The organism is Dactylosporangium sp. NPDC000521, assembly GCF_042898305.1.
In the GTDB taxonomy this organism is placed as follows: Bacteria; Actinomycetota; Actinomycetes; order Mycobacteriales; family Micromonosporaceae; genus Dactylosporangium.
Genome location: NZ_JBIAYW010000009.1, coordinates 209,599 through 324,941, shown reverse-complemented (window position 1 = coordinate 324,941; position 115,343 = coordinate 209,599). Strand labels below are relative to the sequence as shown.

Below are 115,343 nucleotides of genomic sequence, written 5' to 3'. Positions count from 1 at the left end.
GCCTCGAGGTCGCCGTCGGCACCGAGGGCGGCGAGGACGAGTTCAGCGGTGCGCGCGTCGACCTGGTCGGTCGCGAGGCGGTCGAAGATGAGCTCGAGCAGCGGGGTTTCGGTGGTCATCACAGCTCCGGTTCGGTGGGAGGTGCACGGACGCACGAGCACTGAGCTATTACTGGAAGTTACTGGAACTTACTGGAAGATCACAAGTACTCTTCGGCACCACGCGTCGCATACCGCCTGTTCAGGCGATCTATCGATCAACCGCATTCGCTACTATGGGTGAGCCGACCGGTACAAGATTGCTGACCGAAGTGGGTATTGCTGGAATTTACTGGAGCACGTAGGCTCGCGGACGTGCCTGACAGCGTTGAGGAGCTTGAGCAGCGGATCGAGTCGCTGCGCGCCGCTGTCCGTCAGGCGATGTCCGCCGGTGACCGGCCCCGAGCCAACGCTCTGAAGGCCGAGCTCCGAGCACTGGAGGACGCATGGGACGAAGCGCTCGAGACCCTGGCGCCGGAGCCCGCCGAAGCACCAGAAACACCGGTGCACCGCGACGGCGCCTCGATCCTGCCGCTGCGCGAGCAGGTCCACGGCGCCCTCACGCTGCTCGCCGTGCCGGCCGCGCCGAAGCTGATCGCCCAGGTGTACAACGCCTGCTTCGGCGGCGACATCAACAGCGCCAAGCTCACCAGCCTCCGCCGCGACGAGGAGCGTTCGTTCCGCTCGGCGCCGTTCGCCCGGCCGTACTACCTGTGCGCCGCGCTCACGGCCGACCGGCTCGCGCCGGTCCGGGGACTGCTGGCCATCTCCACGTGGCAGCTCGACCGCCGCATCATCGGCGCGCTCAGCCCACGGGTCGACTTCCTCACCGCGGCCGTCAGCATCGCCGAGCACCTCGACCGGCTCCCGACGATCGACCGCGGCGCGGCCCGCCTGCTGTGGCTCTTCGCCGAGAACATCCCCGGCGCCGCGGACGGCATCGGCAACGCCAAACCGGACACCGTCATCCGCGCCGCACGCGCGGAACTGCATACGCACCAGCCGGTCGACAGGTCGCACCGCGAAGCGGCCGCCGCCCGGGCCAGGACCCAGCTCGACGATGCCGACCGGCTCTTCGGCAGCCATCTCAGGAGTGTGCGCACCGGCACCGATTCCTAAGCCGTTCCCAGCCGCCGCTTCCCCCGCGAAGGAAGACGTCAGTGAACAGCACCGAACTGCGACTCGATCAGCTCCGCGGACCCCTGCCGCCGACTCCGCACAACGCGCGCACCATCGCCGCGCTCACCACCAACCCCGCCTGCGCGCGCCGCGCGGTGATGGACTCCGCCGGCGTCGACAAGCGCGCCGTCGCCGCTCGCGTCGGTTTTCCGCCGCCGTACGGGCAGTCCCCGTTCGCCATCACGCGGACCCAGTCGTTCGAGGCGCAGGTGAAGGCGAACGGCTGCGCGGAACTGCTGCGGATGCTGCGCGAGGTGCTCTCCTTGTCGATCCCCGAGGTCGCCTACCAGGACCTCGAGGAGGTGGCCGGCAACACCAGCCAGGAGGTCCGGCACACCGTCGCCCGCCAGGTGCTCGGCGCCGCGGCCGCAGGCCTCGAGGACGGCGGCACGCTCTTCGACCACCCGCTGCTGCGCCTGCCCGTCGGCGGCCGTCAGGTGTTCCTGGAGCCCGACCTCATCGCGTTCCAGTACAAGGGCACCTTCCACGTCATCGAGATCAAGTCGTTCGCCGTCATCGACGGCCAGGCCGACGGCGGCAAGGTGGCTGCCGCTGCGGTGCAGTCCGCGGTGTACGTCGTGGCGCTGCGCCGCCTGCTCGCCGAGCTCGGCCACGACCCGACGGCGGTCTCGGACCGGGTGGTGCTGGTCTGCCCCGAGAACTTCTCCAACCACGCGGTCGCGACCCTCATCGACGTGCGGCGCCAGCTCACCGTGCTCAACCGCCAGCTCGCCCGGATGACCCGCATCGACTCGCTGCTGGAGCCGCTGGACCCGGGGCTGACGTTCGACCTGGCGCCCGACCGCGACGGCAAGCCCACCCGGCCGGTCGGCGAGCTCTGCGACGCGCTGGAGCACATCCCGGCGCGGTACTCCCCCGACTGCCTCTCCATGTGCGAGCTGTCCTACTTCTGCCGCAACGAGGCACGCGGCACCACGTACGCACTCGGCCGCTCGGTCAGCGAGGAGCTCGGCAGCGTCGACTCGATCCACATGGCGCTCGGCCTGGCCAGCGGCAGGCTCACGCCGTCGCCGGAGCAGGTCGAGGCGGCAGGGGTGCTGCAGGCGGCGATGCGCCTGCGCAACGAGTGCTTCGGGCTCCCGGCATGACGTCGCTGACCTCGCTCGCCAGGGCGCTCGCGGTCCAGCAGGAGACGGCGCAGCGGATCACCACGGTCCGGCACACGCACATCAGCGACCGGCCGCTGGTCTTCATCCCGCTGACGCTCGCCGGCGAGGCGAACGCGCCGCTCGCCGCGATGCTCGGCGACGACCGGACCTCGCCGCACCTGCTCGTCGTGCCGCAGCCGCGCAACCGGGACCAGCGGTTCGCCTTCGCCGCCACGCTCGGCCGGCTGCTGCTGTCCTACGTGGACAGCTTCGCCCGGCATCAAGAGGAGGTGTCGGGGAAGGTTTCCCGGTTCCGCTCCAGCGATGCGCCGCAGATCCTCGTGCCGAATCCCGGCGGCGTCGGCTTCATGCGGCTCTTCGGTCGCTCGACGCGGCTGCGGCGCACGTACGGCGAGTACGCGGTCGCGCCCGTCGTGCCGCTGCTCGGACGGTGGCTGACGTTCTTCGCCGAGCGGGCCGAGTACCCGGGTTCGTCGCTGCTGGTGCCGATGACCTCGGCGCTTGGGGCGCACTGGGCAACTGGCCAGAGCACCGTCGAGGACGCGAACCTGGCGGCGCTGCTGGCGTGGATCGATCCACCTGTCGGGCAATCGCCGTTCGAGGCCGCGCTTGCGGCAGAGGACCCGCTGCTGTTCCCGCCGGCCGGCCCGACCACCGATCCGACCTTCGACGCCGAGCGGCTGGCGCCCGCCATCGAGCGCTACGCGCGTTCCGACGGCAATCCCCGCGCCCTCGCGCTGCTGGAGAACAACCTGCGCAGCCAGTTGGCGCCGACGTGGGACCTCATGTGGCGCTCCGCTGACCTTCTCGCGGGTCTCACTCCCGGAGAGCACGTCGTGGAGCGGTGGGCCGACGACCGCGACGCGTACACGAACTACGTCAACTACCTCAACGGCGAGAACCCCCTGCCGCAGGCCCGACGCGACAGCGCGGTCGCCGCAGCTCGTCGGCTCAGCCGGCTGGAACGCGCGCAGGCGTCGTATGACGCGCAGCGTGCCCTGGACGACCCGCTCGTGATGGCCGAGTTCCGTCTCGCCGGCGAGGCCTTCACCGGTACGGTCGTGGCCGCTTTGCCAGACCGGGTTGACGCCAGCGGCCCGCGCCGCAAGCTCCGCCCGCACATCACCATCCGTACTCGCGACCCGCTCCGTCTTCACGTCGGTCGAGAGGTCTCGTCGCCGGCCCGCCCAGCGCAGACCGGCCAGATCCTCGCCCTGACGCGGCTTGACGACGGGTTCCTGGACGTGGAGCTGGAGCTCAGCGGCGGGATGGGCCGGTCGCTGACCGCACCGCCGGGGAGCATCCCGGCCCTCGACGAAGTGGTCACCTACAGCACGGTGTCGGACGCTTTCCAGCCGTCCGGTCAGTGGCCGGACGTCGACGAGACCCCGTGGACGCACGGCGGCCCGCCGGCGCCACCGGCACCGACCGAGGAAGATGCCGTGGAGGACTGGTCGTGACCACAGACGTGTTCCCCTCGGTCATCGAGGACCTGCAGTTCGGCCCCGGCCCCGGCGTCGTGGTCGACTCCCCACCGGGCGCCGGCAAGTCGACGCTCGTCGTCCGGGCGGCCCGGCACATCGCCGAGTCCGGCGAGCCCCTAGCGATCGTCGCGCAGACGAACGAGCAGGTCGACGACCTGATCGCCAACCTCGCCACCGCCGCACCATCCGTGCAGATCGGCCGCCTGTCCGCGCAGAACTACGTGGCAACGGCCCGGATCGGCGCACACCGCAACGTCACCGTCGACAACGCCATCGCCGGCCTGGGCGGCTGCCAGGTCGTCGTGGGAACGGCCGCGAAGTGGGCCACCCTAACGTCGGGCTCCTGGCCCTGGGCAATCATCGACGAGGCGTACCAGATGCGCTCCGACGCCCTGCTCCGCATCGCGGGCCGCTTCGACCGCACCCTGTTCGTCGGCGACCCCGGCCAACTCGACCCGTTCTCAACGGTGGAGACCGAACGCTGGGCCGGCCTGTCCTGGGACCCCCAACTCAGCGCCGTGGCCGTACTCCTGCGCCACAACGACATCAACGTCCACCGACTGCCCGTCTCGTGGCGCCTGCCCTCAACCGCCGCCCCGGTCGTCTCCGAGGCCTTCTACCCGTTCACAGGCTTCACCTCGGGCACCGGGCCGGCTGACCGCTCGCTGACTTTCGCCACGCGCGCGTTCGGGTCGTCTCCGCTGGACTCGACCCTTGCGATGGCAGCTTCCACCGGCTGGGCACTGCACCAATTGCCGGCCCGCCACAGCATGCGTACCGACGAGGAGGTCGCCCGGGCCTGCGCCGACACGGCCGTGCGGCTGCTCGAACGGGGCGCGGTCGCCGTGTCGGAGAAGTCGTTGGATGGCGCTCAGGTCACAGCGGGCCGGATCGCCATCGGCACCGCCCACCGGGACCAGGCCGCAGCGGTCCGTCAGTTCCTACCGCCAGACTCTGGCATCACCGTGGACACCGCCAACCGCCTGCAAGGACGTGAGTACGACGTGACCGTGGTCTGGCACCCACTCTCCGGCCGCCGCGACGCCACCGCCTTCCACCTCGAGTCCGGCCGCCTCTGCGTCCTGACCTCCCGCCACCGCCACGCTTGCATCGTGGTCGCTAGGTCCGGCATCTCCGAACTGCTGGACGCCCACCCCTCCACCGGCCGCATGTACCTCAACGAAATCGTCAAGTTCCCCGACGGCTGGGAAGCCAACCAAGCCGTCATGTCGCATCTGGAGCAGCACCGAGTGAGCGCGGCATGAGCAACGACGACGCACCAGGGACCATCCGCGACCGCACGCTCGCGCTCACCGACTACCTCATGGCTGTCCGCGCGCGAATGGAGAAGCCCTCCCGGACAGTACCGACGCCCGACGCATTCTGGCAGCACCAGTTGCCGATCCACCCGGCGTGCGAGGTCGGCGCCGCCGGCGACGATGCGACCTGGCTGCGTGTCGCTCTTCCTCCACTGCCAAAAACGCTCGCGGTGCCGCGCGAGTTCGCCCCGCTGCTGCAAGAGCCGCTGTCACCGGACCGGGAACCCGCACTGCGCAGTGGCACCGACGCTGCTGTGCAGACGCGGTTCCGGCAGTGGCGGGACGAAGCATGGCGTCCGTGGGCCGCTGAGGTTCGCATCGTCAAGCAGGTGCGGCTGCTCCACGACCGGTTGTTCGAGCTCAAGCACACCTTGGACATGAACTCAGCCACGAACGAACTGGTCTGGGGTCACGGCATCGTGGCGATGACCATCGACGGCGAAACGGTGCGGTACCCGCTCGTCACCACACCGGTGATGGTGGATTACGACCCAGATCGTTCCCTGATCACGGTCGCTCCGCAGGGCGGCGCCCGCCTGCAGACCGACGCGCTGTCAGGCCTGCCCGAGCGCTACCTGCGTCAGTTGCTCGAGCTCGGCCAGCACGGCGGTCAGGTCGCGGTCAACGTGTGGGAAGAGTACGAGCGCATCGAGCTCTTCGAGCGGGCGATGCGCAGACTCGGCATGGAGCCGGCGATCAGAGCGGCGCACGCGCCCGCCCCGGACGGGCCGAACATCCAAGACACCAGTGTGCTGTTCGTCCGGCCGAAACAACGCATGATCCGCAAATTCCTGGAGGAGCTGCGCGGTCGGCTCGAGGCCGGTGACACGGCCTCAATCGGTGCCCTCGCGGCGATCCTCGCTCACGAGCCGACCCACCTGCGGATGCCAGGCGACCAGCCCGAGCGGTGGCGTCAGGTCGGGCAACGGCTGCTCATGCCCCTGCCGACCAACGAAGCCCAAGAGTCGATCGCGCGGCGCCTCGCGCAGCATCGCAACGTCGCCGTCCAAGGACCGCCGGGCACCGGCAAGACGCACACCATCCGCAACCTGATCTGTCACCTCATCGCGCACGGCAAGCGGGTGCTCGTGGTTGCTCAGAAAGAAGACCCGCTGCGGGTGCTGCGCGATGGGCTGCCGGCCGAAGTGCAGCCCTTGTGCCTGGCCGTCCTGGGCCGGTCCACGGATCAGCTCATCCAACTCCAACTCGCCGCCCGCGAGCTGTCCGATCGCGCTGCAACACTCGACCATGGCATGGAGCAACGCACCGTCGACTCGATCACCGCCCAGCTGGAGAAGGCGGAAGCAGATTTGGGTCACGCGCTCGCCAATCTGCGGACAATTGCGGAAAGCGACAGCGCGACATTCAAAATCGACAACGTTGCGCTGTCGTCGGCTGAGGTCGGAGCATGGCTGCTGGCCCGCGAGGATCGGTATGGCGACATCCCGGACGAACTGCACGACGGGGACCAGACGCCGCTGACCGCCGACGAGTTCAGTGTCGTGCTCGATCTGGCCCGCCGAATCTCGCGCACAGACCGTCAGCAGGCACTTCGGCATCTTCCGCTGGTCGCCGATCTGCCAACTGCGGCAACCATCCAGCACATGCGAAGCCGAACCAGCGCGACGGCCGCTGCGGTCGAGGACTTGGCTCGCAACGCCGTCGATGTCCATGCCGTCCGCCAGCTCGGCGAGCACCGGCTCGCCGAGCTGCTGAGCAAGCTCCGTGAAGCAGTTACCTATCTGCACGGCCGCGAAGGTTCCTGGACGGGCCGGCTCGGGCGCCTCATTGCGGACCCACATTTGAACGTGACCTGGCGGGATCACGTCACCGCCACGGAGCAGTTGCTCGGCCAGATCTCCGCGATGTCACGAACCATCGGTGGGCACCGCGTCGAGGTCGCGGCCATCAAGATGGGCCAGCCGAGAGCACTGCTCACTGAACTGGCGGAGCTACGTCAGCGGTACAGCAGCGGCAAGGGCGTCAGCAAGCTCTTCGCCAGCGGTCTCGCGAAACTCTCCGCCGACTGCCGCGTCGACGGTGAGCCTTTGCGCAGCACGGAGGATGTTGACGTCGTCGTCGCGTTCGTCAACCGCATCCGGCTGCGGCAAGATCTCGGCTCTCGCTGGGCTGAATGGGCACAACGACTCGGCTTCCAGCTGCCGACCGGCCCAGCAGAGCCCGAGCTCTGGGCGGGGCGTTTCATCGCTGATGCCAACAACTCGCTGGAATGGGACTGGCAGCACTGGCCGGCGCTGCACCGGGTGGTCAGCGTCCTGCTCCCCCGATCCGCATCGAACGCCGACGCCCAGGCCCTTGACGCGATCTGCACGCGGCTCGATCAATGCCAGGCCATCTTCGAGCACGACCGCCTGGTCGAGCAGGCACGGACCGTCTCGGCTGCCTTGCAGCAGGGCATGGCCACGGTCAACGCCAGCGAGCTGTGGCGGTTGCTCGACCTGGACTGGCAGTCGGCCAACCTGACCGTCTGGGACAACACCCTCGCCGAGGCTCGGCGACTCGCCGCGCTGTATCCGGACGCCGAAACCTACCGACGCCTCCACACCACGATCGCGGAAGCCGCACCTGCGTGGGCCGCGGCCATCGACGACGGCAGTGCGCCGGCCCTCAGCGGCAGCGGCGCCGACTGTGTCCTGCGCTGGCAGTGGCGGCAGGCCCAGACATGGTTCGACAACGTCGTCGGTAGCGTCGACACCGACGGCCTCGGCAGGCGCGTCGAGCAGACCCGCGACCGTATTCGCCGCCTCACCAACGACCTGGTCGTGCGGCGTGCCTGGCTGGAGGTGTCGCGGGCGCTCGACGACCGGCGCCGGGCCGCACTCGCCGACTGGGCCACCGCGCTCCGCAAGTACGGCAAAGGCACCGGTAAGAACGCCGCGAAATGGCAGGCGTACGCACAACAGGCGATGACCGACGCCATCGACGCGGTGCCAGTCTGGGTCATGCCGCTGGACCGGGCGATCGAGCAGTTCACTGGCGGCGCCAAGTTCGACGTCGTCATCGTCGACGAAGCATCACAAGCCGATCTCTTCGCCCTGCCGGTGCTGACCCTCGCCGAACGCGCCGTGGTCGTCGGCGACGACCAGCAGATCGGCCCGCAGCTCAACTTCGTCGGCGACGTCACCGGGCTGGTCAACGCCCACCTGGCGGGCGAGGTGCCGTCAGCGGAGCAGTTCGACACCGAAGGCAGCCTGTACGACCACGCGGTCCGCCGCTCACCACAACGCATCCGGCTCACCGAACACTTCCGATGCGTGCCGGCAATCATCGAATTCTCCAGCCGGGAGTACTACGACAACGCCATCGAACCGCTACGCACCGACCGTCCTCAAGGCATCGGCGACCCGGTCCGCACCGTGTACGTGCCCGAAGGGATCCGGCAGGCGATCGGCTCGTACGGCGACGTCAACGTGGCCGAGGCCGACGCCCTCGTCGAGCAGGTCACCACGATCATCGGCGACCCTGCCTACCGCGGGAAGACCATCGGTGTCGTCAGCCTGCTCAGCACCAGTGACCAGGCGCTGTACATCCTCAACCGGATCCGCAGCCTTGTCGGCGAAGAAGAGATCAGCCGCCGCCGTCTTCGTGTCGGCGATTCATACACCTTCCAGGGCGACGAGCGCGACGTCGTCCTGGTAACGCTCGTCGTGTCTCCACACAAGGGCCCCATCTCGGCATTCACGAAGCGCGAATACCACCGCAGGGTCAACGTCGCGGCGTCGCGTGCCCGGGACCAGCTCTGGGTGTTCCACTCCGTACAGCCTGAGGACCTCAACCCGGAGGATGCTCGCGGCAAGCTGCTGCGCTACTGCCAGAACGTCACCAACGCCGAAGAGGCATACGACAACCTCGAGCAGCGCTGCGACAGCGACTTCGAAAGAGCAGTGCTCAAGCATCTCTTACTCCGTGGCTACCGCCCCCTTCCACAGTTCCGCATCGGCAGCTACCGGATCGACTTTGTCCTCCTCGCCCCGGACGGCCGCCGCCTCGCCATCGAATGCGACGGTGACGCGTACCACGGACCGGACCGCTGGGAAGGCGACATTCGCCGGCAGACAGTGTTGGAACGCGTCGGCAACTGCGTCTTCGTCCGCATCCGCGGCAGCGTGTTCAGCCGAGACCCTGCCGCCGCGATGGAGCCTGTGTGGCATCGCATCGACGAGTTGGGCATCGGCTTGTACGTGCCGCCGCCGGTCGCCGAACCTGCCGTTGAAGCGGTGGCGCCGGAGCCGGAGCCGTCGGTCGTCCCGCCAATGACTCCTGAGGAGATCCTGCCCTTCAGCATCGAACAACAGCGGGAGATCGCACGGCTCATCGCCCTCGGCAAGACTGTGACGATCGGCCCGGACGGCGCCGTGCAGGAGACCGCACCCGAACCAGCGCCAACCCCGGCACTTTCCCTGTCTAAGCCCTCAACGGCCCCTGCTCCGGATCGAGCCGACGCTATCGCCACCGCAACTGCGGCGCCGCCGATGCCACGTCCTCGGGCCGCCGCGTCGCCGGCCGTCCGGACGTCGACTCCCGCGCCCGCCGATACGCAGGATGCCGACCTCGTGGTTCCCGTCGGCTACCGCAGCGTTGCCTGGATCCGACCGCACGAGGCACTCGCAGCCATCCAGGCGTACCAGCGAACAACCGATACCCCGATCCGCCACGAAGGCAAGGTCGTCGGCTGGGCTCGGTACTACCAGAGCGCTTCCGAGGAGGCGCGCAAGTACCGCTCGAACGTCGTCATCGAACGAGCCCATCCGACCGGCGCCAAGTTCGTCTGCTGGGTACGGCAGCAGGAAGCAAAGGCCGTTCTCGTCGCCGCGAAGCACCACCAGGACACGCCAGTCCTGGACACACACTCGAATGTGGTCGGCCTGGTCCAGTACTTCCCACCAGCCAGCCCCGCGGCGCTGCGTTTCCTCAGCGTGACCCGCGTTCTGCGGATTACGAACAACACCGCCACTGCCCCGCCGCCATCAACGCCAGCGGAGCCGCCCGCCGACTTGTCCAGCCTCTCAGCGCTCGAGACGCGCTTCCATCGGGCAATGGTCCGCCTGTACGAGCGAGCCCGCGACGAGGCCGGCTACACCGCCAAAGCGTTCCACTCGATGCTGGCCGCCAAGGGCGGACCAGCCACAGCGCGCCAGCTGCTGAACACACCGACGGTGTCGGACGGGTTCACGGAACTCTGGGAGCGAGGCCGCCTCGACCTAACTGTCGAAACCTTGGCCCTGCGCCCAGAGTTCGCTCCGTTGTTCACCCAGCCCCAGCTGGACATTGCCCGCTCCCGCCTTGCAAACCCAACCTGACGCAGCTGAGGCTCAGCAGAACGGAAGGCAGTCGTTCGGCCGCCCCACTCGTGCGACCATCGCCAACGTCCGTCCAGTATTGACACAACGGTATGTGTGGACCCCGACCGGTGCCGCCCAATCGGGTACGCCATCCGAGCCAGGTTGCGACAATCCTTGCCCGTACGGACGATCCTACGATCCCGTGTCGATGTCGCGTTGGGCGCATGGCGATCAGCACCGGTAACGTGCGTGCACGTGACCGACATAGCCGACGCCACGGATGAACGCCCCAGGGACCCGTCGGCCCGGCGGGGTGCCTACGGAGTCCGCCTTGTCCGCGGTCCGTTCGTTCAGTTGCCGCAACACCCCGATGCATGCGACGACGACGAGGACCTGCTGCGCTACGCAGAGGCCGCACGGGCGCGTGGCGACCGGCTCGCCGCCGATCTCTTCAGTGGCGCAGGCGGCCTCAGCCTCGGCCTGGAGAAGGCCGGCTACCGGGTTGTCCTAGCGGTCGACCACTATCCGGAAGCGATCGAGACCCATCGGCACCACCATGCCGGTCTCAGTGTCAATTGGGATCTAGGAGATCCTGACCGAATCAGACAGGTCGCCGACCTCGTCAAAAACACCGGTGTAGAACTGCTTGCCGGCGGCCCACCGTGTCAGCCGTTTTCGAAGGCCGGACGCTCCATGATCCGCCACAAGGTGCGCCACGGCTTGCGAGATCCATATGACGAGCGGCGTGACCTCTGGCGGTCTTTCCTCGAAGTCGTGAAGATTGCCAGGCCACCGGCTGTTCTCATGGAGAACGTGCCGGACATGGCGCTCGATAAGGAGATGTTCATTCTCCGCACGATGGTGCATGAGCTCGAGTCGCTCGGCTACGCGGTTGAAGAGAAGGTAGTCGACACCTTCCGCTACGGCGTGCCGCAGTTCCGGCAGCGGTTGATTCTCGTAGCCCTGCGCGACGGTGCGGCATTCGACTGGCCAGCACCACAGCCTGACCTCGTCAGCGTCTGGAACGCCATCAGCGATCTTCCCGAAGTTGAGGGAGGTTGGCGTCCGGCCGGCGGTGCGGAGGGCTGGAGCGACTATGCCGGACCGCACACCGAGTTTCAGAAGCGGATGCGTGATGGTGTCGCCCCTGAGGACGCGAACAAGGTCTTCGATCACATCACCCGACCTGTACGGGAGGACGACCTCCGCGCATTCGAACTCATGGACTCCTCGACACGATACTCGGATCTCCCAGATGAGATGAAGCGCTACCGCGACGACATCTTCGATGACAAGTACAAGCGCTTGGACGAGAACGATCTGTCGAGGACCATCACCGCGCATATCGCAAAGGACGGCTACTGGTACATACATCCCAGGCAGAACCGCACGATCACGGTGAGGGAAGCCGCTCGTCTGCAGACGTTCCCTGACGCCTTCCGATTCGCTGGACCGCCATCGGCGGCATTCCGGCAGATCGGCAATGCGGTCCCACCCAGGCTCGGCGAGCAGTTGGCGGGCGCAATCCGCACCTCCCTACAGAAGCCAACGCCCGCTCATACCAATACACGCGAGGTCGCCGACATGCTCGCCAGCTGGTACGACCAGGCTGCGGTCCCCGGCATCCCTTGGCTCCGCTCGAGCACACGCTGGCAGGTCATTCAGGCGGAAATTCTGCTTGATCGAGCCGCTCCCGATGTCACCAGGCACGTCTGGAACGTTCTCCGCACATGGCAGCATCCGAAGGACACCTTGGCAGTGGAGGAGAACCTGCGCCGCACGGGCAGCATCATCGGGCGCACCAGCAGAGCGGACATCGTCGCTCAGCTCTCACGAACACTCGCCGACAATCCCGCTGTCCTTCGACAAGACGATGCGTTGCGCAAAGTTGCAGGTCTGAACGAATCAATCGCCGACCTGTCAATCCTGGTCGTTCCCGCGGGCGGAGAGGACGAGTCCGAGGAGCCCATCCTGATTACCAAGGGCGTCCTCAGGGTAGCGGCCCGCTTCAGCGGACATCCCGTCGACCGGCGGAACCGTCTCACTGACGGCCGACTGGAGGTCGCCCGCATGGTCGGCGCCGATACGAACGCAAGGCATGCCCATCTTGGTCTCATCGATTTGGCGAACACGTTGTGCCGTCCGGTAGATCCGATGTGCCACGAGTGCCCGCTGATGAAGAAGTGCGCCGGCGTTCACGAGGAGACCCAACAACGGCTCTTCTAGCAGGTCACTGGGGTCCCAGGCCAAGCAGTTCGGCGACATCGGGCGCCTGTTCGCGTAGCAGCTTTTCGATTGCTTCCCACTCGGTCCAGTGACCTGCCTGCATCGCGGCCATCCGTAGCGCAAGCCCGGCGTTGACGGCTGCCTGTGTTGCCGCACGCTCCTCCGGCGGGGTGTTGACATCCACTGGCAGCGGACGGTTCGTAGAACGCGACGTCTTGCGGTATGTGTCGTCCGCAAGTATGCACAGCTCGTTCACCGGCGCCTCGAGCAGTTGACGAAGCTGCGGCGGCAACGCCACTCGCATCTTCGCCACATTGATCTGGAAGGCGGCATCGAGATCTGTGTCGAACTCCAGTGCAGCTCTCGCCAACTTGGTGTGTTCGTCAATTCCTCGGATGCCGCCCCAGCCACCCCACTGGACCAGACGGTCTGCGCGGTACACATAGAGGCCCTGCTGCCGATTCCAGTTCAGCGGACCAGACAGCCGCTCAAATTCCGCAGGACTGCTGAACCGGTCCCGGGCAGGTAGCACAAAGCGCCGCAGATGCACGCGCCCGCTACCCGTCGTGGTCTCGATCTCGAATGCTTGGCGTGCGAGTTCGACGGTAGCTGGTTCGTCGGTTGCGAAGGGGTCCCAGGGCTCGACCTTGTGGCCGTTGACCGTGATTATCAGTTGCTGCCGTTCGGGGAGCCCTTCCAGGAACCGATGGAACACGATGGCGAGGTGTTCCGCAGTCCGCTTCGCCAGCGACTCGAGCCGGCGCCGCGCCCAACCACCCTCTGGCCGCTTCTCGGACAGCACCCTGTCGAGAACCTGCCACAGCACGATCGTTCCGGTCCCCTCCGCCAGCCAGCGTCGGGCCCGATCCACCAGCTCACCGGGCTGGGGATCAGTTACTACCCATTGATCCCACTCCTCGATCAGATCGAGGTCCAACGTCCGGGCATAGGTGCGCACCGCCGACTTCGAGCTGCGGCTCACGACCGTGAGGACTCTGCATTGTGAGAGCGAGGCTGTCTTCAGGCCGAGCCCGTAGCGTCCAAGCTCCCCCTGGGTGTACGAACGCCGCGTGCCGAAGCGCAACGCCTCGAGCAGCGACCGAGCCGACATGCCACAACCGTCGTCGGCGATCAGCACCCGGGAGTTCGAACCGTCGTACTCGATCATCACCTCGACACGTGTAGCGCCGGCAGCGACGCTGTTGTCGACGATGTCGGCCACAGCGGTCGTGAAGTCGTAACCGATGTCCCTTAGCGAGCCGGTGAGCCGTGCAGCCGAAGGTGAAACGTCGTACCACGCCCTGCCCGCCACCCGTGACCTCCCTACGTCGTCGGTGACGACCAGGATGCCACAACTACCCCATGATCATGAAGTTTGACGCGTCACCCGTCGTGAGCTATACGCAACTCACTGACAAGTTCTTCGACAGCATCGGCGACAGTCCTGGGATCCTCATGCTCCCAGGCATGCAGAACCTTCCAGCCCAGCTCTTGCAGCTGCACGTCCTTCTCTCTGTCTCTAGCCACGTTTCTTTGGAGCTTCTGAGCCCACCACTCAGCGTTGTTCTTCGGCATGGTGGAGTGCTGCGGACACATGTGCCAGAAGCAGCCGTCGACGAACACCGCAAGACGCACTTTTGTAAACGCGATGTCGGGCCGGCCCGGCAGAGCCGGATGGTTCACCCTGTACCGCAACCCACGGCGGTGCAGCTCCCGTCGCAGGCGCATCTCTGGATTGGTACGCGCTCTGGGCATCCGGCTCATCTGCGCAGAGACGAGAGGACTCAACGGTCCGGACTTCCGGCCCACGGGCCGCGCCGGCCTGCCGACGTCAACGCCCTCAACCGCCGAGAGGTCCCCGCCGCGCTCTAGGCCGTCCCGTCGGATCACTATGCCCTCCAGCGTTAGGTCCCTTCGGTCAACCACCGTACAGCCAAGGTCTTTCTCAATGCTCCGCACCGAACAGCGCAGCCGCGGCGACGGCGACGGCGCGACCCCAACGAGGCTCGTCGACGTGATTGATACCGACGCGGCACCCAACGTTCCTTGCGCCCGCCACCATCTGCGATCAGGCAGTCGCCGAGTCGTTCGGTCAGCGCCTTGGCAGATGTTGGGTTGACTGCTAATGACCCACTGGTCCTCGTACAGTCGCCTGCGGTCCTCATTGTCAGCTTTCCGGATGATCCCGTCCAAGCCCAACTACCCCTAGGTTAGGAGGCCTGAACCTAATAAGCTGTACCAGCGTGCTTGCCGCCGGTCACGATCCCCGGGATGCAGATACATCATTTCCACGCTCAATGCATTGACCAGAACTTGAAAATTGAGCCACGTGGCGACAGGAGGCGCAATGGCACGGGTGCGTTCATTCGGTCCGTCAACCCAGAATGTGAAGGTCCATCCAACGGAGGTTGACTGTGAGTACAAAACGATATTTGACGATACCGGTCAGCCTTATCTCCATCTAAGCACCTTTGGTAGCGACGACCGAGAGGCCGAACGCAAGTCAAGTCAGAGCATTCAACTCGATGCGGTCCGCTGTCGTGAGCTTCTAGCCATCCTCGAAAAGGCATTCCCGGAGCTCCCCGATTGCCACGATCCGACCGACACGGCTAACGCAGGAGTCGCTGGACCCTCAACGTCGGCCCCAGAGACCGGAACCGCAACCGACACCAAACCCGAAAGTATCAACATGCCCGGCATCGCCGAGCCCATTCATAACGTACCGACACCAGAGATGCTGGCGTCGGGCATCGGGCAGGAGTCGAGCAAAATCCTAACTACCGCCTTAATCGAAACGGCGGCAACAGTCATAGCAGACGAGCTTAAGATGAACGTGCAAAGCCGCCAGTGGAACGCAGTGCTCATACGGACCACCGAGATACTTAACGGCTCGACGGAACGCTCGTAGCTGTCGGAGCGTCCGATCCTTGCCCAAGGCGGTTGGCTCACGTCCGAACCGGCTGACGGTCCTCTGGTTTTCGCAACAATTGCGCCATTACCCAGAACAGCCGGGCAGTCGATTTGGGCTCTGCACACCACCCAAGCATTCCAGAGCCCTCGAACCGGCCACTCCAATTGGCGCAATACTCGGTCAACAGCAGAACCAATCGAGGTCCACAACACTAAGCCACAACAATCGTGGCCCGTCTCGAGTTACCGGCTATTCAGAGCGGCGGAATCCGAGCTGCTCGGCTTCCACCATCAGCTGAAGCGCTTGTGTGGCCTGCTTGTCACTGATTTCCGTGTCGCTGCTGATATAGCGGCCGATGCTGGCTGCGAGTTGGCGTTGCCACGGCTCGAGGTTCTGGGTTTCCTTGGACCATCTGGCGACGGCGAGCCAGTCCTCCGCGGGAATCTGCTCCACCTCGGCGATCGTCGCGGATTCGTCGCGCTGATCGGAGATGCTGACGATATCCTCGACCGGCGCACGGGTGAGTTCTTCGGCCAGGTCGTCAGGCACCGCCCAGGCGACGTCGAGAACGGCTTCCCAGCACTCCACCCGTTTAGCCCATTCCCCCACATGCGTGCCGCGAAGGGGATGGACGACCACTTCGCGGACGGGAACGCACAGATCGTCGATCGCCGCGGTGAGTGCACGACTGAGGCCCTGTTCGCGCCAGATTCTATCGAGGTCGATGCGCCGCCCACTCGCCTCAACGAGCCGCGCGACGGTGTAGGCAACGATGTTGATCTTGTAGCCGCCGAAGTTCCGAGCGGCGACCACCCGGTCAGCGGCCTTGAACAGAATCGCCTTGGCGATCAGACGCTGGCAGTAGGCAACGTCGACAGCAGGCGGTGTCTCACCCATGTTGAGCATGAACTCGCGGAAGTTCTTCTCCGCACCGCGGCTGACGTAGTGAGGTAACTGACCGTGGGCGTGGACGTATTTTGCCAGGTCAGCCTTGGTGAACTTCTGCGACAGCGGGTTCAGCGCCTTGAACCTGCGCTGGTTGGTCGGCGTGCGTTCCAGCGCGAGCGCGTCGGTGTACTGGCCACGTGCACGCTCGTAGAACCAGCGGGTCTCCTGCCCGCTGCCGTCCACGGCCGGTGCCCAGATCGACCGGGTCACCTTCTCCACGGCGATGTGGAACGGGTGATTGGAGCTGAAGTCGGCAAGGGTGACCTTGTTCTGCGTGTTGGAGTACCGCGAGATCTGGGGCACGATCTCATGCACCCGGTCGGGGGAGACCACGTTGAGCTTCATCTGGACCCAGACCCGGCTGAGGTCGGCCTTGTCCCGGGTGCGCGCGTAGTGCAGCGACGCTGTGGTCTGGCCGCCGTTGACGATCTGCAGGTCCCGGATACGACTGATGGCCCGGCCGCCCTTGGCCAGCTGCACGAGGTCGACCTCGGAGGCGGTCGCGGTGATGCCATTGTTGTAGGCGAGGAAGTCATCAGGGCTGTTCAGCAGGGTGTCGCGGATCCCCCGGTTGACGCCGCCCTTGGTCTGCAGGAACGAACGGACGTTGAGTTCGAGCAGCCGGGTTCCGCAGAGGCCGTAGAGGTCGGACAGGTCCTGGCCGGGGACCATCGCAAGCATCACCGTGTAGCCGCGGTCGCCCGGCGGCGTCGACACACACGGTATGGGCGGGTCGAAATCGACGTGGATCGGCTCGCTGAAGGTTCCGGAAGTCGTCAGCCGGTGCAGCCGTTGCAGGTCCCAGATCTCGTACGTGACCGCCAGACCGTCCACCTCCGCCGGAGGAAGCGCCGGCACGGAGCTGTTCATGTCGGTCAGGAGAAAGAGCCGCAGCCGTGGTCCTTCGGCCAGAGCCTTCTCAACCGCGGTGCACATATCGTGCACATCGGATGATTCGTCGATATCACGGGCAAGACCGTCGGCACACCGTTTGGCAAAGGTGGCCAGCCGTTTCAGCAGAGTCTCGGCCTGGGTTCGGGGAAGCCTATCTTCGCTAGGCTGCAAGCTGAACGCGGTGACAAACAGGTCAAGTGTTCCGAGAGAGTCATTGGAACCATATCCACTGACCTCCACACCATGGGCGCGGTGGTATGCCAGGAACGTGTTCTCGACCTCGCCGGCCTGCTCGAGGTCGTCCAGGACACGTCGGGTGAACGCCTCAGGAGCGGTGAGATTCTCCGTTTCAGCGGTCGCGAGAACCTCCGCCACCAATGCCTGCGCGTAAGTATTCAACTCGGGGAGTGTCACCTTTCCCCCTTCAATATCCCGGGCAATTCGTCCGGTGGGACGGCGAAGCGTTCGAGTCCAGCGGTTCCGATCTGGTACCGGCAGTCACCGACTCCGGACCGCAGGTCCGATTCCACGATCCGTGGAAAGTCATCGACAACATGCCAGAACGTCAGACTACGACGGGTGTACCGCGGCTCGTCGTACAGGTGACGGTCCTCCGACAGATAGCCCGAACGCAACAACAGATCCTGGAAATGCTGGAGCGCGGTCGTTCCGCGCAGGGCGTTGGCGATTCCGTCGACCGCGCTGTTGATGGTCTCGCCCGAGCCGCCGCGGCGTTCGTCGACAGACAGATGGGCCAGCAGAAGCGTGCCGACACCGGTCGGGTCGAGCTGGCGCTCGTTGTTGATGGTCAGGTGCTGGGGACGATGCGCGGCAGTGGTCTTGACCTCGACGGCTACGCTGCCGAGTTGGAAGTCCTGGTTGGTCCCTGTGGGGCCAGTCCATGCTTCGACGGCTTCCGTTTCCGGCACTACAGGCAGCAGATGGTCGCGGAGCGTGGCGAGTTCGCCATACAAGCCCAGCCGCGCCTCGGACGCAAGGCCGGTGTCGGCGATCGAGCGAAGCAGGGCGCGCCAGTGCTCAAACCGACGGATCGCTCCGCTCAGTGCCTGTTCGGGTCCGTGTGCGGCAGCAGCAGCGTACGCGACGTCCGTGGCCAAGGGGTTGAACACGTCGCGCCGGTCGGAAGCGGTGAGCACGATCCGCAGGTCGGTCAGTCCGTCTCCTGCCGTAGCGAGCTCCACCCGGATGCCTCGAGTCTGAGAAGGCTGGCCGAGCTTGCGGATGGCAACTTCGGCAGCCGCCGTCGGCACCCTGACGGCGAGCATCCGCTCACCGGACGGGTACCGGACGGCGATGAAGATGTCCTGACCGGACCGCGGGTGGATACGCATGGAAACAACTCCGCCGCTGTGCGGCTTGGCCGCCAGCATCGACCATTTCGCTTCCGTGACGGTGTCGACCATTGTCATGGCGTCGGATCCGGCTCGTCAGAGTCGAACAGGTCGTTAAGTTCACGTCTGAGCCAGACCGGGTTCACCACGTATTCGGTCTCGGTCGGGTGACTTGACACCGGGAAGCTGATGGCAAATCCGACAATCGGCGACTTGTCGGGACACAGACTGTTCTTCGGATGATCCAGCGGATAGATCAGAAGGAGAGGCTGGTCGGGCCTGCGTGCCGCACGGAGCGGCCGACCGGTGGGCAGTGTCGGTTCGACGTAGGGCGTCTTCCTTCTCGCCTGATTCTTCTTCGCAGCCGCCTCTGCCGCCTTGATCGTCGCGGGCATGGCGTCCTTCTTCTGGTCTTCCGTCAGGTCGGTGCACTCATCGCCCGGGCTGAGGACCCGTCGGATCGCATACCGCTCGGTAAGGTCGCCCTTGTCCTTCGGCTTGCGGGTCACCAGGCCTACCTCCCTGGTGCCGATCTTGCGCGTTGTGGCATTGGAAACTCCAACCAAGCGCACAGTCCACCGCGACAGTTCGCCTTTGGCCGCACACCGCTTGATGTACTCGGAGAGAAATACCGAACGGACCCGGTAGGAGCCGCGCTCGGGTGCATACCCATCGAGGAATCCCTCGATCACGTCTGCCGGATCCACGTCTGTCCAGACCACGCTGCCGCCGTCCTCTGTGCCGATTGCGGACTGGTCGAGCCGGGTGACGAACTGTTCGAGGTTGGCGAAATTCTGCCGGACCGCACTTTCTCGCAGGCTGAACGCCGTGGTCTCGGGGATCTCCCCGGAGTAGCTGAGCCGGACCTTCTCGCCTCTGCGCATCTTGTTGGCAGCTGTGACCGCTAAACCTATGGAGGACGACCGCACCCGTAAGCCGAACGTCTCCGGCGTCTGGTCGACGATCGACATTTCCTCGAAGTCTCGGCGCAGCTCATTGTCGGCCGCGGTGATTTCGACATAGGCGTTACGCAGGTCGGTCGTGGTGTAGAGCCGACAGAGATCCTCGTAGCGGGGGCGGAACCCGAACCAACGGCCCATCTGCAGCAGGGTGTCGTAGGTGTTAGAGGTGCGCAGGTAGTAACTGACGCTGAGCCCTTCCAGAGTCAGACCACGGGAGAGCTTATCACCGCCGATGGCGATGACACTCAGACCGGTCCGGCGGTTCTCGTAATACTTCAGCGCATCGCTGGAGCTACCGTTAATCGCGTTGACCTCGATACGGTGGATGGCGGCCGGCAACTCAGCGGCCACCTGCTCCCAGGACAGTCGAGGCGCCTCATCGACCGTGAACGCATTCGTGGTTACAACGAAATCCCTGTCCCACAGCCCTTGGAGCCGCACCAGGATCCGTTGCGACTGGCTGGTGCGGGAGTCACGTAGCCGGTCGCGCAACAGTAACAAGTACTCCTCGACCTGGTCCCGAACGATTTTTTGCACATCAGTAAAGCGAGTTACATGGACGAGCATCGAATTATGCTCGCGAACCTGCCCGCGGGCCCGACGCGCGGCGCACGTCAGGACAAAGGCATCGACGGCCTCCTGCAGCGAGCCCGGCAAGCTGTCCGGCGGGACCCACTCCTTTTTGTGCTTCAGCGGCATCCACGCCACGGCGTCATCCACGGCCCGGAATACCGGACGGGCGTCAATCGACGTGTCGTCGGGATCGTCGGCACGCAGACCGAATACCAGCTCAGGGCCGAAGTAGTTCGACGGAGCCGGAAGGTTCTCGATGAAACTGCTCGGAAACAGGTCGATGCCGTATTTATCGTGCTCCGCGTCCGGGTCGATATAGATGTTGGCGAACGGAGTGGCGGTGTATCCGATGTACGCGGCCTTGTCGAACGCAGCCAGCAGGCTGCGGATCCCACGGTTGATGGCCGACGGCTCGCTGTCGTCGTCACGGCTGACGTCGATGGAGGCATGGTCTGCCTCGTCATCGATCACCAGCAGAGGGATGTCCCGGACCTTCGGCGGCCCACCGTCGGCGTCCTCTTGGCCCTCAACCTCAATAACCCATCTCCGCACATACTCGAGGATGCTGCGATGCTTCTTGATCACGAGTACCACGGGATAGTCGCCGATCGGCAGACCGATATTGAGGGCGACCTTGCGTTGGAAATCTCCGGTTTCGGCACTGGTGGTCAGCGAGGCGACCCTCAGCCGGCGTGCGCCGCTCATGGCACCGACGCCGATGCGGGAGTTCCGGCTCGTCTCGTCGGATCTGAGCTGATACTGGGTATCGAAGCCGAGCATGCCCTCATCTACGCGCAGCTGTGTCTGACTGCGCAGGCTGTTGTGGATGCCCGCCAGGATGACAATCAGCTTGTAGCCGGCGTCGGCTGCTTTGCACGCCAGGCCGATGTAGTTTCCGGTCTTCCCGGACTGGACCTGCCCTACCACCAGCCCTGTCCGTCGCCAACGGCCAGGCCGCTTCGGGTCCTCGATCCGGCGCAGGATCCGGTCCGTACTTTGATCCAGCCTGCGGACCACCTGCGGCGGCAGGGTGCGGACGTCCTCCAGATACCGGCGGTAGCGTTCCCAGAACTCCCACGATCGCTCGGCGCGGGCGTCGGCAAGCCACTCGAGATGGTCAACGTCGTCGTACAGGCCGACCGAATCGTCCTGCCAGACGGCCACCCGCGACTCTATCTCCTTTCGCAGCACTGCCCGGTCGACCGCGATGCCGCGAACCTGTTGCATCGCGCAGACGAGGTCCACGTTGGAGTCGACCTCGGCCGCTGTGGCTTGACGGTCGGTTGGGAGCGCTGCAAGAACCAGCCTTATGGCCTGTTGCATCGCCTCGTCTGGTTCCACCGGTGGTGTCGTCACGGATCCTCCCGCATCGGTCTGCCAGGTATCGGCGTTCAGCTCCGCCAGAAGCCGTCGAGCTGGTCAAACGGCGACATGACAGCCAGCCGCTGTTTGGCCTCGTGTGGCGTGCGGCCCTGGTGCACGAGGGACGCATAGATACGCTCGGCGACAGCGGTGACCTCTTGGGGCGCGACGCCGAGGAACGGCTCAGGATCATCTGCGGTGTCGACGTCATGCATGATCCGCAGAGCGGCGACCGGAACGGTCTCCTCCAACAGTCGGATCAGGGCACGGGCGTCCACCGCGCCGTCCGGTCCGCCCCGGAGAACCTCCCGAACCAAGGGGTGTTCCCGGTTGATCCGACACCGGATCCGGCCGTCGGCCTTATCAACACGCCAGGCATAGACGAACTCCGCACCATGTGCACGAGCATTGATCCGTCCCCGATGACTGAGCACTTCGGCAGCCAGTGTCCGGGTCCGCTGCCCGATACGTTGCAGATGACGTCGGACACCTACCGGAGGGACAGCAGTAGACTTGCGCACATCAATCGCCCAGTCAGAGTCCGCCTCCGCGGGCACATCGACGGCGATCCTCGCCAGGTTGTACCTCTCGTCCCGCCGGAACGTGCGGATGCCGAGCCAATCCCCCGCAAGAATCAGCCGATCCCGCCGGTACACATAGAAGCCCTGCTGGTCCAACCAGCCCGCCGGCCCGGCCACTTGGTCGGCGTCCTTCTCCAACCGCTTCGGGTGCGGCAGAACATACGGCTCGATCCTCACCGAGTGACCGCCGACTGGGATGTCCTCGGCTGGAAGCCGCTGTACACCCGGGTGGCTGCGCACGAACGGGTCCCACCCGACCAGAGCGGTGCCGTTCACCGTCAACTCCAGCCGCCCGCGACCCGACAGGAACCGCCCGAAGACCATCGCCAGATGGGCCTCGACCCGACCCATCTCCACGTAGAACTGGCGCTGGACCGCGGGATCGTCCACGACGACGCCGTCAAGATCGAACCGGTGCAGGCTCCTCCAGACAACGACCGTTCCCGACCCCGCCCCGTCGCCGAACCGACCGAGCACCTCCTGCGTTCCAGCATCAGCGCCGTGCAGGAGCCGCCACTCCCCGGTTCCGGCAACGACCTCCAGGTCCCACGTCCGCACTGTGACGTCGCCATCGGCCGGCCGGCTCGACACGGTCAACCGGCCCGCCTGAGAGAACGACGCGGTTTTCAAGCCCATCCCGAAGCGGCCAAGATCCTGCACCGTCCGCTCCGTTGATGGGCCGCGGGCGGCCACCGTCATGGCAGTCACCAGCTCGTCGCGGTCCATGCCTCGGCCGTCATCGGCGATGGCGACCCACGAGTCACGGCCGTCCCAGCTGAACACCACGTCCACCCGCCGCGCCCCCGCCGACACACTGTTGTCGACAAGGTCTGCCACCGCAGCCTCCAGGCTGTAGCCGAGCGAACGCAGCGACGCCACCGTACCGGCGGGATCCGGGTTGGCGACGTCGTAGCCGGGTGACACGTCGTGATTCACCGCGTCGGTTCCAATCCGGATGGTAGAACGTCACAAGGTTCCGCTGTACTGCTGTCCGGCATCGGCTCTACTCAGCGAGTGTCCGCCAGGTCCCCGAGAGTATAGGGCGGAGGGTGAGGGCCCGCGCCCGAAAAGGCGCCACGATCGTGGACGGTCCCCCTATTCAATCCCTTCGCCGGCGGCTGCCGACTGCATGTCCACGGCGGTTGGCCGAGTGGTAGCACCGTGCCGCACGATCACCCGAATGGCGGCTGGTCGCGGTAGCGTCGGGCCCGACCACCCACCAGTCGGACTGGGACTTGGATCAAACAGGCCGAACGCTGATCGGCTTCTACCCGCGCATGAGGATCGACCCAGGTAACGATGACATGCGAATGCGTTAGTCACGAGCGGTAGTCCGCCTCCGCTCAAAGGCAACCTCACCCGGACATAAGAACGACGCGTCTGGATGTGATCCGCTCCGCACGCACCGACGGCGCCGACGAACGCCTGCTCACCGCCTACAGCAGCAGTGCGGCCTCAACGTCCCCGGCGGCTGCCGGTAGTTGTCTCCAGGGGCGGTCACGGTTTCTCCCCGGCGCGGCGGGAGACCATCGTATTCAATCGATGGCCGAGTGCCCGTCCCCGTCCTTCCGGGTGGCGGCCACGGGGTGGCCCGTCCCGGTACAGTGCAGCGCACGGGAGGGCACAAATGAGTGTGGTGCTGCAAGTCGCGCGTGGCTGGTCGGGTGGGTATCCGTCGATCGCGGCGGCGATAGCAGCCGCGCCGGCAGGTGCGACGGTGCTCGTCCTACCGGGCGACTATCAGGAGTCGGTGGTGCTGACCCGGGCGGTTCGGATCATGGCCCGCGACGGTGCCGGTTCTGTGCGGTGGCGCTCGGCGCAGGGAGCTGCCATTCACGTCCGCGGTGGGGCGTCGGTCCTGAGTGGACTGTCGGTCGCTGGTAGCGACCCGGACTTCGCCACGGTGCTGGTTGACGCCGGCGAGATCCTTGCCGAGAACTGCCAGGTGGAGGGCGTCGCTTCGGCTGTTTTCGTCCGGGGTGGGGCGGCCACTGTGCGTGGGTGCTCGCTGCGTTCGACTGCGGCGGACGGCATTCATGTGCGTGGTGGGAAGGGCGTCGTCGAGCGGTGCGCGATCGGGCCGGTCGGGGTGAGCGGGATCGTGGCCGACAACGCGGTGGTCGCGGTGTCCGCATGTACCGTCACTGAACCGTCCGGCAACGGTCTGTACTGGCGTAACGGCGCGTCCGGTGAGTGCGTCGATGTGACCGTCACCGGAAGCAAGATGCCGGCCGTCATGGTGGAGAGCGGCGCCAGGCCGGTTGTGCGGCGGGCGCGGTTGAGGGAGCTCGTCGCGCAGGCGATCGTGGTCCGCGGCGCCGGCGGCACGTTCGAGGAGTGCACCGTCGAGCAGGTCGATGGAGCCAGCGCGATCGCGGTCGAAGCGGGTGCATCGCCACGGTTCGAGCACGTCCAGCTGCGGCGCATCAACGGCCTGGGGGTACAGGTGACCGGCGACGCGGCACCTGTGATGCAGCACGTGACCATGGAGTCGGTCGCCTCGCAGGCGTTGGGTGTGACCAACGCCAAGGGAAGGTACAGCCACTGGACGGTGCGTGACGTCGCGGACAAGAGTGTGCCGGCGGTCGGCATTCAGGGGCCGACGGCCGAGGTGTGGCTGGACACCCTGGCCTTGCGTGATGTCGGCGTCGGCCTTGTCATTTCCCAGGGCACCGCGACCATGTCCGGCGTGAGCATCGAGCGTGCCGAGGGGTCCGGCATCGTCGCTCAGGGCGCCCGTCTGGTCGCCAGCGACGTACGGGTCAACTCCGGTGGGCAGACGGGCATCGCCCTGAGCAATGCGCGTGCCACGCTGACCGGTGTCAGCGTCACCGACTGCGTCGTGGGCATCTACGTCGGGGGCGGCACGAGCGGCGAGCTGATCCGTTGCGCCGCCACCGGTAACCGCCGCGACGGCATCCAGTTCGACGCGTGCGGCGAGATGGAGGTGACCGACTGCACCGCCACCGGCAACGCCGAGGATGACGTCTGGCTCAGGGGCGGCGAACCGGTCACGTTCGCAGGTCATGTCGGCCCATTGCCTGCCACGGCACGCGTGTCAGCTCCTGCCGGCGGCGGCCCGGCCACCGATGAAGGACGGCGGACGTCGGGCGGCCAAACCACGCGCAGCGCCGCCAGCAGTACAGCGGCGACATCGACCACTGATCCGGCCGCACCAGCAGAGCGGGGCCCCCAGCTCGACGCGGCACTCGCTGCGCTCGACGCGATGATCGGGCTGGGTCGGGTCAAGGAAGAAGTGCGGAAGCTGGTCGACTTCGCCGACTACCAGCGGCGCCGGGCCGAGCGTGGGCTGACACCCGTGACGCTGGAGCGGCACCTGATCTTCACGGGACCGCCGGGCACCGGCAAGACCGAGGTCGCGCGGCGCTACGCGGCGATCGCGTCTGCCCTCGGCCTCATCGCGCGTGACCACGTCGAGGAAGCGGATCGGGCGAAGCTGGTCGGCTCACACATCGGTGAGACGGAGAAGCGCACGCTCGCCGCGTTCGAGCGTGCTCGGGGTGGGGTCCTCTTCATCGACGAGGCCTACGCGCTCGCGCCCGCCTCTGGCAACGAGGAGAGCAACGACTTCGGCCGGCTGGCGATCGACACGCTGATCAAGCTGATGGAGGACCGCCGGGACGAGGTCATCGTGATCATGGCCGGTTACCCGAACGAGATGCGCAAGCTCCTGGACGTCAATCCTGGCCTGCGGAGCCGGTTCACCACGACGATCAACTTTCCGCACTACACGGTCGAGGAGCTCGTCGAGATCGTCGAGAAGTTCGCGACGGACGAGGCCTATGTCGTACTCGACGAGACCCGCGCAGCGTTGACCGCGACGATGATTCAGCTCAGCCGTACCGCCAACTTCGGCAACGGACGGGCGGCCCGGATGCTGTTCCAGGCGATGCGGGAGAACCTGGCTCGCCGCTCAGCCCGGAACGACGCCTATGACGTGGCAGCGTTGACGACGCTGTTGCCCGAGGACGTGACGGCGGCACGAGCGGCCTCGGGCATCGCCGCTGGAGTGGGCGTCGCCGACCCGGAAGAGACGCAGCGGCTCCTCGCCGAACTCGACGCCATGGTCGGCCTCGGCGCGGTCAAGCGGGAAGTGGCGACGCTGGTCGCGCAGGTCGAGATGGCCCAGCACCGCGCCGCGCTCGGACTGCCGGTGCAGCCGCTGAGCCGGCACCTGATCTTCGTGGGACCGCCGGGCACCGGCAAGACCTCGGTCGCCCGCCTGTACGGGCGGCTGCTCGCCGCGCTCGGCGTGCTCGCCGACGGCGGCATGGTGGAGGTCAGCCGGTCTGACCTGGTCGCCGGGCTCGTCGGCCAGACCGCGCTCAAGACGACCTCACGATTCGAGGAGGCCCGCGGCGGTGTGCTGTTCATCGACGAGGCGTACACGCTCTCCGCACACGACGGCCCCGGGCACGACTTCGGCAGGGAAGCGGTCGACACGCTCGTGAAGCTGATGGAGGACCACCGGGACGAGGTCGTCGTGGTGGTCGCCGGCTACCCGGCCCAGATGGACCGCTTCCTGATCACCAACCCTGGACTGCGCAGCAGGTTCGGCCGGCGGATCGAATTCGCCCAGTACACCGTCGACGAGCTCGTCGCCATCTTCCACCAGATGGCGTCCGAGCAGCATTACCAGTGCCCACCGAACACCCTGGCAGCAGTACGGGCGGCATTCGAAGCCAGCTCGCCTGACTCTGGCAACCCCGACGACTCCTTCGGCAACGCCCGCGCCGCCCGACAGTTGCTGGAGTCGATGACCGGCCGCCAAGCGATGCGGCTGCGCGGCACCGCCAACATGGACAGGGAGGCGCTGACCACCCTGCTCCCGGAGGACTTGGAGGACGCCTGAGCGGCGTAGCCGCCTGCCAAGTCGAATCCACGCCGATCAGCGGCCGCAAGTCCGATGTGAGCGAGCCGTTCATACAAGGGTGCGACGGCTGTCGCGTCCCGGCGTCGGCGTCACCGAGCTGACTATAAGACCGCCCTCAGGGCACTTGAGGGCGACTCGATCTCAGGTGAGCCCGACGGCCTTAAGGCCATCGCATCGCTGCGGCTGGGGCGCTGATCGACTGGCGACAATGCCGAACAACGAACAGCCCCACGAATGGCCGGCGCAGGTGCAGCGAGAGCTGCGCCGCTTCGCCGAAGCCCGCGATTGGCCCCGGTACCACAGCCCGCGCAACCTGATCCTCGCGCTGGTTGGTGAAGTTGGCGAACTCGCTGAGCTGTACCAGTGGGACCCGCCGGAGCCGCCGCCCATGGACCGCGTCGCGGAAGAGGTGGCAGATGTCCTCATCTATCTGCTCCGGTTCGCCGATGTCGCAGGTGTCGACGTGGCGAAGGCCGTGGCCGCGAAGATCGCCCGTAATGAGCAGCGCTTCCCGCCGATCGAGGGCCGTTCCGCATGAGCCGCAGCGCGTATGTGTACGTCGGCGAGCGTGCTGACGGCAACTTCAGGATCGGTATGCGCGGCAACATCTGGGGGTGGAAGACCTTCGACGGCGGCGGCCCGCTGGTCGCCCAGGCCGAGCAGTGGCTTCGTGACCCGGACCGCGACGAACCGACGTGGATCATCTTCGTTCGTGGCATCAAGCCGCCGAGCCCTGCACCGAAGGGTTGGCCGCGCACCCGCGACGAGGACTTCGATGCCTGGACGGGCGCGACCATCCGCTCGGTGACCCAGCGCCTCCTACGCGCCCCGCTGTACGAGGACCACGTCAAACCGGTCTGGCCCGACGACCTGTACCCGTACCGCGTCACCCTCGAGCCCGACGAGCCGGACGACACCTTCGGGCCGGTCCCGGCGGCCGACTTCTCCGAGGACGCCATCCGGGCGATCCGCCACTCTGCCTTACAGAAGGGGTGGCCGGTGCTCGGGCCGCCGCTGGTCGACCCGCCACCGATCGCACCCGACCAGCGTCTGGCCACCGGTGCGGTCATCCGCACCATCGCGCTGGAGCGGAACATGACCCGCGCCTTCGTCCGCCGCCCCGGCGAGTCTCGCCAGGCAACCCGTCGCGAGGCCGACCTGGTGATGCGCTACGAGGCCTATCTGGCCGGCCTCGGTCGCCGAGCGGTCCGGAACCTGATTACCCTGCCTGGCGGCCTGGACACCTTTTTCACCGACGTCTTCGAGGTGGACACCGAAGAGCTCGTGGAGGCCAAGTCCACCGCAGGCCGCGAACACATCCGCCACGCGATCGGTCAGCTCTACGATTACGCCCGCTTCGTCCGGCCCCGCTCCCGGGCGGTACTCCTACCGACCCGTCCAAAGCAGGATCTCGTCGACCTCCTGACCGGTCTCGACATCGACATCATCTACGAGCCCACACACGGCAACTTTGTCCGCGAACCAGCCCGTCGGGCGCCGTAGCCGACGGTTGCCGACATTCCTGGCGGACGTCGTATTGAAGCTGGTGCTACGGGAATTCGTGCACAGATTGAATAGGACGCTGGAAGCCGCGTAGGTGGACGGGTCGACGGTTATGAGCCGTGGACCCGCCGAACCAGTGCTGGCGTTTCCGAATTGGGGACGTTCCCACCAGATCAACAATGTGATGCCGGAGAACCGTACACGGTCCCTGACGGTCTCATGGCCGGCGCACACGGCGGCCACCAGGCTGTCCGGCCGAGGCAGGGCGACGCCGGGCTGGTAGCTACTGTGACGTGTCGTGACGCCCCTATGAGGTGATTAGGGCGGTTGTGCCAAGGTTGTGCATCATGGTGGGGCGTCTGTTGAACGGCCGGTACGAGCTGCGATCGGTCATCGGTCGCGGTGGCATGGCCGACGTGTGGCTGGCCGTCGACGGGCGGCTGGACCGGTCCGTGGCCGTGAAGATGCTGAACGACCAGGGCGGCGCTGATCCGTCGCTACCGCAGCGGTTCGAGCGCGAGGCGCACACCGCTGCGCGGCTGTCACACCCGAGCATCGTGGCGGTGTACGACGTCGGGGTGGACGACGGTAAGCCGTACCTCGTGATGGAGCTGGTCCAAGGCCACAGCCTCGCCGAGGAGCTGGCCACGGGCCCGCTGGATCCGCGGCGTGCGGTGCACATCGCCGAGCAGGTGTGCGACGCCCTGGCGGCCGCGCACGACGCCGGAGTCGTACACCGGGACGTGAAGCCGGCCAACATCCTCATCAGCGACGAGGGCAGGGTGAAGGTCTGCGACTTCGGCATCGCCCGCATCACCGACCGAGCGCAGGCAGCGCTGACCGCACCCGCCACCGTCGTCGGCACCAGCTCGTACATGGCGCCGGAGCAGGTCCTCGGCGAGCCCGTCGACGCCCGGACCGACCTGTACGCGCTGGGCTGTGTGCTGTACGCGATGCTCACCGGCCGTCCGCCGTTCACCGAAGGCTCGCCGGTGCAGATCGCCTGGCAGCAGGTACACCAGGCAGCGGTACCGGTGACGACTCTGCGGCCAGGCCTGCCGCCGCGGCTCGCCGGGCTGGTCGGCGCACTGCTGGCCAAGCGCGCGGTGGACCGGCCGGCAAGTGCGGCGCAGGTCCGCGCGGCTCTGGCCGGTGCCGCCGGCGGGACCGCAACGGCTGTGTTCCCACGTACCGTCGAACCGGCCGCATTCGCACGTGATGCAGGACCGGCCGCGATTAAGGGTGAGGCGCCGATCCGCGGCCGCGCCCCGGTGCGGCCGGCAACGCAGAGCATGCCCGCGCTAAGCGAGCCACCCACGTCGGCCGACCGGCGACGGGGCCGTACCGCCGGGATCGCCATGACAGCGCTCGGTGCGGCGGCCGTCGCCGTGTTCGCGCTCGGTGTGCTCCCGGACCGGTCCGGCCACCCGGCCGCGGCGCCCACTCCCGCGGACACGACCCATTCTCTGCCGTCCGCGGGTACCTCGAGCACGGCGCCGAGTGACCCGCCGACCGACGCCCCGAGCACCCCGAGCCCGACGCCGACCGAAACCCCGAGTGACACGCCAAGCGACACACCGAGCGACCCGATCGAGGCGACGCTGGCCGCGGCCCGCGCCGCCGTGCAGGCCCAGGCCGGTGACGGCGGCCTGGACCGCGGTACCGCGCGTGAGCTGAACCGCAGGTTCGACAACCTCGCCCGCGAGCTCGCGCGCGGCAACGGCGACGGCGCCGCAGAGGAGCTCATCAATTTGCGCAACCGGCTCGACCAGCTGCACCAGGACGGCACGCTCACCGACACCGGGTACGCGGCGGTCCGCACCCCCGCCGACCAGCTCGCAGCGAACCTGCCGTTCCCTGCGACGGCCAAGCCGCTCAGTCCGTCGGCCTAGGGTTTGCGGACCCCCACGCGCCCGCCACGGCCCGGTTCATGAAGACGTCGCGTAGACCTTCCCGACGAACTCGGCCAGCCGGCGTTCGTCAAGGTTGCGAGCCAGGTCGGCCTCGCTGATCATGCCAACCAGGCGGTGGTTCTCGATGACCGGCAGCCGCTTGACCTGGCGGTCCTCCATCTGATGCAGGACCTCGTCGACACCGGCGCCGGCGTCGACCCAGACCAGCTCACCCCCGGTCAGCTCGCGCACACTGACGTGCGCGGGATCCCGGCCCTCAGCGATACACCGCACGACGATGTCGCGGTCGGTGATGATGCCGTGCAGCCGATCGTCCGCGCCGCAGATCGGCAGGGAGCCGACACCGAGTTCGCGCATCCTCCGCGCGGCGTCCGCGGCGGTCTCGCCCTCACCGACGCACTCGGCTCCCGGGTGCATGATGTCTCTCGCCTGCCGCCCCTGCTTCGCGCGAAGCGTCTGCTCATGCTCGTCCAGATCGCGAAGCTTGCTGGCCACGGCTTCACGAGTCGCGTGGCCGGTGTGTTCGGCGTAGCTGGCCTTGCCGAGCTCGTACAGCAGCTTTTCGCGCTGCCGCTGAGCTTTCGTCTCATCAATCCGGGCCCGGCTCGTGGCCAGGCCACGCTTGGCGGACTCCATCATCTTGTCCAAGGGCATGGTGTCCTCCTCTGGCGTACGTCAACGCAAGAGAGCCGACAACAGCGGTACCCGGCCAACGCTACGTCGCCGCCACCACGGACGGCACCACCCCGTCAGCATCCGGCCCATGATCGGCGGCCCACGGCGCGCCCCTCGGCTGGACTCATCAGCTGGGCGACAAGGCAGGAACGACCTCAAGACGTACGCCGCCCGTCACGCCCTCTGGGAAGCACGGGCGCTCAACTGCCCGCTGGTCACCCAGAACCCCGACCTGACTACCGGCGCCGCCACATGTACACCGCAACCGCTTCAGCGACGAACGTCATTTTGACTTCGCGACGAGGCGGAGAAGCCGCAGTTCAGCGAGGGTAGAGAAAGAGCCGACCGCCAGCCGCACCCGAAGTGATCGGGCATGTGCTCAGCGTTTCGCGCTGGGCAAATCGGCGGCAGTGTAACGGTACTCGGCGGTTGAACGCCTTTCATGCGGGTGGAACCTACGATCCAGGGAGCATGGACGTTGAACAATTTCACCGACAGCCGACCGGTTGGTTGTTGTATCCGGCCGCACACGGAAAGCGACCGGCTCGCGCTTGCGCTCGGAATGCAGTAGGAAACGGTATGCGACACATTCGAACCCTGATCACTGCGATCGTCGTCGCTCCACTGGCCTGGGTCCTGCTGGCGTTCGGACAGGAGCGATCTGCCAACGCATTCGCCGACACGAATCACGGCGGCGCTCTGCATACCGGCGACTTCGTACGGCCGTTGCTGTTGCTGGCTGTGGCCGGACTGCTGCTGGGCGTCCTCGGCACACTACGGATTTCCCCGCTCGGGGCGACGGTGATCGGCGTTGTGTACACATCGAGCTACGTGATGTTGCTGGTCGCGCCGTCACGAGTGGTGAATATGTTCAGCGACGATGTGTGGGTGGCAGGTCGGCACCTCGATCTGGCCGCGCCGATACGCACAGGCACCACGATGGTGCTGGGCGTGCTCCTGCTCGTTGGCGCGATCAGCGTGCAGCGCTGGCGAAGCTGGCCACGACCTACCGACTCGGCGCCCGAGACGGCACCGGCAAAAGACCGTCCGGTTGGCATCGACGGGCTCGGCCTGGGAGCCCCGTCCCGGGACGCCGAACCGGAGTTGACCGCCCGATACCACACGGCCCCCGGGCCGTACGCGAACGTGCCCGAGCCCTACGCCGGCGCTCCGGAGCCTTACGAGAGCGACACCTGGCCCGACACGCCGGGTGAACCGACCTCACGCCGGGTGACCTCGGCGACCAGAGCCCCGCGTACGTGGTGACCAGCGGCGACGGCGGGGTGAACTGCGTGGCCTACGACCCCACGCCGATCCGGGGCGGCAAGTACGTCATCCAAGCCAAGCTCTACGACAAGACCGTGCCACCGACCGCAGTACGGGATCTCTACGGCACGAGGGCGCACGAGGGCGCCAAGAGCGGCATCCTGATCACCACCAGCGGATACGGGCCGAGCAGGCCCACGGCATCCTCTGACGTCCCGGATTCCCCGGCCGGTGAGAGCCCGGCCGGGGAATCCGGTCGTGACCTAGTACTGCACGAGCAGGTACTGCGACGTCACATCGGTCGTGCTGCCGTCGGCGCGGCGCCCGGTGACGACCAGGTTGTGTGAGCCGGCCTCCGAAGGCGTCCACGTCACCGTGGCGTGGCCGTTCACCGCCACGACGGTCTGCGTGTCGCCGTAGTCGAACTGGTAGTCGAACGACACGACCCCGTCGGTGCCGGCCGTGAACTCGAAGGTCCCCTCGACGCCGGCGCCGCCGCCCCACACGTAGGGCGGGTACTGCGCCGAGACCACCTTCGTCGCGGTACCGACGAGGAAGCGGTACTCGGTGACCGACGAGAGCTCGCCGCCGGGCAACACCTGCTGAACGTACAGCGTGTTCAGCCCGTTGTGCGTAGGCGTGATCTCGGTGTACGTCGTGGTGCTCTCCGGCGTGGGCGGCACGGCGACGACCGGCCCGTCCTCAAGGTGGTATCGGAACTCCACGATGTTCGGGACCAGCTGCGAGTAGAAGCCGACGGTGCCGGGGATGCCGATGCCGCCGGTCGGGTTGTACTCGTTCCACGGTGCGTAAACGGTGACCCTGTCATCCATGACGGAGATGTACTGGCGGCGCTGCTCCGACTCCGTCCCGTCGGCGGCGACGCTTCGGACCAGGATGTTGTCCAGGCCCGGCGAGAGCGGCGTGTACGTCACCGTCGCCGTACCGTCCGCGCCCACAGGCACGGTGAGGTCCTCGTCGCCGTACGGCAGCGTGTAGCGGAACAGCGTCGCGCCGGGCAGCGCGGCCCGGAAGGTGACCGTCACTGGATGGTTGATGATCACCTCGCCGGCCGGTGTCCAGGTGACGACCGGACCGGAGAAGACCTGGAAGGTGTACCGCGTCTCCGGCGACCGGCTCCCGTCGGCCCGCACGGCCTGCGCAATGACCGTCGTGTCCCCGGCGTGCGCCGGCGTCACGTCGATGTAGGCGTAGGTGTTGCCGTTGCTGGAGATCGAGGTCTCCGGCCCGCCGTCGAAGCGGTAGACGAACCCGGTGAGGTCCGGCAGCTGGCTGCCGAACTCGATCCGCTGCGAGATCCCGACGCCGTCAGTCCGCGGCCAGTTCGTCTGATTCCACGCATTGACGTATGGGCGCACCGGGATGATCGAGAAGTAGTGCTGCGTCGTCTGCGAGACGGTCCCGTCGGCCGACACGGAGCTCACCAGCATGTTGAAGAACCCGGGCGTGTCGGCGGTGTACGGCAGTACGGCGCTGCCGTCCGCGCCGGCGTCGACCCGCCCGGTGCGGCCGCCGATGTCGTACTGGTAGGCCACCACTCCGGACCGGCGCGGCTTGAACGTGAACGAGCCGGTCTTGCCCTCGATCTGGTTGGTGAACACGTCGAACTCGGCCGACTGCACCACCGGCTCGTCGCTGACGACGGTCGAGAGCTTGCTCTGCCCGATCATCTTCGTGCCCTTGTAGGCCCGCAGCGTGATGTCGACGTACCCGGTCTTGGTGAACGTGACCGGTCCGCTCGCCTTGCCGCCCGCCACGGGCAGCTTGACCTCGGCCGCATCCGGCAGTTGGTACGACAGCGTCGTCGTATCGCTCGCCGTCGCGGTCAGGTTGATCGTGCTCGGCAGCCCGACCCCGGCCACGTCGACCGACCCGTACGGCGAAGTGTTGCGCACGGTGAACCGGTAGTCCTTCTCCGGACCGCGGTTGCCGGCCGCGTCGATGGCGGCTACGTACAGCGACACCGTCCCCGACGTGTCCGGTGTGTACTCGAGCACCGCCCCGCCGGATCGGTTCGCCTTCACGACTCCGCTCCGCCCAACCATGTCCCGCCAGGAGAACGCGGCCACATCGGGGTCCCCAGCGGCGTCGAACCGGAACCGGCCGACCACTCCGGGCCCGCCCGACGGCACATTACCGGCCGGGTACTGCTTCGAGGCGACTCCCGGCTCATGCGCGGGCGCCGTCTTGTCCACGGTGACGTAGCAGGTCTTCGCCCACGCACCGTAGTCGGTGTAGTCGTAACCCCGAGCACTCCAGGCGACCAGGGTCCCGTCGGCGTACCCGCTGAAGTCAGTGGACGCCTGGTACACGCCGCCGCCGTAGGTCCCTCCGCTGAACTCCCGCCGCTGGTCCGGGTGATCGGCATCCCAGACGGCGAAAATCACGGTCTTGGGGTCGTTGACATCGTCATCGGTGACCTTGGCGGAGAAGGTCGGAGACGACCCCGCGGTCGGATGCTTGGCAGCCGTCCCACAGGTGCCGTCCGGATACTGCAGTTTGAGCTCGGACGCGACCGCCAGGTGGTTACCAGTCGCCACGATCCGCGGCTGCCGCACCGACCGCCCGAGCCGCCGGTCGCTCTCAGCGGCCGCCGCGATCCGCAGCTCGACGGTGAACGCCTTGTCCCCGCGAGCGACCGCGACCCCGATCGCCTCGGTGAGATCGAACCCCAACCCGCCGGGGCAGGACCAGCTCCCAGCGCCGAGCGACGCCTCCCCGATCCGCTCGATCTCCTGCGGCGCCCGATTCCACGCCGTGTTGTCCTTGATCGCCGAGGTCCGCCAGAGTTCGACGGGCGCGGCGGCGCTGCAGTCGGTGACGTTGGTTTCGCTCGAGTTCAAAATGGCCAGGTGGACGGCCTGGCCCTTGAACCCGGTGAGGTCGAAGGTGAGATACGACCGCCGCGTGTGCGCCTTGCCGGCGGCGTCGAGCGACGTGCCGACCGGCAGATCCCCGGCCTGGTTGATGAAGCTGGTCGACGGGTTGCGTGAGTCGGTCCAGGCCCACTTGACGGGGCTGAGGTTGACCGGCTCGGCCTGAGCGTGGACGGGCTGTGCGGTGGCCGCAACGACGGTGAGCGCGGCGCCAGCGGACAGCAGGATGCTGCGTACGCTTGCCATATGGGTGGTTCCTCCCCGAATCCCGGCACGGCAATCACCGACCGGGCACCGGGATCGTAGACCTACCATCGATCACGATGTGACCGAGTATCCAATATGGACAATCACGCCAGACCGCCAATTCGTCGCAAACCACGACCCCCGCGCGGAGGCGACGACCCGCCGACCTGCACACCCCGTGGCGCCGCCCGAACTGCATCGTTGAGCCCGAACACGATCAAGGAGGGTGCGGGTGGTTGACGGCCAGGTCGGCATCCGGCAGGTCATTGAGACGGCTATCAATAGCGACGGGCAGATCCGGGGTCGTCCGGCGAGACGGCCGGCTCGAGTTGGTCTGGCCGCAACACGACTGAGCCAAGAGCGACGACAAGAACTTGCTCAGCTTGCTCGCTCACTGCCGGCGGGCTCTACGGATCGCCCGGCACCGGCACGGCATCTGAGTTTGCTACCGATCTTGCCACCAGCGGCACTCATCAACAAGATCAACTAGCTCTTGCATCGACGTTAGCCGATACAGCACGCCCGCCACCAGCGGTAACGGAGCTACAGGAAAGAGCCGACGGCGGGACTTGAACCCGCAACCTTCCGATTACAAGTCGGGTGCGCTACCAATTGCGCCACGTCGGCCGGTGGGGTGATCCTACCGGGCCGGGTGGGGGGCTCGCCTCCGACATACGGGTCGGGCGAGTTGGCATCAAACTGGGCAAAGAGGGCCGGCGACCTTGGCAGGGGCGGAATCGCCGCCTAGTGTTAGCGCAACTTCTGGCTGCACCGCCGCGGTCGGGAGCTTCTACTCGGATCGTCCGGCACGTTCCTGCCGGTGGAAGGTGGCACTCTGTCATGGCTACGGTCACGTACGCGAAAGCGTCCCGGATCTACCCGGGGACGCCGCGTCCCGCGGTCGACCAGCTCAACCTCGAGATCGGTGACGGGGAGTTCCTCGTCCTCGTCGGCCCGTCGGGCTGCGGGAAGTCGACCTCGCTGCGCATGCTCGCCGGTCTCGAGGACGTGGACGCGGGCGACATCCTGATCAACGACCGGAACGTCACGCACCTGCCGCCGAAGGCGCGGGACATCGCGATGGTGTTCCAGAACTACGCGCTGTACCCGCACATGACGGTGTACGAGAACATGGCGTTCGCCCTCAAGCTGCGCAAGACGCCGAAGCACGAGATCGACCGGCGGGTGAAGGAAGCCGCGTCGATGCTGCAGCTGGAGGACTACCTCGGCCGTAAGCCGAAGGCGCTGTCCGGTGGTCAGCGGCAGCGTGTCGCCATGGGGCGCGCGATCGTGCGTGAGCCGCAGGTCTTCCTCATGGATGAGCCGCTGTCGAACCTCGACGCGAAGCTGCGTGTGCAGACGCGTTCGCAGATCGCCACCCTGCAGGCCAAGCTCGGCATCACCACCGTGTACGTCACGCACGACCAGGTCGAGGCCATGACCATGGGTCACCGGGTCGCCGTGCTGCTCGACGGTGTGCTGCAGCAGGTCGACAGCCCGCGTGCGCTGTACGACCGTCCGGCCAACGTCTTCGTCGCGGGCTTCATGGGCTCGCCGGCGATGAACATCAAGACGGTGCCGCTGACGGAGAAGGGCGGCCGCTTCGGCGACGTCACGCTGCCGCTGACCCCGCAGCAGATCTCCGCGGCGCAGGCCGACGGTGGCGGCAACCGCGTCACGGTCGGGTTCCGGCCCGAGGACACGGACCTGGTCGGGCCGAACGACGGTGGCATCCCGATCACCGTCGACCTGGTCGAGGAGCTGGGCTCGGACGCGTACGTGCACGGCACCGTCGCGCTCGACGGCCAGGACGAGCGCTTCGTCGTCCGGGCCGACCCGCGCCGCACGCCGCGCCTGACGGAGATCGTGTACGTCCGGCCGCACATCAACACGCACCACGCGTTCAACGCCAACACGGGCCTGCGCATCTGAACTAGCCACAAAGAAGAGGCCGCCTCCACCACGGAGGCGGCCTCTTTTCATTAAGCAGCGGCGAACCGCCACACCTGGAACTTGCCCTCCGAGGCGCACAGGATCACCGAGGCGTTCCACGAGCAGCTCAGGCCGGCCACCTTCGAAGACAGCGGGCCCAGGGCGATCCGCTCGCCGGAGGACGACGTGACGCCGACGAGCGAGACGTCGTAGCCGGAGGAAGCGCTCAAGGTGCCGGTGAAGAACATCAGGCTGCCGGCCGTCACGCGGACGCCGTAGGAGGCCTTGTCCTCGTTGCGCAGCACCTGCTTGCCGTCGTAGGTGAGCAGCACGCTGGCGGGCTTGTCCCGGTCCGTGGCGAAGACCTGGCGACCGGCGGGGACGAGCACCGTCGAGCCGGGCGCCGGAGCCTCCCAGACCTGCTTCTTCTCGGCGACGGAGATGGCGTGGACCTTGTTGTCCTTGCCGTCGTACGTGCCGTCGATGAGGCACAGCCGGTCGTCGGCGCACGGCGCCATGTCGACGACCTGCACCTTGTCGTTCGTGAAGCTGTAGATCTGCGCCGGCTGGCCTTCGGAGCTCAGGTCGTAGACGTTGACCTTGTACTTGGTGCTGCCGCCCGCGACGAACAGCTTGTCCTCGTGGGCGAGGTACTTGGCGTTGTAGTCGCCGATGTTGTTCCAGCTGCGGATGTCGGTACCGTCGGAGGCCTTGATGAGGCGGATGGTGTCGTCGCCGTCGACGCTGATGAGGTCGTCGCGGGCCTTCATGTCGCGGACGGCGGGCGCGCCGGCGAAGTTGCTCGCGCCGCGGAGGTCCGTGTTCCTGGTCTGGACGTAGAGGGCGGAGCCCTCGGCGTGGTCGGGCCGGCTCCAGCTGGGCTTGCCGGCCCAGGTGACCGTCTCGATCTTCTTCCCCTGGTACCGGTGGATCGCCAGCACCGGGCCGAGACCGTAGAGCACGTCATTGGAGTCGAACGGGCCGTCCCAGACCTTCTTGCCGCTCTTCCAGTCCAGCAGGAACATCTTGCCGGGGTCCGAGCCGGTGGCGGTGACGACGATGCCGTTCTGGTAGGCCGCGAGGTTCCACCTGCTGTAGTCGCCGGCGAGGGCGACCTTCGACCAGGAGGCCTTCATGCCGTCGAGGTCGATGGCCTGGACGAAGAACTGCTTGTCGACCTGCCAGCCGATGACGGCACGCTCGTTGAGCGTGACGGACAGCGCGGCGTCGATCTTCGAGGGGTCGTCCATCTCGAACGACTTCCCGGCCTGCAGGGTGGCGAAGTCGACGGCCGTGTTTCCGTCGCGGAGGAACCAGAACCAGCCGCCGGCTGCCACGAGGGCGAGCACGACGACCGCGGCGATGCCGGCGACGAGCAGGCCGCGGCGCGAGCGGCGAGGGGGCTCTGCGGGAGGAATGGTGATGGGCTCGGTCGGCGGGGCGGTCGCACCGTACTGGCCGGGCGGGATGACCTGCGCCGCCGACATCGGAAAGCCGTTCGGCGCAGGCCCGCCGGACGTCGGCGGCCCGAACCCCGGCGACACCGGAGCGGCCGGCGCGCCACCAAAAGCACCACTCACAGGGCCAGTCACAGGACCAGTCACAGGACCGGTCGAAGGACCAGCCGGCGAGCCACCAAAGGCACCAGTCGAAGCACCAGCCCCGAAGCCGGTCGAGGAGGTCACCTCCGCGCCGCCGAACCCCATCTGCGCGGGTGGCGGCGCCACCTCAGCCAGCGCCCCTTCGGCGACAGGAAGCTCGGGCTGCTCCAGTACAGTCGGCGCGATCCCCAACTGAGCATGCAACTGCCTCGCGGCCAGCGGCAGCCGGGACGAGCCGCCGACGAGGAACAGCCCGGCGAGCTGGTCGCCCCGCAGCCCCGCGGACGCGATCACCGAGCCCGTCTCCCACACCGCGCGGTGGATCAGCGGCCCGACGACCCGGTCCAGCTCCTCGCGGGTGAGGTGGATCGCCTGGTCCGCGCCGGGGACGGTGATCGGCGCGACCGTCGAACGGGACAGCATCTCCTTCGCGCCGCGCACGTCGTCCCAGAAAAGCCGGCGGTCCCGGCGCTGCGTCGTCGTCTGAGGGTTGCGCAGCGCGTCCCAGGTCGCGGGCGCGAACCCGGCGATGACCTGCCCGAGGTGCTCGACCAGCGCGGCGTCGATGTCGAGGCCGCCGAGGTCCTCGACGCCGCCGGAGCCGATGACGGTGAAGCGACCGTTGTCGTTGCGGACGACGGCGATGTCGAGCGTGCCGCCACCGAAGTCGAACACGGCGAGGGCGGAGCCGACGGGGACGGGGCGGCGCAGTACATCGGCGAAGTAGCGCGCGGCGGCCACCGGCTCCGGGACCAGCATGACCGGCGGCCAGCCCGCGCGCCGGGCGGCGGTCGCCAGGGTGTCGCGGCGGCGGGCGCCCCACGCGGCCGGATACGTCAGGACCGCGGTGGGCAGGAACCCGACCGCCTCCACGGCCGCGCGGGCGACGGCGGCGAGGATGGCGGCGAGCAGGTCGACGGTCGGGATCTCGCGGTCGCCGAGCAGGACGGTCGGCTCGTCGATGCGGCGCTTCGGGTTGGGCTCGAAGCGCGACGGGTCGAGCCCCGCGAGCCGGGCCGCGTCACGACCGACGTGGATCCTGCCGTGCTCGTCGACGTACACCCCGGACGGCATGATCGGCGCGCCGTCGACCAGCAGCGGCCGCGTACGCCCGTCAGGCCAGCGCACCACGGCCACCGTGTTCGACGTGCCGAGGTCGACACCGATCGCGAAGCCCTGCTGAGGCTCATTCACCGGCCCATCCTAGGTGCGCCGCCAAATGGCTCGTTCAGGCTCGGTGCAGTGCGCTGAGCTCGGCGAGGGCGGCGCGGATGCACGTGGGGAAGTCCGGCGAGTCGGAGATCCACTGCTCGAACGCCACCTTGAAGACCGCCACACCGAGTTCGGCGGCGAGGGCGGCGGGGACCGGGGGCACGCCGCGGGTCTGCAATGCGGTGGCCGCCGCAGTGCTGAGGGTGGCGAGTTTCAGCAGCTCACGCTCGTGCAGGCTGGGGGTGGCGGCGATGATGGCGGCGCGCTGGCGGGCGAAGTCGCGGCGGTCCTGCATCGAGACGGCCGCGCGTTCCATGGCGGCGCCGATGACGTCGAGCGGCAGGGCATCCGACGGCGCATCCGCGATCGCGGCGACCACGGTGGACTGCAGCGTCGCGGAGCCGTCGAACAGCACCTCGCGCTTGTCGGTGAAGTGGCGGAAGAACGTGCGCTCGGTGACGCCGGCGCGCTGGGCGATGTCGGCGACGGTGGTCTGTTCGTAGCCGCGTTCGGTGTACAGCGCGAGCGCCGCCAGCATGAGGCGTCCCCGCGCGTCCGGCTCCCAGCGTGCCATGGCTCACGAGTCTAGTGATGACAGCGCCTGACATCACGCGCTATGGTCGGTGATGTCAGAGACTGACATCGTCTACGGAAGGCACCATCATGCGCATCTTCGTCACCGGAGCGACGGGCTGGATCGGATCGGCCGTCGTTCCCGAGCTCATCGCCGCAGGTCACGAGGTCGTGGGGCTCGCCCGCTCCACCCAGCAGGCCGCCGCGCTGCACGACAAAGGCGCCGAGGCACTGAACGGGAGCCTCGACGACCTCGACAGCCTCCGGGCCGGCGCCGCGAACGCCGACGCCGTCGTGCACCTGGCGTTCAAGCACGACTTCACCGACTACGCCGGCGCCGGGCGGACCGAGCGCGCCGCCATCACCGCCCTCTGCGAGACGCTGACCGAGGGCCAGCCGTTCCTCTTCGCGTCCGGCGTCGCGCTCGTCGCGCCTGGCCGGGTCGCGACCGAGCACGACCAGAACCCCAGCAGCGGCCCGGACGCTCCCCGCGGCGGCGCCGAGCAGCTGGCGTTCGAGTTCGGCGCGAAGGGCGTCCGCAGCGTCGCGCTCCGGTTCGCCCCGACCGTGCACGGCGACGGCGACCACGGGTTCGTGGCCGAGCTGGTGCGGATCGCGCGGGAGCGGGGCGTTTCGTCGTACATCGGCGACGGCACCAACCGTTGGCCCGCGGTCCACCGTTTCGACGCCGCCGCCCTTGTACGACTGGCGCTCGCCGCACCCGCCGGCACCATCGTGCACGCGGTCGACGAGGAGGGCGTGCCGGCCCGTGACATCGCCACGGCGATCGGCGACGGGCTCGGGCTGCCGGTCGCACCGGCCGCCGCGGAGGAGCTCGGCTGGATCGGCCGGTTCTTCGCCGCGGACATCCCCGCGTCCAGCGCTATCACCCGGGAGCTGCTGGGCTGGCAGCCGACCCACCCCGGCCTGCTCAAGGACCTGGCGGCCGGCCACTACTTCCGTGCAGCTTCGTGACGATCGCCGACATGTAGCCGGCGACGGTGCTCGCGGCCAGGCCGAGGCGGGTGGCGACGGTCGCGGCAGGCAGGCCGGCGGCGACAAGCTCCAGCACCTGCCGCTCCTTCGCGGTCAGCTCGGCCGCCGCGAAGTGGTCGCTCAGCTCGGCCGTCGCAACGTGGTCGCTCGACTCGGCCGCCGTGGTGTGGTCGCTCAGCTCGGCCGCCGCGAAGTGGTCGAGCATCCGGCGGGCGACGCCGGGGCCGAAGAACGCGCGACCGGCCGCGACCGTCGCGATCCCGTGGCGGATCTCGTCCTGGGTGGCGCCTTTGACGAGGTACCCACGGGCGCCGGCCCGCATCGCGGCGAAGACCTGCTCCGCGCCCTCGGACATGCTCAGCACCAGCACGGCGGTGCGGGCGACCACGGCGTCGAGGCCGGCCAGGCGCAGGTCCATGACGAGCACGTCCGGCTGGGTGGTGGACACGGCCTCGGCCGCCTCCCGGCCCGTGGCGACCGAGGCGACCACGTCGATGCCGGGCAGCGCCGCGAACAGGGCGCGGCTCTCGGCATGCTCGGCGGCGACGGCCACGCGGATCACGGAACCAAGCCTAGGCCGTAGCAGAGCGCTTGACGGCACACAAGATCATGGACCCTGACGGATTGCTGACTCGGCCACGGCGAACAAACCCGCCGGGAGGCGCATCGAACCCTGCGACACCGAAACACCAACCGTTCAGGGAGCCCATCATGCGTACCAAGGCCATCATCGCGATCGTCGCCGCCGCCCTGCTGCTGTCCGCGTGCACCCCGTCGCCCGAGCGCAAGAGCGGCGACGCCGCCCCGGCCGGCGCCACCACCGCCTCGCCCGCCACGTCGGCCGCCACGGCCTCGCCCACCGCCACGTCGGCCGCCCCGTTGACGCCGGCCGCCACGAAGACCAGCACCACCACGACGCTGGTGCTGGGCCCGCAGGGGTACGGCGCGCTCCGGCTCGGCATGACCCGGGAGCAGGCCGTCGCCACCGGGCTGCTGACCCCGTTCGACGACTCCGGTTGCCCGCAGGCGTTCATCAACGGCCGGCCGACGGGCCAGGGCAGGGTCTACCTCTCCCCCGAGCGCGGCATCTCCGCCATCGAGGCGTGGCCCACGCTGTCGACGGCCGAGGGGCTGCGGGCCGGCATGTCCGTCACCGAGGCGCGCAGTCTGTATCCGAACTGGACGATCGTCGACGGCACCCTCACCCAGGGCCGCCACTTCGCCAAGGTGCCCGGCAACGACAAGGCCGTCTTCCGGATCGGGACGTCCGGCGACAAGGTGGGTTCGGTGACCCTGCAGCTGGCGGACCAGAACTGCTACGAGTAGGCGGACAGCCGCAGGCCGGCCAGGATCTCGCCGGTACGGTCGGCGGCGCCCACCTGCTTGACCTGCACGTACACCCCGAAGCCAGGCGCGGAGAGCAGCACTTCGCTGTAGGAGACGCGTCCGGCGCAGGACGTCCAGCGCCGGACCTGCGCCTGCCCGCCAGCGACGGTCACGGTGCGGGTGGGCTGCTCGACGCAGGGGGCGGCGTGCTCGGGCAGCGTGGGGGCCGGGCCGCCGGTCGTGAAGGCACCCGCGAAGACGCCGGGCAGCGCGCTCGCCGGGTCCGTCCAGGCGTCGACGTCCGTCGTCACCACGAGGCCCGGGGCGTGCCCGCTGCGCAGTCCGAGCACCGCCGGGTCCCAGCCCGCGTCGCGCAGCTGGCCCGCCCAGGCCGGCGGCACCGCGATCGACAGCACGCCGTCGGCGTCCCGCACCTGCACCCAGCCCGGTGGCGGCCCGCCCGCGGCGGCGGAGCCAGCGCTGACTGCCAGTACAGCTGCCGCGGCGGCCACCAGCGTCGCCGTCCGAAATACCTTGTGGCGGCGGGCGCCCCGCCCGATCGAGTCGACGGCCGACCGCAGCTCGGCGGAGAGCTCGGCCGCCGACGCGAAGCGCTTGCGCGGGTCGGGGTGCAGCGCCCGGCGCACGATGGCGTTGACCGGACTCTTCCCGGCGATCCGCTCGCCCACGGTGGGCGGGCGGCCGGTGAGCATGTGGAACAGGGTCGCGCCGACCCCGTAGACGTCGGCCCGCACGTCCAGCCCGCCGCCGAGCCGGGCCTGCTCGGGTGCCGCGTAGCCGGGCGTACCGGCGGCGATCGTGAAACCGGAGGCGGTGGCCAGTGCCTTGGCCAGGCCGAGGTCCGCGACCAGAACCCGGTCCCGGCCAGGCGCGGGCTGGAACAGCACGTTGGACGGCTTCACGTCGCGGTGCAGCACCCCGGCCGCATGCAGCTCCGCCACGGCGTCGGCGATGTCGGCCGCCACGAGCAGCGCCTCCTCGACCGGCAGCGGCCCGCCGGCGAGCCGGTCGGCGAGGGTGCCACCGGCCGCGAACGGCATCACGAGGTACGGGCGGCCGTCCGGCAGCTCGCCGACGTCGAGCACCCGGACCAGCAGCGGCGAGTCGGCCCGCCGCATGATCCGCCCCTCCTCCTCGAACCGCGCCCGCAGGTCCGAGTGGTACGACCAGTTGTCCGCCAGCACCTTGATCGCCACCGATGCGTCGAGCGCGTCGTCGGCCCCCAGCCAGACGGTCGCGAACGCCCCGGATCCGATGCGCCGCAGCACGCGATATCGACCGATATTGTCAGGCACTGGCACGCCGCAATTATCAGCCATGGGGGGACTTCGTTGACCGACATCGAACAGCTCGCGGCGCGCGCCGCCACCGGCGACACGGCGGCGCGTGACGCGCTGCTGGCGAGCATCGCCCCGCAGGTCATGCGGCAGTGCCAGCGCATCCTGCCCTGCCGGCAGGACGCCGAGGAGGCGTGCCAGGACGCGCTGCTCCAGGTGGCGATGAAGATCTCCACGTTCGACGCCCGGTCCCGCTTCTCCACGTGGCTGTACGTGGTGACCGCGAACTGTGCGCGCCAGACGTACCGCAGCCTCAAACGCCGGGCGAGTGAGCAGGCGACCCCGCAGCTCCCCCTCGACACCGCCGACCCCCGCACGACGAGCGTCATCGCGGGGTCCCGCCTGGATCTGCTGGACGCCCTCGAGCAGCTGGAGGCGCACCGGTCCGAGCTGGTCGGCCCGCTGGTGCTCCGTGATCTGTGTCAGCTGTCGTACGAGGAGATCGCCGCCCACCTCGACGTTCCGCTCGGCACCATCAAGTCCCGGATCCACGACGCCCGCCGGCACGTGCGGGCCTCGCTCGCATAGGTGGGCTCAGAGGTGGGCCATCGCGTCCAGCCCGAGCTTCGCGCAGCCGCGCACGCTGCGGTCCTCGTCGCGGAGCAGTTCACGCAGGGCAGCGCGGGCCGTCTCCACCTGAGCGGCGGTGGCGGCTTTCGGGGACGGTCGCCAGACAGACGTGAACAGCTGCCCGACGGCATAGCTCAGCACCTCGCGGACCAGCACCGACGGGTCATGCCGGAGTGCGACCATGCTGTCCAGCGCCGCGAGGTCGCCGTAGTACCCGAGGGTCATCAGCGTCGAGCCGCGCAGCCCCGGGTAGGGGTCCTGCAGCATGCGGACGAGCGCCGGCAGCACGCGCTCGTCGCCGTACAGCTTGGACAGCGCGCCGCTGGCCGTCCCCCGCACCCGCCGGTCCTCGTCGTGCAGCGCGGCGTCGAGCAGTTCGAAGTCGTCGGGCGTGACCACATGGCCGAGCGCCCACAGTCCCGCACACCGCAGGTCGCGGTGCCGCTCGCCGGCGAACGCCAGCGCCACCGGCCGGCACCCCGCCGGGTCGGCCTCCATGAGCCCTGCGAGGGTCGCCTGCAGCCCCTCCCACTCGTGCTGGACCGGCCGGGCGACCGCCCGCAGCAGCAGCGGAAACGCCCGCGTGCCGCGAATCCCGGCCAGGATCTCGGCGAGGAGCTCGACGCCTTCGAAGTCCTCGTCGTCCAGGCACCGCTCCAGCGCCGCCTGCAGCTGCGGCACGAAACTGCGGTCCCCGCTGGCCGCGAGCTCCTGGACGAGACCCGGCCGGAGCTTGATGCCGATGTCGTCGATGCTCGCCAGTACAACCGCCAACGCCGCCTGCATGTCGGCCATGGCGCGAACAATAGCGCCCGGCACTGTAGGGTCGCGCGGATGAGTGAGCAGGGGTTCGAGTGCCGGTGCTGCGGCGAGCGGCACGGCGGGATGCCGTTCTCCTACGGGGCGGTCGCCCCGCAGGTCTGGAGCGACGACTTCGCCGACGACGAGAGCAGCACCCTCGAGGACGAGCTGTGCATCATCCGGGCCGAGCACTTCTTCGTCCGGGCCCGCATCGTCATCCCCGTGCTCGACGCCGACACCGACTTCGACTGGGGCGTCTGGGTGTCGCTCAGCAGGGCCAACTTCGAGCGGTCACTGGAGCTGTGGACGACGCCGGGCCGGGAGCAGGAGCCGCCGTACTTCGGCTGGCTGTGCACCGAGATCCCCGTGTACGAGCCGACGACCCTGGACCTGAAGACCAACGTGCACACCCAGCCGGTCGGCAGCCGCCCGCAGGTCGAGCTCGAGGCGACCGACCACCCCTTGGCCGTCGAGCAGCGCACCGGCATCACCCGCGACCGCGTCCAGGAGTTCGCCGAGCTACTGCTGCACCCGTAGCCGCCGGATCGGTGGGGCACCCGTTTCCGGGCACCCCACCGTCTCGTGGTGCTACTGGGCGCGGCGGCGGTTGACCTCGGCGAGGGTGACCGCGGCGGCGACCGACGCGTTCAGGGACTCGACGTCGGAGACCATCGGAATGGAGACCTTCAGGTCGCAGGTCTGGCCCACGAGGCGGGACAGGCCGCGGCCCTCGGAGCCGACCACCACGACCAGCGGGCCGATGGCGGCCTCCAGGTCGTACAGGGAGGTGGCGCCGTCGGCGTCGAGGCCGGCGACCATGAAGCCCTCGTCCTGACACGCTTTCAGGGACCTGGTCAGGTTGGTCACCTGGGAGACCTTGACCCTGGCGGCGGCTCCCGCGCTGGTACGCCACGCGGTGGCCGTGATGGCCGCCGACCGGCGCTCGGTGAGGAAGACGCCCTGGGCGCCGAACGCCGCGGCGGAGCGGATGATCGCGCCGAGGTTGCGGGGGTCGGTGATGCCGTCGAGGGCGATCAGCAGCGGCGCCGTGTGCTCCTTGGCGGCGGCGAGCAGGTCGTCGAACGGCTCGTACGCGAACGGCGGGACCTGCAGGCCGAGGCCCTGGTGCAGGACGCCGCCGGTCATCCGGTCGAGCTCGGCGCGGGTGACCTCGAGGATCGCGATGCCGCGCTCGGCGGCGGTGCGGACCGCCTCCTTGACGCGCTCGTCCATGTCGATGCCGAGGGCGACGTACAGCGCGGTCGCCGGCACGTGGGTGCGCAGCGCCTCGACGACCGGGTTGCGGCCGACGAGCAGCTCCGGGCCGTCCTTCGGCTGCGACGACTTCCGCCCGGGCGACACCCGGGGCGTGCCCGCTTTTTTCGCAGCGGAGCCCTTCACAGCGGCACCGAACGGCCCCTTGCCGGCGGTGCGCTTCGTGCCGGGCTGGCCGATCTTCGGGGCCCGGCCCTGGGCGGCCGCCGCGCGCAGCTCGTTGGCCTGCTTGCGGGCGGTCTTCTGGGGAAGTTCCTCGTCGCCGCTGTACCCCTTGTGCCAGGGACGCTCGTCCGCGGGCAGGGTGCGACCGCGGCCCGCCAGGGACTGCCGGTTCTTCCCACCGGAGCCCTTGGCGGCGCCCTTCTTCGAAACGACCCGCTTACCGCGGCGTTCAGAGTTGCCTGGCATCTGTTCTCAGCTCTCCAACGTCCATCGTGGACCGGCCGGGGTGTCCTCCACCGCGATACCGGCGTGCTTCAACTGGTCCCGCACCGCGTCGGCGGCGGCCCAGTCCTTGCGGCCGCGGGCCGCGGTGCGCTGCTCCAGTGCGAGCGCCACCAGCGAGTCGACCACCCGCGTCAGGTCTCCGGCCTGCGTGGAGCTCCACTGGGCGTCCAGCGGGTCGAGCCCGAGCACGTCCAGCATCGCCCGCACGGTGGCGAGGGCCGCCGACACGGCCGCCGTGTCGCCGGCCGCCAGAGCGGTGTTCGCGTCCCGTACGACATCGTGAAGGACGGCAAGCGCGCGTGACGTGTTCAGGTCGTCGTCCATCGCCTCGACGAACGCCTCGGGCAGCTCTGCCTTCTCGCCCGGCCCCACCAGCTCCGCCGCCCGGGTCACGAAGTTCTCGACGCGGCGGAACGCGGCGGCGGCCTCCTCGAGCGCCTCCTGCGAGTAGTCGATCACCGACCGGTAGTGCGGCGCCAGCAGGTAGTACCGCACCTCGACCGGGCGCAGGCCGGCATCGACCAGCGCCTCGAGGTTGATCACGTTGCCGAGCGACTTGGCCATCTTCGACCCGCCGAGGTTCAGCAGCGCGTGATGCACCCAGTACCTGGCGAACGGGTGCCCGGCCGCGTGCGACTGGGCGACCTCGTTCTCGTGGTGCGGGAACTTCAGGTCCAGCCCGCCGCCGTGGATGTCGAACTCGGTGCCGAGGTACCGCCAGCACATGGCGGAGCACTCGATGTGCCAGCCAGGCCGGCCGGTCCCCCACGGCGACGGCCAGTTGGCCTCGGCCGGCTCCTCGGGCTTGGTGCCCTTCCACAGCGCGAAGTCCCGTGGGTCCTTCTTCGCCCGCTCCGGGCCGTCGGTGGCGGGCTCCATGTCGTCGGGCCGCTGCCCGGACAGCGCGCCGTACTCCGCGTGCGACCGCACGTCGAAGTACACGTCGCCGCTGCCGTCCGTCGCCGGGTACGCGTGACCGCGGTCGATGAGCAGCTGGATCAGCTCGTGCATCTCGGTGATGTGCCCGGTCGCCCGCGGCTCGTACGTCGGCGGCAGCACGCCGAGCTTGAGGTAGGTCGCCGACAGCAGGCGCTCGTTGGCATAGGCGACGGCCCAGAACGGCTTGCCCTGCTCCTCGGCCTTGACCAGCACCTTGTCGTCGATGTCGGTGATGTTGCGGATGAACGTGACGGTGTACCCCGAGCGCAGGAACCAGCGCCGCAGCACGTCATAGTTCACCCCGGAACGCAGGTGGCCGATGTGCGGCCCGCCCTGCACGGTGAGCCCACACAGGTAGATACCGACCTGCCCGGGCGTCATCGGGACGAAGTCCCGGACCGATCGGGTCGCGGTGTCATACAGGCGTAGGGTCACGGTTGCAAGAGTAACGGTCGCCCCGCGCTCTCATCGCATTCGGCGGCGGCGCTGCGCTGCCGTGCCCCGGGACATTCAAATAACCTGGGCCTGTGGCTACCGAGACCGCCCAGACCCTCGACCGTGGCCTGCGTCTGCTGCACGTGGTCGCGGAGACGCCCGGCGGCCTGACCATGACGGAGGCCGCAGCCCTCCTCGGCGTCGGCCGCGCCGTGGTGTACCGCCTGGTCGCCACCCTCTCCGAGCACGGCATGGTCCGCCGCGACCGTTCCGGCCGCCTCCGCCTGGGCGCGGGCGTGCTCCAACTGGCCCGCCGAGCCCAGCCCCTGGTCGCCGACGCCGCCCTGCCAGCGTTACGCCGACTGGCCGAGACGGTCGGCGCCACCGCCCACCTGACCATCGCCGACGGCGGCGAGGCCTACGCCCTGGCGGTGGTGGAGCCGAGTTGGACCCAGTTCCATGTGGCGTACCGGACGGGCTCCCGCCACGCGTTGGACGTGGGCGCCGCCGGCAAAGCCATCCTGGCCGGCCGCCGCGGCGACTACACCGCCATCACCACAGTCGGCGAACTCCAGCCCGGCGCCTACGGCGTCGCCGCAGCGGTCGCCGGCGTCGAGGGCTTGGAGGCGAGCGTGGGGGTCGTGGCCCTGACCGCCCTGGACCCGGCCTCAGTCCCCGCCCAGGTCACCACCGCCGCCACCACGGTCGCCTCCGCCCTGCGTTGAGCGCCCCTGGCTGTCATGACAGCAGTCTTCCCGCGAGCACCGCGACGGTCGCGATGGCCTGCTCCACATCTGGCCGGCTCAGCCTCGGCGCCCCGTTGGTGCCCGCCTGGAACGGGATGTCGACGACCAGAATGCCGATCATCGTGCCGGCCGCGTCGTTGACCGGCATCGCATAGACCTCGGCGTACTTGGCGGCGACCCGCTCGAACTCGGTCAGCGACAGGCCGGCCGACGCGTCTCCGGCCGCCGCGTACGCACGGACACTGTTGCGCCTGACCTGGACGGCGATCCGGCGCAGGTCCCGGTGCACGGGCGCCTGCTCCAGCCAGCACAGCCCGACCAGGCCCTTCCCTCTCGTCCAGCGGATGTGGGACGGTCCGGGATGGTCGTCGAACCGGTGCCGCTGGATCTGCTCGAGCGCCCGCTTCCGGGGCGAGCCGGGCAGGCGGAACACGCTCAGCCCCAGCGACTGCACGCTCACTCCGGCCTGGTCAGCGATCCGGAAGGTGCCCTGCTGCAGCACACGGGACAGATCGGCGTGCATTCGGCGACGCCCCGGACGCCGCCAGGTCTCGACCAGGGACCGCGTCGGTTCCACCGACGTGCAGACGGCCTGAGCGACCGCCACCCAGACGATCCACGTGTCGTCCGCCTTGACGACCCCGTGGGAAACCAGCACCAGCAGCACGGCGAATGCGGACGCGCCGCAGAGCAGTGCCGCCCGCGTCACGAGCCCACCGAATCGCACCATCTCCCCCACCCCCGGCCCAATGAAAGCTTGATTGCCGTCGATTGTCCGAAGCTCTGGGGCGGGGCCCACAAGGCCGATTTTCGTTACCCTGTGGGTTGTATTCATGCAACCCACGGACTTGAATCACGCGAGGAGGACAGGCATTGACGTCTCGCAGCCGTCCCCCACGAGCGGACGACTCCATCGAGCAGGGCCTGCGAGACCTCGCGCACGGTTCCGGTCCGAGTGTCAAGAAGATCGCAGAAGGATGGACACCGGGCCTGCGGCACCTCCGCGAGTTGTCGAACAAACTCGGCGGCAGAAGCGTCGAAGAACGCGCCGAGACCATGCTCGAGCTGATCTATCTCGAGGCCTCCAACCTGGGCAATTCCGGTGAGCGCCCGCATCCGCGGTGGGCGGCGGCGGTACAGGCGGCATTGCGAATGCCGACCTTCCAGTTCGGCCCATCCGACGACTCACTGAACCAGCGGTTTCAGGTCGCGCGGGCGGCAGGAGCGTTCGACACGGTCCGCGGACGGCGTGGCATGAAGGCAGGCGCCGACGCCGGGAAGATCAATTGGAGTCACGGTGTCGTCCGCCTCGCTCAGGCGGTGGAACGTCGCGTGAATGAACTCGAACGATCCGGAGGATGGGAGCGAACCGGCCCGCCGAGCGGCTTCCAGCCGGTGACGTTCAACCGGATGATCGTGACCTACTTCCTGCGCGGCCGGGCGGTCTCCGAGTCGTTCAGCGAACGCTGGATCACGGCCGAAGAGGACAACCTCGCCCGCTACGTCGTCCGGGCCTACGCGAGAAACAATCCGCCGGCGCGCCCAGAGCTCGAAATCCAGCCGTGGCTCAACTGCACGCTGGGCGCTGTCCGGCGAGTGGACCTCGGTGACGGCTCGGAGGCCCAGATCGCCGAGATGGACTTCCCCAAACCACTGCAGCGCGGTGAAAAGCTCTTCTTCGCGACACGAGTGGTGGCCCAAGAGGTCGGCCCGACCATGTCGCGCGAAGTCCAGGTGACCTCACACGGCATAGAAGACCTGACGATGCGAATCCAGTTCGACATCAGCCAACCACTGCCGAAACGGGCGTGGTGGTTCGCCGAAGTGCCGGACATCGATCGCCTGATCCCGCCCGAGCCGGGCGATGATCGGTTTGTCGAGGTCTCAGCCTGCGGATTCATCGAACGCCAGTTCGCGCGAGGATACCCATCGGCGAAATATGGCCTTTCTTGGCAATGGGACTAGGGGTACCGGCCACCCATCGGCGTCCCAGCATGTAACCTCCCCTCCGGCATTCATTACATTCCGTGAGGGGCCCCTTGTGATCAAGTTCGATGGGACGGGTGGCGGCAACTAGCTCGCCTCCCCAATGCGCAGCCGCCGGCGGACGTCCTTCGACATCCGCCGGCTGCTGTTTGTACGAACAGCTATTGGCGGATCTCAGCCTCAGTCCCCACTCAGGTCACCACCGCCGCCACCGCCCTGCCCTGGCTCCACGCTTCGGGCTGTGGCCAGCTCGGCAAACTGACGCTCCCAGAGGCCGCGAAGCCGAGCAGGCAGCCACATCGCCGGCCAGAGGTGGACCAGCAACGCACCGTCGAGCCAGGCCCGCAGATCGCCCTTCGTGGCGGCCTCGACCAGCACCGTTCGGTACATCGAGGCGAGTCGGGCCGGCCGGTCCAGGTCGTACCCGGCGTTGCCGGACCAGTCCAGATGGTGGGGCAACACGACAGCGCCGCTCGTCGGACCACGCAGCTCGGCCAGGGTGTCCGCAACGACGTACGGCCTGCGGTCGCCGTACGGCATGTAGTCGGCCGGCGGTCGCTCAGGAGCCGTATTAGGTCGTGACGTCCGCAGGGCAGTTCAAGCCACGTGGAGTTGAATGTTGCCGATGCGGGCCACGATGTCGAGGTGGCCGCCGAGCCCGGTCACATAGGCACGCAGCGTCTCCAGCCCCACGGCATCGCCGTTTTCGATCTGGCTGATCCGTGCCTGGGTCAGGCCTGCCGCCTCGGCAAGCTGCACCTGCGTCATACCGAGCTGCTGGCGGATCTCGGCGAGCTGCGCGCCACTGACCGAGGCAAGCATCTGCTCGCGCATCTCGCGGCGGCGAGCAACACGCTCTGCGCTGTCCCACATCGGGTCGGCGGCACGCGCCTTCGCTTTGACGTCGCGCCAGTTCGCGGCTTCGGTCATGACCCGTTCTCCTCTTTCAGCGCCGCAAGATGCTCGGTGAACCGCTCGTCGGCCAGCGGGATCGCCTTGCTGTACCAAGTCTGCCATCGGCCTGACTTGTCGCCGGCGACAAGGAAGATCGCCTCGCGCGCCGGATCGAACGCGAAGATCATCCTGACCTCGGTTGTGCCGATTGAACCGGGCCGTAGCTCTTTCATGTTGTGGTAGATGCTGCCCTTCAACCGGTCCACCAGCGGGCGACCGAGCGCGGGCCCCTGCTCGGCGAGCACGTCGACGGCCTCTGCGACGAGATCGGCGGTGACCGGGTCGGCCTGGCAGAGCTCCAGGAACCATGCCTCGACCTCTGGTGAAGCCTGACCTCCCACATGCCGACAATATAAGCCAGACTTATATCGCTTATGCCGAGTCGGGTGTGTGAATCAGCCGGCTTCCAGGGGCGAAGGGTCGGTGCGGAGACGGCTGTACAGGTAGCCGTCGTGCCAGCGGCCGGCGCGGAACTCGCAGGCGCGGACGATGCCGTCCAAGGTGAAGCCGGCCTTCTCCAAGGACTTCTGCTCGGCGATGTTCTCCGGGTGGGTGCCGGCCTGGATGCGCTGGACCGGGGAGTGGGCGAAGAGGTGGTCGCACAGCATGGCCTGGGCGCGCCAGCCGAGGCCGCGGCCTCGCCACTGCGGCAGGAGGGCGATGCCGATCTCCCAGTAGCCGATGGGGCCGCTGTACCTGCCGGCGACATAGCTGACGAAGCCCGCCGCGACGCCGTCCGGGTCGGCCTCCACCATGAGGCGGCCCGAGTCGGCGCCGAGGTAGCCGTCCAGGGCGAACCGGCGCCCGGCCGCGTGCGGGTCGCGGTAGCCGGACCAGTCCAGGCCGATGAGGCCCGGCTCGGTGGCGAACCGGTGGAACATCGGCAGGTCCGCTTCGGTCACCGGCCGGAGCCGGATGGCGCTCATGAAGCAGCACCCGAAGCAGAGCCCGAGTCCGAAGCAGAACCCGAAGCCGACGCCGAAGCAGAACCCCAAGCCGAAGCGATGAAGGCGCGGCTGATCGTGGCGAACAGCAGCCCCAGCAGCACCGCCGCCACCGCCAGGGAGAGGTCGGTGTCGGCGGAGTCGACCGCGGGGTTTCCTGCCAGAGATGTCATCGCCGCGCCGAGCGCGGAGCCGATGAAGTACAGCAGCAGGTACGCCGGAATCAACGCCAACGCGCAGGCCCCCAGGATGGCGAGGAGACGAAGCGGAGGCACGTCGCCGGTGGCGGCGACCGCGGTCGTGGCCGCCGCCGGCAGGAGGACCAGGCCGAGCGCGCCGAGCCAGCCGTACGCGGCGGTCGCCGGCCACGCGGCCAGCACGGCCAGCGCGGCGAACGGCAAAGCCCACAGGATGCGGCCGAGCGGCAGCAGCCCGACCACGACAGCCGCGAGCATCACGATGAGGGCGACTTTCAGCAGCGAGAGCGCGTTCTCGACGCGGACGTCGGCGGCGTCGGTGACCGGCTCGTCCCACGGCGTCGTGATCAGCACGGTGACCGCGGCGGCCACCGCCAGCACCGTCGTCAGGAAGTGCGCCGATCCGGCTTCGGGGGTCGCCACTGTACGGGCGGCGAACACCATCCCGGCGAACGCCACGACGCCACCGACGGCCAGCCAGACGGCCGCCGCAGTGCCGCTCACGCCGGCCCGGTCGAGCTCCAGGTCCGCCCCGACCCAGATCACGGCCCCCACGGCGGCGGCGAGCACGGCCCGCCGATCAGCACGGCAGAGCAGGACGGCCCCGCCGAACGCGAGCAGGACCGCCAGCTGCCGGATGTCCCGCGGCCAGTACGTGTTGTTGCCGACGAACTCGGCCGCCGGCGACGGCTCCATGTACGGCTGGTAGATCGCCAGACCCACCGCCCAGATCACCGCCGCGACGAGCCCGCTGACCCCGCCGACCACGGCCCGCCATCGCATCCCCATCGCTGCATCCTGATCCCTGCCCGCTCAAAGCGGAACCCCACGGCCGGCGGATCTGAGCAGGTCTTCGAACTCCCGCCGGAGGGCGAGGAGGCCGAGGTCGGACCGGCCGGTCGCCTGCTGGATCAGTTCGGTGAGCGGCCACTGTACGAGGCAGCCGAACCGTGCCGCGTAGATGCCGGCACCGCGCAACGCGTACCGGTCGCTGAAGTCCATCAGGGCGTAGCCGAGCAGCTGGTACACGTCGGTGCCGGCGAGCGCCGGTGACCTGGTGCCGTCCCGGCGGGGCGGGCCGCCGCAGCCGGACTTGATGTCGATGAGCAGCCCCGCGACGACGAGATCGGCGTCCGCCGCCAGGTACTCGCTGCCGTCGAACGTCGGTCCACTGTGCACGGTCCCTGCCTCCAGAAGCGGCAGCAACCGCTTCCGGGCGAGGTCGCGCATCGCGATCAAATCGGCCACCTCGTCGTCGTTGGCGAGGGCGAGCAGGTCCGCCGCCGTGCTGCCGGCGGGAAGGGTGAAGAGCCGCGAGCCGGTGGCCATCGGGTTGCGGAACCGCTCGACCAGCAGCGCCAGCGCGTAGCAGGCCCGCGCCCACCATTCGTCCGGCCGGTCGGCGTGCAGGTCGGCCTCGAGAATGGTGGGGCGGCGCGGGCAGAGCAGTCCGAGCAGTTCCCGCCCCGCCCCGTCGAACGCCGCCCGGCGGTCCCACAGTCCCCGGATCGGCAGCTCCAGCGACACCCGCGGGTCGACCAGCGCACGGATCCACCAGTCGATGGCCGCCCCCTGCGTACCGAGGGCGACCGCCGCCGACGGGGCGACCGCCAGCTCGCCGGCGGCCCCGCGGACGGCCTGCTGCAGCGGCGCCAGGTGCGGGAACGTGGTCCGCATCCACCGCCCGACCGGGTGGTCGGCCCGCTGCACGGCGGCGGTGAGGCTCGGCATCCGTGCAGCCTAAGGGCGCGGCGCCGCCGCGCTTAAAAGCCTCAGGGATGGGTCATCGACAGCAGGTCAAGGGCCTCGTCCAGCTGGGCCTGGGTGAGGGTGCCCTTGTCGAGGTGGCCGCGGGAGATGACGACCTCGCGGATGGTGTGGCCGGTGGCAAGGGCCTCCTTGGCGATGGCGGCGGCCTCGTCGTAGCCGAGGTAGCGGTTCAGCGGCGTGACGATCGACGGGGAGCCGGCGGCGTACGAGTGCAGCACCTCCTCGTTGGCCTCCAGCCCGTCGACACAGCGGGCGGCGAACAGGCGGGCGACGTTGGCGAGCAGGCGGATGGCCTCCAGGAGGTTGCGGGCGATCACCGGGAGCATGACGTTGAGCTCGAAGTCGCCCTGGGAGCCGGCGAACGCGACGGCCGCGTCGTTGCCGATGACCTGGGCGACGACCTGGCGGACCGCTTCGGGGACGACGGGGTTGACCTTGCCGGGCATGATCGACGAGCCGGGCTGGAGGTCGGGCAGGCGCAGCTCGCGCAGGCCGGCGCGCGGGCCGGAGCCCATCCACCGGATGTCGTTGGCGATCTTGTACAGGCCGACGGCGATGGTCCTCAGCTGGCCGGATGCCTCGACGAGGGCGTCGCGGGCGCCCTGGGCCTCGAAGTGGTTGCGGGCCTCGGTGAGCGGCAGGCCGGTCGTCCCGGCCAGGGTGGCGATCACGGCGGCGGAGAACGACGGCGGGGTGTTGATGCCCGTCCCGACCGCCGTGCCGCCCAGGGGCAGTTCGCAGACGCGCGGCAGGACGGACTGAATACGGTCGATGCCGTACCGGACCTGAGCGGCATATCCGGAGAATTCCTGCCCGAGCGTCACGGGCGTGGCATCCATGAGATGCGTCCGCCCCGCCTTCACCACCGAAGCGAAAGAATCCGATTTGTCGGACAAAGCCGTCGCCAAGACGTGCAAGGCCGGCAGCAAATCGGACGTCAAAGCCGACGCCGCGGCGATGTGAATGGACGTGGGGAATACGTCGTTGGAGGACTGCGACGCATTCACGTGGTCATTCGGGTGTACGGGTGAACCCAGCAACCTGGACGCCAGCGTCGCGATGACCTCGTTGGCGTTCATGTTCGACGACGTGCCCGAGCCCGTCTGGAACACGTCGATCGGAAACTGGTCGTCGTGCACGCCGCTCGCCACGTCCGCCGCCGCGGCCGCGATCGCCTGCGCGAGCCCTTCGGGCAGGACGCCCAGCGAGGCGTTCACCGTGGCGGCCGCGCCCTTGATCTGCGCGAGGGCCTTGATGTGGGAGGACTCCAGCCGGCCGCCGGAGATCGGGAAGTTCTCGACGGCGCGCTGCGTCTGCGCCCGCCACAGCGCGTCGGCGGGGACGCGGACCTCGCCCATGGTGTCGTGCTCCACGCGGAATTCCATACGTTCTACAGTGCCCCGCGGCGGCCGCCGTCACCGGTAAAGCGCGCCCGGATCACAGACGCCGAGCTCGTCGAAGAGCGCGACCGCCTGCTCGTGGCGGCCGAGGCCGGCCAGCGCCCGGGCCTGCTCGTACCGGTCGCCGATGCGCACGGACTTGGCCAGTGCCTCCTCGTTGAGCTGCCGGGCCTCGTCGTGCAGGTCGAGGGCGCGCAGCGTGAGGGCGAGGTCGTTGGCGGTGAGGCACTGCCCGGAGACGTCGGCGACCTGCTCCATCAGCGACCGTGCGGCGCGCTGGCAGGCGAGGGCTTCGGCGAGGTGGCCCTGCAGGCGGTGCGCGGTGCCGAGCTTGCTGAGGGTCTCGGCGGAGCCGAACTGGTTGACCGAGCGCTGCTTCAGCGTCAGCGCGCGCCGCAGCAGGGCGGACGCGACGGTGAGGTGGCCGAGGTGCAGGTGGTTGAGGCCGAGCTCACCCATCATGATGCCGACGGCGCGCATCCCGCCGAGCGTGCGCGCGGCGGCGAGGCCGCGCCGGTTGGCCTGCAGGGCCTGGTCGTAGTTGCCGGCCTGGGTGTGCGCGAGGCCGATCGTGCTATGGATCTTGAACTGCAGGTGCGCCGGGGCCTCGTCCGTGTGCAGCGCGGCGGCGGCCTCCGCGGCGGCGATCGCGGCGGCGTACTGGCCGAGCCGGCTGTGCAGCATCGCCATGTTGGTCAGCGCGGTGCCCATGAGCCGGGGGATGCCTTCGCGTTCGGCGATGGCGGTCACGAGCCGCAGCGTCGCGAGGGCGTCGGCCATCCGGCCCATCCGGAAGTACACGCCGGCGAGGTAGTTGCGGGCCTCCGCCTCCAGCTCCGGGCTGGGCAGGGTCCGCGCGGCCGCGATCGCCCGCTCGTACAGGTCGAGCTGCGCCTCGCCGTAGCCGAAGCCGAACAGGAACGGCGACACCGCGCGGGTCATCAGGCAGATCTGCCGGTGCCGGCCGAGGTCGGAGGCGAGGCGCGCGGCGCTGAGGACGTTGGGCAGCTCGCGCTCCATCCACCGGCGCGCCTCGGCGATCCCGGTGAACGCCCGCGCGGCCGGCGGCGGGGCGTCCAGCCGCAGCGCGACGCGCGCGTCGGCCAGCTCCAGGAACGCGTTCGCGGCGGCCACGCTGTGCAGATAGTGATCGAGCATCCGGTCCACGACCGCGCCGGCGTCGGCCGTGAGCTGGGCCGCGTAGTCCCGCAGGAGGTCGTGCAGCCGGTACCGGCCGGCCGCGGGCGCCTCGACCAGGTGGACGTCGACAAGGTCCTCCAGCAGCTCCTCCGCCTCCGTCACGGGCAGCCGCGCCATGGCGGCCGCGACGGCCGGCTCGAAGTCACCCGCCGGGTGCACACCAAGAACCGCGAAGAACTGCTGCAGGTGTACGGGCAGCTGCTGGAACGACAGCGCGAACGCCGCGGCCACGGTCCGCCCGTCCACGGCCAGCTCGGGCAGCCGCCGGTCGGCGCCGCGCAGCCGGCGGGCCAGGTCGGCGATCGTCCAGGTCGGCCGGTGCTGCAGCCGCGCGCCCGCGAGGCGCACCGCCAGCGGCAGGCGCCCGCACAGCTCCACCACCTCGACGGTGCAGGCCGGGTCGGCGACGGCCCTGGCGCCGACGGTGCGTTGCAGCAGCTCCACCGCCTCGTCGAGCGGCAGCACGTCCAGCGACACGGGCTGGACGCCGTCGAGGCCGCCGAGCCGGCGCCGGCTGGTGATGAGCACCCCCGTGTGCGCCGTGCCGGGCAGGAGCGGCAGCACCTGCGCGGAGTCCAGGGCGTTGTCGAGCAGCACGAGGACCCTGCGGTCGGCGAGCTCGGTCCGCCACAGCACCGCGCGCTCGTCCGAGACCGCCGGGATCCGCTCCGGCGGTACCCCCAGCTGCCGCAGCAACGCGCCCAGCGCCTCCCCCGGGTCCAGCGGCGCCCGGTTGCTGTGCCCGTGCAGGTCGAGGTAGAGCTGCCCGTCGGGGAACCGGGGCGTGACCGCGTGCGCGGCGCGGACGGCGAGCGTGGTCTTGCCGGTGCCGGCCATCCCGTCGATGGCGAGCACGGCGTGCCGCTCGTCGCTGAGCGCGGCCACGATCTCCGCGAACGCGTCCGCCCGCCCGGCGAAGTCCACGATGTCGCGCGGCAGGCAGCGGGCGACGCGGCGCGGCTCGTCCGCCGGCTCGGGCGGCGTGAGCAGCAGCGTCACGTCGCCGTTGAGGATCCTGCGGTGCAGCTCGACGAGCTCCGCGCCCGGCTCGATGCCCAGCTCCTCGGCGAGCATCGCCCGTCCCCGGCGGAACACGGCGAGCGCGTCGGCCCGCCGGCCCGTGCGGGCGAGCGCCGTCATCAGGTGCCCGCGGAACTGCTCGTGGTGCGGGAACCGCTCGACCAGGTCGGCGACCTCGGCCAGGATCTCCTCCGCCGCGCCGAGCCGCAGCTCCAGGTCCAGGCAGAGCGACAGGGCGGCGGTCCACTGCTCCTCCAGGTGCGCCGCGGAGGCGCGGACCGCGTCGGAGTCGACGTCGGCGAGGGGCCGGCCGCGCCACAGGGCGAGCGCGGCGCGCAGCTCGTCCCGGGCCGTGGCCAGGTCACCGTCGGCCGCGGCGGCGCGGCCGCGCTCGACCCTGGTGGCGAAGACGGCGGCGTCCAGCTCGTCGGCGCCGACCTTGATGCGGTACCCGGCGGGCTCGGTGATGACGAGCTCCTCGGGCAGCCCGGCGCGGCGCAGCAGCTGGCGGAGCCGGGAGACGCAGCTGTGCACCTGGGCCCGCGCGGTGGTCGGCGGGTTGGTGTCCCACAGGGCCGAGATGACCTGCTGGACCGGCACCAGCTGCCCTTCGCGCAGCAACAGCAGCGCCAGGAGGATCCGTTCACGGGGCGCCGCAACCGTGATCTCCGAGTCCGGTGTACGGATCTGTACCGGTCCCAAGATCGAAAACTTGGTCGAATTGCGCATAACCACCCTCTGTGCGGCGCCTGCCTCCCCTCGAAGCTGCACGCGGTATCGCCCGATGGTAGTCAAATGAGAGCGGCGAAAGAGCAGCGCCGTGGAGTCTTTTTCATGGAACGACATGCGTGTGCCGGAATGCGTCCAGGTCTTGCAGGCGGTTTGCTCATAAACCGGATTCGGGCTACTCAAGCCCTACTCCTGCGATGCTCTGGACGAACGGGGACATTTCGGCGCGAAATCGCATTCTGGGGCCGCGCACAACGCTGTGTGCGGCCCCCGTTCACCCTCCGGCAACATCGCCTTCGACCGGCTCGCCCATCGTGTCGAGCTATGCCATTCCTGCTGCGCGCGGCCGTGACCGCCGCCGTCGCCGTCCCGGCCCTGCTGCTGCCGGCGACCCCCGCGTCCGCTCACGCCGCCGCCCGGGTCACCGCGACGGCGACCTTTCCCCCGATCCCGCTCAGCACCCTCGGCGTCGCCGACGACCGCGGCGTCAACCTCGGCGGCATCGGCAGCGACATCTTCCCGGCCGGCCGCCCCGGCGAGTACTGGACGATCACCGACCGCGGCCCCAACGGCCAGATCACGGTCGGCACCGAGAAGCGCCGAACCTTCCCGACCCCCGACTTCAACCCGACGATCGTCCGCGTCCGCGCTGCCGGTTCAGCTTTGAAGGTCGTGCAGACCATCCCGATCACGACCGCGTCCGGCAAGCCCGTCACCGGCCTGCCGAACCAGCTGCCGCACGACGAGCAGCCCTACACGTACAACGCCGGCACCCCGCTGCGGATCAACCCCAACGGCCTGGACACGGAAGGCATCGTCCGCGCCACCGACGGCACCTTCTGGCTCGTCGACGAGTACAGCCCGTCCCTGGTCCACGTCTCCGCCCGCGGCCGCGTCCTCGCCCGCTACGTCCCGTCCGGCCTGGGCCTGACCGGCACCGACTACCCGGTGATCGAGGCCTTCCCCGCCATCTACGCCTCCCGCAAGGTCAACCGCGGCTTCGAGGGCCTCGGCATCCTCCCCGGCGGCGACCTGGTCATCGGCCTGCAGAGCCCCCTCCTCGTGCCGACCAAGGCCGCCGGCGAGGCGTCGCTGAACACCCGCCTGCTGCGCTTCTCCCCGCGCTCCGGCAAGGTCGTCGGCGAGTACGCCTACCAGTTCGCCCCCGTCTCGGTCGTCGACCCGGGCCAGACCAACCCGGCCGAGCTGAAGATCTCCTCCATCGTCGGCCTCGGCCCCGACACCGTCCTCGTCCAGGAGCGCACCGACCAGGCCGCCCGCCTGTACCGCGCCGACCTCCGCAAGGCCACCAACCTCCTCGGCGGCCCCTACGACAACCCTGCGACCTCGCCGTCCCTGGAGCAGGACGCGTCCGCCGTCACCCTCGTCCCGAAGACCCTCGTCGTCGACCTGAACACCGTCCCCGGCACCCAGAAGAAGATCGAGGGCGTCGCCGTGCTGAACCCGTGGACGATCGCCCTCATCAACGACAACGACTTCGGCATGACCGACGGCCCAGGCGCCTTCGACGCCTCCGGCCGCCTGATCGACAGCGGCATCAAGACCACCCTGGTCACGGTCCGCCTCGCCCACCCGCTGGTCTAGCCCGACGGGCCGCCTCCACCCCGGTCGAGGCGGCCCACCTCACCGGCCGCCCATCTCCGTGAGCCTCAGGTCATTCCGAGGCGAACGGATCACGGCCGAGGGCTGCCTTGATCGCCTCTCGGAGCGACACCATCGCGCCCGGGTGGGCCGACGCGTCGTTCGCCTGGCGCTCGAGCTCACGGGCGATCGCCCGCAGCTCGTCGGCCGAGGCGACGATCGAGGCCGCCTCACCACGGGACGTCGACAGGACGAGGCCCGCGAGACCGCTCTGCGTGCTGACCGTCAGCAGGTCGGTGCTCAGCGCCTTCCTGGCCGTCTCGACCTTCATCACCAACCGCAGCAGGTCGCCCTTGATCGGCTGGAACCCTCGCCGTTCGTAGTACGCCGCCACCTGACTGTTGATCGCGTCCACCACGATCAGCCGGCCGCCCGCGGCGGTGGCGGCCTTGGTGATGACCTCCATGGCGTCGAGCAGGAGGTCGTCGCTCAGCTGCTGACCCTGCAGCGACCGGTCCAGCGCGAACCGGGTCAGCAGGTAGGCGGGGACGATGGTGAAGCCGCCCGCCTGCCCACCGGTCAGCCCGGCTCGCTCGACCTGCGTCGGCGCGACCGAGTAGTAGGCGACGACGTCGTCCGCGCCTTCCGGCGTCCAGACGTAGGTGCGCGAAGTGCCCGCGACCTGGGCGCGCCAGGCATGCTCCGCCAGCCAGGCATTGAGCGCCGGCTCGCCGCAGTCGAACCGGTCGAGCTTGTGGTGATCTCTCAGGCGGCTCGAGACGAACACGTCACGCCCGCCGGAAGCGTCTGGGCCGGTTGGCGATCTCGGTCAGCGCCGGCGCCTCGTCCGGCTCGTCGAGCGACGCGATGAGCCGGTCGAACTGCTCCGCCGGCATGACGGTGCGGTGCGCCCGCGCCAGCACCTTGTCCGCCTCCGCTCGGGCCGATCGCACGACGAACGCCGACACCGGCTCGCCGAGCAGCTCCGCCGCCTCGGTGATGCGCGACTTGCTGGCCTCGTCCGCCCGCACCTCGATGCGCTCCGTCTTGGGACTCATCCGCCACCCCCGCCCATGCGATCCCGTGACCCAACTGTACGGCGCTTGTACGGCACCCGCCAGTACGCGCACGTCCAACCAGCACACCATGGGGGGAAATATCCGCGACACGGGCTTATCGGGCGATCCACCGCAGTAAGATCCTGCGCCGTTACGGTGGGCGGGTGGCTAGGGGAGCGGTCCGGAACTTTGAGACGGCGCTCGGTGCGATCGGGGTGCTGGCGCTCATCATCACGGGGATTTTGGTCACCGGGTGGAATCCGCTGCCCAAGATGTCGATGGACTTCACGGGCTGGTGGGAGAAGGTCGCCTCCAGCGGCGGGAAGCTGTCGGAGCCCGAGACGCTGTGGACGGACCGGGTCGGGGGGCAGCCGTCCGCGGCCGTGATCGCCGGGGATGCCGTGGTCGTGCAGATGCGGGGGACGATCGAGGCGCGCGGGCTGCGCAGCGGGACGAAGCTGTGGGACAAGGAGGCCGACTGGGCCGCCGTCGCCGGGGACGGGACCGGTCAGGTGGTCGTCGTCGGGCGGCGCGGGAAGGGGCTCGAGGCCGTCGACCCCGCGAGCGGGTCCGTCAAGTGGAAGGACGGCGACGCGGTCGGGGCGTGGACCTACCGGGACTCGGTGCTGGCGCTGGCCTGCGGCGGGCTGACCGACTGCACGCTCACGGCGCGCGCACCCAAGGACGGGGCGCAGATCTGGAAGCTCACGCTGCCCGGGATCGGGCGGGTGCTCGCCGGCGTGAACACGGACCTGCTCGGGACCCGGCTGCTCTCCGACACCTACGACAGCGCCGTCGAGGCGAACCCCGACGCCATTCCGGCCATGCTCGGCTTCCCGATCGACCAGCGGGTGCAGGTGATCGACACGCTCAGCGGGAAGCGGCTCCGTACCGAAGAACCGACGAACACCAGTCGGATCGTCGTCGTGGGTGGGCGGGTCCTCGTCTCGACCGCGCAGCCGAAGGACGGCAACTGCCGCTACAGCCTCGAAGCGCGCGACGCCGCGACGGGCAAGACGGTCTGGCGCAAGGACGGCTACGACCTGCGGACGTCGTCCGGGGCGGGGTGCGAGCAGCGCAAGGACCCGGCGGGGGCGGACTCGGTGATCGCGGCGACCCGCGGGGACAACCGGGAGGTGTTCCTGTCGCCGCGCGACGGGCGGGAGCTGTTCGTGGGGGCGCTCGGGGACACGCTCGTCGCGGCCGACAGCCAGTACGGGCTGATCCGCGGCGCCGACAAGAAGACCCTCCAGGTGATCAACCTGACCACGGGGAAGACCGCGTGGAAGCAGGAGATCGGCGAGAAGGCCGACGTGGCGATCACCCGCTACGCGGTGCTGATCCGGGACTCGGGGACGCTCAAGGCGTACAAGCCGGACAACGGCACCCTGAGACTCGACGCGAAGACGAGCTCTGACGTCCTCGGCGTCGGACCGGACGGGCTGATCGTGTCCCGTGGACGGAATCTCGGATTCCTGCCGTACGCCTAGCGATGCTCCATCACGAGCGTGAACGACGTGCCTGGCTCCAGCGCCTCGTAGAGATGCGGCACGTCGCCGGGGAACGAGCAGTAGTCGTGCGGCGACAGGTCGACGGTCGCGTCGGAAGGGCCGACCCGGAGGCGGCCGCTCATCAGGACCACGTGCTCGACGGTGCCCAGCAGGTGCGCGTCGGCCTTGCGCGGGCCGCCCATGCCGACGTTCATCAGGTAGATGTCGCGCTTCGCGCCCGGCGGGCAGGTGGCGAGCAGCGCGCCGCCGAAGTCGGCCCGCTCGGCCTGGACGGAGGGGCCCTCGCCGGCGCGGATCACCCGTGGGGCGGTCGGCGCTGGCGGCTCCACCAGGCGGCTGAACGGCACGTTGAGCGCCACCGCCAGGGCCCACAGGGTCTCGATGTTGGGGTTGCCGGCGCCGGACTCCAGCTGGTGGAGGGTCGACTTGGCGATGCCGGCCCGCTTCGCGACCTCGCTCAGCGACAGCTTCTCCCGGTCCCGTTCGCGGCGCAGCGCGGCGGCGATGAATTCCAGCGGCGCGCCCATGTGCGACCTCCACGCGTTCGGTGTAACGAACGAATTATTCGGCTTGACGAACGGTTGCGATGAGTCCAGCATAACGAACTATGCGTTCGATGCTACGAACACGTGACCCCATCGTCCGCGACGTCAGCGCGCTGTGTGCCGCGGGTGTCGTGGTCGGCCTCTCGTTCGGCGCGATCGCCACCGCCGCCGGCCTGCCGCTCAGCCAGATCGTGGTCATGTCGGCGTTCATCTACGCGGGCGGCGCGCAGTTCCTCTCGGTCGGGCTCTTCTCCGCCGGCGGCACCGCGCTCGCGATCATCCTGGCCGGCCTGCTGCTCAACGCGCGGCACCTGCCGTTCGGCCTGGCGATCGGCAACGAGACGCTCGGCGCGAAGCGGTGGCGGCGGATCGTCGGCAGCCACATCCTGACCGACGAGTCGGTCGCGTTCGCCCTGGCGCAGGACGACCCGGCACAGCGCCGCCGCGCGTACTGGCTGACCGGCGTCGCGCTCTTCGTCACGTGGAACGTCTCCTCCACCGTCGGCGCGATCGCCGGCAGCGCCCTCGGCGACCCCGACCGCTACGGCATCGACGCGGCGTTCCCGGCCGCCCTCCTAGCGCTGACGCTGCCCTCGTTGAAGGATTCCGCGTCGGTACGGGTGGCAGTCGCCGGCGCCGCGATCGCGCTCGCCACCACACCGCTGCTGCCGGCCGGACTGCCCGTGCTGCTGGCGCTGCTCGGGCTCGCCTTCGCGCTGCCGGTCCCCGGCTCCAAGCGGCGGGCGTCATGAGGCTTCCCGTCCCTGCTGTCCGACCTGTTCGGTGGAGGCTGTCATGAGTTGGATCGCGATCATCGTCCTGGCCGTCGGCACGTACGCGCTGCGCTTCGCCGGGCCCGTCCTGCGCAGCCGGCTCTCGGTCTCCGAGACCGTCAAGCGCTACCTGACCCTGGCCGCGGTCGCGCTGCTCGCCGCGCTCATCGGCACCGCCGCGCTGCTCGACGGCACCGACTTCGTCGGCGTCGCCCGTCCGGCCGGCGTCGCGGTCGGCGCCGTGCTCGCGTGGCGGAAGCTGCCGTTCGTGGTCGTCGTGGTCGCCGCCGCACTCACCGCCGCCCTGCTCAGACTGGCCGGAATCCAGTAACTACAGTCGAGGGCATGCCTGAGTTCGCGTTCTCCCCGCTGCTGCCGCTCGGACCCGACACCACCGAATACCGGCTGGTCACCAGCGAGGGGATCGGGCGCGACGGACGGTTCCTCACCGTCTCCCCCGAGGCGCTGACGCTCCTCACCGACGAGGCGATGCACGACATCGCGCACTTCCTGCGCCCCGCGCACCTCGCCCAGCTCCGCTCGATCATCGACGACCCGCTGGCCTCCCCCAACGACCGGTTCGTCGCGCTCGACCTGCTCCGCAACGCCAACATCGCCGCCGGCGGCGTCCTGCCCATGTGCCAGGACACCGGCACCGCGATCGTCATGGGCAAGCGCGGCCGCTTCGTCCTCACCGACGGCGACGACGAGGCGGCGATCGCCCGCGGCGTCTTCGACGCCTACACCCGCCTCAACCTGCGCTACTCGCAGCTCGCCCCGCTGACCATGTGGGACGAGAAGAACACCGGCTCCAACCTGCCCGCGCAGATCGAGCTGTACGCCGAGGGCGACGACGCCTACAAGTTCCTCTTCATGGCGAAGGGCGGCGGCTCGGCCAACAAGAGCTACCTGTACCAGGAGACGAAGGCCCTGCTCAACCCCACCCGGATGATGCAGTTCCTGGAGGAGAAGCTCCGCCTGATCGGCACCGCCGCCTGCCCGCCGTACCACCTGGCCGTGGTCATCGGCGGCACCTCCGGCGAGCACGCCCTGAAGACCGCCAAGCTCGCCTCGGCGAAGTACCTCGACACGCTGCCGACGTCCGGCTCGCCGACCGGTCACGGCTTCCGCGACCTGGACCTGGAGGCCGAGGTACTGCAGCTGACGCGAGAGTTCGGCATCGGCGCGCAGTTCGGCGGCCGGTACTTCTGCCACGACGTCCGCGTCGTCCGCCTCCCGCGGCACGGCGCCTCCTGCCCGGTCGCGATCGCCGTCTCCTGCTCCGCCGACCGCCAGGCCGTCGGGAAGATCAACGCCGAGGGCGTCTGGCTGGAGCAGCTGGAGCGCGACCCGGCCCGCTTCCTGCCCGACGTCACCGAGGAGCACCTGGACGACGACGTGGTCGCGGTCGACCTGACCCGCCCAATGGCGGAGATCCGCGCGCAACTGTCGGCCCTGCCCGTGAAGACCCGCCTGTCCCTGACCGGCCCCCTGGTCGTGGCCCGCGACATCGCCCACGCCAAGATCGCCGAACGCCTGGACGCCGGCGAGCCGATGCCGTCCTACCTGCGCGACCACGCCGTGTACTACGCCGGCCCGGCGAAGACCCCCGAGGGCTACGCCTCCGGCTCGTTCGGCCCCACGACCGCCGGCCGCATGGACGCCTATGTGTCGAAGTTCCAGGCCGCCGGCGGCTCCCTCGTCATGCTCGCCAAGGGCAACCGCTCCAAGCAGGTCACCGAGGCCTGCAACACGTACGGCGGCTTCTACCTCGGCTCCATCGGCGGCCCCGCCGCCCGCCTGGCCCAGGACTGCATCAAGCACGTCGAGGTCCTCGAATACCCCGAGCTCGGCATGGAGGCCGTCTGGAAGATCGACGTGGTCGACTTCCCCGCCTTCATCGTCGTCGACGACAAGGGCAACGACTTCTTCGCCGAAGTCACCAAACCCGTCCTCACCGTCGGCCGCCGCTGACCTTCGTGCCGTTGGAAGCCCCCGCCCCAGCACCAAGGGCGGGGGCTTCTGCGTTGCGCCGAGGTCACCGACGAGAGTTGGCTGGCGTTCGAACGTAGAGGGGAGATGCCTCATGACCGAGTTCCACGACTGGGAAGAGATCTGCGCCGAGCTCGATGACGGTGACAGCGACGCCCTCGCCGCGGAGCGGGCCCGGACCGAGGCATGGGTCAGCGCCTCCGCCTCGCCGGACGACGCACGCGAACCGGACCCATCCGGGGCCGGATGAGCGTCGACGGCGTGGTCCCGTCTGGTCGGCGCGCTGCTTCACCGCGGGGCATCGGCCTCGTGCGGTGACCGGACCGGCCTGACGAGCGTGACCGGCGAGCCGACTGGTGGCAGCTCCGGCACCGGAGCCGAGTCGTCGTAGACAAGCTCGACCTCGCCTGCCGCGAACGCGCGGGCGAACTCCTGGTCGGCGGTGATCTGGGCGTGGTCGAGATCGTCGTGCATGGTCGTGCTCCTATTGCTCGAGATGGGCGGCCGCAAGGGGCGCCGCCGCGGCTGGATGGAGTCACCCTGCGATGGGGCGGGCGGCGGCGTGGACCAGGGGCAGGGTGCGGTGGGGGATCTGTTCGGCGAGGGCGATGATCGTGGAGGAGCGGACGATGCCGTCGTAGCCCATGACGCGGTCGATGACGCGCTGGAGGTCGCTGTTGGAGCGGGCGACGATGCGGCACATGAGGTCGCCTGAGCCGGTGATGGTGTGGGCCTCCAGGACCTCGGGGATCTCCGCGAGGTGGGCGGCGACCGGGTCGTGGCCGAAGCGCTGGCGGATCTCGAGGGTGACGAAGGCGGTCACGCCGTAGCCCAGGGCGGCGGGGTCGATGTCGGGGCCGTAGCCGCGGATGACGCCGCGGTCGGTGAGGCGGTCGAGCCTGGCCTGGACCGTGCCGCGGGCGACCTGCAGGCGGCGGGAGCACTCCAGCACACCGATGCGGGGCTCCAGGGCGAGCAGCGCGATCAGCCTGGCGTCCAGCGTGTCGATCGGACTGGGCAACTTGTCCACCAGTACCCCCGAAACAAGCGGCAAAATGAGCAACCTGACCATGCAGAATAGCGTTCCTTGCACAGTCGCCGCGCGAGTCCGAGGCTTGGCGAATGACCCAGGCTGTCGAAGACATCAACGAGCTCATCGGCGCTGTCGAGCGCGATGTGTCGCATGATCCGTTCCCGCTGACGGGGCTCGATCACGTGCTGTTCTACGTCGGCAACGCGCGGCAGGCCGCGCACTTCTATTCGACCGCGTTCGGGATGACCCTGGTCGCGTACCGGGGGCCTGAGCAGGGGTATCGGGACCACGCGGAGTACGTGCTGCGGTCCGGCTCGGCGGTGTTCGTGCTGGCGGGCGGGGTGCACCGGCAGGCGGCGGCGACGCAGCACTACGAGCGGCACGGCGACGGGATCGCCGACATCGCGCTGGAGGTGCCGGACGTCGACGCCGCCTACGCGCACGCGCTGCGCAACGGCGCGACCGGGCTCGAAGCGCCGCACGACGAGACGGACGAGCACGGGACCGTCAGGGTCGCGGCGATCGCGGCGTACGGCGAGACCCGCCACTCGTTGATCGACCGCTCCCGGTACAGCGGGCCATGGCGACCGGGGTTCGTGGCGAAGCAGCCGATCGTGCCGCCGCCGGCGAAGCGGTTCTTCCAGGCGGTCGACCACGTGGTCGGCAACGTCGAGCTCGGCAAGATGGACGAGTGGGTCGAGTTCTACAACCGGGTCATGGGCTTCATCAACATGGCGGAGTTCGTCGGTGACGACATCGCGACGGAGTACTCGGCGCTGATGAGCAAGGTCGTCGCCAGCGGCACCCGCAAGGTCAAGTTCCCGCTCAACGAGCCCGCGGTGTCGCGCAAGAAGTCGCAGATCGACGAGTACCTGGAGTTCTACGGCGGGCCGGGCGCGCAGCACATCGCGCTGGCGACCGGGGACATCCTGCGGACCGTCGACCTGATGCGGGCGGCCGGGGTGGAGTTCCTGGCGACGCCGGACTCGTACTACGACGACCCGGAGCTGCGGGCGCGGATCGGCCGGGTGCGGGTGCCGATCGAGGACCTCAAGGCGCGCGGCATCCTCGTGGACCGCGACGAGGACGGGTACCTGCTGCAGATCTTCACCAAGCCGGTGCAGGACCGCCCGACGGTGTTCTTCGAGCTGATCGAGCGGCACGGATCGCTCGGCTTCGGCAAGGGCAACTTCAAGGCGCTCTTCGAGGCCATCGAGAGGGAACAGGAACGTCGCGGGAACCTGTAACACTGTCGGGGTGACATACCCTCAGCCTCCGCAGCACAACCCATACCCCCAGGGCCCTCAGCATCCACAGCACAACCAATACCCGCAGGGCGCATACGGTGTACCGGCGCAGGCCTACTACGGGCCTCCGCCGGTGCCCGTGGCGCCGACCGGCCAGCCGCTCGCCGGATTCGGCGCGCGGCTCGGCGCATACCTCATCGACGGGATCGTCTTCAGCTTCCTGTCGATGATCGTGATGATCCCGGCGATCATCGGGATCGTCGCCTGGGCCGAGTCGCAGGCGTCGCAGATCGAGACCGACCCCGTCACCGGCCAGATCACCAGCTCCCCCAACGCCGGGATGTTCATCGGGCCGATCATCCTGATCTACGTCGCCCTCTTCGTCGTGCTGTTCGCCCTCAGCTACGTGTACTACGTCGAGCTGTTCCCGTCCCGGCGCGGTGTCACACTGGGGAAGCGGGCGCTCGGTCTGACGCTCATCCGGCTCGACAACCCGTCGGCGCCGATCACCCGCGGGGTGGCCGCCAAGCGCTGGCTGATGCAGCACGTGGTGGCGATCTTCGTCCCGTTCTTCTCCTGGATCGACGGCCTCTGGCAGCTGTGGGACAAGCCATACCAGCAGTGCCTGCACGACAAGGTCGCGACGACGGTTGTGGTAAAGGTCAACAGGTGACAGCTCCAGGTTGGTATAAGGACCCCGTCGACTCGGCCGTCCAGCGGTACTGGGACGGTGAAGGCTGGATCGGCGACGCCATCCCGGCCGATGCGGTCGCGCCGGCGGGGCCGCCAGCCGTCGCTCCACCGCCCGTCGAACCGCCACCGCAGCCCGTCCCGCAGATGGGCGCGGTGATCCTGCCGCCCGGCACGCCCGTGCCACCCGGCGGCTTCCCGCCCGGCCAGCTGCCGCCGGGCTCCATCGTGCTGCCGCCGGGTGCGCCCCTGCCACCCGGCGTCCAGCCGCAGGGCACCCTCCCGCCCGGTGGGTACCCGACCGGCGCCGTCCAGGTGCTGCTCCCGCCGCAGGCCCTGGCCGGCCTCAACCCGGCGGCGGCCAGGCCGCACGGCCGCCAGGTCGCCGGTCTCGGGGCGCGGCTGCTCGCTCGGCTCGTCGACATCGCCGCGCTGCTGCTGATCAACGCCGTGGTCACCGGCTGGTTCATCTACCAGTACCTGCGCGAGATGATGCCGGTGTTCCAGGAGTCGTACGACCGCTTCCTGGCCAACGAGTCGCCCAGTGACGTCGTGCCGCCGGACCGTGCCAGCTCGCTGCAGGTGGTGATCCTCATCCTCATCGCGGCCCTGTGGTTCGCCTACGAGGTGCCGGCGATCGCCAATACCGGCCAGACCCTCGGCAAGCGCCTGCTGAAGATCAAGGTCATGCGGCTGGAGAGCGAGGAGCGCATCGGCTACGGCCGCGCCATCCGCCGGTGGAACCCGCTGGGCCTGTCGGTGCTGCTGTGGACCTGCGGCGTCGGGTTCGTGCTGCAGTTCCTCGACAGCCTGTCGCCGGTGATCGACTGGCCGCTGCACCGGGCCTTCCACGACCGTTCGGCCGGCACCGTCGTGGTGCGGGACGTTCCGCAGCCTTCTTCAGAACCCAGTGGAGATCCTTCATGACCCGCCTCACGCGCCCCGACCTCGACGCCCTGCCCGCCTACGTCGCCGGCCGCACCGTGCCCGGCGCGATCAAACTGGCGAGCAACGAGGTCCCGTACGGCCCGCTGCCCGGCGTCGTCGACGCGGTCACGGCGGCGATCACCGGCGCCCACCGGTACCCGGACCCGGGCGCCACCGCGCTGCGCGCCACGCTCAGCGACCGGCTCGGCGTCGACCCGGACCGCATCGCCACCGGCTGCGGCTCCGTCGCCCTCTTCGAGCACCTCTTCCGCGCCACCTGCCTGCCGGGCGACGAGGCCGTCTACGCCTGGCGTTCGTTCGAGGCGTACCCGATCATCGCCGCCGCGTCCGCCGCGACCAGCGTCCGCGTGCCGAACACCGCCGCGCACGAGCACGACCTGCCGGCGATGGCCGCCGCGATCACCGACAAGACCCGCCTGGTGATCGTCTGCAACCCGAACAACCCGACCGGGACCGCCGCCGGCAAGGCCGCTCTGGACGCGTTCTTGGATGCTGTACCGCCGACGGTGCTGGTCGCCTTGGACGAGGCGTACCGCGAGTTCGTCACCGACCCCGAGGTGCCCGACGGCCTGGCCGAGTACGGCGACCGCCCCAACGTCGTCGTCCTGCGCACCCTCTCGAAGGCGTGGGGCCTGGCCGGCCTGCGCGTCGGCTACCTGATCGGCTCACCCGACGTCGCCGCGGCCGTGCGCAAGGTCATCACGCCGTTCTCCACCTCGGCGACGGCCCAGGCCGCGGCCCTGGCCGCCCTGCAGTCCGCCGACGAGATGCAGCGCCGGGTCGACCTGATCACCGCCGAGCGCGAGCGGGTCGTCACCGCCGTCCGCAAGGTGTACCCGGACGTCCCCGACACCCAGGCGAACTTCTTCTGGCTGCCCCTGGGCGACGCCGCCCTGGACTTCGCCGCCAAGTGCGAGGAGTCCGGCGTGATCGTCCGCGCCTTCGCCGGCGACGGCGTCCGCGTCACGATCAGCTCCCCCGGCGAGAACGACGCCTTCCTCGACTGCCTCTGATCAGGGCAGCTTGTCGAGCAGCGCCTTCATCTCGGTGAGCTCGGCGGTCTGGCTCGTCACGATCTCGCCGGCGAGCTGTTTGACCGCCGAGCCCTGCTCCTGAGCGGTCCTGGCCGTCTCGACGGCACCCTCGTGGTGCTTGATCATGAGGGTCAGAAACTTGGTGTCGAACGCTGCTCCGGTGGCGGCGGCCAGTTGGCGCAGCTCGGTGTCGGTGAGCATGCCGGGCATGCCGCCCATGTCGCCCGTTTCGTGATGCATCGGGCCCGGGACCGGCTCGCCCCACGAGCGGAGCCAGGCGGACATGGTGGCGATCTCGGGCTCCTGGGCCTTGCGGATCTTCGCGGCGAGGGCCTTCACGCCGGCGTTCGAGGCGCGGGTGGCGGCCAGGTCGGCCATGTCGACGGCCTGCTGGTGGTGCGGGATCATGTCCGTCGCGAACTGCACGTCGGTCGCGTTGAAGATCGCCGAGACCGACGGCGACACACCGGCCGAAGCCGTCGCCCTCGGCGTGGCATCGTGATCATGGGAGCTGGAGCCGGAGCCGGGAGAGCAGCCGGCCAGCAGCGCCGCGACTAGCGCGACGGCCGCGGCAAGGCCACCGCCACGAGCACGACCGCCACCCCGAGCAGAGTCGCCGGACGCACGACCGCCACCCGCCGCGAAGCCGCCGGACGCACGACCGCCACCTGACGCGAAGCCGCCCGACGCAGGAGCGCCACCCGCCGCGAAGCCGCCGCCCGACGCGGGAGCGCCACCCGACGCTGCGGGAGGCATCAGCCGATGCCGACCAGGACGACGGTGTTCATGCTGAAGTAGTACCGGTCGTCGATCTCCGACGCGTTGGTGGTGTGCAGGCGCTCCACCACGAGGTAGCCGCCGTGCAGGTACAGCTCGCTGAACACGAACCTGTCCTCCGGCCGGATCCGCAGCTCGGTGCTCGACGTGACGGCGCCGGTGACGAGGTTCAGCACCAGGAGCTGGTAGTCGCGGTTGATCAGGTAGACGTTGCGCTGGTCGGCGCCGATCAGGGTGCCGGCGACCTCCGACATCCACAGGCGCTGGCCGGTCGTGCGGGAGAAGGCCCAGATGTAGCCGCCCACGACCTGCTCGGCCAGGACGTCGCCGACCACGACGACCTTGTCCTTGTCGGGCACGGACTCCGGCTTGATGACGTGGTCGGCGCCGAGCGACCAGTACGTCGGGGTGATGCTGCCGACCCCGGAGGCCGCGTCGGCGAAGCTGACCACGTCGCCGGTCGGGGCGGCCTTGAACAGGGCGCAGCCCGAGCGGCCGAGCTCGCAGGACGTCGGCTCCAGGTACCAGTTGGTGACGTTGTCGGGGCCGATCGACGCGCCCGGCGGGCGCCAGGTGGTGAGGAGGGCGCCGGTGCCGGCGTCGTACACCTCGAGGGTGGCGGGCTTGGCGCAGGTGTCCTTCACGAAGTAGGCGTCGAGGCTGGTCCAGTCGACGGCGTGGCAGCCCGGCGTGGCGGCGAAGGAGTGGGTCCAGCGGATCTTGCCGTCGACCGGGTCGATGGCCTGCACGACGTCCTTGCCGGTGGCGATGACGACCTGCTGGTGGTCCAGCGCCGAGGTGGTGACGAAGAGGTCCTCCGGGGCGTACACCGTCTTCGCGCCGGTGCGGCGGCCCTTGAACGTCTCGCCGTCGGCGGGGTCGATGCGCACCTGCCAGACGATGTCGCCCTTCTCGGCGTCGAGGGCGACGATCTCACCGTCGGACCACTTGGTGACGACCACGGACATGCCGACGCCGCTGGCGGGCTTCTCGACGGCGACGACCGAGACGACCTCCGCGGGCCAGCGCCGGTACGCCCAGTGCGGCGTCATCAGCCGCTGCGCGGTCACGGGCGTGTCGGCGAACACCCGGCGCTGCTCGGTGTAGACGCGCAGCCGGCCCTCGACGATCAGCGGGGCGGAGGGCAGCTCGGCGTACTGGATGGCCTCGACCGGCTCGGGCGACGGCACCGGCTTCTTGGCGCTGCTGACCGTCTCGGCGGGCTTGAGGGTGCGGTAGGCGGTGACGCCCATCGCCGCGATGACCACGAGCGCGAGGAGTGCGGTGAGCACCCGGCGCAACGACCGGGGCCAAGTCCGCGGGCGCACGGAGAGACGCCCAGCACCACCGGTCCCCATAACCACCTCCGCGGGGCACCATACCCGGCGATCGTCGCAATCTGCTCACGGTGACCGTCGATCGCCGGGCTTCTCACACCCGCGTCACCACCGTGCCGGTCACTTCACCAAAGCCAACCACAGCCCCACCCCCGCACCACCCGGTGGCGGAAATCGTGACCGTGTCGCCATCCAGCAGAAAGCTACGGGTCGTGCCGTCGTCGAGCCGGACCGGATGTGTGCCGTTCCACGTACGTTCGATGAACGAGCCGGTCTGCTCGGGCATGTCGCCGGAGATGGTGCCCGACGCGTAGAGGTCGCCGGTGCGCGCCCAGGCGCCGTTGGCGGTGAGGTGGGCGAGCTGCTGCGCGGGCGTCCAGTAGATCCCGGCATACGGCGGCTGCGACACGAGCGTCCCGTTCCACCGGATCTCGCAGCGGATGTCGTACGAGTAGCGCTCCGACTCCTCGAGGTAGTGCAGGACGGGCGGGTCCTGGACCACGGCGGCCACCTTGGCGGGCTCGAGCGCGTCCAGCGGCACCACCCACGGCGACACCGACGTGGCGAAGGACTTGCCCAGGAAGGGGCCGAGCGGCTGGTACTCCCACGCCTGGATGTCGCGGGCGGACCAGTCGTTGACCAGCACGGCGCCGAACACGTGCTCGCGGAAGTCGTCGACGGCGATCGCGCCCTTGGACGGCACGCCCACGACGAACCCGAGCTCGGCCTCGACGTCGAGCCGCCGGGACGGGCCGTAGGTGGGGCGGTCCTCGTCGGGCGCCTTGCGCTGCCCGTCGGGGCGCGGGATGTCGGTGCCGGAGACGACGACGGTGCCGGCGCGCCCGTGGTACCCGATGGGCAGCGACTTCCAGTTGGGCAGCAGCGACGGCGAGTCCGGGCGGAAGATCGCGCTGAGGTTGTTGGCGTGCTGCTCGGAGGAGTAGAAGTCGACGTAGTCCGCGACCTCGAACGGCAGCGCGAGCGCGAGGCCGTCCACCGGGTGCAGGTGCTGCTCGATCGTGGTCCTGCCGACGCTCGCGGGCAGGCCCGTGAAGAGGTCGGTGAGCTGGGCGCGGACCCGCTTCCAGGTGGGGCGGCCGGCGGCGAGGAAGCGGTTCAGGTTCGCCGCGCCGGTGAACGCGCCGCCGGCGTCGACCAGGCCCGCCTCCTCGGCGGCGGCGAGGTTGAGGACGAGGTCGCCGGCGCGGACGCCGACCCAGCCGTCACGGGTGGCGCACAGCGGCAGGTTGTGCAGGCCGAAGGGGTCGTCGGCGGCGGGCTGGATCCAGGCGGTCACGCGCGCACCTTTCCGGGCGTCTCGCTCTCGGCGGGCCTCCGGGGGAGGAGGCCCAGGTTGGTCAGGTCGGTGACGGGCTCGTCGACGCTGCAGCTGCCGAAGCCGACCCACAGCGGGCGCGGCCGGTCCAGCGCGTCGCGGACGGGCGTCGCGAGGGGGATCCCGTCGGTGTCGGCGAGGATGCCGGCCAGGTCGGTGGGCTCGGCGCCGGCGTCCGCGGCCAGGCACGCGGCGAGCACGTTGAGGAAGCCGTGGTGGACCAGGCCCGTGTCGGGGTCGGTGTGCCGCACGGCGTGGTGCAGGCCGGCGGTCAGCTTGAACGGCAGCTCCCGGTCCCGGCACGCGCAGATCACGGCGGCGAGCTCGACCGGCGTCGGGAACAGCTCGGCGGCGAGCCCTCCGGTGCGGAACTTCGCGGCGACCGGCAGCCCGCCGTCCCGCAGCCTGGCCAGCTGGTCGAGCGCCAGCATCAGGCCCCAGGCGAGCGGCACCTCGAAGTACCAGGTCCACGGCTTCTCGGCGTGCTTGCGGACCAGGCCGGCGAGCCGGTCGATGCCGGGGGCGGGGTCCTCGCCGCGCTTGGCGACGGGCGACTCGACCTGCCGGACGGTGAGGTTGCCGGGGACCGCCGCGAGGGCCTGCTCCACGGCGGCAGGCTCGCCGACGACGCCGATGTCGACGGTCGCGGCGATCTCGGGCAGGTCGGTGGCGGGGACCAGCAGCGGGCCGATCATCGCCGCCCAGCGCCCGGCGCGGTGGCGGAGGTGGGCCGGGACGGCGTCGGGCAGCGGCATACTCCCCGGCGGGAAGACGGCGGCGTCGTCGACCAGGGCGGTCAGCAGAGGCGGTACTGCGTTTGACACGGCTTCCGAATCTAATGGACGCTATACAGGGCGGACAACTTCGTCCGCTATCCGGACGGGTTCCATTTCTTCCGGGAGGCAGCGGATGCCGTACTACCGTCGCGTGGGCGAGGTTCCACCGAAGCGACACACCCAGTTTCGCCAGCCGGACGGCTCGCTGTTCGCGGAAGAGCTGATGGGCCAGGAGGGTTTTTCGAGCGATTCTTCCCTGCTGTACCACACACATCGACCGACGGCTATTCTATCGGCCACCGCGGTGACGCCGTTCGCGACGACGCGCGCGCCGAACCTGCCGCTCAAGCCGCGCCACTTCCAGACGCACAAGATCGGCGGCGGGCCCTCGGACGCGGTCCTGGGCCGGCAGCACCTGCTGGCCAACGACGACGTGCGGCTGTCGTACGCGATCGCGACGGCGCCGTCCCCGCTGTACCGCAACGCGATCGGCGACGAGTGCCTGTACGTCGAGTCCGGCTCGATGCTGGTCGAGTCGGTGTTCGGCGCGCTGTCGCTGAACGAGGGCGACTACGCGATCATCCCGACGTCGGTGATCCACCGGCTCGTGCCGGTCTCCGACGAGGTCCGGCTGCTGGTGATCGAGGCGTCCGGGCACATCGGGCCGCCCAAGCGCTACCTGTCCCAGCGCGGCCAGTTCCTGGAGCACGCGCCGTACTGTGAGCGCGACCTCCGCGCGCCCACCTCACCCCTGCTGGTGGAGGGCACCGAGGTGCCGGTCCTCGTCCAGCACCGGCGCGGGTGGACCGAGCACGTGTACGCGCACCACCCGTTCGACGTCGCCGGCTGGGACGGCTGCCTCTACCCGTGGGCCTTCTCGATCCACGACTTCGAGCCGATCACCGGCCGGCTGCACCAGCCGCCGCCCGTACACCAGACCTTCGAGGGCCCGAACTTCGTCATCTGCTCGTTCGTGCCACGCAAGGTCGACTACCACCCGCTGTCCATCCCCGTGCCGTACAACCACCACAACGTCGACTCCGACGAGGTTCTCTTCTATACGGGCGGCAACTACGAGGCGCGCCGCGGGTCGGGCATCGTCCAGGGCTCGATCTCGCTGCACCCCAGCGGCTTCACCCACGGCCCGCAGCCGGGCGCGGTCGAGCGGTCCCTCGGCGTGGAGGCGTTCGACGAGCTGGCGGTCATGGTCGACACCTTCCGCCCACTTGACCTGTGCGAGCCCGCCCTGTCCGTCGAAGACACCGCCTACGCCTGGACCTGGGCCCGCACCGCCTGACCCGCAGTCCCACTGGATCCGGTCGCCGCCGGCCGTCGGCCGCACCGACCGGAGATCCACGCCCGCGCCGTCCAACGTGGACGGCAGCGGGGCGGCGGCGGTTGGGTGCGAGTTTCTTGGTCAGTGCTCCACGACCCGGGTGGCGGTCACCCGGCAGACCACCCTCGTCACGCCCGGGACCTTCTCGATCCAGGGTTTGCCGTCGTACGCGCGGCTCAGCTCGTCGATCAGCTCCGGCCCGCCCTCCTCCGTGATGGCGACGGTGCCGCGGAGCTCGACGTGGCGGTACGGGTTGGCGGGGTCGTACACGCAGATCGACACCCGCGGGTCGCGCTCCATGTTGCGGGTCTTGCGGCGGCCGCGGATCGTCGAGAAGACGACGTCGCCGCCGTCGTGCTTGGCCCAGATCACACTGGACTGCGGGGCGCCGTCCGGGTTGATCGTGCTGAGCACCAGGAACGCCCGGCGGTCGAGCAGCTCGCGCAGCATCTCGTTCACGTGTTCACTCCTTCGGTACCGGATAGATCAGCGCTACGGCCGTGGCGGCGAGGCCCTCACCCCGGCCGGTGAAGCCGAGGCCGTCGGTGGTGGTGCCCGACAACCGGACGATCGCCCCGATGGCGGCCTTCAACGTGTCCTCCGCCTCGGCGCGGCGCTTGCCGACCTTGGGCGCGACGCCGATCACCTGCACGGACACGTTGCCGATCTCAAAGCCCGCCGCGCGGACCAGCCGCGCGGTCTCGGCCAGCAGCGCCACCCCCTTCGCGCCGGACCACTCCGGGCGGCCGGTGCCGAAGATCGCCCCGAGATCACCCAGGCCCGCCGCGGACAGCAGCGCGTCGCAGATCGCGTGGGCGGCGACGTCGCCGTCGGAGTGCCCGGCGAGGCCGTCGACCCCGTCCCACTTGAGCCCCGCGACCCAGCACTCGCGCCCCTGCTCGAACGCGTGCACATCCGTCCCGTTGCCGATCAACATCATTTCTGGATCACTTCGGGAGGGTACGACGACCGGTGCATAATCGTGAACTTCCGGTTGCCGGGTCGTCATCAGACTCGGCATCACGGCGTTCCGGGCCTAGGCTAGGTCGGGTGCGCAGCGACCAGACGACCCCGAAAGCCCCACGGCAGTGGTGGCGCACCGGAGCCGCCTTGCGCTTCGGGCTGCTCGCCCTGCTGGTCGCGACGTTGTCGGTGGTGATGCTGATCATCCACCCGGACAAATCGTCGCTGACCCATGCCGTGGGCCCTGACCACCCGTTCGGCCCGGCGATCGCCGTCTTCGGCACCGCCCTGCTGACCACCGCCCTGGTCCCCCGGACCCTCCTCGCCGGCGTCGGCGGCGTCCTGTTCGGCTTCGCCGGCGGCGTCCTGTACATCCTGGCGGGGGTGATCCTCGGCTCGGTCATCGCCCACACGATCGGCCGCCTCCTGGGCCGTGACTTCATGACCCGCTACCTGAGCGGCCGCTTCCTCGCCATCGAGCAGGCCGTCGCCAACCGCGGCATCGTCGCCGTCATCATCTCCCGCATGATCCCGTTCGTGCCGTTCTGCGTGGCCAACTACGTCTTCGGCACCACCCGCGTGCGCCGGTCCGCGTTCATCGCCGGCACCGCCCTCGGCGCCCTGCCCGCCACCATCGCCTACGCCGCCCTCGGCTCGGCCACCGCCCGCGGCGACCACCTGGGCATGTCCATCGCCGGCGTGGCGATCGCGACCCTGGGCATCGGCGGCTCGATCGCCTCCTACCTGGTGTGGCGCCGCCGCCCCCGCAAGCAGGTCACCCCGGTCCCGGCCGCTCTGATCTCGGCCGCCCCGGTCTCGGCCGCCCCGGTCTCCCCGGCCCCCGCCTGACCCGCACTTCCGTCTTCCGCACCGGCCCCGCGGCGCCCACCGCCCGGGGCCGGTTCGTTTGTCCGGAGTCAGGTCCGGCGGCGGGCGAAGGTCTCGATCGCGGTCAGGTCGCTCGGGCGCAGGCCGCGGCGGGGGTGCGGGCGGATCAGCAGGGCGCGGCCGCCGGCGGTCAGGGCCGTCGCCGGGACGGCGGTGTCGTCGGTCCACACCAGGCGGCGGCCGGCGGCGAGGACGCGGCGGGCGGCGGCGAGCTTCAAGGCGTCGGTCGACAAGGCCCCGGCCAGCTCGGCGGGGCTGAGCGCCCGGCCGAGCTCCGGCAGCCCGAACAGCCGCTCCAGCGCGCCGGCGTCCGGGCACCAGGTGGAGCACCAGCGGAGTTCGACCAGGCCCGCGTCGTACAGGCGGCGCATCCTCGCGATGAGTGCGGGCGCCCACCGGATCGGCCAGTCGACGCCGTCGGAGTGGGCGACGCCGCGGCGCAGGTCGGGGCCCCAGAGCGGGCGGCGGGTGTTGATGACCCCGTCGACGTCCACGAGCCAGACCGGCGGGCGGGGCATAGCGTCAGAACAGCAGCTCGGCGATGGCCAGGTCGAACGGCCGGGTGATCTTCATGGCCGCCTCGGAGCCCGGGACCGTGTGGACGGGCACGCCGATCTTCTCCGCCATGCCGGCGTCGTCGGTGTGCTCGTCGACGGCGGCGGCGTGGGCGCTGGTCAGGACGTCGCGGCGGAAGCCCTGGGGGGTCTGCACGGCGCGGAGCACCGAGCGGTCGACGGTGCCGACCACGATGCCGGAATTGTCGACCTCTTTGATGGTGTCGACCACTGGGAGAACGGGTATGACGGCGCCGTGCCCCCCTCGCACCGCGTCGGCGACCGTCTCCACCAGCTCCGGTGGGGTCAGTGCGCGCGCCGCGTCGTGGACGAGCACGATGCCGAACTCCGCGGGGACGGCGGCCAGCGCGGCGGCGACCGACGCCTGCCGGGTCGCCCCACCGGGCACCACGAGCAGCAGCGGCGACTCACTGGAAGCTTCCAGCGTGTGCTCAGCCGCACCACAGGTCTCACTGGCGACAATTGGCGCACTGGTCACAGTACGAGCGACCAGTGGACTGAGCAGCGCGGTGACGTCGTCGACGGCGTCGGAAGGAGCGGCCACGACGATGCAGCCGACGCTCGGGGCGGCTGCCACCCGGCGAACGGCGTGGACGAGCAGCGGCTCCCCTCGCAGGAGCCGCAGTGCCTTCGGCGCGCCGGGGCCGAGTCGGACCCCCATGCCCGCAGCAGGCACGAGGACCGCGACGTCACCACGCACGCATGGGTGCGCCGTCACGTCGCGGTCCTCGGTCTCAGTGATAGCCGGGCTGAGATGTCAGGCCTCGGTCAGCACCTTGTCCAGCAGCGTCTCGGCTTCATCCTTGGTGCTCTTCTCAGCGAGCGCCACCTCACCGACCAGGATGTCCCGCGCCTTGGCCAGCATGCGCTTCTCGCCGGCCGACAAACCACGCTCCCGGTCACGGCGCCACAGGTCACGAACGACCTCTGCGACCTTGAGCGGATTGCCGGAGGCCAACTTCTCCAGATTCGCCTTGTAACGCCGCGACCAGTTGGTCGGCTCCTCGGTGTGCGGAGCGCGGAGGACGTCGAAGACCTTGGTCAGGCCTTCCTCGCCAACCACCTCGCGCACGCCGACGATCTCGGCGTTTTCGGCGGGCACCCGCACCGTCAAGTCACCCTGAGCGACCCTGAGGACGAGATACTGCTTCTCCTCGCCCCTGACGACCCGAGTCTCGATTGCCTCGATGAGTGCGGCCCCGTGGTGGGGGTAGACAACGGTCTCGCCGACACTGAAAACCATAGGTTCGAAACCCCTTTCGCTGTGTCTAGGGTAACACGGTCACGCGCTGTCGTCCCACCCCAGAGAGCAGCATTCGCGCAGGTCAGAACACATGTGAGTCCCCTTTCTCCCGCTTGACATGAATCGTGGAACCTGCTGCGTAACGGATCAACAACCCTGGGCACACGCAAATGCGCTGCCTGCGGGACATTTCCGATTGATTGCCACGAGTGCGTACAGATGCGTCAGGGGGCCGTTCCTACACCACTCTCCGTGATGCCACCAGCGGCGGAGCGTGGGAAACTCCCCATACATCTCGATGGGTGGCTCCTCTGGCGCCGACGCGTCGGGTGAGGGAAAGTTAAGGCAGGTGCGAGGAGAACAGCGATGGGCACGCTGCGGGGCGACAACGGCGGTGGTGAGCGACCACAAGATGGTGGTGGCCTCCCCGACCTGCCCCCTGAGTGGGGCACGATCATCATTCCGGACGATGCGGCCGCGCTCGATGATGAAGGCTCATCGATCCGCCGACAATTCCGCCGTGCCGCAATCCGTCGCCGCTGGCGGCGCCGGCTGCATCTGAAGCCCGAGCCGGTCCGGCGGGCCGGAGACGATTCTCCGGGGCTCGCGGTGCCGCTGCTGATCATGTCGATCGCCGTCATCGCGACGTTGGTGAGTCTGTTCGCCGTCGCGTGGCCGCGGCGAAATCCCAACGGCACGCCGCTGGTGACGCCGCCGTCACCGCCCGCCGCGGTGAAGCTGTCCGGGCACAGCCTGTTCGACGCCGAGGGTGTCGCGGTGCCGCTGCGTGAGCTGACTCCGGCCGTTGTGCTGCTCGTCGAAGGCTGCACCTGCGCGGACCTCATCACGGGCACGGTCGACGCGGTCGCGGCGAGCAAGGCACCGTCGACCTCCGTCGTCGTGGTCGGGGTGCGGGTCCCGACGCTGCCCGCGGGCCTGAACGACAAGGTGAAGGTGCGGGCGCTCGCCGACCCGAACAGCTCCATACGCGCGGCGGTGCCGTTCCTCGCCGCGAGCCGCACCACGGCTGCCCTGCTGGTGGCCGCCGACGGCACCGTGATCAGGTCGGTCAGCTCCGTGACGTCGGCGACGAGCTTCGACTCGGAGCTGAGCAACCTGGCCTCCGCGGCCCCGGCACCGACGGCCTGACCAAACAAGCGGCAGCCGCGATCGCCTGACCGACTGGGCAGACGTCAGAGGCCGCGCAGGAGCGTCCCGTACAGCGTGAGCCCGGGGCCGAACGCGAGCGCGACGGTGTTCCTCGGTGGACCGGAGGCGCGGCGGCGCAGCGCGTCGATGATGAGCAGGACGGTCGGCGACGAGCAGTTGCCGTGCTCGGCGAGGGTGTCGCGGGACTCGGCCAGCGCGGACTCCGGCAGCGCGAGCTGGTCCCGCACCACGTCCAGGATGCGCGGGCCGCCCGGGTGCACCGCCCAGCCGTCCACGTCGGCGAGGGTCAGGCCGTGCCTGGCGAGGAGGTCACCGACCAGGTCGGCGACGTAGACGGCCAGGACGTCGGGCACCTTCGGCGACAGCCCCATCCGGAAGCCGAGGTCCGTGACGTCCCAGGTCATGTGGTCCGCCGTCGCGGTGTCGGTCACGGCGGCGATCTCGGCGACCTCCTGCCCGGCCCGCGGAACCAGTACCACTGCCGCCGCCGCATCCGAGAACAGCGCGTGCGCCACGATCTGCTGGGGATCCTCGCTGGGCGGCTGGACGTGCAGGCTGGTCAGCTCGAGGCAGAGCAGCACCGCGGGCCGGCCGCGGGCGGCCACGAAGTCGGTCGCGGCGCCGAGCCCGGGCAGCGCGGCGTAGCAGCCCATGTGCCCGATGAAGAGCCGCTGGGTCGTCGGCGCCATGCCCAGGTCGCGGGCGAGGAGGATGTCGAGGCCGGGGGTGGCGTATCCGGTGCAGGAGCACACCACGAACAGCCCGATCTCGTCCGGCCGCAGCCCGGCGGCGTCGAGCGCGCTCGTGACGGCGTCCTTGCCCAGGGGCAGCGCCTCGGTCAGGTAGCGGCTCATGCGCTTGGCGGTCGACCAGCCCGACGCGTCCTCGATCATCGGATTGACCGCGCCGTGCCGGCTGACCACGCCGGAGTTGGTGAAGATCCGCTTCGCCAACCCCTTGCGGGGGCCGCTGTAGTGCCGCTCGAAGAAGCCCGTCCACACCTCGTCCTGGCGCATCGGGCCGGGGAATGTCACACCCATGCCTGCGATCGCGGCACCTGTCACTGGGTCCCCTTTCTGCCGCGCCCCTGATAGAGGATCGCGGTGGTGAACGTCGGCACGATCGGCACAGCGTTGCGGCGGGTGACGAGCCATCGGGTGAGCGCGGGCAGCGTCGGCCGGACGCCCCGCACGTCCAGTGGCACGCCGTGACGCGCGCACTCGGCGCGCAGCTTCTTCGGGGAGACGAACAGGGCGGGGTCGTGGATGCCGCGCACCGCCGGGATGAACGCCTCGGCCATCCGTACCGCGACCAGCCGCGACACGGCGGTGTCGGCGAGCGTGTCGAGGACCAGCCAGCCCCCGGGCCGCAGCACGCGGCACGCCTCGGCGATCACGGCCGGCCAGTCCGGGACATGCTCCAGCAGTTCACCCGCGCTCACCACGTCGGCGGTACCGTCGGGGAAAGGCAGCCGCCGCGCGTCCGCCAGCACGGGCAGGACGCCGTGGTCCGCGGCCTGCTCCAGCCCGGACACGACCACGTCGACGCCGACGTGCCGGTAGCCCTTACCGGCGATGTGCGGGGCGAGCAGCCCGCCGCCGCACCCCAGGTCGATGAGCACGGCGCCGTCGCGCTCCGCCGGCGGGATCAGCCGGGCGCGGGCCCGGGCCAGCCAGTACAGCATCGACAGCGGCGAACCGGGACGCCACCACTCGCCGGCCAGGTCGTCATACTGACCAGGGTCGTTACGCGCCCGGCGCGTCGATCGCATGGATCGAGCCTGACACGGAACCCCTCTGACAGCCACACTTGCCGAATGTCCGTTGCTCGCGCGATTATGCGCACCAGCCACCCGGAGCCGGCGGTGGCGGTCACCGCCGTCGCGGCGCTGCTGTCCTTCGGACTCGGAAGACCCTGGCCGGGTGTGGTCGCCGCGGCTGCGACGGTACTGGCGAGCCAGCTCTCCATCGGTTGGGTCAACGACGCGCTGGACGCTCCGCGGGACGCCTCGGTGGGCCGGACTGACAAGCCGGTCGCCGCCGGGGTGGTTTCCCGCCGGTTGATCTTCTCACTCGGCGCCGCGGCCGGTTTGCTCGTGCTGCCGCTGGGCCTGCTGTCCGGTGTCACCGCCGGACTCATCGCCTTTGCCGCACTCTGTTCGGCGCTGCTCTACGACTGGCCGCTGAAGGCCACGCCGGTATCGGTGCTGCCCTATGCGGTGTCGTTCGCGTGCCTGCCGGCGTTCGTCGTGCTCGGCGCCGGGCTGCGCCCGCCGGCGTGGCTGCTGCTCGCCGGAGGCCTGCTCGGTGCGGGCGCGCACTTCGTCAACACCCTGCCCGACCTGGACGACGACCTCCGCACCGGCGTCCGGGGCCTGCCGCACCTGCTCGGCCGGCGCGGCTCGCTCGCCGCCGCGGCCGTGCTGCTGCTGCTCGCCACCGTGTTCCTGGCGTTCGGGCCGCCGGGGCCGCCTCCGCTGCTGTTCTGGCCGACCCTCGCGGTCGCCCTGATCGCGCTGTCTTTCGGCGTGTACGCCATGCGCCGCGACCCCACCTCCCGCGTACCCTTCCTGTCGGTCATCGCCGTGGCGTTGATCGATGTGATATTCCTGCTGGTCAGCGGCCTGAACCTGGATTGATCGGTGCAGTGTCAGGGTGCGCGTAATCGGCCGATCAACGGCATCTAGGCTGTAGTCGGCCGCCCGATCCAGATGGAGGACCCCAAGGTGACGCGTACGATTCCGGCTGCCCGCCGCCGCATGGGGCTGGGCGCCGCGCTGCTGGCTTCCGCCGCGCTCGGCGTCGGTCTGCTCTCGGGCTGCAGCGCCGGTCAGATCACGCAGACCGACACCCAGGTCGCCCCGGTGCCCGGCGTGAACGCCAACAGCGCCGACGGCCTGATCGCGCTGCGCGACGGCACTGTGGCCTACTCGGGCGACTACAAGCCCGGCAGCGTCGTGCCGCTCGAGGTGCGGCTGTTCAACAACGCGAAGCAGTCCGTGAAGCTGACCGGCGTGACCTCAGCGAGTGGCACCGTGGTCCTGGTCGGCGGGTCTTCCGCCGCGGCCGCGGCCACTCCCGCCGCGGCCTCTCCCTCGCCGACCACGCCGCGCTCCGCGTCCGGGTCGCCGTCGGCGGCCGGGTCGTCACCTGCTTCCGCGACCGCGGCCGCTTCGAAGTCGCCTTCCGCGCCCGCCGCGGTCGGCACGGCGAAGATGGCCGTCGAGATCCCGGTCGGCGGATTCGTCGCGCTGGGCCAGAGCACCAAGACGTACCTCGCGGTCGAGAAGCTCTCCGGCGAGCCCCTGCTGGCCGGTGGGGCGCTGAAGGACGTGGCGTTCACCTTCACGTACGCCGACGGCAGCACCACCACCATCACCCTCGACGAGATGCCGATGACGGTGCCGCTGAGCCCGCTGCCGAAGCCGACCTCGGTCGTGGGGCACGAGGGCGAATAGTTTTGTCATACCCCTCGGCTAGTTTTCGGGTGTGACGAAGACGAGGGGCGCTGCCTACCAGTGCGACGTGTGCGGCCACCGGCCGGCGAAGTGGATGGGGCGGTGCCCCGAGTGCGGTGAGTGGGGCTCGATCATCGAGTCCGCCCCACTGGCCGCGCTCGGCCCCTCCGGCCAGCGCGCCGTCCAGAGCCGCGCCCCGCTGGAGCCAGCCCGCCCCATCGCCGAGATCAGCGCCAAGCCGGCCCAGGCCCGCCCGACCGGCGTGGCCGAGTTCGACCGGGTGCTCGGCGGCGGCATCGTCCCCGGCGCGGTCGTCCTGCTCGCCGGCGAGCCCGGGGTCGGCAAGTCCACCCTCCTGCTCGACGTCGCCCAGCAGTGGGCCAAGCACAGCGACACCCCGTCCCTCGTCGTCAGCGGCGAGGAGTCGGTGAGCCAGGTCCGCCTGCGCGCCGAGCGCATCGGCGCCCTGCACGAGCGGCTCTACCTGGCGGCCGAGAGCGACCTGGGCGCCGTCTTCGGCCACCTCGACGCCGTCAAGCCCGGCCTGCTCATCCTCGACTCGGTGCAGACCATCTCCGCCCCCGGCACCGATGGCGTCGCGGGCGGCGTCACCCAGGTCCGCGCCGTCACCGCCGCCCTGGTCGCCATCGCCAAGGAGCGCGGCCTCGCCACCGTCCTCGTCGGCCACGTCACCAAGGACGGCAACGTCGCCGGCCCCCGCGTCCTGGAGCACCTCGTCGACGTCGTGCTCAACTTCGAGGGCGACAAGCACTCCTCGCTGCGCATGGTCCGCGGCCTGAAGAACCGGTTCGGTGCCGCCGACGAGGTCGGCTGCTTCGAGATGCACGAGGGCGGCATCACCAGCCTGCCCGACCCGAGCGGCCTGTTCCTCACCCGCTATGCCGACGCGGTCTCCGGCACCTGCGTCTCCGTCGCCATGGAGGGCCGCCGCGCCCTCGTCACCGAGGTGCAGACCCTGATCGGCGCCCAGACCCCGGGCTCCCCCCGCCGCACGGTCAGCGGCCTCGACTCCGCCCGCCTGGCCATGATCATCGCCGTCCTCCAGCAGCGCGCCAAGATCCAGCTGCACGACCGCGAGGTCTATGCCGCCACGGTCGGCGGCCTCCGCGTCACCGAGCCCGCCGTCGACCTGGCCCTGGCCCTCGCCGCCGCCTCCGCCGCCCACGACCTCCCCATGCCGCCCGACCTGGTCGCCGTCGGCGAGGTCGGCCTGACCGGCGAGGTCCGCCGCGTCGGCGCCGTCCCCCGCCGCCTCGCCGAGGCCGCCCGCCTGGGCTTCCGCTTCGCCCTCGTCCCTCCCGGCTGCGGCCCCGCCGCCACCGGCGTCACCCCACCGGGCATGCGAGTCCTGGAGGTCGGCGACGTGCGGACCGCCCTGCACTACGCGGTGAAGGCCTCCAGCGAAGCCGACCCCCGCTGACCTTCAATCCGCAGAGGGCAGGGAGGGGAGGCGTCGCCGTACACCAAGGCCGACCACCATGAGATCGACGCCACCCCGCGAAGTCGGCCCTCGCCCGCCACGCTGCCGCCGACACGCAGACCGCCCCGCACCACACGGCGACGCCGACCTCCGCCAGCGCTGCACCTGCCGGACCAACGCCGCCGACACGCGGACCACCCTGCACCCACACGGCGAAGCCAACCCTCGCCCGCCACACTGCCGCCGACACGCGGACCGCCCCGCACCACACGGCGACGCCGACCTCCGCCAGCGCTCCGCCTGCCGGACCGACGCCGCCGACACGCGGACCATCCTGCACCCACACGGCGAAGCCCTCCACTGAGGTCGACCCTTCCCGCGCCAACACCGGCGACGCCCGAGACGCCCATGCACCACGCCGTGGGGTCCTCCAGCAAGAGTCGCCCGTCGCCGGCAAGTCTCCGCCCATTCGCTGCCAGATCGGCGCCGCAGCAGCTCGACCGGCGCAACGCTGTGCGTCGCCAACGTCACACCACGCGGCAGCACCCCCGACCCCACCGTCGCGCACACCGAGGTGCCAGGCGCGGGAGGTGCCCAGCGGTCGCGAGGCTCGGCCCGCGGGACGTCGGCACCAGGTGGCGCGACTCGTTTGGGCGAACCCGCCGCTCCTCCATGATCCCGTGCGGTTCCGGTGGCCGGCGAGCCCGACACGAACTGGCAGCGAACGGACGCCGCCCCGCACCTCCGTGACAGCTCGGATTGACATTGCGCGATCCAACCCCCATTCCAGAGATCGTCTTGGGGGTGGATTGTGTGATGCCGATGGCGCAAAGGCCGCATACCCAAGCATTGATCAGCGTCTGTCGCGGGCGCCGAAAGCCGCCCGGCAGGTCAGAGAGGCGCTGACCCCGTACGCGCTTACGGTTGCCACCGGAGCTGTCGCCCGGACGACATGGGATTCACTGCAACCTCTCTCCCTGCTGTGGCGGTTTGTCGCCGTACGGCCGGACAACCGGTCGCCGATGGGGAGGAAGGCAGTGTGAGCACCTTGCTTGACGGGGGGTCGGCCACAGGCCGCGTCAGCGCGGACCGGCCGACCGCAGGCGGGCCAGGCAGGACTGCGGCCGGCCACAGGATGCGGCGCGCACGCGCAGTCCCAGCCAGCGCGGCACGCGCGGCTGTGCGCCGCGCAGCAGCGCATTGGGGTGCGGGTGAGAATCCCCGCCGGGACCCGCCGCGTCAGCGGTGGGGCGGAAGCACAGCGTGAGAATCCCCGCCGGGACCCGCCGCGACAGCGGTGGGGAGGGTTACAGCGTCAGCTGGTTGGCGATGAGGACCTGGTCGGGGGCGAAGGCGGCCAGCGCCGCGAGCTGACCGTCGGCGGTGCCGGTGAAGTCGCGGAGGCGGACGGCGACGTCGAAGCCGCGGGCGCGTTTCGAGGGGGTCTTCGACAGTTCGCGGACGACGTTCTGGTCGAGCCATCCAGGGTTGGTACCGGTGCGGTCCAGGCCGGCCCGGAGCCTGACCAGCAGGTACCCCTCGCCGTCGACGTCCATCAGGGTCACCTGCGCGACGCGTGACCACGGCAGGACCAGCGTGCGGACCCAGCCGGGGCGCAGGGTGAGGGCGAAGTGGTTGGCCCCGACCCGGGGGCGGCGCACGACGGCGAGGACGAACGGGGTGGCGCCGATCACGGCGAGGCCGGCGGTCCACATCGGAAGGTCGGCGAGGGGGTTGTTCGCGCCTGACGGGAGGACGTCGGGCTCGTCGGCGAAGAAGCCGCGGACCAGGCCGGCCGCGAGGGAGGCGGAGAGCACGTACCAGGCGAGGCTGACCAGTGCGCGGGACGGGAAGCTGCGCCGCCACTCGATCCGCTCGGGACCGGCCACCGATGAGACCTCACAGACATCAACTTCGATCCATCGGCTGATGGCGTCGGCCCACTCTACGGGCTGGGTCGATACCGCACCAGCACCGGATGTCCGACCATCCGTAGACTGTGCGGGTGCCGATAGACCGCGAGCCCAGCAGAGGCGGTTCCCACACCGGCCTCAACGGGGGTTGGGCCGCCGCAGACCCGATGCGGGCGACGCTCGCCCTGATGGCGCCGGGGACGGTGCTGCGCGACGGGCTGGAGCGCATTCTCCGGGGGCGCACGGGCGCCCTGATCGTGCTCGGCCACGACAAGGTGGTGGAGCAGATCTGCACCGGCGGGTTCCCGTTGGACGTCGAGTTCTCCGCCACGCGGCTGCGTGAGCTGTGCAAGATGGACGGTGCCGTCGTCCTGTCGAGTGACGGCACGAGGATCGTCCGGGCGGCCGTGCACCTGATGCCGGACCCGACGATCCCGTCAGAGGAGTCGGGGACGCGGCACCGCACGGCCGAGCGGGTGGCGAAGCAGGCGGGGTTCCCGGTCATCTCGGTGAGCCAGTCGATGCGGATCATCGGCCTGTACGTGAACGGCCAGCGGCACGTGCTGGACGACTCGGCCGCGATCCTGTCGAAGGCCAACCAGGCGCTCGCCACGCTGGAGCGGTACAAGCTGCGCCTCGACGAGGTCAGTGGGACGCTCTCGGCGCTGGAGATCGAGGACCTCGTCACGGTCCGCGACGCCGTTGCGGTGGTGCAGCGGCTGGAGATGGTGCGGCGCATCGCGGACGAGATCGCGGGGTATGTGGTCGAGCTCGGCACCGACGGGCGGCTGCTGGCGCTGCAGCTCGAGGAGCTGATGGCGGGCGTCGAGGCCGACCGGACGCTGGTGATCCGCGACTACCTGCCGTCGGGGCGGCGCAGCCGTTCGTCGGACGACGCGCTCGACGAGCTGGACGCGTTGACGGCGACGGAGCTGATCGACCTGGTCGCGGTCGCGAAGTCGCTGGGCTACCCGGGGGCGAGCGACGCGCTGGACGCCGCGGTGTCGCCGCGCGGGTTCCGGCTGCTGGCCAAGGTGCCGCGCCTCCCGGTGCTCGTCGTCGACCGGCTGGTCGAGCACTTCGGCAGCCTGCAGCGGCTGCTCGGCGCGACCGTGGAGGACCTGCAGGCGGTCGACGGCGTCGGCGACGCCCGCGCCCGCGGCGTCCGGGAAGGCCTGAGCCGCCTGGCCGAGGCCTCGATCCTGGAGCGCTACGTCTAAGAAGAGACCGGAGCGTCCCGTCCAGGACCAGGACAGGACCAGGACAGGCTTAGGTGAGCTGCACCTGGACCGGCGCGCTCAGCTTGGTGTCGAGGCGGGCCATCAGCTCGTACTTGCCGGCGGGCGGCACCTCGCGGTGCTCGCACCCGTCCTTGGTGGTCTTGCCGTTCCACGTGGTGGAGAACTGGACCTCGATGCCCGGCTTCAACGTCGTGGGCTGGCTGCCCCTCGGGGCGTCGCAGGCGTCCGACGACCACACCTTGGCCGCACCGACCTGCAGGTAGAGCTCCTGGAAGTCGGCGCCGAGGTCACGCGTGCAGTCCCGGGCCGAGGTGTTCTTGATCTTCAGGAAGAACTTGAGATACGCCCCGCGGAACTGCATCGCCTGCTCGGGCTGCGCCACCAGCGACAGGTCCGTGTCGGCGCAGACCGGCAGCGTGGACGCCACGACGGGCGCACTGGAAGGCGGCGCGCTGGTGGCCGGGTCACCGGTCGTCGGCGTCTGGATCGTCGGGTCGGCGGCCGCGGCCGGAGTGGCCGACGCCGGCGCGCTCGTCGCAGACTGGGACTGGGCCGATGCCGGGGTACGCTTCGGGTCAGGTCCGGAGCACTGCACCCACAGCATGAGCACCACGATGAGCAGCGCCCCGCCGACGATGGCGCGACGCCGCCAGTAAACGCCAGCGGGAAGCGGGCCAACCGTCAGCTTCATGATGCACTCACCGTATCGAGGGAACGAGTGGCGGACGGGGCGGCGCGCCGTGTAGACCGCTCAGAGATAGACCTTGCGGGCGTAAACGGCATGCGCGCCGGCAACACGATCAAGGAACAGTAACCCAGCGCAATGATCGATCTCGTGCTGTAAAGCCCTCGCTTCGAACGCATCCGTAGTGATCTCGATCTCGTCACCCGTTCCGGGGACCTGCCCGGCGACGACGAGCCGGTTGGCGCGCTTCACGTCGCCGGTGAGGTCGGGCACCGACATGCAGCCCTCGCGGCCCTTCTGCCACTGCGACGCCTCGACGATCCGCGCGTTGCACAGCACCAGCGTGCCGTGCACGGTGCGGGCCTTCGGATGGCCGGTGACATCGACGGCGAAGACCTGCGCGCCGACGCCGACCTGCGGCGCGGCGAGCCCGACGCAGCCGGGTGACACCCGCATCGTGTCGGCGAGGTCGGCCGCGAGCTTGACGATGTCGTCGGCGCACGGGTCGACCGTCCCGCCGGCCGTGCCCAGCACCACCGCAGGGGCCTGGACGACCTGCAGGACGGTCACATCAGGTCCGCTTCGCCCGCGCGCAGCGTCGCCTCGACACCGAGCTCGCCGGCGACCCGCTCGATCGCCGCGGCCAGGTCCGCCATCGGCCCGGGCGCGTCGACCTCGGCCACGACCACGTAGAGGTTGCCGGCCAGACGCGTGGTCAGGTCGGTGATGTTGCCACCGGCCGCGGCCACGGTACGGCTGAGCGCCGCCACGATCCCCAGCTTGTCCGCGCCGTGGACGGTCAGCACGTAATGCTCGCCCGACGGCTCGTCGACCAGGTCCTGGCCCACCTCCCGGACGGTGACCAGCAGCGTCCTGCCGGCGGTCAGCGGCGCGAGCGCCGACTCGACCTCAGCGGCGGACACGTCCCCGGCGCAGACCAGGGTCATCGCGAAGTGCCCGCGCAGGCGGGTCATCGTCGAGTCGGTGAGGTTGAGGCCCAGACCGGCGAGGATCTCCGCGACGTCGGCGATGATGCCGGGGCGGTCGTGGCCGATGACGGTGACGGCGTACTCGTTCACCTGGCTTATCCTTCCTTATCGCCTCCATCGCCCTCTCACAGACCGTCACCAGTTGGTACGACGCCAACGCCCGTGACCTCCCCTGGCGGCAGCCCGACGCGACCCCGTGGGGCGTGCTGGTCAGCGAGGTCATGCTCCAGCAGACCCAGGTGTCCAGAGTGGACCCCGCCTGGCGCCGCTGGATGGAGCGCTGGCCGACGCCCGCCCACCTGGCCGCTGACCCGCCCGGCGAGGCCATCCGCGCGTGGGACCGCCTCGGCTACCCGCGACGCGCCCTGCGCCTGCACGCGTGCGCGGTGGCGATCGTGGAGCGGCACGACGGTGTCGTCCCGGACGACGTCGACGCGCTGCTCGCACTGCCGGGCATCGGCATGTACACGGCCCGGGCGGTCGCCGCGTTCGCGTTCCGCCAGCGCCACCCGGTCGTGGACACCAACGTCCGCCGGGTCGTCGCCCGGATCGTCGACGGCGTCGCGGACGGCGGACCCGCCACCACCCCCGCCGACCTGCGCGCCGTCGAGGTCCTGCTGCCCGAGGACCACGAGGCGGCGGCCCGCGCCTCGGTCGCGTTCATGGAGCTCGGCGCGGTGATCTGCACCGCCCGCGCGCCGCGCTGCGAGGAGTGCCCGATGGCCGGCGTCTGTGCCTGGCGCCTCGCCGGGGCACCGGCGTCCACCGGTCCGAGCCGGCGCACCCAGCGGTACCACGGCACCGACCGCCATGTACGGGGCCTTCTGCTCGCGGTGCTGCGCGCCAGCGACGACCCGGTGCCCGCGTCGCGGCTCGACCTGGTCTGGGACGACGAGGTGCAGCGCGGCCGGGCGCTGGCCGGGCTGATCGAGGACGGGCTGGTCCGGGAGCGTGGCGGGACGTTCACGCTGCCAGGGTGAGCCGAGGGTTGCAGCCGTTTCAGCTGGTTTTTCCCACACGTTTCGGGACTCCCCTCACGCGCTCGCGTGGATAGGCTCACGGCGTGCTCATCCCTCACTTCAGGGCACGCCGGGTCGCCGCGGCGGTCCTCGCTGTCGCGACGCTCGCGGGCTGCGCCGCGTCGAAGCCTGACCATCCGAAGTGGACGGAGGCCGCCCCGTCGGCGGCGGTCGCCTCCAGCGCCGTCGCGGCGTCGCCTGCCTCGTCCGAGGTGCCCCCGCCGTCGGCCTCGCCCGCCGCCAAGCCCTCCAAGACGCAGACCAGCACCGCGGCGGCACCACCCGCCGGCGCCAACTACGGTGACCGGCTGCCGAAGTTCGACCGCCCGCCGACGGCCGACAAGGTCCACCTGCCGGAGAGCAATCTCGCGCCGTACTACTCCCGCATCCAGACCGACCAGCCCGTCGCGTTCATCACCATCGACGACGGTCAGGTCAAGCGCCCCGAGGCCCTCGACCTGATCAAGCAGGCCGGCGTGCCCGTCACGCTGTTCCTCATGATCGACGCGATCAGGAACGACCCGCAGTACTTCAAGCGCCTCCAGGACGCCGGCGCCGTCATCGAGGCGCACACGGTCACCCACCAGAGCTTGCGCGGCAAGTCGTACAACGTCCAGCGCAGGGAGATCTGCGACTCCGCGGACAAGCTCGGCAACTGGTACGGCCGCCGCCCCGTCCTCTTCCGCCCGCCGTACGGCGAGAAGGACGAAACGACGCTGAAGGCCGCCCACGACTGCGGCATCCACGCCGCCTTCTTCTGGAAGGAAACCGTCGACAAGGGCATCGTCCGCTACCAGCAGGGCAACACGGTCCAGCGCGGCGACATCATCCTGATGCACTTCCGCGACCGGTTCGTCGACGACTTCATCGCCGCCCTCCAGGCCATCAAGGCCGCCGGCCTCACCCCGGCCCTACTGGAGGACTACATCCCCTGAAACGCCGCCAGCAGCGCCTGCCGTTCGTGCTCAGCGAGCGGCAGCCGCTGCTGGATCGTTCGCCGCAGCGGCTCTGGTACGACGAAAGCCTCCCCCTCCTGGCGAACCGGCACCACGAGCGGCGGCACCGCGCCCCAATCCTCCGCGAGGCCCAGGACATCCGCCCTGCCGGCGTCCACCACCGGCAGGTGCGCGAGCCGCCGGACGAACTCCCGCTCCCCCGCGTCCAGCACCCCGATCAGCGCGCCGACGAGATGCTCCTGCAGCCCCCCGTCGACCCGCGCCAACCGCCGCACGCTGCTCGCCCGCTCCGCCTGCGGCACGCGCGCCAGCCACGCCGCCGCCAGCCCGACGAGCCCCGGCCACCCGCCCGTCAGCAGATGCAGATCAGGCGCCAGCCCGTCGGCCCCCGCCGCGTCCGCCAGCGCCGCCGCCAGCACCTGATACGTCTCGTCCTCAGCGAACGCCAGATGCCCCGCCCCCAACCGGTCCACGGCCGCCACCGGAATCGGCTCCCTGCCACTGAGCACCAACGGCACCACCCCGACCAGCGCGACCACCCGCCCCCACCCGGCGCCCCCGACCTCCAGCCGCTCCACCCCGTCGACAACGACGACAACATCCAGAGGCACCTCGGCCGGCAGTTCTTCCGCCTGTACGACCATCGCCCCCCGCCGCTCGGCCCACTGCCCCAGCAGCAGGCTCTTCCCCGCCCCACTCCCCGCAACAACCACGACAACGGGCGCACCCCCCGCCCCACCCGCTGGACCGTCCGGCTCAGCGTCCGGACCGCCCCCGACCGCCCGGACGGACGCACCAGCCGACCGAAACTCGGACGAGGTGCCCGAGCCGACCCCGAACGGGCGAGCGGATGCAGCGCCCGGACGAGCCTCGGGCGAAGTGTCCGAGCCGGCGCGGAGCGGTTGAGCGGATGCCGCGCCCGGGCGAGACTCGGACGAGGTATCCGAGCCGGCGCGGAGCGGGTAGGCGGATGCAGCGCCCCGGCGAGACTCGGACGAGGTATCCGGGCCGGCGCGGAGCGGGTAAGCGGACGCCGCGCCCGGGCGAGACTCGGACGAGGTATCCGAGCCGGACCCGAACGGGCGAACGGATCCAGCGCCCGGGCGAGACTCGGACGAGTGGGACCGCTCCGGCGCGAGACCAGCGTCCCGGCCTGCATCTCGGCGGGGCCACTCCCGGCCAGATTCGTCGAACACCCTGTCGAGCCGCGCGAGCAACCCCGTCCGGACGATCGGCCGCGGCGCGACCGGCCGCCCGAAGCGAGCCGCCCCGAAGTCCCGCCACCACCCACTCACGCCAGGCAACGTAACCCGCCGACGCCCCCCGCGAACCCTCGACATGTCACTCCTCGCCACCAACCCCACCCGCCCGCGTGACACCACCGCTCCCCCACGACACCCCGATGTGTGATCCAAGGACGGTTCTGGCCGCCACCACGACCGGTTCCGTCCTTCGATCACCACAGCTGAAACGTCAGAACGCTCGACGCCGGACAGCGGAACGCGGTAGTTCCGATGGACACCGCTGCAGCCATCACCCCGCCGCTTGCTTCCACGCCGCCGGCTTGATCGAAGGACAGATCCGGCCGCCACCAAGACCAGAACCATCCTTCGATCACCACACCCGCCGAACGCCAGGGCGCTGAACGCCGCAACGCGCCGCTCGTCCCTCTTCCGGATCCACAACGAAGCCAACCCGACAGAACCACCACCCCACACCACACCGCGCAACCCGACTCCCACGCCACCGGCTTGATCGAAGGACGGATCCGGCCGCCACCACGACCAGAACCATCCTTCGATCACCACAGCCGGACGCCAGGTCGCTTAAGGTCACACCGCTTGCCGCTTTCGGATCACGACGAAGCCGACCCGACGGGACCATCGCCCACACCACACGCCGCGCGATCCGACTCCCACGCCGCCGGCTTGATCGAAGGACAGATCCGGCCGCCACCACGACCAGAACTGTCCTTCGATCACCACACCCGCCGAACGCTGGAGCGCTGGATGCAGCAGGGACAGTCGCCGGAACGCGTGCCGGGCCTTGACTGGGGACGCGGATTCAAAGAATGACGCACCCGCGCTTCCGGTCACGGCGGAATGCTCTGGTTCCCGCAGAAGGCGGTCGGCACGCAAGGTGGACGGCGGCGCGGCCTGAACAACGCAAACGCCAAAGGCGCGAGCTGGTGTTGCAAAACGCAACAGTCCGCGCCGGGGCGCGAAAACGGGAAAGGCCCCCGTCCTGAGTGGGACGGGGGCCTTTCGCGTGGTGCCGGGTCAGGCAGCGGACTCCTCGGCGGAGCCGCCCTTGGTCAGCTCGGCGGGGACGGCGTCCGGGACTGCGCCCGGGCGGTCGGCGCCGTTGAAGACCAGCTTGGCCTTCTCGAACTGGGCCGGGTCGCCTTCGCAGTCGATGACGACGATCTGGCCCGGGCGGAGCTCGTTGAACAGGATGCGCTCGGAGAGCGAGTCCTCGATCTCGCGCTGGATGGTGCGGCGCAGCGGCCGCGCACCCAGGACCGGGTCATAGCCCTTGTTGGCCAGGAACTTCTTCGCGTTGTCCGTCAGCTCGAGGCCCATGTCCTTGTTGCGCAGCTGGGACTCGATACGGGCGATCATCAGGTCGACGATGCCCAGGATCTGGTCCTGCGCGAGCTGGTGGAAGACGATCGTGTCGTCGATGCGGTTGAGGAACTCCGGGCGGAAGTGCTGCTTCAGCTCGTCGTTGACCTTCTGCTTCATCCGCTCGTAGTTGGACTCGTTGTCCTCCGACGCCTGGAAGCCCAGGGACACGGCCTTGGCCACGTCGCGGGTGCCCAGGTTGGTGGTCAGGATGATCACCGTGTTCTTGAAGTCCACGATGCGGCCCTGACCGTCGGTGAGACGGCCGTCCTCCAGGATCTGCAGGAGCGTGTTGAACACGTCCGGGTGGGCCTTCTCGATCTCGTCGAAGAGGACCACCGAGAACGGCCGGCGGCGGACCTTCTCGGTCAGCTGGCCGCCCTCGTCGTAACCGACATACCCGGGAGGCGCGCCGACGAGGCGCGACACCGTGTAGCGGTCGTGGAACTCGGACATGTCGAGCTGGATCAGCGCGTCCTCGGAGCCGAAGAGGAACTCGGCGAGCGCCTTGGACAGCTCCGTCTTCCCGACGCCGGACGGGCCGGCGAAGATGAACGAGCCGGAGGGGCGCTTCGGGTCCTTCAGGCCGGCCCGGGTGCGCCGGATGGCCTTCGAGACCGCCTTGACCGCGTCGTCCTGGCCGACGAGGCGCTTGTGCAGCTCGTCCTCCATGCGCAGGAGGCGGGCCGTCTCCTCCTCGGTCAGCTTGTAGACCGGGATGCCGGTCCAGTTCGCCAGGACCTCGGCGATCTGCTCGTCGTCGACCTCGGACACGACGTCGAGGTCGCCGGCCTTCCACTCCTTCTCCCGCTGCGCCTTCTGACCGAGCAGTTGCTTCTCCTTGTCGCGCAGCTGCGCGGCACGCTCGAAGTCCTGCGCGTCGATCGCGGACTCCTTGTCGCGGCGCACCTGGGCGATGCGCTCGTCGAAGTCACGCAGGTCTGGCGGCGCGGTCATCCGGCGGATGCGCATCCGCGCGCCGGCCTCGTCGATCAGGTCGATCGCCTTGTCCGGCAGGAAGCGGTCGGAGATGTAGCGGTCGGCCAGCGTCGCGGCGGCCACCAGGGCGGCGTCGGTGATCGTCACCCGGTGGTGCGCCTCGTAGCGGTCGCGCAGGCCCTTGAGGATCTCGATGGTGTGCGCCAGCGACGGCTCACCCACCTGGATCGGCTGGAAGCGGCGCTCGAGCGCGGCGTCCTTCTCGAGGTGCTTGCGGTACTCGTCGAGCGTGGTGGCGCCGATGGTCTGGAGCTCACCACGGGCCAGCATCGGCTTGAGGATCGACGCGGCGTCGATCGCGCCCTCGGCGGCACCCGCACCGACGAGCGTGTGGATCTCGTCGATGAACAGGATGATGTCGCCGCGGGTGCGGATCTCCTTGAGGACCTTCTTCAGGCGCTCCTCGAAGTCACCGCGGTAGCGCGAACCGGCGACGAGGGCACCGAGGTCGAGCGTGTAGAGCTGCTTGTCCTTGAGCGTCTCGGGCACCTCGCCCTTGATGATCCGCTGGGACAGGCCCTCGACCACGGCGGTCTTGCCGACGCCCGGCTCGCCGATCAGCACCGGGTTGTTCTTGGTGCGGCGGGACAGCACCTGCATGACCCGCTCGATTTCCTTCTCGCGCCCGATGACCGGGTCGAGCTTGCCCTCGCGGGCGGCCTGGGTGAGGTTTCGACCGAACTGGTCGAGCACCAGGCTGGTCGACGGAGCGGCCTCGCCGGGGGCACCGGTGCCGGCGGCGGCCGGCTCCTTGCCCTGGTAGCCGGAGAGCAGCTGGATGACCTGCTGGCGGACCCGGTTGAGGTCTGCGCCGAGCTTCACGAGGACCTGGGCGGCGACGCCCTCACCCTCGCGGATCAGACCCAGCAGGATGTGCTCCGTGCCGATGTAGTTGTGCCCGAGCTGCAGCGCCTCGCGCAGGGACAGCTCCAACACCTTCTTGGCGCGCGGCGTGAACGGGATGTGCCCGCTCGGCGCCTGCTGACCCTGGCCGATGATCTCCTCGACCTGCTGGCGGACACCCTCCAGCGAGATGCCGAGGCTCTCGAGCGCCTTGGCCGCCACGCCCTCACCCTCGTGGATGAGGCCGAGCAGGATGTGCTCGGTGCCGATGTAGTTGTGGTTGAGCATCCGGGCTTCTTCCTGCGCCAGGACGACAACCCGTCGTGCTCGGTCGGTGAACCGCTCGAACATCCCTGCTCCTTCACGTGCCGTGTCCGTCGCCGCCGCCCCTGCCGCGGAACCCCTCGAGGGGGTCGCCACGCCGAAGCTCTGTCGGACGCCAACGTGACCGTGCCATCACTCTATCGCCGTAGGCCGACACATTGCGGGTGTGCGCCATTGCCGCACCCCACCATCGGACCATGTCGGAGTCGTTGCGTAGTACTTGTCTACCCGCCGGGGACGCGTGTACCCGGCGCTTTTGCCCAACGCGAGCATCCGTCGCCGTGTTCCTGCTGGCGAGCCCGTACGCCAAGAGCGAAATCGACGCACCATGCAAGTCACCCACCGTGGCTGGTCAGCTACGGTGGGTGAAGGATGCTGAAAGAACCCCAAAACGACCGCTCAGGTCGAAACCGGTCAACGGTCGCTAACGGCCGGCCTCGGCGTTGTAGCGGTCCACGATTTCCTGCTTGATGCGACCCCGGTCGGAGACCTTGATGCCCTTGTTCTGAGCCCATTCCCGAATCGCCTTGTTCTGCTCGCGATCGGCGGCTGCCCCACCACGGCCGCGGGCACTGGCGGCGCGCCCTCCGACCACGACGCCACCCCGGCCGACCTTGGTCGCCGCACCGAGGAACGGCCCGAACGCGTCACGCAGCTTCGTCGCGTTCTTCTTCGAGAGGTCGATCTCATACTGAACGCCGTCCAGCGCGAACTTCACGGTCTCGTCGGCGTCCCCGCCGTCGATGTCGTCGACCAGCACGTGGATGGTCCGCTTGGCCACTGTCGTATTCCCTTCGAGGAAGCTCGCCCCGCGTTGTGCGAATGCAAAGATAACGCAATCAGGGACCGCTTCGTCAACGGTACGCCGAAACTACCGCCACCGCACCAGTGGAAACACTCGGCGTTTCCCGAATGCCGGGCACAGCGGGCGGCAAGCCAACGCGATCGATTCCCATCACATCCCTGCCGCCGGTGGCATTCCGTACTCCAACGCGCGCGGATTGTCTCCGAGCAGGCATCCGCACCCGGCGCGCGCACCCCGGGCAGGGCCGTAGGCAAGGAAGACAGCGCCCCGGAATCGGATTGGACGATACGTCGGCGCAAATCCGTGTCCGTCGCATTGCTATGCGTGACGAATGGCAGGTGAAGCACCACCGTGCACAACTGCAACATGGCGGCTGCAGGTTGCAGTGCCCAAGGGCCGCCCAGAGGGCCATGCACGCCCGGTCGGCCAATTCCGTGTTTTACGGCGGGACCTCGCAACATCGGATTCGGTACTTTTGGCAGCGTGGATTTCGCAGCACACGCCTCCTCGTTCGGAGCGGCCGCCGACCTGTACGACCGCATCCGCCCCCGCTACCCACGCGAGGCCCTGCAATGGGCGATACCAGAAAAGTCCGAAATCTGCGATCTTGGTGCCGGCACCGGCATCCTGACCCGCCAGCTCCGCGACCTGGGTCACCACACCATCGCCGTCGAGCCGGACGACAAGATGCGCGCCAAAATCCCTGGTGATGCCCGCAAGGGTGACGCCACCCACATCCCCCTGCCGGACGCGTCAGTGGACATCGTCACAGCGGGGCAGGCCTACCACTGGTTCTACGGTGAGCCGGCCCACGCCGAGATCGCCCGCGTCCTCAGGCCCGGCGGCAGCTTCATCCCCATCTGGAACATCCGCGACGAGCGGGTCCCCTGGGTCGCCGAGTCCTCCACCCTCTTCGACGGCGCCCGCGAGCGCGACGCGTTCGACGAGACGGCCGTGCAGGACTTCGGCCCCCTCTTCGGCCCCGTGCGGCGGGCGACGTTCGAGTGGAGCACCACCCATACGAGGGAGTCGTTCCTGGAGCTGGTCAGGTCCCGCAGCTACTACCTGGTGGCCGGCGACGAGGCACGACGACGGCTGGAGGAACGGCTGCTCGAGGTGATCCCGCCGGCCGAGGAGTTCGAGCTGCCGTACGTGACCTACGTGTACATCGGCCGCAAACGCTAACCGCGGTTGCGGTCGAAGATCAGTCGCAGCCCGATCAGGGTGAGCATCGGCTCGTGGTGCGTGACCGTGGCGGACTCGCCGATCACGATCGGCGCCAGGCCACCGGTCGCGACGACCGCCTTCATCGTGCCACCGAGCTCCGCGGAGATGCCCCGCACGATGCCGTCGACCTGCCCGGCGAAGCCGTAGACGACGCCGGACTGCAGGCACTCGACCGTGTTCTTGCCGATCACCCGCGGCGGCTTGACCAGCTCCACTTTGCGCAGCTGGGCGGCGCGGGCGGCGAGCGCGTCGACGGAGATCTCGATGCCGGGCGCCAGCACGCCGCCGAGGAACTCCCCGCGGGCGGAGACGACGTCGAAGTTGGTCGACGTGCCGAAGTCCACGACGATCGACGGGCCGCCGAAGAGCGTGAAGGCGGCAAGCGTGTTCGCGACCCGGTCGGTGCCGACCTCCTTCGGGTTGTCGATCGCCAGCTGGACACCCGTCCGCACGCCCGGCTCGACGATCACGGTCGGGACGCCCGGGTAGTACCGCTGCAGCATCGTGCGCAGGGAGCGCAGGGCCGCGGGGACGGTGGAGCAGGCCGCGATGCCGGTCAGCGACACGGCATCCGTGGCGAGCAGCCCCCGGTAGAGCAGCCCGAGCTCGTCGGCGGTCGCCCTCGCGTCGGTCTTGATCCGCCACGAGTGGACCAGCTTCTCGCCCTCGAACGTGGCGAGCACCGTGTTGGTGTTTCCGATGTCGATGCACAGCAGCACGCGCTGAGCCTAACGAAAGGCCCGCCAGCGGCGGGGTGAGCCTGGTCATCTACGATCCGGTTCCCATGATGCCGACGGCCCGCACGCTGCTCGCGCTCCTCCCGCTGGCGGCGCTGGTGTTCACCGCGTTCGCCCTGCGTCCGGGCAGCCTGGACGCGCGCCAGGCGGTCATCCGCGCGGCGGCCACCGTGGCGGGGGTCACGGTCGTCTTCGTCGAGCTGCTGTCGCTCGCAGGATGGATCACGACCTGGCCGGTGATCGTCTACTGGCTGCTCTTCGCGGGCGTGGCCGCCTTCTTCGCCCGGCACCACCTCCACATCCCGCACCGTGTCCTGAAAAACTGGGACAAGGTGCTGCTGTTGGCGTTTGCGGCGTTGGTACTGGCTGAGCTCGTCCTCGCACTGGCCCACTCACCGAACAACTTCGACTCGAACCACTACCACCTCACGAAGATCGAGCACTGGATCGCCGACGGTGACCTCGCCCCCTACGCCACGGTCCAGAACCAGCAGATCATCCTGGTCCCGGGCGCGGAGTACCTGCTGCTGCAGGCCCGCCTGCTGACCGGGGACGACTCGCTGTTCAACCTGTTGCAGTGGGGCGCGTCGCTGCTCGCCGCCCTCGCCGTCTCCCGCTGCGCCGCCCAGCTCGGCGTCGGCCGCGTCGGCCAGCTCGTCGCCGCCGCCGTGCTGGTCACCGCCCCGGCGGTCGCCCTGGAGGCCACCAGCACCCAGAACGACCTCGTCGTCACCGCGTGGGTCGCCTGCGCCGCCAGCCTCGCGCTCGACGGCGCCCGCCGGGTCGCCACCGCCGGCGACGTCCTGACCCTCGCCACGGTCGCCGGCCTCACTGCCGTCACCAAGTCGACCGGCCTCATGCCCCTCGCCCCGATCCTCGTCTTCTGGGGCATCTGCCAGCTCCGCCTCAGGCCGGCACGGTCCGCAGCGGTCGCAGAGGCCACAGAGGCCACAGAGGCCGCCGGTACGGGCGGCGGGGCGGGTGACCGGACCAGGCAGTGGCTGCGCACCGCCGGCGCCGGCGTGGTGGTCCTCGCCGGCATGGTCGTGCTCGCCGGGCCCGCCATGCTGCGCGTCAACGACGCGTTCGGCTCGCCGCTCGGCCCGCCCGGCTACAGCGCCTCGCTGTCCACGGAGCGCAAGGACCCGCCCGCGGTGCTGGTCAACGGCCTGCGCCTGGCCGCCTCGACGCTCACCACGCCGTTCCCCGCGGTCAACGACGTGGTCAGCGACGCCGTCATCGCCGTCGCGGACCTCGTGGACGTCAACCCCAACGATCCGAAGATCACCCAGTGGCGGAGCGTCTTCCCCGGCACGCGCTGGAAGCCCGACGAGGACCGCTCCCCGTACCCCATCCAATCGGCGCTGATCCTGAGCGCCCTCGTCGTCACGCTGGTGTGGCGGCGGCTGCCCCCGCTGCTGAGGGGCTACGCCGTCATGGTGCTCGGCGCGTTCGTCATGACCGCCGCTGTCGTCAAGTGGCAGGACTGGGGCAACCGGCTGATCCTGCCGGCGTTCGCGCTCGGTGCGCCGCTCACCGGCTACTGGGCCGACCGCCTGCGCACCCACCGCGCCACCGCGGCCGCGCTCGTCGTCGTCATGGCGGCGGCGTTCGCTTCCGGCGGGATCTCCGTCGCGTACGGGCAGCCCCGCCGCCTCGTCGGGCAGGGCTCCGTCTTCACCCTCACCGACTGGCAGGAGCGCTTCGTCCGGATGCCCGCCCAGGCGGTGCCGTACCAGCGGGCGATCGACGCGATCAAGGCCAGCGGCGCCCGGCGGGTCGGCGTGGTCATGGACGGGGACCTGTGGGAGTACCCGCTGCAGATCTCCCTTCCGGACGTCGAGCTGGTCGCGGTCCAGTCGGTGATCCCGTCCGCACCGCCCGCACCGGTCTCGTCGGTGCAGGCGATCGTGTGCGTCTCCGGGGCCGAGATCTGCGCCTCGGTGGTCCCGCCGGCGTGGAAGACCCAGCGGTTCTCCGAGCTGGTCGCCGTCGCGTTCCCCTAGTGGGACTGCAGGTCCATCGCGCCCCTAGTGGGTCCGCAGGTCCATCGCGATGTCGAGGATCGGCGAGGAGTGGGTGAGGCCGCCGACGGACAGGTAGTCGACCCCGGTGGCCGCGTACTCCGCCGCCGTCTCGAGGGTCAGGCCGCCGGTCGCCTCCAGCTCGGCCCGCCCGCCGACCGCCGCCACGACCTCCCGCAGCAGGTCCGGCGCCATGTTGTCGAGCAGCAGGAACGTGGCGCCGGCGGTGACTGCCTCCACCGCCTCGCCGACCGTGGTCACCTCGACCTGGACCGGGACGTCGGGGAACGCCTCGCGGACCCGGGCGTACGCCGCGGAGATGCCGCCCGCCGCCAGCTTGTGGTTGTCCTTGATCATGGCGACGTCGTAGAGGCCCATGCGCTTGTTGGTGCCGCCGCCGGCGCGGACCGCGTACTTCTCCAGGATGCGCAGGCCGGGCGTGGTCTTGCGGGTGTCGAGGACCAGGGCGTCGGTGCCGTCGAGGAGGTCGGCCCACCGGCGGGTGTGCGTGGCGACGCCCGACATGCGGCACAGCAGGTTGAGGGCGGACCGCTCGGCGGTCAGCAGGTCGCGGGTCGGGCCGGTGACGGTCGCGAGCACCGTGCCGCGCACGACGGACGAGCCGTCGACGGCGTGCACGGCCACCTCGACCGACGGGGACACGGCCTCGAAGACCGCCGCGGCCACGGCCAGCCCGGCGACCACGCCGCCGGCGCGGGCGACGAGCTCGGCGGTGTCGGTCTGGGTGGCCGGGATGGTCGCCACGCTCGTCACGTCGAGGCGGTCGGGGCCGAGGTCCTCGGTCAGGGTCCGCTCGACGATCTCGGCGACGGCGACCGGGTCGAGCCCGACCTTCCGCAGCGAAGCCTCGGTCTCCGGGGTCATGCCGCCCCCTCCGCTGCGCTCCGGTGCGGTCATGCGTCCTCCCACGTCTCGGTCAGGGCGCCGGTCTCGGACAGGCCGGCGAGGAAGTGGCCGCGGAACACGTCGCTGGCGTCGGGGAAGTCCTCGCGCCAGTGGCAGCCGCGGGTCTCCTGCCGCTGGTCGGCGGCGCCGACGAGGGCGGCCGCGACGGTGAGCAGGTTGGTCGCCTCCCAGCTCGCGAGGCCGGGCGTGGCGCGGTCCAGGGCCAGCTTGGCGACCGCCTGCGCCGCCTGGTCGAGCGACTCGGCGCTGCGCAGCACCGAGGCGTGCGCCGACATGGCCGCCTGCAGCGGGGCGCGCAGGCTCGGGTCGGCCGTCCACGCCGGCAGGTCAGCGGTGACGGGGTCGGTCTGCGCGGGCAGGTCGCGGGCGATGTCCTCGGCGATCCGGCGGGAGAAGACCAGCCCCTCCAGCAGCGAGTTGGAGGCCAGCCGGTTGGCGCCGTGCACGCCAGTACAGGCGACCTCACCGCACGCGTAGAGGCCCGGGATCGACGTGCGGCCGTGCAGGTCGGTGCGGACGCCGCCGGAGGCGTAGTGCGCGGCCGGGGACACCGGGATGAGGTCCGCGGCAGGGTCGACCCCGGCGGCCCGGCAGGACGCCACGATCGTCGGGAACCGCCCCTCGAGGAAGTCCCGGCCGAGGTGGCGGGCGTCGAGCCAGACGTTGTGCGTGCCCTCGGCGCGCATGACCCGGTAGATGCCCTTGGCCACGACGTCGCGCGGGGCGAGCTCCGCGAGCTCGTGGCGGCCGACCATGAAGCGGTTGCCGTCGCCGTCGCGCAGGTACGCGCCCTCGCCGCGCAGCGCCTCGCTGACCAGCGGCTGCTGGGAGTCGCGGTTGTTGAGCGCGAGCGCGGTCGGGTGGAACTGGACGAACTCGATGTCGGTGACGGCGGCACCCGCGCGCAGGGCCAGGGCGACCCCGTCGCCGGTGGAGACAATCGGGTTGGTGGTGGCGGAGTAGATCTGGCCCATGCCGCCGGTGGCGAGCACGACGGCCCGGGCGAGGACCGCGCCGACGCCGTCCTCCGCGCCCTCGCCGAGGACGTGCAGGGTGACCCCGCAGGCCCGGCCGGCGGCGTCGGTGAGCAGGTCGAGGACGAGGGCGTGCTCGATGAGGCGGATCCACGGGTCGCGGTGGACGGCGGCGTGCAGGGCCCGCTGCACCTCGGCGCCGGTCGCGTCGCCGCCGGCGTGGATGATCCGGTTGGCGTGGTGGCCGCCCTCGCGGGTCAGCATCAGGGAGCCGTCGTTGTTGCGGTCGAACTCCGCACCCCAGCGGATCAGCTCACGGACGCGGGTCGGCCCCTCCCGGACCAGCACGTCGACGGCGGCGGTGTCACACAGCCCGACGCCGGCGACGAGGGTGTCCTGGGCGTGCGCCTCGGGCGTGTCGAGCGGGTCGAGGACCGCGGCGATGCCGCCCTGGGCCCAGCGGGTCGAGCCGTCATCGATGTTGACCTTGGTGACGACGGTGACGTGCAGGCCGGCCTCGCGCAGGTGCAGGGCGGCGGTCAGCCCGGCGACGCCGGAGCCGATCACGACGACGTCGGTCGGCTCGGCCCACCCCGGCTGGGGCCCGGCGAGTCGGCGCGGCAGTACGGGCAGCTCCATCACTCCAGTCAAACATCACAACCAGGCATCGCGCGCCGTGCCGAGAATCACGCGAGCGGCAGGGGTCCCGTGCCCAGCTTCTGGACGGATCCCTTCAGCGGGCGGCTGCTCATCAGGTAGCACGCGAAGGTCTGGTCGCTGCCGAGCCAGTCGGAGCCGGACTTGGGCCCGACGGCGGCGGCGGACAGGTCGGCCCGGTCGGCGGTCTCCGCCAGGCCCAGGTACCGCAATCCGACACTCGTGCAGCCCTTCGCCGATGCGCTGCGCACCGCGGTCTCGTCGAACGGCGCGTCCATCGGGGCGATCGAGTAGCTGCCGGAGTACTCGCCGTCGTGCGGTGCGTCGCAGCCGACGTACTTCAGCGCCGAGACGCACTCGATCGGCAGGCTCGACCCGGCCTTGGCCAGGCTGCCCTCGCGGGTCGCGAGCTCGTCGCCGGCCGGGCCGGTCACCGGGGCGACCGCGCAGCCGAAGAAGCCGTCCTTCGCCGGGTTGATCCACGAGGCGAGGATCTGGACCTTCGACTCGTGCCAGTTGCCGCCGAGGAACACGGTGCCCTGCACGACACAGGCGCGGCGGGCCTGCGCGTACAGGAGGTTCTGGGTGATCGTGACGTCCTGGCCCTCGGCGTCGTCGAGGCGGTGCAGCAGGTCCTCGGTGGCCTGGCCGACGTGGAACACCTCGACGGTGTGGGCGGCGGCGCAGTCGACGGGGGCGCCGGCCCACGGGAAGGCGGCCTTCGCGCCGGCCGCGTCGACCTTCCAGCAGGAGCCGACCTGCGGCGCGGCGGCGGGCGGGGTCTTCGGGATCTTCCGGTCACCGTCGCGCAGCAGCCAGTAGGCGCCGCCGCCGGCGAGCGCGAGCACGACGACGATGAGTATGACCCGCTTCATGAGGAAGCAGTGTGCCATTACCGGCGGGTAACGTCACGACCCCGGGGAAGCCCGGGTCGGTCCTAGACCGGGCGGTTGCCGTTCGCCAGCAGGGAGTGGCTGACCGTGAGGTTGCCCTCCAGCATCATGTAGCAGCGGGCGGTGCGGTCGCCGTAGCCCCACCGGGTCGGCGTCGCGGTGGACCAGGCGAACGAGATCTGCTTGTTCTGGTCGTACTGGGCGTCGGTGAGGCCCAGGTAGCGCGCCACGATCGTCTTGCAGCCGGGCTGCAGCAGCGAGCGGCGGGCCGCGGCGTCGCTCGGGTACGGCCGCGCGTCCGGCGCGTAGAAGGTGCCGGTGTACTCACCGTTGTGCGGCGTGTCGCACTGGACCGGGATGAAGTCCTCGATGCCGCCCTTGCTGTCGGTCGCGACCTTGACGCAGCGGAGCTGGGCCGGCTTGGAGCCCCGCAGGGTGTCCTTGAGGCTCGTCGTGCGCGGCGCGATCGTGTACGTGTCGTCCGAGACCTCGATCAGGTCGCACCGGTAGTAGCGCGCCTGGCCGGTCCACTGCTTCGCCGACGGCGGCAGCACCCGCATCATCAGCCGGCCGTCGTGCCAGTCGCCGCCGAGGAAGTTGCTGGCCTCGGCCTGGCAGGCGGCGTACGCGTCGGTCAGGTCGGCGTCGGCCGGCACCGTCGACTTGTCCCCGATGGTGCCGGTGAACTCGCCGACCTTGAACGTCTCGCTGGCGTGCGACGCGGTGCACTCGACCTTGACCAGATCGGGCCCGACCGCGAGCTTGTCGGCGTCACCTGAGTAGGTCCAGCACTCGCCCACGGCGGGCTTGGGCACGCTCGGCGCCGCGAGGGCGGTCCAGCCGTTGACGAGGTCGCCGTCCGTGCCCGCCGGATTGCCGCACCCGGCGGCGAACAGCACCAGCGCCACCGACAGCCCGGCGGTCCACCGTTTCATCGGCAGCGCTCCCTCACCTCGTAGCACGGGCCCACAGTCTCGCAGAGGGGGTCAAACCTTGCCCTGGCCGAGGCCCTTGAGGGAGCGGATCGTGCTCTTGGTGTCGTAGAGCATCGCGTAGCACCGGGCGGTGCGGTTGCCGCGCAGCCAGTTCTCCTCGTCGACCGTCCAGAAGCCGATGCCGACCTCCTGGTGGTTGTCCAGCATCTGCTGCGTCATGCCGAGGAACTTGGCGCCGAGCGCCTCGCAGCCGGTCCGCATCGCGGCGCGCCGCTCGTCGGCGTTCTTCGGGAAGGCCCGCTCGCCGGCCAGGTACGTGCCGACGTACTCCATGTTGTGCGTCTGCGTGCACGCCCTCGGCTCGTAGTCGTCCCAGGTCTTGCCGTCGGACTCGTAGATCTCCTGGGCGCAGGTCAGCGCGATCGGCTTGTCGCCGGTGAGGCCGCCCTTGAGGCTGCTCGTGCGGCTGATCGGCTTGCCGGCGTCGCTCTGCACCTCGGCGAGGTCGCAGCGGAAGTAGCGACCGCCGCCGGTCCACTGCGTCGTCGACGGCGGCAGCACGATCAGCTCGAGGCGGCCGTCGTGGTAGTCGCCGCCGAGGAAGGTCTGCGCCTCGGTGTTGCACTTGGCCCAGGCGTCCTTCAGGTCCGCGCCCTTCGGCGGCGACGACGCGCTGGCCGCGGTGCCGGTGAGCTCGCCGACGAAGAACGTCTCGCTGACGTGCGCGGTCGTGCAGGAGGTCACGGCGGTGAAGGAGAAGACCGTGAGGGTGTCCGTGTCGAAGAACGGCACGGTGCTGTCGTAGCACGCACCGACCGGCGGCGAGGGGACCTTGGGGGCGGCGAGCATGGTCCATTCGTCGACGAGGTTCTTGTCGACACCCGCGGGCGTCGAACAGCCCGCCAGCATCACTGCGGCGGCGACCGGCGCCACCGCCAGAGCGAGCCGTCGAAAGCGCACCATGACTCCAACCCCTCCCCCGGCGCACACAGCGCGGGTGCGAGTGTGCCAATGATCAACGTGGTTGGCAACCCGGCCCAACTGCCAGATCTTGGACAGCGTCTACGCGATTGTGATCGGTAATCCTTTTGTACCTGCGCCGCGCAACGAGGTCGTCACCGGCTTCGGCGGCCACACGAAACAGCGGACCCCGCGGTTGCCGAGCTCCCATGCGGTCTTGTCGTAGGGCCACATTACGAGACCGGTGCGGGAGCTGAAGTTCACGTCGTCCGGCACGCCGGTGAAGCCCGCCACGACGGGGCGGCAGCCGGCGATGTTGGCGTTGCTGCGCGCCTCGCTGTCGGCCGGGTACTCACCGTCCGGGGGCTCGTAGAGGCCGGCGAACTCGCCCTCGTGCGGCGTCGTGCACGCGGCCGGGAAGATCCGGTCGATGTCACGGGCGGCGCCGCCCACCCTGGTGGTGACCTTCACACACCCGATGCGCAGCTCCCCGCCGTCGGCGCGCAGCGTGCCGCGCAGCGGCGCGGTGCGGGTCGCGACGCTGAAGCGGTCGATGTCCTGCAGCGCCTGCAGGTCGCAGCGGAACCAGCGCGCCCCGGCGTCCCACAGCGCCGGGCTCGGGACGTCCACGCTCAGCGACACCCTGCCGGTGCGCCAGTCCGCGCCGAGGAGGGCCTTCGCGTCGTCGGCGCAGCGCCGGTACGCGCCGCGCATGGCCGGACTCCCGACGTTCGGCGGCGTGGTCCGCTCGGCGTCCGCGGCGGTGAACCGGCCCACCGAGATCAGCTCGACCTCGTGCGGCTCGGTGCACCCGACCGGCGCGGGCCAGCTCGTCACGTCGGCGCTCGCGGTGCCCGCCGGCAGCGCGTAACACGCGGGGGCGGCGGGCTCCTGCAGCACGGGGGCCGGGAGCATCGGCCAGCCGTTGACCAGGTCCTTGTCGGTGCCGGGCGGGGCCGGTTGCGCGCAGGCACTCAGCAGTGTCGCCACCGCCACGACCAGCACGACCGCGCGCCGCACCGCCACCTCCCCAGGTGCTTACGCCCGGAGAAGGTCTCCCCTCACAGGCTCGCCCACCATACCCGGTATGGCGTCCGCGGGATCGTGACCGAGCTCGATGATGCCGTTGGTGGCGTCGACGTGGACGATCTTCGGCTGGTACGTCCTGGCGGTGGCGTCGTCGAGCTGCGCGTAGGAGATCAGGATGACGAGGTCACCCGGGTGGACCAGGTGCGCGGCGGCCCCGTTGATCCCGATGACGCCGCTGCCGCGGGGCCCGGCGATCACGTACGTCTCCAGTCGCGCGCCGTTGGTGACGTCCACGATCGCGACCTGTTCGCCGGCGAGCAGGTCCGCGGCGTCCATCAGGTCCTCGTCGACCGTTACCGAACCGACATAGTGCAGATCGGCCTGCGTGACCGTCGCCCGGTGGATCTTGGACTTGAGCATCGTGCGGATCACGGCATCTCCACTGCGTCGTTGCCTCTGGTACGTCTGGTACGTCTGGTACGGATCACGGCAGGTCCACCGCGTCGGTGCCTCTGGCACGGCTCACGGCAGGTCCACCGCGTCGGTGCCTCTGGTACGGATCACGGCAGGTCCACCGCGTCGGTGCCTCTGGCACGGCTCACGGCAGGTCCACCGCGATGTTGTCGATCAGTCGGGTGCCGCCGACCCAGGCCGCCGTCAGCAGCCGGGCCGGTCCGTGCGCGGGCGCCGGGCCCAGCATGGGATCGGTCAGGACGAAGTAGTCGAGCTTGACCTCGGGCTCCGTCGCGAACTCGGCGATCCCCGCGGCGACGGGGTCCTCGCTGTGCGCCGCCTTCGTGAGCGCCCTGGACAGCACCAGCGCCGCCTGCCGCTCCGCCGGGGCGAGGTAGCGGTTGCGGCTGGACAGCGCCAGGCCGTCGGGCTCCCGCACCGTCGGTACGCCCCGCACCTCGATCGGCAGGTCGAAGTCGCGGACCATCGCCCGGATCATGCCGAGCTGCTGGTAGTCCTTCTCCCCGAAGTACGCGACGTCGGGGCGGGTCAGCTGGAACAGCTTGTTGACCACCGTCAGCACGCCGTGGAAGAACCCGGGGCGGCTGGCGCCCTCCAGCTCGTTGCCGGCGGGCCCGGGGTCGACCCGGACGGCGGGCTCGCCCTGCGGGTACATGACCTCCCGCGTCGGCGTGAACGCGATGTCCACACCGGCCTGCTCCGCGATCGCCAGGTCGGCTTCCAGGGTGCGCGGGTAGCGGTCGAAGTCCTCGCCCGGCGCGAACTGCAGTGGATTGACGAAGATCGTGAGCAGGACCGTGTCCGCTTCGGCGCGTGCGGTACGAAGAAGCTCGGCGTGCCCCTCGTGCAGCGCGCCCATGGTCATGACGACGGCGACGGTGCCGCGCGCACCCGCCCGCGCGGTGGCGAGCTGTTCGCGGGTCTCGGCGACGATCACGGCTTACCTCCGGTGCCCTTGGCCTTCCGGCGCCCACCGCGCTGCGCAGCGACCACCGGCACCTGCTTCTGCGCTGAGCCCTCCTTCTGTCCGGAGCTGCTGAGCACGTCGAGCAGCGGCTCGGCGTCCATCGGGCGGAGACGGCCGGCGGCGATGACCCGGTCGGCGGTGCGCCGGGCGAGCGCCAGGTACGGCGGCACCGACTCCGGGGCGACCGCGTCGAGCGCCCTGAGGTGCTTGGCGACCGTGCCGGCGTCGCCGCGGGAGACCGGACCGGTGATGGCGGCGTCGCCGAGGCGCAGCGAGTTGTCCAATGCGGCGCCGAGCAGCGGGGCGAGGACCTGCTCCGGGTGCTGGACGCCGGCGTCGCGGAGCCGGTCGAGCGCCTCGTTGACGAGGGTGGCGAGGTGGTTGGCGCCGTGGGCCAGGGCCGCGTGGTACAGCGGCCGGCGCTCCTCCTCGATCCACTCGACCTGACCGCCGAGGTCGGCGACCAGGCTCTCGGTGAGGTCCCGCAGGTCCTGCGGTGCGGTGACGCCGAACGAGACGCCCGCCTCCATCCGGCGCAGGTCGACGGCGGTGCCGGTGAACGTCATCGCCGGGTGCAGCGCCAGGGGCCGCGCGCCGACGGCGGTGACCGGCGCCAGGACATCGAGGCCATGGGCGCCGGAGGTGTGCGCGACGATCTGCCCTTCCCGGATCGCGCCGGTCTCGACCAGGCCGCGCACCAGTCCGGCGAGCACGTCGTCGGGGACCGCCAGCAGGACCAGATCCGCGACGGCGGCGACCTGGTCGGCAGGGAGGAGTGCGGCGCCCGGGAGCAGCTGCTCCGCGCGGGCCTTGGAGGCGGCCGAGACACCGACCGCGGCGACCACCCGGTGGCCGGCTCGCACGAACGCGGCGCCGAGCACCGCGCCGACCCGCCCGGCACCGATGATGCCGATGTTTTTCCTGGTCAGGCTGCTTTCCATGGTGGCAGATCCAGTCCTCGAAAGTGGGGTACCGGTCGACCACGAGTATGCGTCGTGCGGGGCAAAAGCGGACAGGTCGTGTGGGATTGTCAACACGAGGTTTCAGACCCTTCACCGGCCTCGCGAGCAGCCGATAAAGGGTCCGAGACGACGTCGTCAGAGGCGGTGGTGCAGGTAGTCCTTGATCAGTGCCTTGGCCTCGCCGAGCACCACCGGGTCGCCCTCCGGCGAGCGCCGGAACGCCATCTTGATCAGCGCGTCGGCGGCCTCGACCGCGATCGCCAGGGCGAACTGGAGCCGCTCGGCGTCCACGATGCCGAACCGGCCGACGAGCAGCGCCGCGAGCTGCGACACGATGACGTCGTTGTTGTCCCGCTCGTCGTCGAGCAGGTGGATGTCCACGACGTCACCGAAGTGCAGCGTCCGGAAGCCCGGCACCGTGCGGTGCATGTCGATGTACTCGTCGATGGCCGCGTCGACCGCGTCCCACCAGTGCGAGATGTCCTCGTCGGACAGCCGGGCGCCGAGGCGCTCCAGGTAGCCCTCCAAGCTGCGCAGCGTGAGGGCCTGCACGATCGCGCGCTTGTCAGGGAAGAACTGGTAGACCGAGCCGATCGCCACCCCCGCCCGCTCCGCGAGCAGCGTCGTGGTCAGCCCGTCGTAGCCAACCTCGTCGACGAGCTCGGCGCACGCGTCGAGCATCCGCCCGACCCTCGCCACGCTGCGCCCCTGCACCGGAACCCGGCGCAGGGGTTTCGTCCCGGCACTGGCCACTGTCTGCGTCGCCACCCGGCAGTCCCCCTCAAATTCGACCCACCTTGAAACCTACTCACGTCAACGAGCGGGCACGATCGGCGGATAGCCCATTTCACTCTTGTGGTTCAACGGGTCATTGACGGCGGGCATACGTGAAGGGTACTCAGGTTTCGTGACTTCTCCGTGGGCCAACTGGGCCGGCAACCAGACCGCGCGGGCGACGCGTGTCGCGCACCCGTCGACCACCGATGAGCTGGCCTCCGTGCTCCGCGGCGCGGCGGACGAGGGGCTTCGGGTCAAGGCCGTCGGCTCCGGGCACTCCTTCACACCCACCGCTCTGACGGACGGCGTGCGGATCGAGCTCGACCGGATGGCGTCACTCGTCCGGGTCGAGGGCGACCTCGTCACCGTCCAGGCAGGCATGAAACTCGCGACCCTCAACGCGACGCTCGCCGCGCACGGCCTGGCCATGCCCAACCTGGGCGACATCGACGCGCAGACCATCTCGGGGGCGCTGTCCACCGGTACACATGGGACGGGCGCGGCATATGGGTGCCTTTCGACATTCATCGAGGCCCTCGAGCTGGTCACCGCCGACGGCGCGGTCGTGCGCTGCTCGGCTTCCGCACAGCCGGACCTGTTCGCCGCCGCCCGGGTCAACATCGGCGCCCTGGGCGTGCTCACCGAGGTGACCCTGCGCTGCGTGCCGGCCTTCACGCTGCAGGCCGACGAGCGCCCGGCGCCGCTGTCCGACGTCTGGTCGGGCCTGGAGACCCACATCGCCTCGAACGACCACTTCGAGTTCTACTGGTTCCCCTACACCGACCGGGTCCAGATGAAGCGCAACAACATCGTGCCCGCCTCCGACCGCCCCCTCGCGGGCTGGCGCCGCTGGCTCGACGACGACTTCCTGTCCAACACCGTCTTCGGCGGCGCGTGCCGGCTCGGCCGGGCCCTGCCGTCGACCGTGCCCACGATCAGCCGCGTGTCGGCCCGGGCGCTGTCCGCGCGCACGTACACCGCCGCGTCGCACGACGTGTTCTGCACGCCCCGCCGGGTCCGCTTCGTCGAGATGGAGTACGGCCTGCCCCGCGCGGCCCTCCGCGAAGCCTTCGACGGCCTCCGATCAGTCGTCGACGGCCTGCCGTACAAGATCCAGTTCCCGGTCGAGGTCCGCTTCACCGCCGCCGACGACATCTGGCTCTCCCACGGCCACGGCCGCGACAACGCCTACATCGCCATCCACCAGTACGCCGGCGCCCCGTTCGAGGAGTACTTCCGCCGCTTCGAGGCCGTCACCACACCCCTGGGCGGCCGCCCGCACTGGGGGAAGATGAACTTCCGCGACGCCGAGTCGCTGGCCACGGCATACCCGCGCTTCGCCGACTTCACCGCCCTGCGCGACAAGCTCGACCCCGGCCGCCTGTTCGCCAACGTCTACACCGACCGCGTCCTCGGCGCCTGACACCTGCGCGGGGTCGCGTCCTCGGCGCCTGACACCTGCGCGGGGTCGCATCCTCGGCGCCTGGCACCTGCGCGGGGTCACGTCCTCGGCGCCTGGCACCTGCGCGGGGTCACGTCCTCGGCGCCTGGCACCTGCGCGGGGTCACGTCCTCGGCGCCTGGCACCTGCGCGGGGTCAC

General features: G+C 69.8%; 101 protein-coding genes and 1 tRNA gene (1 of these 102 running past the window's edge). 42 read left to right on the top strand and 60 right to left on the bottom strand.

Annotation, left to right across the window (positions count from 1 at the left end):
• On the bottom strand, positions 1–119 hold the 5' end (the start) of the coding sequence (locus ACFY3L_RS29350) for an AAA family ATPase (protein WP_389330879.1). 2,227 nt of this gene lie to the left of the window's left edge; the window shows 119 of its 2,346 coding nt (coding positions 1–119); the start codon lies at positions 117–119; its stop codon lies off the left edge, out of view.
• Between the two features lie 234 nt (positions 120–353).
• On the opposite strand from ACFY3L_RS29350, the gene ACFY3L_RS29345 reads away from it, so the two are divergent.
• The 6 genes from ACFY3L_RS29345 (at position 354) to dcm (ending at position 12,679) form a co-directional block, all read left to right on the top strand.
• Positions 354–1,157 carry a hypothetical protein gene (locus ACFY3L_RS29345; protein WP_389330876.1) on the top strand — a complete coding sequence of 268 codons (804 nt, stop codon included), beginning with the start codon at positions 354–356 and terminating at the stop codon, positions 1,155–1,157.
• Between the two features lie 41 nt (positions 1,158–1,198).
• A complete protein-coding gene (locus ACFY3L_RS29340) occupies positions 1,199–2,326 on the top strand; it encodes a hypothetical protein (protein ID WP_389330873.1) in 1,128 nt (375 codons plus the stop codon).
• Positions 2,323–3,807 (top strand): hypothetical protein, encoded by a 1,485-nt coding sequence (locus tag ACFY3L_RS29335; RefSeq protein ID WP_389330870.1) that lies wholly within the window; start codon positions 2,323–2,325, stop codon positions 3,805–3,807. Before ACFY3L_RS29340 ends, ACFY3L_RS29335 begins: the two co-directional genes overlap by 4 nt.
• Positions 3,804–5,096, top strand: coding sequence for an AAA family ATPase (locus ACFY3L_RS29330; protein ID WP_389330867.1), 1,293 nt, complete (start codon positions 3,804–3,806; stop codon positions 5,094–5,096). Before ACFY3L_RS29335 ends, ACFY3L_RS29330 begins: the two co-directional genes overlap by 4 nt.
• Positions 5,093–10,471 (top strand): AAA domain-containing protein, encoded by a 5,379-nt coding sequence (locus ACFY3L_RS29325; RefSeq protein ID WP_389330864.1) that lies wholly within the window; start codon positions 5,093–5,095, stop codon positions 10,469–10,471. Before ACFY3L_RS29330 ends, ACFY3L_RS29325 begins: the two co-directional genes overlap by 4 nt.
• Positions 10,472–10,708: 237 nt before the next feature.
• Positions 10,709–12,679 carry a DNA (cytosine-5-)-methyltransferase gene (dcm, locus tag ACFY3L_RS29320; protein WP_389330861.1) on the top strand — a complete coding sequence of 657 codons (1,971 nt, stop codon included), beginning with the start codon at positions 10,709–10,711 and terminating at the stop codon, positions 12,677–12,679.
• A 4-nt stretch (positions 12,680–12,683) separates the two neighbouring features.
• Here dcm and ACFY3L_RS29315 read toward each other — a convergent pair whose 3' ends face one another.
• Together ACFY3L_RS29315 and ACFY3L_RS29310 are read right to left on the bottom strand one after the other, a co-directional pair.
• Complete coding sequence (locus ACFY3L_RS29315; RefSeq protein ID WP_389330858.1) at positions 12,684–13,991, bottom strand: ATP-binding protein; 1,308 nt, start codon at positions 13,989–13,991, stop codon at positions 12,684–12,686.
• A 71-nt stretch (positions 13,992–14,062) separates the two neighbouring features.
• A complete protein-coding gene (locus tag ACFY3L_RS29310; protein ID WP_389330855.1) occupies positions 14,063–14,638 on the bottom strand; it encodes a very short patch repair endonuclease in 576 nt (191 codons plus the stop codon).
• Positions 14,639–15,026: 388 nt separating this feature from the next.
• Between ACFY3L_RS29310 and ACFY3L_RS29305 the strand changes: the two genes are divergently transcribed.
• On the top strand, positions 15,027–15,587 hold the full coding sequence (locus ACFY3L_RS29305; protein WP_389330852.1) for a hypothetical protein: 561 nt from the start codon (positions 15,027–15,029) through the stop codon (positions 15,585–15,587).
• Between the two features lie 252 nt (positions 15,588–15,839).
• Here the strand turns inward: ACFY3L_RS29305 and ACFY3L_RS29300 are convergent, their stop codons facing one another.
• The 4 genes from ACFY3L_RS29300 to ACFY3L_RS29285 are packed head-to-tail and all read right to left on the bottom strand — an operon-like array spanning position 15,840 to position 23,198.
• On the bottom strand, positions 15,840–17,846 hold the full coding sequence (locus tag ACFY3L_RS29300) for an AIPR family protein (RefSeq protein ID WP_389330849.1): 2,007 nt from the start codon (positions 17,844–17,846) through the stop codon (positions 15,840–15,842).
• Positions 17,843–18,856 carry a PD-(D/E)XK motif protein gene (locus ACFY3L_RS29295; protein WP_389330846.1) on the bottom strand — a complete coding sequence of 338 codons (1,014 nt, stop codon included), beginning with the start codon at positions 18,854–18,856 and terminating at the stop codon, positions 17,843–17,845. Before ACFY3L_RS29295 ends, ACFY3L_RS29300 begins: the two co-directional genes overlap by 4 nt.
• 2 nt (positions 18,857–18,858) lie before the next feature.
• Positions 18,859–21,675, bottom strand: coding sequence for a Z1 domain-containing protein (locus tag ACFY3L_RS29290; RefSeq protein ID WP_389330843.1), 2,817 nt, complete (start codon positions 21,673–21,675; stop codon positions 18,859–18,861).
• A gap of 35 nt (positions 21,676–21,710) precedes the next feature.
• Positions 21,711–23,198: an ATP-binding protein gene (locus ACFY3L_RS29285; protein ID WP_389330840.1), complete on the bottom strand. Its 1,488-nt coding sequence runs from the start codon at positions 23,196–23,198 to the stop codon at positions 21,711–21,713.
• 781 nt (positions 23,199–23,979) lie between these two features.
• Here ACFY3L_RS29285 and ACFY3L_RS29280 point away from each other — a divergent pair.
• The 4 genes from ACFY3L_RS29280 to ACFY3L_RS29265 all read left to right on the top strand — a co-directional run bounded on the left by ACFY3L_RS29280 (position 23,980) and on the right by ACFY3L_RS29265 (position 30,551).
• Positions 23,980–27,135, top strand: coding sequence for an AAA family ATPase (locus tag ACFY3L_RS29280; RefSeq protein ID WP_389330837.1), 3,156 nt, complete (start codon positions 23,980–23,982; stop codon positions 27,133–27,135).
• Between the two features lie 229 nt (positions 27,136–27,364).
• Positions 27,365–27,694, top strand: a complete 330-nt coding sequence (locus tag ACFY3L_RS29275; RefSeq protein WP_389330834.1) for a nucleotide pyrophosphohydrolase — start codon at positions 27,365–27,367, stop codon at positions 27,692–27,694.
• A complete protein-coding gene (locus ACFY3L_RS29270) occupies positions 27,691–28,659 on the top strand; it encodes a hypothetical protein (protein WP_389330831.1) in 969 nt (322 codons plus the stop codon). Before ACFY3L_RS29275 ends, ACFY3L_RS29270 begins: the two co-directional genes overlap by 4 nt.
• Before the next feature lie 347 nt (positions 28,660–29,006).
• Positions 29,007–30,551, top strand: coding sequence for a protein kinase (locus tag ACFY3L_RS29265; protein ID WP_389330828.1), 1,545 nt, complete (start codon positions 29,007–29,009; stop codon positions 30,549–30,551).
• Positions 30,552–30,587: 36 nt separating this feature from the next.
• On the opposite strand, the gene ACFY3L_RS29260 is transcribed toward ACFY3L_RS29265, so the two are convergent.
• Positions 30,588–31,226: a CBS domain-containing protein gene (locus tag ACFY3L_RS29260; protein ID WP_389330825.1), complete on the bottom strand. Its 639-nt coding sequence runs from the start codon at positions 31,224–31,226 to the stop codon at positions 30,588–30,590.
• A gap of 600 nt (positions 31,227–31,826) precedes the next feature.
• Here ACFY3L_RS29260 and ACFY3L_RS29255 point away from each other — a divergent pair.
• A complete protein-coding gene (locus ACFY3L_RS29255; RefSeq protein WP_389330822.1) occupies positions 31,827–32,513 on the top strand; it encodes a hypothetical protein in 687 nt (228 codons plus the stop codon).
• Positions 32,507–32,860 carry a restriction endonuclease gene (locus ACFY3L_RS29250; RefSeq protein WP_389330819.1) on the top strand — a complete coding sequence of 118 codons (354 nt, stop codon included), beginning with the start codon at positions 32,507–32,509 and terminating at the stop codon, positions 32,858–32,860. Before ACFY3L_RS29255 ends, ACFY3L_RS29250 begins: the two co-directional genes overlap by 7 nt.
• On the opposite strand, the gene ACFY3L_RS29245 is transcribed toward ACFY3L_RS29250, so the two are convergent.
• Entirely contained in the window at positions 32,777–35,656 is a 2,880-nt protein-coding gene (locus ACFY3L_RS29245; RefSeq protein ID WP_389330816.1) for a DNRLRE domain-containing protein, read from the bottom strand. The genes ACFY3L_RS29250 and ACFY3L_RS29245 overlap by 84 nt on opposite strands.
• Positions 35,657–36,210: 554 nt before the next feature.
• Positions 36,211–36,283, bottom strand: a tRNA-Thr gene (locus tag ACFY3L_RS29240).
• A gap of 213 nt (positions 36,284–36,496) precedes the next feature.
• Here ACFY3L_RS29240 and ACFY3L_RS29235 point away from each other — a divergent pair.
• The gene (locus ACFY3L_RS29235) at positions 36,497–37,588 is read left to right on the top strand and encodes an ABC transporter ATP-binding protein (RefSeq protein ID WP_389330813.1); all 1,092 of its coding nucleotides are present in this window, start codon (positions 36,497–36,499) and stop codon (positions 37,586–37,588) included.
• 50 nt (positions 37,589–37,638) lie between these two features.
• Here ACFY3L_RS29235 and ACFY3L_RS29230 read toward each other — a convergent pair whose 3' ends face one another.
• Both ACFY3L_RS29230 and ACFY3L_RS29225 read right to left on the bottom strand, forming a co-directional pair.
• Positions 37,639–40,383 carry an Hsp70 family protein gene (locus ACFY3L_RS29230; protein WP_389330811.1) on the bottom strand — a complete coding sequence of 915 codons (2,745 nt, stop codon included), beginning with the start codon at positions 40,381–40,383 and terminating at the stop codon, positions 37,639–37,641.
• A 34-nt stretch (positions 40,384–40,417) separates the two neighbouring features.
• The gene (locus ACFY3L_RS29225; protein WP_389330808.1) at positions 40,418–40,975 is read right to left on the bottom strand and encodes a TetR/AcrR family transcriptional regulator; all 558 of its coding nucleotides are present in this window, start codon (positions 40,973–40,975) and stop codon (positions 40,418–40,420) included.
• A gap of 89 nt (positions 40,976–41,064) precedes the next feature.
• Between ACFY3L_RS29225 and ACFY3L_RS29220 the strand changes: the two genes are divergently transcribed.
• Positions 41,065–41,949 (top strand): SDR family oxidoreductase, encoded by an 885-nt coding sequence (locus ACFY3L_RS29220; RefSeq protein WP_389330805.1) that lies wholly within the window; start codon positions 41,065–41,067, stop codon positions 41,947–41,949.
• Here ACFY3L_RS29220 and ACFY3L_RS29215 read toward each other — a convergent pair.
• A complete protein-coding gene (locus ACFY3L_RS29215; RefSeq protein ID WP_389330802.1) occupies positions 41,906–42,532 on the bottom strand; it encodes a LuxR C-terminal-related transcriptional regulator in 627 nt (208 codons plus the stop codon). The two genes, ACFY3L_RS29220 and ACFY3L_RS29215, sit on opposite strands and share 44 nt — an antisense overlap.
• Before the next feature lie 149 nt (positions 42,533–42,681).
• Between ACFY3L_RS29215 and ACFY3L_RS29210 the strand changes: the two genes are divergently transcribed.
• Complete coding sequence (locus ACFY3L_RS29210) at positions 42,682–43,296, top strand: hypothetical protein (protein ID WP_389330799.1); 615 nt, start codon at positions 42,682–42,684, stop codon at positions 43,294–43,296.
• On the opposite strand, the gene ACFY3L_RS29205 is transcribed toward ACFY3L_RS29210, so the two are convergent.
• On the bottom strand, positions 43,287–44,618 hold the full coding sequence (locus ACFY3L_RS29205) for a serine/threonine-protein kinase (protein WP_389330795.1): 1,332 nt from the start codon (positions 44,616–44,618) through the stop codon (positions 43,287–43,289). The two genes, ACFY3L_RS29210 and ACFY3L_RS29205, sit on opposite strands and share 10 nt — an antisense overlap.
• Positions 44,619–44,648: 30 nt before the next feature.
• On the opposite strand from ACFY3L_RS29205, the gene ACFY3L_RS29200 reads away from it, so the two are divergent.
• The gene (locus ACFY3L_RS29200; protein WP_389330792.1) at positions 44,649–45,182 is read left to right on the top strand and encodes an RNA polymerase sigma factor; all 534 of its coding nucleotides are present in this window, start codon (positions 44,649–44,651) and stop codon (positions 45,180–45,182) included.
• A 6-nt stretch (positions 45,183–45,188) separates the two neighbouring features.
• On the opposite strand, the gene ACFY3L_RS29195 is transcribed toward ACFY3L_RS29200, so the two are convergent.
• Complete coding sequence (locus ACFY3L_RS29195; RefSeq protein ID WP_389330789.1) at positions 45,189–46,019, bottom strand: HEAT repeat domain-containing protein; 831 nt, start codon at positions 46,017–46,019, stop codon at positions 45,189–45,191.
• A gap of 39 nt (positions 46,020–46,058) precedes the next feature.
• Between ACFY3L_RS29195 and ACFY3L_RS29190 the strand changes: the two genes are divergently transcribed.
• Positions 46,059–46,562, top strand: coding sequence for a DUF2199 domain-containing protein (locus tag ACFY3L_RS29190; protein ID WP_389330787.1), 504 nt, complete (start codon positions 46,059–46,061; stop codon positions 46,560–46,562).
• Positions 46,563–46,613: 51 nt separating this feature from the next.
• On the opposite strand, the gene rlmB is transcribed toward ACFY3L_RS29190, so the two are convergent.
• The gene (gene rlmB, locus ACFY3L_RS29185; protein ID WP_389330784.1) at positions 46,614–47,711 is read right to left on the bottom strand and encodes a 23S rRNA (guanosine(2251)-2'-O)-methyltransferase RlmB; all 1,098 of its coding nucleotides are present in this window, start codon (positions 47,709–47,711) and stop codon (positions 46,614–46,616) included.
• A gap of 6 nt (positions 47,712–47,717) precedes the next feature.
• Positions 47,718–49,124 (bottom strand): cysteine--tRNA ligase, encoded by a 1,407-nt coding sequence (gene cysS / locus ACFY3L_RS29180; RefSeq protein WP_389330781.1) that lies wholly within the window; start codon positions 49,122–49,124, stop codon positions 47,718–47,720.
• Positions 49,125–49,216: 92 nt separating this feature from the next.
• Here cysS and ACFY3L_RS29175 point away from each other — a divergent pair, with 92 nt between their 5' ends.
• The gene (locus ACFY3L_RS29175) at positions 49,217–49,849 is read left to right on the top strand and encodes an IclR family transcriptional regulator (protein ID WP_389330778.1); all 633 of its coding nucleotides are present in this window, start codon (positions 49,217–49,219) and stop codon (positions 49,847–49,849) included.
• Between the two features lie 13 nt (positions 49,850–49,862).
• Here the strand turns inward: ACFY3L_RS29175 and ACFY3L_RS29170 are convergent, their stop codons facing one another.
• Complete coding sequence (locus ACFY3L_RS29170) at positions 49,863–50,600, bottom strand: hypothetical protein (protein ID WP_389330775.1); 738 nt, start codon at positions 50,598–50,600, stop codon at positions 49,863–49,865.
• A 278-nt stretch (positions 50,601–50,878) separates the two neighbouring features.
• On the opposite strand from ACFY3L_RS29170, the gene ACFY3L_RS29165 reads away from it, so the two are divergent.
• A complete protein-coding gene (locus ACFY3L_RS29165) occupies positions 50,879–51,835 on the top strand; it encodes a hypothetical protein (protein ID WP_389330772.1) in 957 nt (318 codons plus the stop codon).
• Positions 51,836–52,036: 201 nt separating this feature from the next.
• On the opposite strand, the gene ACFY3L_RS29160 is transcribed toward ACFY3L_RS29165, so the two are convergent.
• The 8 genes from ACFY3L_RS29160 to ACFY3L_RS29125 are packed head-to-tail and all read right to left on the bottom strand — an operon-like array spanning position 52,037 to position 60,043.
• A complete protein-coding gene (locus ACFY3L_RS29160) occupies positions 52,037–52,396 on the bottom strand; it encodes a hypothetical protein (protein WP_389330769.1) in 360 nt (119 codons plus the stop codon).
• 57 nt (positions 52,397–52,453) lie between these two features.
• Complete coding sequence (locus ACFY3L_RS29155; RefSeq protein ID WP_389330766.1) at positions 52,454–52,786, bottom strand: helix-turn-helix domain-containing protein; 333 nt, start codon at positions 52,784–52,786, stop codon at positions 52,454–52,456.
• Positions 52,783–53,151 carry a type II toxin-antitoxin system RelE/ParE family toxin gene (locus tag ACFY3L_RS29150; protein WP_389330763.1) on the bottom strand — a complete coding sequence of 123 codons (369 nt, stop codon included), beginning with the start codon at positions 53,149–53,151 and terminating at the stop codon, positions 52,783–52,785. The genes ACFY3L_RS29155 and ACFY3L_RS29150 overlap by 4 nt, the downstream gene beginning before the upstream one ends.
• Positions 53,152–53,205: 54 nt before the next feature.
• Positions 53,206–53,736 (bottom strand): GNAT family N-acetyltransferase, encoded by a 531-nt coding sequence (locus ACFY3L_RS29145; RefSeq protein ID WP_389330760.1) that lies wholly within the window; start codon positions 53,734–53,736, stop codon positions 53,206–53,208.
• Positions 53,733–54,740, bottom strand: coding sequence for a hypothetical protein (locus ACFY3L_RS29140; RefSeq protein WP_389330757.1), 1,008 nt, complete (start codon positions 54,738–54,740; stop codon positions 53,733–53,735). Before ACFY3L_RS29140 ends, ACFY3L_RS29145 begins: the two co-directional genes overlap by 4 nt.
• 24 nt (positions 54,741–54,764) lie before the next feature.
• Positions 54,765–55,682 carry a hypothetical protein gene (locus ACFY3L_RS29135; protein WP_389330754.1) on the bottom strand — a complete coding sequence of 306 codons (918 nt, stop codon included), beginning with the start codon at positions 55,680–55,682 and terminating at the stop codon, positions 54,765–54,767.
• 41 nt (positions 55,683–55,723) lie between these two features.
• Complete coding sequence (locus ACFY3L_RS29130) at positions 55,724–57,106, bottom strand: class II fumarate hydratase (protein ID WP_389330751.1); 1,383 nt, start codon at positions 57,104–57,106, stop codon at positions 55,724–55,726.
• Between the two features lie 30 nt (positions 57,107–57,136).
• The gene (locus tag ACFY3L_RS29125) at positions 57,137–60,043 is read right to left on the bottom strand and encodes a BTAD domain-containing putative transcriptional regulator (RefSeq protein ID WP_389330748.1); all 2,907 of its coding nucleotides are present in this window, start codon (positions 60,041–60,043) and stop codon (positions 57,137–57,139) included.
• Positions 60,044–60,394: 351 nt separating this feature from the next.
• On the opposite strand from ACFY3L_RS29125, the gene ACFY3L_RS29120 reads away from it, so the two are divergent.
• Positions 60,395–61,675: an esterase-like activity of phytase family protein gene (locus ACFY3L_RS29120; RefSeq protein WP_389330745.1), complete on the top strand. Its 1,281-nt coding sequence runs from the start codon at positions 60,395–60,397 to the stop codon at positions 61,673–61,675.
• A gap of 70 nt (positions 61,676–61,745) precedes the next feature.
• Here the strand turns inward: ACFY3L_RS29120 and ACFY3L_RS29115 are convergent, their stop codons facing one another.
• Together ACFY3L_RS29115 and ACFY3L_RS29110 are read right to left on the bottom strand one after the other, a co-directional pair.
• Positions 61,746–62,459 carry a hypothetical protein gene (locus ACFY3L_RS29115; protein WP_389330742.1) on the bottom strand — a complete coding sequence of 238 codons (714 nt, stop codon included), beginning with the start codon at positions 62,457–62,459 and terminating at the stop codon, positions 61,746–61,748.
• Position 62,460: 1 nt separating this feature from the next.
• A complete protein-coding gene (locus tag ACFY3L_RS29110) occupies positions 62,461–62,730 on the bottom strand; it encodes a DUF1778 domain-containing protein (protein ID WP_389330739.1) in 270 nt (89 codons plus the stop codon).
• Positions 62,731–62,894: 164 nt separating this feature from the next.
• Here ACFY3L_RS29110 and ACFY3L_RS29105 point away from each other — a divergent pair, with 164 nt between their 5' ends.
• Entirely contained in the window at positions 62,895–64,220 is a 1,326-nt protein-coding gene (locus tag ACFY3L_RS29105; RefSeq protein ID WP_389330736.1) for a PQQ-binding-like beta-propeller repeat protein, read from the top strand.
• Here ACFY3L_RS29105 and ACFY3L_RS29100 read toward each other — a convergent pair.
• Complete coding sequence (locus ACFY3L_RS29100) at positions 64,217–64,768, bottom strand: helix-turn-helix domain-containing protein (protein ID WP_389330733.1); 552 nt, start codon at positions 64,766–64,768, stop codon at positions 64,217–64,219. The two genes, ACFY3L_RS29105 and ACFY3L_RS29100, sit on opposite strands and share 4 nt — an antisense overlap.
• 89 nt (positions 64,769–64,857) lie before the next feature.
• On the opposite strand from ACFY3L_RS29100, the gene ACFY3L_RS29095 reads away from it, so the two are divergent.
• The 4 genes from ACFY3L_RS29095 (at position 64,858) to ACFY3L_RS29080 (ending at position 67,801) form a co-directional block, all read left to right on the top strand.
• On the top strand, positions 64,858–65,538 hold the full coding sequence (locus ACFY3L_RS29095) for an AzlC family ABC transporter permease (protein ID WP_389330730.1): 681 nt from the start codon (positions 64,858–64,860) through the stop codon (positions 65,536–65,538).
• Between the two features lie 43 nt (positions 65,539–65,581).
• Positions 65,582–65,890 (top strand): AzlD domain-containing protein, encoded by a 309-nt coding sequence (locus tag ACFY3L_RS29090; protein WP_389330727.1) that lies wholly within the window; start codon positions 65,582–65,584, stop codon positions 65,888–65,890.
• A 14-nt stretch (positions 65,891–65,904) separates the two neighbouring features.
• Positions 65,905–67,533, top strand: a complete 1,629-nt coding sequence (locus ACFY3L_RS29085) for a fumarate hydratase (protein ID WP_389330724.1) — start codon at positions 65,905–65,907, stop codon at positions 67,531–67,533.
• 112 nt (positions 67,534–67,645) lie between these two features.
• Positions 67,646–67,801 (top strand): hypothetical protein, encoded by a 156-nt coding sequence (locus ACFY3L_RS29080; RefSeq protein ID WP_389330721.1) that lies wholly within the window; start codon positions 67,646–67,648, stop codon positions 67,799–67,801.
• A gap of 38 nt (positions 67,802–67,839) precedes the next feature.
• Here ACFY3L_RS29080 and ACFY3L_RS29075 read toward each other — a convergent pair whose 3' ends face one another.
• A complete protein-coding gene (locus tag ACFY3L_RS29075; RefSeq protein WP_389330718.1) occupies positions 67,840–68,025 on the bottom strand; it encodes a hypothetical protein in 186 nt (61 codons plus the stop codon).
• A 61-nt stretch (positions 68,026–68,086) separates the two neighbouring features.
• Positions 68,087–68,623: an Lrp/AsnC family transcriptional regulator gene (locus ACFY3L_RS29070; protein WP_389330715.1), complete on the bottom strand. Its 537-nt coding sequence runs from the start codon at positions 68,621–68,623 to the stop codon at positions 68,087–68,089.
• A gap of 50 nt (positions 68,624–68,673) precedes the next feature.
• On the opposite strand from ACFY3L_RS29070, the gene hppD reads away from it, so the two are divergent.
• The 4 genes from hppD to hisC are packed head-to-tail and all read left to right on the top strand — an operon-like array spanning position 68,674 to position 72,482.
• Complete coding sequence (gene hppD / locus ACFY3L_RS29065; RefSeq protein ID WP_389330712.1) at positions 68,674–69,831, top strand: 4-hydroxyphenylpyruvate dioxygenase; 1,158 nt, start codon at positions 68,674–68,676, stop codon at positions 69,829–69,831.
• A 10-nt stretch (positions 69,832–69,841) separates the two neighbouring features.
• Complete coding sequence (locus ACFY3L_RS29060) at positions 69,842–70,504, top strand: RDD family protein (protein WP_389330709.1); 663 nt, start codon at positions 69,842–69,844, stop codon at positions 70,502–70,504.
• Complete coding sequence (locus ACFY3L_RS29055; protein WP_389330706.1) at positions 70,501–71,448, top strand: RDD family protein; 948 nt, start codon at positions 70,501–70,503, stop codon at positions 71,446–71,448. The genes ACFY3L_RS29060 and ACFY3L_RS29055 overlap by 4 nt, the downstream gene beginning before the upstream one ends.
• Positions 71,445–72,482, top strand: coding sequence for a histidinol-phosphate transaminase (hisC, locus tag ACFY3L_RS29050; protein WP_389330703.1), 1,038 nt, complete (start codon positions 71,445–71,447; stop codon positions 72,480–72,482). Before ACFY3L_RS29055 ends, hisC begins: the two co-directional genes overlap by 4 nt.
• On the opposite strand, the gene ACFY3L_RS29045 is transcribed toward hisC, so the two are convergent.
• The 4 genes from ACFY3L_RS29045 to ACFY3L_RS29030 form a co-directional block, all read right to left on the bottom strand.
• Positions 72,483–72,929, bottom strand: a complete 447-nt coding sequence (locus tag ACFY3L_RS29045; protein WP_389330700.1) for a DUF305 domain-containing protein — start codon at positions 72,927–72,929, stop codon at positions 72,483–72,485.
• A 329-nt stretch (positions 72,930–73,258) separates the two neighbouring features.
• Complete coding sequence (locus tag ACFY3L_RS29040) at positions 73,259–74,572, bottom strand: PQQ-binding-like beta-propeller repeat protein (protein ID WP_389330697.1); 1,314 nt, start codon at positions 74,570–74,572, stop codon at positions 73,259–73,261.
• A 139-nt stretch (positions 74,573–74,711) separates the two neighbouring features.
• Positions 74,712–75,914 (bottom strand): fumarylacetoacetase, encoded by a 1,203-nt coding sequence (gene fahA / locus ACFY3L_RS29035; RefSeq protein ID WP_389330694.1) that lies wholly within the window; start codon positions 75,912–75,914, stop codon positions 74,712–74,714.
• Entirely contained in the window at positions 75,911–76,777 is an 867-nt protein-coding gene (locus tag ACFY3L_RS29030; RefSeq protein ID WP_389330691.1) for a hypothetical protein, read from the bottom strand. The genes fahA and ACFY3L_RS29030 overlap by 4 nt, the downstream gene beginning before the upstream one ends.
• A gap of 85 nt (positions 76,778–76,862) precedes the next feature.
• Here ACFY3L_RS29030 and ACFY3L_RS29025 point away from each other — a divergent pair, with 85 nt between their 5' ends.
• The gene (locus tag ACFY3L_RS29025) at positions 76,863–78,026 is read left to right on the top strand and encodes a homogentisate 1,2-dioxygenase (protein ID WP_389330688.1); all 1,164 of its coding nucleotides are present in this window, start codon (positions 76,863–76,865) and stop codon (positions 78,024–78,026) included.
• Positions 78,027–78,146: 120 nt separating this feature from the next.
• Here ACFY3L_RS29025 and ACFY3L_RS29020 read toward each other — a convergent pair whose 3' ends face one another.
• Together ACFY3L_RS29020 and ispF are read right to left on the bottom strand one after the other, a co-directional pair.
• Complete coding sequence (locus tag ACFY3L_RS29020) at positions 78,147–78,515, bottom strand: PPOX class F420-dependent oxidoreductase (protein ID WP_389331396.1); 369 nt, start codon at positions 78,513–78,515, stop codon at positions 78,147–78,149.
• A 13-nt stretch (positions 78,516–78,528) separates the two neighbouring features.
• Positions 78,529–79,005, bottom strand: a complete 477-nt coding sequence (ispF, locus tag ACFY3L_RS29015; RefSeq protein WP_389330685.1) for a 2-C-methyl-D-erythritol 2,4-cyclodiphosphate synthase — start codon at positions 79,003–79,005, stop codon at positions 78,529–78,531.
• Positions 79,006–79,115: 110 nt separating this feature from the next.
• Here ispF and ACFY3L_RS29010 point away from each other — a divergent pair, with 110 nt between their 5' ends.
• Positions 79,116–79,877, top strand: coding sequence for a TVP38/TMEM64 family protein (locus ACFY3L_RS29010; protein ID WP_389330682.1), 762 nt, complete (start codon positions 79,116–79,118; stop codon positions 79,875–79,877).
• A 68-nt stretch (positions 79,878–79,945) separates the two neighbouring features.
• On the opposite strand, the gene ACFY3L_RS29005 is transcribed toward ACFY3L_RS29010, so the two are convergent.
• From ACFY3L_RS29005 to ACFY3L_RS28995, 3 genes are read right to left on the bottom strand one after another with little or no spacing between them, the layout of a single operon-like run.
• Positions 79,946–80,434, bottom strand: a complete 489-nt coding sequence (locus tag ACFY3L_RS29005) for a hypothetical protein (RefSeq protein WP_389330679.1) — start codon at positions 80,432–80,434, stop codon at positions 79,946–79,948.
• A gap of 4 nt (positions 80,435–80,438) precedes the next feature.
• Positions 80,439–81,209: a 2-C-methyl-D-erythritol 4-phosphate cytidylyltransferase gene (gene ispD, locus ACFY3L_RS29000; protein WP_389330676.1), complete on the bottom strand. Its 771-nt coding sequence runs from the start codon at positions 81,207–81,209 to the stop codon at positions 80,439–80,441.
• Between the two features lie 39 nt (positions 81,210–81,248).
• Complete coding sequence (locus ACFY3L_RS28995; RefSeq protein ID WP_033363204.1) at positions 81,249–81,734, bottom strand: CarD family transcriptional regulator; 486 nt, start codon at positions 81,732–81,734, stop codon at positions 81,249–81,251.
• A 366-nt stretch (positions 81,735–82,100) separates the two neighbouring features.
• Between ACFY3L_RS28995 and ACFY3L_RS28990 the strand changes: the two genes are divergently transcribed.
• Complete coding sequence (locus ACFY3L_RS28990; RefSeq protein WP_389330673.1) at positions 82,101–82,883, top strand: hypothetical protein; 783 nt, start codon at positions 82,101–82,103, stop codon at positions 82,881–82,883.
• 44 nt (positions 82,884–82,927) lie between these two features.
• On the opposite strand, the gene ACFY3L_RS28985 is transcribed toward ACFY3L_RS28990, so the two are convergent.
• The gene (locus ACFY3L_RS28985; RefSeq protein WP_389330670.1) at positions 82,928–83,944 is read right to left on the bottom strand and encodes a type III polyketide synthase; all 1,017 of its coding nucleotides are present in this window, start codon (positions 83,942–83,944) and stop codon (positions 82,928–82,930) included.
• 20 nt (positions 83,945–83,964) lie between these two features.
• Positions 83,965–84,675 carry a methyltransferase domain-containing protein gene (locus ACFY3L_RS28980; protein ID WP_389330667.1) on the bottom strand — a complete coding sequence of 237 codons (711 nt, stop codon included), beginning with the start codon at positions 84,673–84,675 and terminating at the stop codon, positions 83,965–83,967.
• A gap of 45 nt (positions 84,676–84,720) precedes the next feature.
• Between ACFY3L_RS28980 and ACFY3L_RS28975 the strand changes: the two genes are divergently transcribed.
• The 3 genes from ACFY3L_RS28975 to radA all read left to right on the top strand — a co-directional run bounded on the left by ACFY3L_RS28975 (position 84,721) and on the right by radA (position 87,802).
• Entirely contained in the window at positions 84,721–85,542 is an 822-nt protein-coding gene (locus ACFY3L_RS28975; protein WP_389330664.1) for a UbiA family prenyltransferase, read from the top strand.
• Between the two features lie 87 nt (positions 85,543–85,629).
• Positions 85,630–86,361, top strand: coding sequence for a hypothetical protein (locus tag ACFY3L_RS28970; protein WP_389330661.1), 732 nt, complete (start codon positions 85,630–85,632; stop codon positions 86,359–86,361).
• 31 nt (positions 86,362–86,392) lie between these two features.
• Positions 86,393–87,802 carry a DNA repair protein RadA gene (gene radA, locus ACFY3L_RS28965; RefSeq protein ID WP_389330658.1) on the top strand — a complete coding sequence of 470 codons (1,410 nt, stop codon included), beginning with the start codon at positions 86,393–86,395 and terminating at the stop codon, positions 87,800–87,802.
• Positions 87,803–89,109: 1,307 nt separating this feature from the next.
• On the opposite strand, the gene ACFY3L_RS28960 is transcribed toward radA, so the two are convergent.
• Positions 89,110–89,691: a hypothetical protein gene (locus ACFY3L_RS28960; protein WP_389330654.1), complete on the bottom strand. Its 582-nt coding sequence runs from the start codon at positions 89,689–89,691 to the stop codon at positions 89,110–89,112.
• A gap of 191 nt (positions 89,692–89,882) precedes the next feature.
• On the opposite strand from ACFY3L_RS28960, the gene disA reads away from it, so the two are divergent.
• Positions 89,883–90,935, top strand: coding sequence for a DNA integrity scanning diadenylate cyclase DisA (gene disA / locus ACFY3L_RS28955; protein ID WP_389331391.1), 1,053 nt, complete (start codon positions 89,883–89,885; stop codon positions 90,933–90,935).
• Between the two features lie 49 nt (positions 90,936–90,984).
• On the opposite strand, the gene ACFY3L_RS28950 is transcribed toward disA, so the two are convergent.
• From ACFY3L_RS28950 to ACFY3L_RS28940, 3 genes are read right to left on the bottom strand one after another with little or no spacing between them, the layout of a single operon-like run.
• Complete coding sequence (locus ACFY3L_RS28950; RefSeq protein WP_389330651.1) at positions 90,985–91,647, bottom strand: hypothetical protein; 663 nt, start codon at positions 91,645–91,647, stop codon at positions 90,985–90,987.
• Between the two features lie 60 nt (positions 91,648–91,707).
• Positions 91,708–92,211, bottom strand: coding sequence for a peptide deformylase (locus ACFY3L_RS28945; RefSeq protein WP_389330648.1), 504 nt, complete (start codon positions 92,209–92,211; stop codon positions 91,708–91,710).
• Positions 92,208–92,720: a glycine cleavage system protein R gene (locus tag ACFY3L_RS28940; protein WP_389330645.1), complete on the bottom strand. Its 513-nt coding sequence runs from the start codon at positions 92,718–92,720 to the stop codon at positions 92,208–92,210. Before ACFY3L_RS28940 ends, ACFY3L_RS28945 begins: the two co-directional genes overlap by 4 nt.
• 17 nt (positions 92,721–92,737) lie before the next feature.
• Between ACFY3L_RS28940 and ACFY3L_RS28935 the strand changes: the two genes are divergently transcribed.
• Together ACFY3L_RS28935 and ACFY3L_RS28930 are read left to right on the top strand one after the other, a co-directional pair.
• Positions 92,738–93,610, top strand: a complete 873-nt coding sequence (locus tag ACFY3L_RS28935) for an A/G-specific adenine glycosylase (protein WP_389331388.1) — start codon at positions 92,738–92,740, stop codon at positions 93,608–93,610.
• Between the two features lie 83 nt (positions 93,611–93,693).
• Complete coding sequence (locus ACFY3L_RS28930) at positions 93,694–94,584, top strand: polysaccharide deacetylase family protein (RefSeq protein WP_389330643.1); 891 nt, start codon at positions 93,694–93,696, stop codon at positions 94,582–94,584.
• Here ACFY3L_RS28930 and ACFY3L_RS28925 read toward each other — a convergent pair.
• From ACFY3L_RS28925 to ACFY3L_RS28915, 3 genes are all read right to left on the bottom strand, one after another.
• Entirely contained in the window at positions 94,572–95,249 is a 678-nt protein-coding gene (locus ACFY3L_RS28925) for a hypothetical protein (RefSeq protein WP_389330640.1), read from the bottom strand. The genes ACFY3L_RS28930 and ACFY3L_RS28925 overlap by 13 nt on opposite strands.
• A gap of 1,635 nt (positions 95,250–96,884) precedes the next feature.
• On the bottom strand, positions 96,885–99,422 hold the full coding sequence (locus ACFY3L_RS28920; protein ID WP_363393817.1) for an ATP-dependent Clp protease ATP-binding subunit: 2,538 nt from the start codon (positions 99,420–99,422) through the stop codon (positions 96,885–96,887).
• Positions 99,423–99,819: 397 nt separating this feature from the next.
• The gene (locus tag ACFY3L_RS28915) at positions 99,820–100,176 is read right to left on the bottom strand and encodes an Lsr2 family protein (RefSeq protein ID WP_033363218.1); all 357 of its coding nucleotides are present in this window, start codon (positions 100,174–100,176) and stop codon (positions 99,820–99,822) included.
• 507 nt (positions 100,177–100,683) lie between these two features.
• On the opposite strand from ACFY3L_RS28915, the gene ACFY3L_RS28910 reads away from it, so the two are divergent.
• Positions 100,684–101,385 (top strand): class I SAM-dependent methyltransferase, encoded by a 702-nt coding sequence (locus tag ACFY3L_RS28910; protein ID WP_389330636.1) that lies wholly within the window; start codon positions 100,684–100,686, stop codon positions 101,383–101,385.
• Here ACFY3L_RS28910 and ACFY3L_RS28905 read toward each other — a convergent pair.
• Entirely contained in the window at positions 101,382–102,146 is a 765-nt protein-coding gene (locus ACFY3L_RS28905; RefSeq protein ID WP_389330633.1) for a type III pantothenate kinase, read from the bottom strand. The two genes, ACFY3L_RS28910 and ACFY3L_RS28905, sit on opposite strands and share 4 nt — an antisense overlap.
• 65 nt (positions 102,147–102,211) lie before the next feature.
• Between ACFY3L_RS28905 and ACFY3L_RS28900 the strand changes: the two genes are divergently transcribed.
• A complete protein-coding gene (locus tag ACFY3L_RS28900) occupies positions 102,212–104,170 on the top strand; it encodes a hypothetical protein (RefSeq protein ID WP_389330630.1) in 1,959 nt (652 codons plus the stop codon).
• Positions 104,171–104,194: 24 nt separating this feature from the next.
• Here the strand turns inward: ACFY3L_RS28900 and nadC are convergent, their stop codons facing one another.
• The 10 genes from nadC to ACFY3L_RS28850 all read right to left on the bottom strand — a co-directional run bounded on the left by nadC (position 104,195) and on the right by ACFY3L_RS28850 (position 113,647).
• The gene (gene nadC / locus ACFY3L_RS28895; RefSeq protein ID WP_389331385.1) at positions 104,195–105,073 is read right to left on the bottom strand and encodes a carboxylating nicotinate-nucleotide diphosphorylase; all 879 of its coding nucleotides are present in this window, start codon (positions 105,071–105,073) and stop codon (positions 104,195–104,197) included.
• 29 nt (positions 105,074–105,102) lie between these two features.
• Entirely contained in the window at positions 105,103–106,728 is a 1,626-nt protein-coding gene (locus tag ACFY3L_RS28890) for an L-aspartate oxidase (protein WP_389330628.1), read from the bottom strand.
• A gap of 47 nt (positions 106,729–106,775) precedes the next feature.
• On the bottom strand, positions 106,776–107,621 hold the full coding sequence (locus ACFY3L_RS28885) for a septum formation family protein (RefSeq protein WP_389330625.1): 846 nt from the start codon (positions 107,619–107,621) through the stop codon (positions 106,776–106,778).
• Positions 107,622–107,683: 62 nt separating this feature from the next.
• On the bottom strand, positions 107,684–108,574 hold the full coding sequence (locus tag ACFY3L_RS28880) for a septum formation family protein (RefSeq protein ID WP_389330622.1): 891 nt from the start codon (positions 108,572–108,574) through the stop codon (positions 107,684–107,686).
• 51 nt (positions 108,575–108,625) lie between these two features.
• The gene (locus tag ACFY3L_RS28875) at positions 108,626–109,537 is read right to left on the bottom strand and encodes a septum formation family protein (RefSeq protein WP_389330619.1); all 912 of its coding nucleotides are present in this window, start codon (positions 109,535–109,537) and stop codon (positions 108,626–108,628) included.
• Positions 109,538–109,636: 99 nt separating this feature from the next.
• Positions 109,637–110,554: a septum formation family protein gene (locus ACFY3L_RS28870; RefSeq protein WP_389330616.1), complete on the bottom strand. Its 918-nt coding sequence runs from the start codon at positions 110,552–110,554 to the stop codon at positions 109,637–109,639.
• 18 nt (positions 110,555–110,572) lie between these two features.
• Positions 110,573–110,995 carry an aspartate 1-decarboxylase gene (gene panD, locus ACFY3L_RS28865; RefSeq protein WP_389330613.1) on the bottom strand — a complete coding sequence of 141 codons (423 nt, stop codon included), beginning with the start codon at positions 110,993–110,995 and terminating at the stop codon, positions 110,573–110,575.
• A gap of 166 nt (positions 110,996–111,161) precedes the next feature.
• Positions 111,162–111,974 carry a pantoate--beta-alanine ligase gene (gene panC, locus ACFY3L_RS28860; RefSeq protein WP_389330610.1) on the bottom strand — a complete coding sequence of 271 codons (813 nt, stop codon included), beginning with the start codon at positions 111,972–111,974 and terminating at the stop codon, positions 111,162–111,164.
• Complete coding sequence (locus tag ACFY3L_RS28855; protein WP_389330607.1) at positions 111,971–112,945, bottom strand: Rossmann-like and DUF2520 domain-containing protein; 975 nt, start codon at positions 112,943–112,945, stop codon at positions 111,971–111,973. Before ACFY3L_RS28855 ends, panC begins: the two co-directional genes overlap by 4 nt.
• Positions 112,946–113,101: 156 nt before the next feature.
• Positions 113,102–113,647 carry a TetR/AcrR family transcriptional regulator gene (locus ACFY3L_RS28850; RefSeq protein WP_389331382.1) on the bottom strand — a complete coding sequence of 182 codons (546 nt, stop codon included), beginning with the start codon at positions 113,645–113,647 and terminating at the stop codon, positions 113,102–113,104.
• Positions 113,648–113,873: 226 nt separating this feature from the next.
• Here ACFY3L_RS28850 and ACFY3L_RS28845 point away from each other — a divergent pair, with 226 nt between their 5' ends.
• Entirely contained in the window at positions 113,874–115,166 is a 1,293-nt protein-coding gene (locus tag ACFY3L_RS28845) for a D-arabinono-1,4-lactone oxidase (protein WP_389330604.1), read from the top strand.
• Positions 115,167–115,343 lie beyond the last annotated feature (177 nt).

What these genes read in the sequence shown, in the direction of transcription:
- ACFY3L_RS29170 (WP_389330775.1), bottom strand. Translation starts at nt 50,600, where the DNA reads ATGGTGCGATTCGGTGGGCTCGTGACGCGGGCGGCACTGCTCTGCGGC.
- ACFY3L_RS28880 (WP_389330622.1), bottom strand. Translation starts at nt 108,574, where the DNA reads ATGAAACGGTGGACCGCCGGGCTGTCGGTGGCGCTGGTGCTGTTCGCC.
- ACFY3L_RS28875 (WP_389330619.1), bottom strand. Translation starts at nt 109,537, where the DNA reads ATGGTGCGCTTTCGACGGCTCGCTCTGGCGGTGGCGCCGGTCGCCGCC.
- ACFY3L_RS28855 (WP_389330607.1), bottom strand. Translation starts at nt 112,945, where the DNA reads ATGGAAAGCAGCCTGACCAGGAAAAACATCGGCATCATCGGTGCCGGG.
- ACFY3L_RS28975 (WP_389330664.1), top strand. Translation starts at nt 84,721, where the DNA reads ATGTCCGTTGCTCGCGCGATTATGCGCACCAGCCACCCGGAGCCGGCG.
- disA (WP_389331391.1), top strand. Translation starts at nt 89,883, where the DNA reads ATGCGGGCGACGCTCGCCCTGATGGCGCCGGGGACGGTGCTGCGCGAC.
- ACFY3L_RS28885 (WP_389330625.1), bottom strand. Translation starts at nt 107,621, where the DNA reads ATGAAGCGGGTCATACTCATCGTCGTCGTGCTCGCGCTCGCCGGCGGC.
- ACFY3L_RS29235 (WP_389330813.1), top strand. Translation starts at nt 36,497, where the DNA reads ATGGCTACGGTCACGTACGCGAAAGCGTCCCGGATCTACCCGGGGACG.
- ispF (WP_389330685.1), bottom strand. Translation starts at nt 79,005, where the DNA reads ATGATGTTGATCGGCAACGGGACGGATGTGCACGCGTTCGAGCAGGGG.
- ACFY3L_RS29305 (WP_389330852.1), top strand. Translation starts at nt 15,027, where the DNA reads ATGGCACGGGTGCGTTCATTCGGTCCGTCAACCCAGAATGTGAAGGTC.
- ACFY3L_RS29135 (WP_389330754.1), bottom strand. Translation starts at nt 55,682, where the DNA reads ATGCCGAGCCTCACCGCCGCCGTGCAGCGGGCCGACCACCCGGTCGGG.
- ACFY3L_RS29265 (WP_389330828.1), top strand. Translation starts at nt 29,007, where the DNA reads ATGGTGGGGCGTCTGTTGAACGGCCGGTACGAGCTGCGATCGGTCATC.
- ACFY3L_RS29025 (WP_389330688.1), top strand. Translation starts at nt 76,863, where the DNA reads ATGCCGTACTACCGTCGCGTGGGCGAGGTTCCACCGAAGCGACACACC.
- ACFY3L_RS29335 (WP_389330870.1), top strand. Translation starts at nt 2,323, where the DNA reads ATGACGTCGCTGACCTCGCTCGCCAGGGCGCTCGCGGTCCAGCAGGAG.
- ACFY3L_RS29155 (WP_389330766.1), bottom strand. Translation starts at nt 52,786, where the DNA reads ATGACCGAAGCCGCGAACTGGCGCGACGTCAAAGCGAAGGCGCGTGCC.
- ACFY3L_RS29190 (WP_389330787.1), top strand. Translation starts at nt 46,059, where the DNA reads ATGAGTGAGCAGGGGTTCGAGTGCCGGTGCTGCGGCGAGCGGCACGGC.
- ACFY3L_RS29295 (WP_389330846.1), bottom strand. Translation starts at nt 18,856, where the DNA reads ATGGTCGACACCGTCACGGAAGCGAAATGGTCGATGCTGGCGGCCAAG.
- ACFY3L_RS28890 (WP_389330628.1), bottom strand. Translation starts at nt 106,728, where the DNA reads ATGGAGCTGCCCGTACTGCCGCGCCGACTCGCCGGGCCCCAGCCGGGG.
- ACFY3L_RS29005 (WP_389330679.1), bottom strand. Translation starts at nt 80,434, where the DNA reads ATGCCCCGCCCGCCGGTCTGGCTCGTGGACGTCGACGGGGTCATCAAC.
- ACFY3L_RS29275 (WP_389330834.1), top strand. Translation starts at nt 27,365, where the DNA reads ATGCCGAACAACGAACAGCCCCACGAATGGCCGGCGCAGGTGCAGCGA.
- ACFY3L_RS29100 (WP_389330733.1), bottom strand. Translation starts at nt 64,768, where the DNA reads ATGGGCGCGCCGCTGGAATTCATCGCCGCCGCGCTGCGCCGCGAACGG.
- ACFY3L_RS28900 (WP_389330630.1), top strand. Translation starts at nt 102,212, where the DNA reads ATGATGCCGACGGCCCGCACGCTGCTCGCGCTCCTCCCGCTGGCGGCG.
- ACFY3L_RS28990 (WP_389330673.1), top strand. Translation starts at nt 82,101, where the DNA reads ATGGGCACGCTGCGGGGCGACAACGGCGGTGGTGAGCGACCACAAGAT.
- ACFY3L_RS29160 (WP_389330769.1), bottom strand. Translation starts at nt 52,396, where the DNA reads ATGCCGTACGGCGACCGCAGGCCGTACGTCGTTGCGGACACCCTGGCC.
- hppD (WP_389330712.1), top strand. Translation starts at nt 68,674, where the DNA reads ATGACCCAGGCTGTCGAAGACATCAACGAGCTCATCGGCGCTGTCGAG.
- ACFY3L_RS29095 (WP_389330730.1), top strand. Translation starts at nt 64,858, where the DNA reads ATGCTACGAACACGTGACCCCATCGTCCGCGACGTCAGCGCGCTGTGT.
- ACFY3L_RS29020 (WP_389331396.1), bottom strand. Translation starts at nt 78,515, where the DNA reads ATGCTGCGCGAGCTGCTCGACCGCCGGGCGTTCCTGGTGCTCAGCACG.
- ACFY3L_RS29145 (WP_389330760.1), bottom strand. Translation starts at nt 53,736, where the DNA reads ATGAGCGCCATCCGGCTCCGGCCGGTGACCGAAGCGGACCTGCCGATG.
- ACFY3L_RS29085 (WP_389330724.1), top strand. Translation starts at nt 65,905, where the DNA reads ATGCCTGAGTTCGCGTTCTCCCCGCTGCTGCCGCTCGGACCCGACACC.
- nadC (WP_389331385.1), bottom strand. Translation starts at nt 105,073, where the DNA reads ATGACCCCGGAGACCGAGGCTTCGCTGCGGAAGGTCGGGCTCGACCCG.
- ACFY3L_RS29070 (WP_389330715.1), bottom strand. Translation starts at nt 68,623, where the DNA reads ATGGTCAGGTTGCTCATTTTGCCGCTTGTTTCGGGGGTACTGGTGGAC.
- hisC (WP_389330703.1), top strand. Translation starts at nt 71,445, where the DNA reads ATGACCCGCCTCACGCGCCCCGACCTCGACGCCCTGCCCGCCTACGTC.
- ACFY3L_RS29120 (WP_389330745.1), top strand. Translation starts at nt 60,395, where the DNA reads ATGCCATTCCTGCTGCGCGCGGCCGTGACCGCCGCCGTCGCCGTCCCG.
- ACFY3L_RS29210 (WP_389330799.1), top strand. Translation starts at nt 42,682, where the DNA reads ATGCGTACCAAGGCCATCATCGCGATCGTCGCCGCCGCCCTGCTGCTG.
- ACFY3L_RS29075 (WP_389330718.1), bottom strand. Translation starts at nt 68,025, where the DNA reads ATGCACGACGATCTCGACCACGCCCAGATCACCGCCGACCAGGAGTTC.
- ACFY3L_RS28980 (WP_389330667.1), bottom strand. Translation starts at nt 84,675, where the DNA reads ATGCGATCGACGCGCCGGGCGCGTAACGACCCTGGTCAGTATGACGAC.
- rlmB (WP_389330784.1), bottom strand. Translation starts at nt 47,711, where the DNA reads ATGCCAGGCAACTCTGAACGCCGCGGTAAGCGGGTCGTTTCGAAGAAG.
- ACFY3L_RS28925 (WP_389330640.1), bottom strand. Translation starts at nt 95,249, where the DNA reads ATGGTCGTACAGGCGGAAGAACTGCCGGCCGAGGTGCCTCTGGATGTT.
- ACFY3L_RS29255 (WP_389330822.1), top strand. Translation starts at nt 31,827, where the DNA reads ATGCGACACATTCGAACCCTGATCACTGCGATCGTCGTCGCTCCACTG.
- ACFY3L_RS29140 (WP_389330757.1), bottom strand. Translation starts at nt 54,740, where the DNA reads ATGGGGATGCGATGGCGGGCCGTGGTCGGCGGGGTCAGCGGGCTCGTC.
- ACFY3L_RS29225 (WP_389330808.1), bottom strand. Translation starts at nt 40,975, where the DNA reads ATGGCACGCTGGGAGCCGGACGCGCGGGGACGCCTCATGCTGGCGGCG.
- ACFY3L_RS28920 (WP_363393817.1), bottom strand. Translation starts at nt 99,422, where the DNA reads ATGTTCGAGCGGTTCACCGACCGAGCACGACGGGTTGTCGTCCTGGCG.
- ACFY3L_RS28950 (WP_389330651.1), bottom strand. Translation starts at nt 91,647, where the DNA reads ATGAAGCTGACGGTTGGCCCGCTTCCCGCTGGCGTTTACTGGCGGCGT.
- ACFY3L_RS28995 (WP_033363204.1), bottom strand. Translation starts at nt 81,734, where the DNA reads ATGGTTTTCAGTGTCGGCGAGACCGTTGTCTACCCCCACCACGGGGCC.
- ACFY3L_RS28985 (WP_389330670.1), bottom strand. Translation starts at nt 83,944, where the DNA reads ATGGGTGTGACATTCCCCGGCCCGATGCGCCAGGACGAGGTGTGGACG.
- ACFY3L_RS29245 (WP_389330816.1), bottom strand. Translation starts at nt 35,656, where the DNA reads ATGGCAAGCGTACGCAGCATCCTGCTGTCCGCTGGCGCCGCGCTCACC.
- ACFY3L_RS29220 (WP_389330805.1), top strand. Translation starts at nt 41,065, where the DNA reads ATGCGCATCTTCGTCACCGGAGCGACGGGCTGGATCGGATCGGCCGTC.
- ACFY3L_RS29270 (WP_389330831.1), top strand. Translation starts at nt 27,691, where the DNA reads ATGAGCCGCAGCGCGTATGTGTACGTCGGCGAGCGTGCTGACGGCAAC.
- ACFY3L_RS29130 (WP_389330751.1), bottom strand. Translation starts at nt 57,106, where the DNA reads ATGGAATTCCGCGTGGAGCACGACACCATGGGCGAGGTCCGCGTCCCC.
- ACFY3L_RS28850 (WP_389331382.1), bottom strand. Translation starts at nt 113,647, where the DNA reads ATGCTCGACGCGTGCGCCGAGCTCGTCGACGAGGTTGGCTACGACGGG.
- ACFY3L_RS29195 (WP_389330789.1), bottom strand. Translation starts at nt 46,019, where the DNA reads ATGGCCGACATGCAGGCGGCGTTGGCGGTTGTACTGGCGAGCATCGAC.
- ACFY3L_RS29090 (WP_389330727.1), top strand. Translation starts at nt 65,582, where the DNA reads ATGAGTTGGATCGCGATCATCGTCCTGGCCGTCGGCACGTACGCGCTG.
- ACFY3L_RS29260 (WP_389330825.1), bottom strand. Translation starts at nt 31,226, where the DNA reads ATGCCCTTGGACAAGATGATGGAGTCCGCCAAGCGTGGCCTGGCCACG.
- ACFY3L_RS29325 (WP_389330864.1), top strand. Translation starts at nt 5,093, where the DNA reads ATGAGCAACGACGACGCACCAGGGACCATCCGCGACCGCACGCTCGCG.
- ACFY3L_RS29080 (WP_389330721.1), top strand. Translation starts at nt 67,646, where the DNA reads ATGACCGAGTTCCACGACTGGGAAGAGATCTGCGCCGAGCTCGATGAC.
- ACFY3L_RS29110 (WP_389330739.1), bottom strand. Translation starts at nt 62,730, where the DNA reads ATGAGTCCCAAGACGGAGCGCATCGAGGTGCGGGCGGACGAGGCCAGC.